Source organism: Streptomyces sp. NPDC052301 (assembly GCF_044593395.1).
Classification (GTDB): Bacteria; Actinomycetota; Actinomycetes; order Streptomycetales; family Streptomycetaceae; genus Streptomyces.
Genome location: NZ_JBIUBE010000001.1, coordinates 638473 through 750851 on the forward strand (window position 1 = coordinate 638473; position 112379 = coordinate 750851).

Genomic DNA, 112379 nt, shown 5'->3' on the forward strand with positions numbered 1-112379 from the left:
GCGGCCCTCCTCTAGACTCCCCCGGTGACGCGTGACATGGCACAGAACACGCAGGGCACGGAGATGCCCGCCCTCCCCCGCCTCGGCGGCCGCCGCAGCAGCTACCGCGAGCGGGTCGCCGACGCGCTGCGCGCCGCGCTGATCGCCGGCGAGCTGCGCCCGGGCGAGGTGTACTCGGCGCCCTCCCTCGCGTCCCGCTTCGGCGTCTCGGCGACGCCGGTGCGGGAGGCGATGCTGGACCTGGCCAAGGAGGGCCTGGTCGACACCGTCCCCAACAAGGGCTTCCGGGTCACCGCAGTCTCCGACCGGCAGCTGGACGAGTACACGCACATCCGCGCGCTCATCGAGATCCCGACGGTGGCGGAGCTGGCCCGCACGGCCGACCGGGTCTCGCTGGAGGCGCTGCGCCCGGCGGCCCGGGAGATCGTCACCGCCGCGGTGGCGGGCGACCTGATCGCCTATGTGGAGGCCGACACCCGCTTCCACCTCGGCCTGCTCGCCCTGGCGGGCAACGCCCACCTGGTCGAGGTGGTCGCCGACCTGCGGGGCCGCTCCCGCCTGTACGGCCTGACCGCCCTGGTGGAGGCGGGCCGACTGCTCGCCTCGGCACAGGAGCACCTGGAACTCCTCGACGCCCTGCTGGAGCGCGACGAGAAGGCCGTGCACGAGATCATGACCCGGCACCTGGGGCACGTGCGCGGGCTGTGGGCGGCGGGCGACTGACCGGGCCCGCCCGGACGACCGCCGCACATCCGTCGGCCCACGGCCCGCGCGACCTCACTTTTTACGTGGCCGGACGGGAGCCACCGGACAAGGAACGGCGATTTTGCGCCAGACCGGGGCATCCCCGACCATGGCGGGGTCCCGGCGATCCCGGGACACCTGTTCGATGAGAGGCGCACCACCCATGCACGTCACCGGAACCGCTCCGCAGCCGGCTCCGGCCTCCTCGGAACCCCTCGCGGTTCCCGGCGAGGACCCCCGCCCCACCAGCAGCAAGCACGCCCGCCGTTTCGGCCTGCCCGTCGCCACCGCGCTGGTCATGGGCAACATCATCGGCGGCGGCATCTTCCTGCTGCCCGCGTCCATCGCCCCGTACGGGACGGTCAGCCTGGTCGCCTTCGGCGTCCTGACCGTCGGCGCCATCGCCCTGGCCCTCGTCTTCGGCCGGCTCGCCGCCCGTGACCCCCGTACCGGCGGCCCGTACGTCTACGCCCGCGAGGCCTTCGGCGACTTCGCCGGCTTCCTCGCCGCCTGGGCGTACTGGATCACCTCCTGGGTGTCGAACGCCGCGCTCGCGGTCGCCGCCGTGGGCTACCTCGACGTGCTGGTCCCGGTCGCCGGTCACAAGGGGACCGCCTGCCTGGCGGCCCTGGCCCTGCAGTGGCTGCCCGCCCTCGCCAACTTCGCCGGCACCCGCTACGTGGGCGCCGTCCAGCTGGTTTCCACCGTGCTGAAGTTCGTGCCGCTGCTGCTCGTCGCGGTGGGCGGACTGTTCTTCTTCGACCCGTCCCGGCTCGGACCGTTCAACTCCAGCGGCCAGGGCGCGATCGGCGCGGTGTCCGCGTCCGCCGCCCTGCTGCTCTTCTCCTACCTCGGCGTCGAGTCCGCGGCGGTCAGCGCGGGCGAGGTGCGCGACGCCCGCCGCAACGTGGGCCGGGCCACCGTCATCGGGACGGCCGGCGCCGCGCTGGTGTACCTGCTGGGCACGGTGTCCGTCTTCGGGACGGTCGCGCACGACCGGCTGGTGACCTCCACCGCGCCGTTCTCGGACGCCGTGAACACGATGTTCGGCGGCAGCTGGGGCGGTACGGCCGTCGCGCTCGCCGCGCTGGTCTCGATGACCGGCTGCCTCAACGGCTGGACGCTGCTCAGCGCCCAGACCCCGTACGCCGCCGCGCGGGACGGCCTGTTCCCGGCCGCCTTCGCCCGCCGCCGCCGGGGCGTGCCGACGGTCGGTGTCGGCGTCACGGTCGTCCTGTCCTCCCTGCTCACGGTGTACAACTACCTGTCGGGCTCGGCGAAGGTCTTCGACGTGCTGGTCCTCGTCACCACGTTCACCGCGACCGTGCCGTACCTGCTGGCCACCGCCGCGCAGCTCTTCCACCTCGTCTCGGGCCGCTCGGTGGACCGGGGACGGCTGGCGCGGGACTCGGTGATCACCGCGGTGGCGGCGGCGTTCTCCGTCTGGCTGATGGCGGGCGCCGGCTATGCGGCGGTGTACCAGGGCGTGCTGTTCCTGTTCGTGGGGATCCTCGTCTACGCGGTGATGGCGGCCCGGCGCCTGCGGCACCGGGAGGCATAGCCCCCACCCGCACGACAGACGGGCGTACACCACCAACCCGGCATGACCGAGGGGCCGTTCCGGATTGCTCCGAAAACGGCCCCTGATCTGCGACTTCGCAAAGTCGGGACGACAGGATTTGAACCTGCGACCCCTTGACCCCCAGTCAAGTGCGCTACCAAGCTGCGCCACGTCCCGCTGCGGTCCCACGCGAGGTCTCCCGCGTGATCACGCAGGTCAACCCTACCGCACCTGTGCGGGTGCCCGTGTCGTCCCCGCGGTGACGGGGTCCGCCGGGCGGCCGGGGCGCCGGGCCGGGACCAGCAGGGCGGCGCCTGCCGCGGCCAGGCAGAGGAGGGCGAGCAGCGCCCAGCTGTGGGTGTAGCCGGAGGCGTAGGGCAGGCCCGAGGGCTGGAGGCGGCCGGTGACCAGGAGGCTGGTGAGCGCGGCGCCGATGGAGCCGCCGATGGTGCGGATGTTGGCGTTCATCCCGGTCGCGGCGCCGGTCTGCTCGGGCGGCACGCTGGCCACGACGATGGTGGCCATCGAGGCGAAGGCCAGGCCGATCCCGAGGCCGAACAGACCCGCGACGACGGCGATCTGCCATTCGGCGTCGTGCCACAGGGTGAGGAAGCCGCAGGCCAGTGCGCCGAGCGCGGCACCGGTGGCGAGCAGGGCCTTGGCGCCGACGCGGGGCTCCAGACGGCCGGAGAGGACACCGGAGAGGAACATCGCCAGCAGCATCGGCAGCATGAGCAGGCCGGAGGCGGTGACGCTCGCGCCGAAGCCGTAGCCGGCCGTGGCGGGCGTCTGGACGAAGCCGGGCAGGAAGGACCAGATCGCGTACATCCCCGCGCCGAAGAGCAGGGCGGCCGCATTGGTCGTCCACACCGCGGGCAGCCGCATCACGCGCAGGTCGATCAGCGGGTTGCGGGAGCGGGCCTCGGCCGTGAGCCACAGCGCGAACAGCAGGGCGGCGGCCGCGAACAGACCGAGCACCTTCGGCGAGCCCCAGCCCCACCGCCCGGCCTGGCTCAGCGGGAGCAGGAGGGCCACCAGCCAGCCGGACAGCAGCACGGCACTCGTCCAACCGACCTTTCCCCGGGCGCGGTTGGGGGACTCGGGCACGTAGCGGAGGGCGATCAGGACGGTCACGGCGACGACGGCGACCGGGATCCAGAACAGCCAGCGGTAGTCGAGCGCGGAGACGATGGGCCCGGCGGCCACCATGCCGACCCCGCCGCCGGCGGCGATGACCGCAGAGAGATTGCTGATGCTGCCGCTCACCTCGGCCGGGGCGAACTCGTCCCGGATGATGCCGAAGGACAGCGGGAACAGGGCGCCGCCGACGCCCTGGACGACCCGGGCGACGACGAGGACGCCGATGTTCGGGGCCAGCGCGGCGACGAGGCAGCCCGCGAGGACGGTCAGCAGGACGGCGACGAGGGTCCGTTTGCGGCCGGCGAGGTCGCCGAGCCGGCCGAGGATGGGGGTGAAGACCGAGGCGGACAGCAGGTAGGCCGTCATCACCCAGGTCGCGGTCGACTGGGAGGCGTGCAGGGCGTGTTGGACGGTCGGCAGGGCAGGCGCGATCAGCGACTGGAGCATCGCGAACACGCCCGCACCGGTCGCGAGGACCGCGAAGGTGAGGCGGGTGGACGTGCGGGGCATGGCGGAGCCTCTCCGGAATCCGGGATGCGCGGGGTCGGGGTGTGGCGGGCGACGGGCACCACGGCCCGCGCGACGGGGGTGCGGGGCGGGCGCCCTGCCGGGGTCCGGCCAGGGCGGAGCAGCCCCCGCACTGCTAAAGTGGAGGTACCCCTCCACTGTAACGGAGGGGTGCCTCCGGTTCAAGTGATCGGAGGGATTCCTCCGGTTCGTCGAGCCCTTCCGGGAGGCAGCAGTGACGGCCACACCGTTCCCCGTCAGCGCGATCGCGGCGGCCCGCCGACCCCACCGCAAGGACGCCGCCCGCAACTACGACGCCCTGCTCGCCGCCGCCCGCGAGGCGTTCGCCGAGCACGGCGCCGACGCCTCCCTGGAGGACGTCGCCCGCCGGGCGGGCGTCGGCATCGGCACCCTGTACCGCAACTTCCCCACCCGCCGCGACCTCTTCGAGAGCGTCTACGCCGACGAGGTCAACGCCCTGTGCGGGGCAGCCGTCGACGTCGCCGGCCGGGAGCCGTGGGAGGCGCTGACGGCCTGGCTGGACCGGTTCGCCGGGTACATGGTCACCAAACGCGCGGTGCGCGAGGCCCTGAACGACGAGTCGGACATCTTCCAGGCCTGCCGCGACTCGATGTACGCGGCCGGCGGCCCGCTGCTGGAGCGGGCGCAGCGGGCGGGCGTGGCACGCACGGACATGGACTTCGCCGATCTGCTGCGGATGGTCGCCGGGATCACGGCGACGGCGTTCGAGGACGACGCCCAGCGCGAGCGGGTCCTGAACATCGCGCTGGACGGGGTGCGCACCGGCCGCTGACCCCGCCCTACTTGATGAGCGCGTTCGCCACCACCACGAACACCCCGAGCAGCGCGTCACCCAGGCCGACGAGGACGCACCCCGGCCGGCTGCGGGCCGTCCGGCGCGCGGTGACGAGGCCCAGCACGAACAGGATCGCGGTGTTGAGGGCGAAGGCCGCCAGTTCGACGCCCTTCGCCGGCCACCATCCCCACCGCGCGCCCGCGAGCAGGAGGACCGTGGGCAGCACGGCCGCGACCAGGGGCCACTCGTTGCGCAGGGCGATCACGGCGGCCCGGCGGCCGTGCGGGGTGCGTTCGGCGATGTAGTGGGCGTAGCCGTGGGCGAGCGCGGAGGCGACCGTGGTGACCAGCACCCAGGCGGCGTCGTAGCCCCGGACCTCCTTGGACGTGTGTCCGTACTGGGTGAGCGCCGCGACCATCGAGCTGGCGAGGACGGCGCCGTACACCCCGCCGAACAGGACGGCCTCGCGGGTGTCGTGGTGCCGGGGCGGTGGCCGGCCGGCCGCCGTGGAGTCAGCCATGCTCCCCACGATCACCCGGGCCCGGCGCCGCCGCCACTTCGTCCGGGCCGACGAAGTGTCCTCCCACCAGGCCCGATGCCCCACACACTGTCGGCAGCCGGCCGGTGCGGAGGCTGGCTAGGGTCGCTTCCATGACGCACAGCTTCGCGCTCCACATCCCCGACGCCGACCTCGAACCCGAGCCCCTCGCCCCGGAGCAGATCGTCTCCGGGAACCCGCAGGTGACCGGGAAGGTGGTCTGGGAGTCGCCGGACGGCCGGCAACTCCGTGGGATCTGGCAGATCACGCCGGGCGTGGTCACGGACACGGAGGCGGACGAGCTGTTCGTGGTGATCAGCGGGTCGGCGACGATCGAGGTCGAGGACGGGCCCGTACTGACGGTGGGGCCGGGCGACATGGCGGTGCTCCGCGCGGGCGACCGCACGACCTGGACCGTGCACGAGACGCTGCGCAAGGCGTACGCGATCAACCTGTGAGGCCGTCGGACGGCGGTCCCGTCGTGCCCCGCACCTCGAGCGCCGGCACGGCGAGGTGCACCAGCCCCTCGCCGTCCGGCCGTTCGAAGCGGTCCAGCAGACAGCGCGCGGCCCGCCGGCCCATCTCGTGCGGGGCGGTGTCGACGGTGGTCAGCCAGAGGTGGCGCAGCCGGGAGATGCCGGTGTTGTCGTAGCCGGCCACCGACAGGTCGCGCGGCACCCGCAGCCCCAGTCCCGCGGCCGCCGAGAGCGCGCCGATCGCGGCCATGTCGTTGACGCAGAAGAGCGCCGTCGGCCGGTCGCCGCGGCCGAGCAGCCGTACGGTCCCCCGGTAGCCGCCCTCCTCGGTCAGATCACCGGGCTCGACGAGCGGTTCGGCGCCCTGGGCCCGCATGGCGGCCTCGAAGCCGCGTCGGCGCAGCGCTCCGACGGCGCCGTGGCCCGCGAGGTGCGCGATGCGGCGGTGGCCGAGGCCGAGCAGGTGCTCGGTGGCGAGCCGGGCGCCCCGCTCGTCGTCCCCGGCGACGACGTCGACGCCCGGCGCCCGGTGCTCGTGCGCGCCCGCGACGACCACCGGCATCCGCCGCGCGAGGGCTCCGAGCGCGCCCGCGTCCGGAACCGTGCCGACCACCACCAGCCCGTCGACGCCGAGGTCCACGAAGGGCTCGGCCAGGTCGTGGCCCAGTCGCCGGTTCAGGCGGGCGTCGGCGAGGAGCATGTGCAGTCCCGCGGCGTGCAGCAGCGAGTTCAGGCCGTCCAGCAGTTCGACGAACCAGGGGTTGCGCAGGTCGTCCAGGAGCACGCCGACCGTGCGGGTGCGCTGCTCGCTGAGGCTGCGGGCGGCCGCGTTCGGCCGGTAGCCCAGCTCCCGCACGGCCCGCAGCACAGCGTCCCGCTTCTCGGGCCGCACCTGTCCGGAGTCGCGCAGCACCAGCGAGACCAGTGACTTCGACACCCCGGCCCGTTCGGCCACGTCGCGGATCGTCGGCGGTCTCATGGGATGGACCGTTCCATGCGGCGTGCCGCGCTGTCAAAGGGTTGACAGGCTGGCCATGTCCGCACAAAGGTGGCCCGGACAGAGTTTGGACCGGTCCAAAAAGGGGCTGTCATGGTGGACGAACTGGGAGTGGCCGTCGTCGGGTTCGGCTGGATGGGCCGGGTGCACACCCAGGCGTACGCCCGTCTCCCGCACCACTATCCGGACCTCCCGCTGCGGCCCCGGCTGGTCACGGTCGCCGAGGAGGTGCCGGGCCGGGCCGAGGAGGCCGCCGAGCGGTTCGGATTCGCCTCCGCGACCCGCGACTGGCGCGAGGTGGCCGCCGACCCGCGCGTGCGGGCGGTCAGTGTGACCGCGCCGAACTTCCTGCACCGGGAGATCGGTGTGGTGATGGCCGAGGCCGGCAAGCACCTGTGGATCGAGAAGCCGGTGGGGCTCACCGCGGCCGACGCCCGCGCGGTCGCGGACGCGGTCGCCGCGGCCGGGGTGCAGGGCACGGTCGGCTTCAACTACCGCAACGCGCCCGCGGTGGAGGCCGCCCGCGACCTGATCGCCGCCGGGGAGATCGGCACGGTCACGCACGTCCGCATCCGCCTTTTCAGCGACTACGCAGCCCACCCGGACTCCGCGCTGACCTGGCGGTACGAACGCGCGCGCGGCGGCAGCGGGGTGCTCGGCGACCTGGCCTCGCACGGCGCCGACCTGGCCCGCTTCCTGCTCGGCGACATCGCCTCCCTCACCGCCGACACCGCGATCTTCGTCCCCGAGCGGGCCCGCCCGGCCGGCGCCACCGCCGGGCACGCCCTGGCATCCGGCGGCGCGCCCGGTCCGGTGGAGAACGAGGACTACGTCAGCTGTCTGCTGCGCTTCGCCTCCGGCGCGCGCGGCGTCCTGGAGGCCTGCCGGGTCTCGGTCGGCGAGCAGAACAACTACGGCTTCGAGGTGCACGGCACCAGGGGCGCGGTGTTCTGGGACTTCCGCCGGATGAACGAGCTCGGCGTGAGCCGCGGGACGACGTACCAGGACCAGCCGGTGAGCACGGTGTACGTCGGCCCGGGCGCCGGTGAGTTCGCCGCGTTCCAGCCGGGCGCGGCCAACGCCATGGGCTACGACGACCTGAAGGTCATCGAGGCCTGCCGGTTCGTCCGCTCCGTCGCCGAGGGCATTCCGTACGGCACCACGCTCGCGGACGCGGTGCGCAGCGCGGCGGTGCTGGACGCGATGACGAAGTCCGCCGAGCGCGGCACCTGGGTCACCCTGGAGGCATGTTGTAGGGGGTGACCACCTGGACCGCCGACGGCAGCAGCGGGCCGGCGGGCGGCAGCGCGCCGTGGAAGCGCATCACCGCGTGACAGGCCTCGCGCAGATCGTGCCGCAGGTCGTGGTGGAGCACGGCGGACAGCCGGTGTTCGCGCAGCAGGCGGGTGTTGTCGTGGTCGAGGTCGTGCGCGACGAACACCGCGCATTCCCGGCCGAGGTCGGCGAAGGCCTGCAGGGTGGCGTTGTTGCCGCCCCCGATGGAGTAGACGGCCCGGATCTCCGGGTCGCGTTCCAGGGCGGCGCGCACGAGGTCGTACTGGGTGGCGTCCAGGCCCTGGCCCTCGGCGATCTCCACCAGGGTGCGCTCGGGGTGCCGGGCGCGCATCACGCTCCTGAACCCCATCTCACGCTCCTCCTCGTTGCGGAAGAAGCCGCTGCTGAGGCTGGTGAGGACGTTGCCGGGCCGGTCGCCGAGCCACTGGCCCGTCAGGTAGGCGGCGGTCGCGCCGGCCGCCCGGTTGTCGCTGCCGACGTAGCCGAGCCGGCCGCTGGCGGGCAGGTCGGTGACGAGGGTGACGACCGGGATCCCGGCGGCGGTGAGCCGGCCGACGGCCGCGATGACCTCGGGGACGTCCGGCGCCTTGAGGATCACACCCTGCGAGCCGCGCCGGGCGATCCGGTCCAGCGTCCTGACCTGCTGCGCCGCCGGACCGGTCTCGCGGAAGTGGAAGCGGGAGCGCACCACCGCCGGGTGCAGGCCGGGGAGTTCGGCCTCCAGGGCGGCGCGTACGGCGGTGGTGAACCGCTCGGGCGCCTGCACCACGATGTCGACCATGAAGGTGCGGCCGACCAGCCGGACCTGGGTGCGCTGCCGGTCGAGGTCGGCGATGGCCCGTTGCACCTCCTGGGCGGTGCTCTCCCGCACCCCTCCCCTGCCGTTCAGCACCCGGTCCACGGTGGCCTCGCTGAGACCCGCCTGACGTGCGATCTCCCGGATCGGGAACGGGTGGCCCATGGAGCGGCTCCTTGAGGGGTTTTTGATGGCTGCCTGCTGGTTGTCCGAGGGTTTTGTACTGACAAGAATGACAGGGCGGCGTCGCTCCGGTGACCGCACCGTGCGTGGCTCCCGTGACCGAAGGAAGGGCACCGATGTCCGTCGCCTCCGCGCCAGGCCGCGCCTGGCTGTCCGAGCAGGACTGCGACCTCGACACGTTCCGCGCCCTGGTCACGCGGCCCACCGACCTCGCCGGCCACCCGCACGCCGACTCGGTGACCGAGGGCGTGCTCGGGTACGACGGTGAGCGGCTGCGGACGGCCGCCGACCAGCACGCGGTGCGGGCCGAACTGGTACGGGCGTTCCCGGTGCTGCTGCGGCGCAGGGCCGAGGGCGCGCCCGGGGCCTGGCTGGAGAACGCGCTGGACGAGGGGTGGACGCCCGGACGGCTCCGGGCGGAACTGCGGGCCGGCGCGGAACGCCGGGAGAGCTGAGGGGCTGTCATGGGACTGCTGGACGACAAGGTCGTGCTCGTGGGCGGCGGCACCCGGGGCGTGGGGGCCGCGGTCGCGCGGGCCGCCGTGCGGGAGGGCGCCGTCGTGGCGGTGAGCGGGCGGCGGCCCGAGCCGGGCGAGGCGCTCGTGGCGGAGCTGACCGCGGCCGGCGGCGAGGCACGGTACCTCGGCGCCGACCTGGCCGACGCCGAGCAGGCGAAGGCGTCGGTGGCCGCCGTGGTGGACGCGTACGGCCGGATCGACTGCCTGGTGAACTCGGCCGGCCTGACCTCGCGGGGCACTCTGCTGGACACCACGCCGGAGCTGTTCGACGCGCACATCGCGGTCAACCTCAAGGGGCCGTTCTTCGCGATGCAGGCGGCGGTCGCGGACATGGTGGCCCGCAAGGCGCCCGGCACGATCGTCAACGTCATCACCTCGTCGGCGCACGGCGGACAGCCGTTCCTCGCGCCGTACGTCGCCGCCAAGGCCGGGCTCGTCGGGCTCACCCGCAACGCCGCGCACGCCCACCGCTGGGACCGGATCCGGATCAACGGCCTGAACATCGGCTGGACGGCGACGGAGGGCGAGGACGCCACGCAGCGCGCCTTCCACGGCGCCGGCGACGACTGGCGGGAGCAGGCCGCGGCCCGGCTGCCGATGGGCAGACTCGGCCGGCCGGACGAGATCGCGGACTTCGTGGTCTTCCTGCTGTCCGACCGCTCGGGCGTGGTCACCGGCTCGGTGATCGACTGGGACCAGAACGTACTCGGCGGACTCGACTGACCCTCCCCGCAGCCCTTCTGCACTCTAGGAGCACCATGCGCATCGGAATCCTCGGCCTCGGCCGCATCGGCGCCTTCCACGCCGAGACCCTCTCCGGACTGGACGCCGTCGAGTCGCTCGTCGTCGCCGACCCGTTCGCGGACGCCGCCAAGGCCGCCGCGGAGCGGTTCGGGGCCGAGGTCGCGGACTCGCCTCAGGCGCTGCTGGCCGCCGGGGTGGACGGCCTGGTCGTCGCGGCGGCCACGGACGCCCATCCCGCGCTGATCCTGGCCGGGGTCGAGGCCGGGGTCCCGGTCTTCTGCGAGAAGCCCGTCGCCCGCACGATGGCGGAGGGCGCCCGGGTGCTCAAGGCCGTACAGGGCCGGGACGTGCCGATCCAGATCGGCTACAACCGCCGCTTCGACGCGGGCTTCACCGCCGCGCGGGCCGCCGTCCGGGCCGGTGAGCTGGGGGCGTTGCACACGGTCCGCTGCACCACCCTGGACCCGGCGCCGCCGCCGGCCGCGTACGTCGCCGCGTCCGGAGGGATCTTCCGGGACTGTTCCGTGCACGACTTCGACATCATCCGCTGGGTGACGGGCCGTGAGGTCACGGAGGTGTACGCGGTCGGCGGCAACCGGGGCGCGGACCACATCAGGGAGGCGGGCGACGCCGACACCGCCGGCGCGATCCTCACCCTGGACGACGGCACCGTCGCGGTGGTGTCCAACTCCCGCTACAACGCCCGCGGTTACGACGTACGCATGGAGCTGCACGGCTTCACGGACTCGATCGCGGTCGGCCTGGACGACAAGCTTCCGCTGCGCTCGGTCGAACCGGGCACGACCTTCCCGGCCGGCACCCCGCACGACTTCTTCATGGACCGCTTCGCCGATGCCTACCGCGCCGAACTGACCGCGTTCACCGAGGTCGTGGCCGGCACCCGGCCCTCGCCGTGCACGATCGAGGACGCCCTGGAGGCCGGCTGGATCGCCGAGGCCTGCACCCTGTCCCTGCACGAGCACCGGCCGGTGACGCTCGCGGAGGTACGGCAGGCGTGAGCCGACGGACAAGGCGCCGGGCAGGGACCCGGCGCCTTGTGGTGTCTCAACCGCAGTAACGGATCAGCCACTCGTCCGGGTTGTACGTGTCCCGGGCCGGGTCCGGCGTGGTCGCCGGCCTGGTCTCCACCATGTCCTGCGGGCGTATCCGCTCGGGCAGCGTGCCGAAGCGGCTGCGTCGGGCGACAGCCGCCTCGGCGGTGTCCTGCGTGCTCTCCCGGGGCTCGGTGCGCTGCGTCATCTCGTCCTCCCGTCTGTGCGGGGTCCCCCGTCATCATGGACAACGCCCGCGTGCAACGGTTGGTTCCCGACCACACCGTGTCCGAATCCGTTGTGGTTACGCAGGAACCGGTCCCCCGCGGCGGGGGACCGGCACCGGGGACCTCGCTCAGGCCCCGCAGGAGCGCAGGAAGCGGCGGGTGCGTGCGGCGATCGGCAGGGGGCTGTCCGGCTCGCAGGGGTACATGTCCTGCTCGACGATCGCGAACAGCTCCACGCCGAGTTTCTGCGCCGCCTCGAGGACGGGCCCCAGCTCGGGCACCCCGGACGGCGGTTCGCACATCACGCCCCGCTGCACCGCCGGCCCGAACGGCACCCCGCCCGCGACCACCTCGGCGAGGATGTCCGGGTCGACCTGCTTGAGATGGAGGTAGCCGATGCGCTCGCCGTAGGTCTCGATCAGCTTGACGCTGTCGCCGCCGCAGTAGGCGTAGTGCCCGGTGTCGAGGCAGAGGTTGACCAGCTCGGAGTCGGTCGAGTCCAGGAAGCGTTCGACGTGCTCCTCGGTGTCGAGGTGGGTGTCGGCGTGCGGGTGGACGACGATGTCCAGGCCGTAGCTCTCCTTCACCTCGTGCCCCAGCCGCTCCATGCCCTTGGTCAGGTGCGCCCACTGCTCGCCGGTCAGCTCCGGCGGCTCCAGGATCTCGGCGGTCTTGTCGTCCCGCCAGAAGGAGGGGATGACGACCAGGTGCCGCGCGCCCATCGCCCGGGTCAGCTCGGCGACCTGGCCGACGTGGGCCCAGGTCTCCTCCCAGGCGGCCGGCCCGCGGTGCATGGCGGTGAAGACCGTGCCCGCCGAGACCTTCAGGTCACGCCGGGCCACCTCGTCCCGCAGCCGCGCCGGGTCGGTGGGAAGGTAGCCGTAGGGGCCGAGTTCGATCCAGTCGTAGCCGGCCTCGGCGACCTCGTCGAGGAAGCGTTCCCAGGGCACCTGCCGGGGGTCGTCGGGGAACCAGACGCCCCAGGAGTCGGGGGCCGAACCGACCCGGATACGGTCCAGCGGGGTGGGGTGGGCCATGATCAGCTGTTTCCTTCCGGGGACGTCGCCACGGGTGCGGTGAGGTCGCTCTCCTCGGGCAGTTCCTCCACGTCGACGCCGCGCACCTGGGCCAGCTCGTGCTTGAGCGCGGCCAGTTCGGCGCCGCCTGCCATGTGGTTGGTCAGCTCCTCCAGGCTGACCTCGCTGCGGGAGGCGGACAGTTCCAGGGTGCCCAGGCGCAGCACGCTGAAGTGGTCGCCGACCATGTAGGCGTGGTGCGGATTGTGGGTGATGAAGATGACGCCGAGGCCGCGGTCGCGGGCGGCGGCGATGTACTTCAGCACCACGCCGGACTGCTTGACGCCGAGCGCGGCGGTCGGCTCGTCCAGGATGAGGACCCGGGCGCCGAAGTGGACGGCGCGGGCGATGGCCACGCACTGGCGCTGGCCGCCGGAGAGGGTGCCGATGGGCTGCTCCAGGTCGTCCAGGACGATGCCCATGTTGCGCAGTTCCTGATCGGCGGTGGCCTTCATCCGCGCGATGTCCAGGCGGCGGACCGGCCAGGGGCCCTTGGTCATCTCCGAGCCGAGGAAGAAGTTCCGCCACACCGGCATCAGCGGGACGGTGGCCAGGTCCTGGTAGACCGTGGCGATGCCCCGGTCGAGGGCCTCGCGCGGGGTGGAGAAGCGCACCGGGGTGCCGTCGACGAGGAACTCGCCCTCGGTGGGCCGGTGCAGCCCCGAGACGATCTTGATGAGGGTGGACTTGCCGGCGCCGTTGTCGCCGAGCACGCAGGTCACCTGGCCCGCGTGGACCGCGAGGTCGACGCCGTGCAGGGCGCGGACGTTGCCGTACGACTTGCCCGCGCCGCGCAGCTCCACCAGCGGGCCGTCACCGGCGGGCGGCGTGTCGGCGAGGACGGCTCCGTGGGTCTTGTGGTCGGTCATCGCTCTACCTCCGGGTCGCCGTGCGCTGGACCCACAGATTGATCAGGACGGCGCCGAGGAGCATCACGCCGAGGAAGGCCTTGAACCAGTCGGGGTTCCAGCCGGCGTAGACGATGCCCTGGTTCACCATGCCGAACATGAAGGCGCCGAAGACCGGGCCGATCGCGGAGCCGTAGCCGCCGGTGAGCAGACAGCCGCCGATGACGGCCGCGGCGATGTAGATCAGCTCCTGGCCGACGCCCTCGCCGGACTGCACCGTGTTGAAGGAGAACAGGTTGTGCATGCCGATGAACCAGGCGCCGAAGCCGACCAGCATGAACAGCGAGATCTTGGTGAACCGCACCGGGACACCGACGGCCCGCGCGCTCTCCTTGTCGCCGCCGACGGCGAAGATCCAGTTGCCGTACCTGGTGCGCAGCAGCACCCAGGTGGCCAGGGCGGCGAAGACCAGCCACCACACGACGGTGATCTGCACCTGGACGCCGCCGACGTCGAAGGAGGAGGCGAAGATCTTCTTCGCCTGGTCGAAGCCGTCCATGTCGCTGATGTCGTCGGTGGCGACATTGCCGGTGACCCACTTGGTCACGGCCAGGTTCACGCCCTGCAGGATCAGGAAGGTGCCCAGCGTGATCAGGAAGCTGGGCAGGCCCGTCCTGACCACCATCCAGCCGTTGAGGAACCCGATCGCGAGGGAGACGGCCAGCGCGACGATGACGCCGGTCCACACGTTCAGCGTCAGCTGGTAGCTGAGCATGCTCGCGGTCAGCGCCGAGGTGATCACCGCGACGCCCGCCGACAGGTCGAACTCGCCGCCGATCATCAGCAGCGCCACGGGAAGGGCCATGATGCCGATGGTCGAGGACTGGTAGAGGACCGTGGCCATCGAGCTGCCCTGGCGGACCGAGGGCGCAGCGATCAGGAAGAAGATCAGTACGGCGAGGGCGCCGAGGAAGACGCCCACCTCCGGGCGGGCCAGCAGCCGCAGCACCAGCGGGCGCCGGGCGGTGCGGCCGTCTCTCTGCCCGGGGCCGGGCGCCGGCGGCCTGCCGACGGTCGGATCGGCCTGCTGGGCCATGCTCATCACCGGGTCCCCTTCGCGGCGAACGCGGCGACCTTGTCGACGTTGGACTTGTCGACGAAGGCCGGACCGGTCAGCACCGGCTGCTCACCGCCTCCGCTGAAGTTGCCGTTGTACTTGTAGAGCCACAGGGAGTCCACCGCCAGGTACCCCTGGAGGTAGGGCTGCTGGTCGACCGCGAACTCGATCGAGCCGTTCTTGACGGCCTTCACCAGATCCTTGTTCAGGTCGAAGGTGGCCACCTCGGCCTTGCTGCCGGCGTCGCCGACGGACTGCACCGCGGTGAGGGCGAAGGGTGCGCCGAGGGTGACGACGGTGTCGATGGAGTTGTCCTGCTTCAGCTTGGCCGTGATGGTCGAGCGCACGGACGGCATGTCGGTGCCGTTCACGTACAGCGTCTCAGTGGTGCCCTTGAACGTCTTCTTCACGCCGTCGCAGCGCTGGGTGAGGCCCACGTTGCCCTGTTCCTGGATCACACAGGCGATCTTCTTGGCACCGGTGGTGTTCAGCTTCTTGCCGAAGGCCTCGCCCGCCACGCTCTCGTCCTGCCCGAAGAACTCCAGCAGGCCCAGCCTCTTCCAGTCGCTCAGGCCCGAGTTCAGGCCCACCACCGGTATGCCCGCCTGCTCCGCCTTGCCGATGACGCTCTTCATGGCGTCGGGCTTGGCCAGGGTGACCGCTATGCCGTCGACCTTCTGGTCGATCGCGTTCTGCACCAGGTTGGCCTGGGTGCCCGCGTTGGGATCGGCGGAGTAGACGAGCTTGATGTTGTCCTTGGCCGCCGCGGCCTCGGCCCCCTTTCGGACGGTGTCCCAGAAGGTGTCGCCGGGCGCCTGGTGCGTGACCAGCGCCACGGTCATGCGCGGGGTGTTCGCCCGGCCCGCCGACGCGTTCTGCGCCGCCTCCTCGGCCTTCTTGCCGCCGTGGGCGCTTGCGCAGCCGGCGAGGGTCAGGGCTGCCGCGGCGGCCACCGCCACGAGGGGGGCCGGCCTCCGGGAGCGGGAGGGAGTAGAGCGGTCCATCTTTCCTGCACCTCACTGTGCGTGCGACGGGGGAAGGGACGCTGTTGCGTTGGGACGGGATACAAGTCCCTGACGGGCCCACTGTCAATACTTTGTTAAGACATCATTTCACGAGGTGGTCCGGATGTAAGTACAAATCATGGACACCTTCGCCGTCCCGGACCTGCACTGAGAGGCATGAGCCCAGTACACCGCACCCCGCGGCGGACGGCACCAGGTGATCACGCGCTCACCCCCTCACCTTCACCCCGGACCGCACGAGCCGGTACCACTCCACCACCCACTCGCCCGGCAGTTGGAGACAGCCATCGAACAAGGGCCGCTCGCCCCTGGCAACCTTCCGGGCAACGAGAGCGGCCTGTTCGCGCGGCTCGGCGACCACGCGCCCTCCGCCCTGCTCGAACTCACCACCGGGCGGCTGGAGTCGACGGGTCCGTACCGGATGATGCGGTCCGCCGGCGCCACCCCGCGGAAAAGGGCGGCCCTGCCCTCCACGCGGCGCACCGCCTACGACGACACGGGCCGGCCGGTGGAGTACGGCAGCCATGTCCACCGGGCGTTCCGGTACGCCTTCGACTTCCAGCTGCTGGTCAGGGGCTGAAACGGAATCACCCGTGTTCACACAGCCCGCCCGGTCGCCCGCGCCGGGCCGGCCGCCCGCCCCCGCGCCTCACCGAAGTCGCAGGTAACGGTGACGATTACGTTTCGGGCAAGAGACCTCCCAGTACGACCGGAGCTATTGACGCATGCGCGGACATGGGGCTGTTATTACGCCCACGATGTTCGGTCGAGTTGATTTCTGAGCGGTTTCGAGGACCTTTCGGTGATCGACTCACCCCCTTGACCGAACCCTGTATTCCTCAGGAGCCGCCATGCGCCTCTCCCCCTCCGGTCTCGCCCTGCCGGGTCCCAGCCGTCGCTCGCTGTTGCGCGGAGCGGGCGGTGCAGCCCTTGTCGCCGGTGCCGGCATACCCCTGCTGTCCGCCTGCGGCGGCAGCGGTTCCTCGGCCGACCCGAAGACCGTCACCGTCGGCTCCAACGCCTCGGACGCGGTGCCGAAGAAGGCCTTCGAGGGCGTCTACGCGGCCTTCAAGAAGCAGTCCGGCATCACGGTCGACGTGAACACCAAGGACCACAACACCTTCCAGGAGCAGATCAACTCGTATCTGCAGGGCACGCCGGACGACGTGTTCAACTGGTTCGCCGGCTACCGCATGCAGTTCTTCGCGGCGAAGAAGCTGGCCACGCCGATCGACGACGTGTGGGCGAAGATCGGGGACAACTTCCCGGACGCGATGAAGAAGCTCAGCAAGGGCGAGGACGGCAAGTACTACTTCGTGCCGCTGACGACGTATCCGTGGGCCGTGTTCTATCGCAGGAGCGTGTTCCGGCAGCACGGTTACGAGGTCCCCGCCACCTGGGACGAACTCGTCGCCCTGTGCAAGCAGATGAAGAAGGACGGCCTGGTCCCGATCGCCTTCGGCGACAAGGACGCCTGGCCTGCGATGGGCACCTTCGACCAGATCAACTTCCGGCTCAACGGCTACGACTTCCACGTGCAGCTGATGGCGGGCAAGGCGTCCTGGACCGACACCAAGGTGAAGGCCGTCTTCGACCACTGGAGCGAGCTGCTCCCCTACCACCAGGACGGCTTCATGGGCCGTACCTGGCAGGACGCCGCCCAGACGCTGGTCGCCAAGAAGGCCGGCATGTACCTCCTCGGCTCCTTCGTGGCGCAGCAGTTCACCGACAAGGCCGACCTGGACGACCTCGACTTCTTCGCCTTCCCCGAGATCAACTCCGCCTACGGCCAGGAGACGGTCGAGGCGCCGACCGACGGCTACATGGTGAGCAAGGCCCCGAAGAACCACGCCGGCGTCCTGAAGCTGCTGGAGTACCTCGGCACCCCGGCGGCCGAGGAGCTGTATCTCAAGGGCGACCCGAGCGTGGTGGCCGCCTCCAGCAAGGCGAGCACCGCGTCGTACTCGGCGCTGCAGAAGAAGGCGTTCGAGATGATCGGCAGTGCCAAGAACCTCACCCAGTTCATGGACCGCGACTCCCGGCCGGACTTCACCTCCACCGTGATGCAACCGGGCCTGCAGAAGTTCCTCCAGAACCCCAAGGGCGTGGACGGTCTGCTGTCGTCCATCGAGCGCCAGAAGAAGCAGATCTTCGCGACGGCGTGAGCGGTCCCATGACGACGGACACGACGACGAAGCCCCCGGAGGCGGCTGCCGTGCCGCCTCCGGGCGCCGCGCCCGGGAAGAAGCGGGGCACGCGGGGCCACCGGCGCCTGCTGACCCGCCGTGACCGGTTCACGCTCGCCCTCATGGCGGGTGTACCGACGATCCTGCACGTGCTCCTGGTGTGGGTCACCGCCATCGCCTCCATCTTCCTCGCCTTCACCACCTGGGACGGCATCGGGTTCGACTCGATCAAGTGGGTGGGCCTGGACAACTTCCGTCAACTCTTCGCCGACAACCCGCAGTTCTGGCCGGCCGTCCAGCACAACGTCGTCTGGTTCGTCGTACTGATCCTGATCCCGACCCCGTTCGGCCTGTTCCTGGCCGTGCAGCTGGACAAGAGGATCCGCTTCAGCCGCGTCTACCAGACCGCCTTCTTCCTGCCGGTCGTCATCTCGATGGCGTGCATCGGCTTCGTCTGGCAGCTGGTCTACAACCCGGACACCGGCCTGATCAACAGCATCATCGGGGCCAACAAGCCCGGCCACTACATCGACTGGATCGGCGACCCGCACCTCAACCTGTGGGCGGTCCTCATCGCCGCGTCCTGGCGGCACACCGGCTACATGATGATCCTGTACCTGGCCGGCCTGAAGAGCGTCGACCCCTCGCTGCGGGAGGCGTCCGCGCTGGACGGCGCCGGCGAGTGGCAGACCTTCAAGCACGTCATCTTCCCGACCCTGCGCCCGACCAACACGGTCGTCCTGGTCGTCACCATCATCGAGGCGCTGCGCGCCTTCGACCTGGTCTTCGTCTTCAACAAGGGCGCCCAGGGAACGGAGTTGCTGTCGATCCTGGTCACCAACAACATCATCGGCGAGTCCAGCCGCATCGGTTACGGCTCCGCCATCGCCGTCGTCCTGCTGGTGATCTCCCTCGCGGTGATCATCCCGTATCTGATCGCCACCTTCCGGAAGGAGCGGCGCGCATGAGCGGCACCACTCTCCCGCTGCGGCGGCGCGCCCCCCTCCGCCCGGCCCGGGTCCTGCTGCACGTCTTCCTCGCGGGTACGGCGCTGGCCTGGCTGGCCCCGCTGCTGTGGGCGGTCTTCTCGGCGCTGCGGCCGTACAGCGAGACCAGCGCCAAGGGGTACGTCTCGTGGCCGGACAAGCTGACGTTCCAGAACTTCACGAACGCGTTCCAGCAGTCGGACATGCTGCACTACTTCGGCAACACCCTGATCATCGCGGTGCCGGCCGTGCTGCTGACCCTGTTCCTGTCGTCCTGCGTGGCGTTCTACGTCAGCCGCTTCGACTTCCGCCTCAACCTCGCCCTGCTGCTGGTGTTCACGGCCGGCAACCTGCTGCCGCAGCAGGTCGTCATCACCCCGCTGTACCGGCTGTACCTGCTGACGGACCTGCCGGGGATCACACAGAGCGGCAAGCTGTACGACTCCGCGCTCGGCCTGGTCCTCATCCATGTGGCGTTCCAGTCCGGGTTCTGCGCGTTCGTGCTGAGCAACTACATGCGCTCGCTGCCGCACGAGCTGACGGAGGCCGCGCTGGTCGACGGCGCCTCGGTGTGGCGGCTCTACTGGCAGATCACCCTGCCCCTGTGCAAGCCGGCGATGGCGGCCCTGGCCACCCTTCTCTCCATCTGGATCTACAACGACTTCTTCTGGGCCCTCGTCCTGATCTCGACGGGCGAGAACATGCCGATCACCTCGGCGCTGAACAACCTCTCCGGCCAGTACTTCACCGACCCCAACCTGGTCGCCGCGGGTTCCCTGCTGACGGCGATCCCGACCCTGGTCGTCTACTTCGCGCTCCAACGCCAGTTCGTCAGCGGCCTGACACTCGGCTCCAACAAGGGCTGACGCGCGCCCACGGCGGCCGGCCCGCGAGCGGCGTGCGGGCCGGCCCCCCGTCGCGGACCCGGGCCGGCCGGGCCGCTCCCCGGCCCCGGACCTTCCGGGCCCCGGGACAGGGGCGCCGATGTCACAATCGAAAGGCGAGGCGGCCACCGGGGACGACGGGCTCGCCCTGGACGGACCGCGACCGCCGCGGTCGCGACCGGGGTCGTGTCAGGAGGTCGGAATGAACCGCACAGAGGCCACCAGGCGGTCCTGATGCCGGGCGAGAGGGAAGGGCGGCGGTCGAAGCCGCCCCGCACACCCGACCTGCACATACGGCTGCGCTGCGAGCTGGTCCGGATCGACGAGCAGCTGCGCGCCCTGCTGGCCTCCATGGACCGGTTGCAGGGCCTGCTGGACGCGGTGGTGGCCATCAGCCGCGAGGTGGAGCTGCCCGCGGTGCTGCACCGCATCGTGACCACCGCCATGGACCTGGTCGGCGCCCGCTACGGGGCGCTGGGCGTGCTCAACGAGTCCGGGGAACACCTGGACCAGTTCATCACGGCCGGGCTGACCGAGCAGGAACGTGACGCCCTGTCCGACACCGGCCTGCCCCGTGGCCTGGGCGTCCTCGGCCACCTGATCCGCTACCCCGAGCCCCTGCTGATCGACGACATCCGCGCCCATCCGTCCTCCGCCGGCTTCCCGGTCGGCCACCCGCGGCTGCGCACCCTGCTCGGCGTCGCCATCAGCGTGCGCGGCGAGATCTACGGCGATCTCTACCTCTCCGAGCGGCTCGACGGGCAGTCCTTCGACATCCTTGACGAGAACGTCGTCGTCGCCCTGGCCGGTGCCGCCGGCATCGCGATCGAGAACGTCCGCCTGTTCGAACGGATCCGCGTCGGAGCCGAGCAGTTCCAGCGGCTGCTGCTGCCCACCCTGCCCGACCTGTGGCCCTTCACGGCCGCCGCCATCTACCGGCCCGCCGCCGAGCCCAGTCAGCTCGGCGGGGACTGGTACGACGCCGTCCTCCTGCCCGACCACGTCATGGCGGTCGTCATCGGGGACGTGGTGGGTCACGATCTGAAGGCCGCGGCCGCCATGGCCTCCACCCGGAACATGCTGCGCGCCCTGCTGTTCGACAGCAGTGATCCGCCGGGCGAGGTCCTCACCCGGCTCGACCGGGCCCTGGAGGCGATCACCAACAACCCCGTCACGACCACCACCCTGGCCCGAATCGAACCGGAGGGACCGGGCTGGCGGCTCAACTGGAGCACCGCGGGCCATGTCCCGCCTCTGCTGCTCACCCGTGAGCGCCGCGTGGCCTACCTGCTCGCCGAGCCGGGTGTCCCGCTCGGCGTCGACACCGGGCAGCCCCGTCCGGACCACTCCCGCTTCCTGCCGCCCGGCGCCACCATCGTGTTCTTCACCGACGGACTGGTCGAGCATCCCGGCCACACCCTCGACGAGAGCCTGGACGAACTCGCCGAGCTGGCCGCGGACCGTGCCGCCCTGCCCCTGCCGGAGTTCGTCCAGGCACTGGCCGACCACCACCCCAGCGACGGTCACGACGACATGGCCATCCTCGCGCTGCGCACCCCGCACGCCTGAGCCCCGGCCACCTGTTCCAGGAGGTACCGGCCGCGCGGGTCGGCGCCGCCGTGGAGAAAGCGCCCGATCCGGCGGATGATGGCTTCGGGGCGATGTCGACCCGGAGGTCGCCCGATGACTGACGCGCGGCATGCACGGCTGCGGCGCGCGGGCGTGGCCGCCCTGGAGATCTGCGCCGTCGCGGCGCTGTACTTCGGCTCGGCCAAGGCGGGGCTGCAGCAGCAGCTGGTGCGCGGCCAGGTCACGCCGCTGTGGCCGCCGAGCGGTATCGCGCTGGCGAGCCTGCTCCTGCGCGGCCCACGGGTCTGGCCCGGGATCGCGCTCGGCGCGTTCCTGGTCAACGTCTCGCTGGGACCGTCGCTCCCGGCCGTTCTCGGGATCGTGGTGGGCAACACCCTCGCACCCGTCTGCTCCTACGTGCTGCTGCGCCGCACCGGCTTCCGTGAGGAGCTGGACCGGCTGCGGGACGCGCTCGCGCTGATCTTCCTCGGGGCGTTCACCGGGATGCTGGTCAGCGCGACGACGGGCGCCGGCATCCTGGCCCTGGCCGGTGCGCTGCGCCCCGCCGACTTCTGGCCGACCTGGTCGGTGTGGTGGACCGGCGACGCGATGGGCGTCCTGGTGGTCACGCCGGTGCTGCTGGTCCTCCGCTCGGCCCACCTGCCCAGGGCCGCGCCGCGCTCCCGTTGGGTGGAGGCGCTGCTGCTGGTCGCGGCCACGGTGGCCGTCGGTTACCTCGAGACCGGCCGGGTGCCGCTGCTGTTCCTCGCCTTCCCGCTGCTGATCTGGGCGGCCTTCCGCTTCCAGCTGGCCGGGGCCGCGCCCTGCGCGCTGGCCGTGTCCGTCTCCGCGATCGTCGCCGCCGCCGAGGGGTCGGGGCCGTTCACCGGTCACGACCTGCTCACCAGCATGATCACTCTGCAGGCGTTCAACGGTTCCGCCGCGCTGACCGCGCTGCTGGTGGGCACGGTCATCAGCGAGCGCAACGAGACCCAGCGGGAGATCGCGCAGGCCTGCCGACAGCTCGCCGCGATGGCGACCAAGCTCGCGGCCGGCGACTACAGCCCGATGTTCCCCGACGGAAAGTACGAGGAAGGCGAGATAGGGAACGAGGAGAACGGGGGGCACGGGGGGCACGAGGCCGAGTCCCGGACGACGACAAAGGCCGCCCCCTCGTCATATCCGAGAAGACGGCCTCCGACCGGCTGAAAAGCTGGTCGGGACGACAGGATTTGAACCTGCGACCCCTTGACCCCCAGTCAAGTGCGCTACCAAGCTGCGCCACGTCCCGGTGCACTCACTCGCGGTGACCCGCGTGATCGCGCGAACAGCACTTTACCCCACGTGCGGGGGTGCACCGAAGAGGGCCGGGAGAGGACATGGCGGCGGGCGGGGGACAATCGGCCGTATGACGAGTGCGGACGCATCGGACGCCAGGGACCGGGACACGGAGGGGCGGGCGCGCAACGCGCGGCCCCGGGACGGGCTCGGACGCCCGCTGCCCTACGGCGCGCAGGGCGTCCCCCGGCAGCCGGAAGGGGTCGTGCGGACGCCGGACCAGACGGTCGCCGAGGCGCAGGGGCTGCTGGACGCGGGCAGGCCGTTCCACGCGCACGAGGTGTTCGAGGACGCCTGGAAGGCGGGCCCCGAGGACGAGCGCACCCTGTGGCGGGGGCTGGCCCAGCTGGCGGTGGGGCTCACCCACGCGGCGCGCGGGAACGACGTCGGCGGGGCCCGGCTGCTGCGGCGGGGCGCGGGCGCGCTTCGGGAGTGGGTGGTGGGGCGGGGCGAGGACCGGCCGTACGGGATGGACCTGCCGGGGCTCGCCCGGTGGGCCGAGCGGCTGGCGGAGCGGGTGGAGCGCGGTGCGGGGCCCGTGGACGCCGTCGCGGAGGCGCCCCGGCTGGGCCGGCGGGTGGCCTGACGGCGGGCCGGCGGCGTCCTGGGCCCGCTGACCGTCCGCCGGGAGGCGGTGGACGCGCGGTCAGGGACGTGCGGCAGACTCGGGGCGTGCGAAAGATTCATGTCATCGGTATCGGCGCGGGCGACCCCGACCAGCTGACCCTGCAGGCGGTCAGGGCGCTGCGGAGCACGGACGTGTTCTTCCTGCTCGACAAGGGCGAGGTGAAGAGCGACCTGACCCGGCTCCGCCGGGACATGCTGGACGCACACCTGCCGGCGGGGTCGTACCGGGTGGTGCAGGCCAGGGACCCGGAGCGGGACCGCGCGGCGGGCGGGGCGGCGTACTCGCCGGCCGTGGAGGACTGGCGCAGCGCCCGTGCCGGGATCTACGAGCGTCTGATCGCCGACGAACTGGGCGAGGACGGCACCGGCGCCTTCCTGGTGTGGGGGGACCCGGCGCTGTACGACAGCACGCTGGGGATTCTCGAGGAGGTGCTGGAACGGGGCGCGGTGGCTTTCGAGTACGACGTCGTACCGGGTATCAGCAGCGTCTCCACGCTGGTCGCCCGGCACCGCACGGGGCTGAACCGGGTGGCCCGGCCGGTGCAGATCACCACCGGACGGCGGCTGGCCGAGGGCTTCCCCGCGGGGGTGGACGACGTGGTCGTGATGCTGGACGCGCACCAGGTCTTCCGGCGGTACGCCGAGGAGGACATGGACATCTACTGGGGCGCCTATCTGGGCACCCCGGACGAGATCCTCGTCTCCGGCCCGATCGCCGAGGCCGCCCCCCGCATCGAGCGGCTGCGGGCCGAGGCCCGGGACCGCAAGGGGTGGATCATGGACACGTACCTGCTGCGCAGGAACCCCGGGGACGCCTGACCCGCTGCCGTGCGGAGGCCCGGGGCGCCCGGCCGAGAACCGGGTGAGCCGGGGGTTGCGCCCAGGTGGTACTCGGGCCGTGTCCGCCACGGCGGGCCGCGGGCGTACGACCGGCGGCATCCCGCTCTGATCCGGCGCTGTGTCGCTGCCACTTCGCGCGAGGCGGCGCCTCTTGGACGACACCGGGCAGAAGCTGCCCCTGGTCCACCGGCTGAGGGGAATCGGTCCTCACCCGGGGCCGAGGCCCAGCCACTCCCGTGCGCCCGCCACGTCCGGCACCGCCGTGACGCCCGGTGGCAGGGCCGGCCGTCGTACGACCACCACGGGCAGTCCCAGGTCCCGGGCCGCCGTCAGCTTCGCGGCCGTCGCCTCGCCGCCGCTGTCCTTGGTCACGAGGACGTCGATGCGACGGGTCCGCAGCAGTTCCGTCTCGTCGGCGACCGTGAACGGGCCGCGCGCCAGGACCAGTTCGGTGTGCCGCGGCAGTGGCGGCTCGGGCGGGTCGACCGAGCGCACGACGAAGTGCAGGGCCGTCAGGTGGGCGAAGGCCGCCAGGCCCAGGCGGCCGGTGCTGAGGAAGATCCGGCGGCCGAGACCGGGCAGCGCCTCGGCGGCCCCCGACAGTGAGTCCACCTCGTGCCGGAGGTCGCCGGGGACCGGACGCCAGCCGGGGCGGCGCAGGACGACCAGGGGGACCCCGGTGGCCGCCGCCGCGTGGGCCGCGTGGGCCGTGATCTTCTCGGCGAAGGGGTGGGTGGCGTCGACCAGGGCGTCCACGTGGTGCGTGCGCAGCCAGTCCGCCAGGCCCTGCGCGCCGCCGAAGCCGCCGACGCGGAGCTCGCCGGCCACCGCTCCGGGGCGCGCGACCCGGCCCGCGAGGGAGGTGGTGACGCGGACGCCGGGGCGGTCGGCGAGGTCGGCGGCGAGGCGGCGGGCCTCGGTGGTGCCGCCGAGGATCAGGACGTGCGCGGGCATAGGGGTGAGGGTACGAGGTCGTACGGGCCCGACGGCCGCCCGGGTCGCTACGGTCGGAGCCATGGGAAGCGTGGCATCCGTACGGGCCGTCCTGATCGACATCGACGGTGTCCTCACCGTCTCCTGGAAGCCGCTGCCGGGCGCGGTGGAGGCGCTGCGGGCGATCCGCGCGGCCGGTCTCGGTGTGGCGCTGGTGACCAACACGACCTCCCGGACCCGGGCGTCGATCGCCGGGACGCTGGGCGGGGCCGGTTTCGAGGTGACGGCCGAGGACGTCCTCACCGCGCCCTCGGTCACGGCCGCCCACCTGGCCGAGCACCACCCCGGCGCCCGCTGCGCGCTGCTCAACAGCGGGGACATCACCGAGGACCTCACCGGCGTCACGCTCGTGGACGACGACCCCGACGTGGTCGTACTCGGCGGTGCCGGGCCGGAGTTCGACTACACGGCGCTCAACCGGGCCTTCGGGTTCCTGCAGCGGGGTGCACGGCTGGTCGCCATGCACCGCAGCCTGTACTGGCGCACCGAGGCCGGGCTGCAGCTGGACTCGGGTGCCTTCCTGGCGGGACTGGAGAAGGCCGCGCGGGTCGAGGCGGAGGTGACGGGCAAACCGTCCCGGGCGTTCTTCGGGACGGCGCTGGCCCGGCTGGGGTCGGCCGCGGACCGGGCGCTGATGGTGGGCGACGATGTGGAGTCGGACGTGCTCGCGGCCCAGCGGGCCGGGCTCACCGGGGTGCTGGTGCGGACGGGGAAGTTCCAGCAGGAGACGCTTCAGGGCGCGAGCGGCACCCCGCACCACGTCCTCGACTCCTTCGCCGACGTGCCGGCGCTGCTGGGGCTACCGCAGTAGCAGTTGCACCCCGCCCACAACCGTCGCCGCGATCACGAGTTGTTCGAAGAGGTGCTGGTTGATCCTGTTCACAGCCCACTTGCCGAACAACGCGCCGGGCACGACGAACACGGCGAGCGCGGCGTCGAGGAGCAGCGAGCGCCCGTCGATCAGGCCCAGCCCCGCGCTGAACGGCACCTTGGACACATTCACGATGAGGAAGAAGAACGCCGACGTGCCCAGGAACCCCAGCTTCCGGAAGCCGGCCGACAGCAGGTACATCGACATCACCGGCCCGCCCGCGTTGGCGACCATCGTGGTGAACCCGCCGAGCACGCCGTACGACCGCGCCTTCACCCGGCCCGCCCGGGTCGTCACCGCGTCCGGCTCGTCGCCCGCCGCCGTCCGGCGCCGCCGCCACAGCGTGACCCCGGCCATCAGCAGCAGGATCACGCCGATCGAGGTCCGTACGACGCCGTCGCCGGCCCACACCAGGAACAGCGTGCCGACCACCACACCCACCGCGACGGCCGGGAACAGCCGCCACAGCGTGGGCCAGTGGGCGTGCCGCCGGTAGGTGAGGACGGCGAGCACGTCCCCGGCGATCAGGACGGGCAGCAGGACGCCGGTGGAGGCGCGGGCGGGCAGCACGGCCGCGAAGATCGCGAGGCTGACCGTGTTGGCCCCGCTCACCGCCGTCTTGGAGAAGCCGACGAGCAGGGCCGCGCAGGCGAGTGCGGCGAACTCCCAGCCGGACATGTGCCAGAGCGTCATCGTGTTCATGCGGGGACCGATGCTATGTCCGGACAAGCCTGCGGCGTAAGGACCGTCTCGCCAGATGATCCCTGCCGCGGGCCAGGTCCTGCCGTCGAACTCCCGTCGTCCGCCCGCAGGGCGGGCTCTGCGGCGTCAGGTACGTGCTCTGGGGGTCCCCCGGCCGAAGGCCGGGGGGGGTGCCGGGCCTCGACCCTCGTACTGGACGTACTGGGGTCGGGGCCCGGTGCGGCGAGAGTGCGTGCATGGCGTCGCGGGGCAGGCGGGAGTTCGACGACAGGGCCTAGGACCGGTCCGCGAACTGTGCCCGGAGCTCCCGCTTGAGCACCTTCATGCTCGGACCGAGCGGCAGCCGGTCGGTGAACTCCACGCGCCGGGGGTACTTGTGCCGGCCCAGGTGCTCCTTGGACCACTCGGTGATCGCGGCGGCGTCGGGGGCGGTGCCCGGCGCGGGGACGACGACCGCGCACACCTCCTCGCCGTGCAGCTCGTCCGGCAGGCCGATGACCGCGGCCTGGGCGACGCCGGGGTGGCGCATCAGCACCTCCTCGACCTCCCTCGGGTACACGTTGTAGCCGCCGCGGATGATGACGTCCTTCTTGCGGTCGACGATCCGCAGGAAGCCGTCCTCGTCCTTGGTGCCGAGGTCCCCGGAGCGGAACCAGCCGTCGACGAGGGCCTCCGCGGTGGCCTCGGGGCGGCCGAGGTAGCCGGAGAAGACGTTGTGGCCGCGGATGACGACCTCGCCCAGCTCGCCGGGCGGCAGCAGTTCGATGCGGTCCTCGGCCTCGGCGCGGGCGATCTCCACGTCGATGCCCCACAGCGGGTGGCCGATGGTGCCGGCCCGGGTGCCGAACACCGGCTGGTTGACGGTGGCCGTCGGCGAGGTCTCCGACAGCCCGTACCCCTCGTAGACCGTCGCCCCGAACGCGGCCTCGAACCGTTCCAGGACGGCGACGGGCAGCGAGGCCCCGCCCGAGACGCACACCCGCAGGCGCGGGAGCGCCCCGGCGTCCGCGGCCGCCGCCGCGAGGGCGACGAACATGGTCGGCACGCCGTGGAAGGTGTTCACGCCCTCCTTCACCATCAGCTCGATGGCACGGGCCGCCTCGAAGCGGGGCAGCAGGACGAGCGTGGCGCCCGCGCGCCAGGTGGAGTTGAGCGACACCGTCTGCCCGAAGGCGTGGAAGAGGGGCAGGGCGCCGAGGGCGATGTCGTCGGCGCGGATGTCGTTGGCGTCGAAGGCGTTGACGGTCGCGTTCATCACCAGGTTGAAGTGGCTGAGCACGGCGCCCTTGGGGGCGCCGGTCGTGCCGCTGGTGTAGAAGATCACGGCCGGGTCGTCGGCGGCCCGGGTGGTGTACGACGGCAGCGGCCGGGCGTCGGCGGCGAGCTTGTCGAACTCCTCGCCCAGGGTGACCACTCGGACGCCGGTGGCCTCGGCGGCGGCCCGGCCGGTCCGCTCCTGCGCCGGGTGGACGAGCAGCAGGCTCGCGCCGCTGTCCTTCAGGACGTGCTCGACCTCGCCGGACGACAGCAGCAGGTGCACGGGGACGACGACCCCGCCCGCCGCGGCGACGGCGTAGTAGGCGACGGGGAACTCGGCGGTGTTGGGGGCCATGAGGGCGACCCGGTCGCCGGGCCGTACGCCGAGGCCGGTGAGCGCGCCCGCACGGGCCAGCGCCCTGTGCCACACCTCGGCGAAGGTGAGCCGCAGGTCGCCCTCGACGAGGGCCGTCTTGTCGGGGCGGCGCCGGGCGTTCTCGGCGAGAACGGCGGCGACGGACAGGGTTGCCATGGGGTACTGCTCCGTTTCCTTGCTGCGGCTCGTGTGACCGGTCCCCGTGCGGGGAGCCCCCGTCGACGGCGCGGGTCAGTCCCTCTCGACCAGCACCGCGCTGCCCTGCCCCACGCCCACGCACATGGTGGCCAGTCCCCGCTCCGCGCCCGTGCGCCGCATGCGGTGCAGCAGGGTGGTGAGGATGCGGGCGCCGGAGCAGCCGAGGGGATGGCCGAGGGCGATGGCGCCGCCGCTGGGGTTCACCAGCTCCGGGTCGATGCCCAGCTGGTCGACGCAGGCGAGCGCCTGGGCGGCGAACGCCTCGTTGAACTCGGCCTCCTGCACGGCGCCGATCTCCCAGCCGGCCCGGGCCAGCGCCTTGCGGGTGGCGGGGACGGGGCCGAGGCCCATCACGTCGGGGTGGACACCGGCGGAGGCGCCGGCGACGTACCGGCCCAGGGACTGCAGGCCCAGCTCGTTCAGGGCCTCCTCGCTGACCAGCAGCAGTCCGGCCGCGCCGTCGTTCATCGGCGAGGCGTTGCCCGCCGTGACGGTGCCGCCCGGCCGGAAGACCGGCCTGAGCCGGGACAGCTTCTCCAGCGAGGTGTCCTCGCGGACGCACTCGTCCTGCTCGACGACGACGCCGTCCGGGCGTTCCACGGGCAGCAGTTCGTCGTCGAAGTGGCCGTTCTTGCGGGCGACGGCGGCCCGTTGGTGGCTGCGCAGCGCGAAGGCGTCCTGCCGCTCGCGGGAGACGCCGTACCGCTCGGCGACCTCCTCGGCGGTCTCGCCCATGGAGAGCAGGCCGTGCAGCTCCTTCATGGCGGGGTTGACCAGGCGCCAGCCGAGGCGGGTGTCGAAGGTCTCGATGCGCTGCGGCAGGGCCTCGTCGGGGCGGGGCAGCACGAAGGGGGCGCGGCTCATCGACTCCGAGCCGCCGGCGATCACGACGTCGGCCTCGCCCGCGGCGATGGTCCGGGCGGCCGTGGTGACCGCTTCCAGGCCGGAGGCGCACAGCCGGTTGACGGTGGCGCCGGGCACCGAGTCGGGGAGACCGGCGAGGAGGGCGGCCATGCGGGCGACGTTGCGGTTGTCCTCGCCGGCCTGGTTGGCCGCGCCCCAGTAGACGTCGTCGATCCGGGCGGGGTCGAGCGCGGGCACGTCGGCGACCAGACGGCGGATCACGGTCGCCGCCAGGTCGTCGGGCCGGATGCCGGCGAGGGCTCCGCGCAGCTTGCCGAGCGGGGTGCGGCGGGCAGCCGCGAAGTGGACGGGACGCACGGGTTCGACTCCTGATCTACGACGCTGTCGATCAGCACTGGTCCGGGCAACACTTAATTAGCACTGCTAGTTTTTGACTATAGACCTCCGACCGGCTCCCTGGGAAGATCCCCAGGAGCTTCACCGAGGCAGCTGGAGGAGAGATGCCCCACGTCCGCGAGCACGTCCTGGGCGGCATCGCCGTGCGGGAGTGGCCGCATCCACGGCCGCGCCACCTGGCCCTGGTCGTGCACGGGTACGGGGAACACGCGGGGCGCTACGAGGAGCTGGCGCACGTGCTCACCGGGCACGGAGCGGCCGTGTACGCGCCCGACCACGTCGGCCACGGCCGGTCGGCCGGTGAGCGGGTGGTGATCGAGGACTTCGAGGACGTGGTCACCGATGTGCACCGGGTGGCCGGCCTGGCCCGCGCCGCGCATCCCGGCCTGCCGCTCGTCATGGTCGGCCACTCCATGGGCGGTCTGATCGCGGCCCGCTACGCCCAGCGGTACGGCGCCGAGCTGACCGCGCTGATCCTGTCGGGGCCGGTGATCGGCGCCTGGGAGCTGCCCGGGCGGCTGCTGGCGCTGCCGGAGATCCCGGACACCCCGGTCAGCCCGGCCGCGCTGTCCCGGGACCCGGCGGTGGGCGCCGCGTACGCCGCCGACCCGCTGGTGTGGCACGGGCCGATGAAGCGGCCGACGCTGGAGGCGTTCGTACGGACCCTGCGCACCGTCGCCGAGGGCGGTGCCGTGGGAGATCTGCCGCTGCTGTGGCTGCACGGGGACGACGACCGGCTGGTGCCGCTGCCCGGGAGCCGGACCGGGGTGGAGCGGCTCGGCGGCCGGCTCACCGAGCGGATCTTCCCCGGCGCGCGGCACGAGGTGTTCCACGAGACGGTCAAGGCGGAGGTCTTCGCGGAGGTGATCCGGTTCCTGGACGCGGTCCTCCCCCGCTGACCAGGCCGGTTTTGCCCCCGGTGACGCGGGGCACCCGCCCTTTCGGACATGCAGATGTGCACGACGAAAGGGGTCGCACCGACCATGACCGTGGTGAAGAGCACGCTCTCCGAGGAGGCGCTCGGCGTCACCGGATCCGCCCTGCAGGAGACCCTCGTCGACCTGCTCGGACTGTCGCTGATCGGGAAGCAGGCGCACTGGAACGTGGTGGGCCCGCGGTTCCGGTCGATCCATCTCCAGCTGGACGAGGTGGTCGCGACGGCCCGCGCCCACTCCGACACGGTCGCCGAGCGCGCAGCGGCGCTGGGCGTGCCGCCGGACGGCCGGCCGGAGACCATCGCCGCGACCTTCGCGCTGCCCGGCAGCAAGGACGGCTGGCTGCGCGACACCGAGGTGGTGGAGCTGATGGTGGCGTCCCTGACGACGGCCATCGGCCGGCTGCGCGAGCGGATCAGGGCCACCGAGGAGCCCGACCCCGTCACACAGGACCTGCTGATCTCCATCACCGCCGACCTGGAGAAGCAGCGCTGGATGTTCGAGGCGGAGAACGGGTCGCGCGACAACGCCGCCGGCTAGCGACACGGACCTGCGCAGGGAAGGGGACGACCCATGGCCGACCCGATCGAGACCGAAGCGCTGTGGGAGGACTTCCACCGCGTGGTGAACATGACCTCCGCGGAGCTGGCGGCCTGGCTGCGGGTCCGGGACTCCGACGAGGAGGCCGAGGCGCTGCCCGAGGAGGCCGGGACGCCGACCGGCCGGCACGTGCTGGCGATCCTCCAGAAGCGCCGCACCGACCTCACCGACGACGACCTCCGCGTGATGCACCGGGTCGTCGACACGGTCGGTGACCTGGTGGACATGGAGGACGAGCCGGAACCGGAGCGGACGCCGCAGGACACCCGCCGCCGGCACCGGCTGATGACCCTGGGCCACGACCCGCTCAAGCCGTAGGCGGAGGGCCTCGAGCCATGAACCGCGACGAACGGGTCCTGCACGAGCTGGTGTCCGCGTACGGGCGGACGTACGCCGAGGAGGCGGGCATCCGCCTGACGGACACCCCGCAGCCGCTGTACCGGCTGCTCGTGCTGGCCCTGCTGCTCAGCGCCCGGATCCGCGCCTCGGTCGCGGTGGCCGCCGCGCAGGCCCTGCACGAGGACTACCTCGACAGCCCGCGCCGCATGGCCGACGCCGACTGGCAGCAGCGCGTGGACGCGCTCGGCCGGGGCGGCTACCGGCGCTACGACGAGCGGACGGCCACCCAGCTCGGCGACGGCGCCGAGCTGCTGCTGGACCGCTGGGGCGGGGATCTGCGCCGGCTGCACGAGGAGGCGCACGGCGACGTCGGCGCCCTCAAGGACCTGCTCCAGGAGGAGCCGGGCGTGGGTCCGGCGGGCGCCGACATCTTCCTGCGGGAGGCCCAGCGCGTGTGGCCGGAGATCGGGCCGTACCTGGACGGCAAGGCCCTCTCCGGGGCCCGGCGGCTGGGCCTGCCGGAGGACCCCGGGAAGCTGGCCGGGCTGGCCGAGGACACCGAACCGGCCGTGCTGGCCGCCGCGTTGGTGCGGGCCGCGCTCGACAAGCAGGTGGCCGAAGACTGTCTGCGCCGCGCCGGATGATCGTGTCAGACTGCTGCTCGCACATGACGGAGTGAGAGCCGAGGAGCAGCACGTGACGGGGACCGAGCCGGCCGCATCGCCCATCGACACCAGCCGGCCGCATCCGGCCCGGGTGTACGACTGGTTCCTGGGCGGCAAGGACAACTACCCCGTCGACGAACAGCTCGGCCGCAGCATCACGGCCATCGACCGGGGCGCCGCCCGCAACGCGCGCGCCAACCGGGCCTTCATGCAGCGGGCCACGCGCGCCCTCGCCGAGGACGGCATCCGCCAGTTCCTGGACATCGGCACCGGCATCCCGACCGAGCCGAACCTGCACCAGATCGCCCAGTCGGTGGCGCCGGACGCGCGCGTGGTCTACGTCGACAACGATCCGATCGTGCTGGCCCACGCGGGCGCGCTGCTGCGCGGCACGCCCGAGGGCGTGACGGAGTACGTGCAGGCCGACGCCCGCGACCCGGACACCATCCTGGAACGGGCCGGCCAGGTCCTGGACCTCTCCCGCCCGGTGGCCCTCTCCCTCATCGCCCTGCTGCACTTCGTCGCCGACGAGGACGGCGCCCACGACGTGGTGCGGAAGCTGGTCGACGCGCTGGCTCCGGGCAGCTGCCTGGTGCTGTCCATGATGACGGCCGACTTCGAACCGGAGAACGTGCACAGGGGCATCGCCGCCTACGCGGCGGGCGGGGTCACCCTGGTGGCGCGTTCCCGGGACGAAGTGGCCGCCTTCTTCACGGGGTTGGATCTGCTGGAGCCGGGGGTCGTGCCGGTCTCCGACTGGCGGCGGGAGGCGGCGGCGGACGACGGCGGGCCGATCTCCCTGTACGGCGCGGTGGGCCGCACCTGCGCCCGCTGACCCGGCGGTCAGAACAGCAGCTCGGCCAGCCGGCCGATCTGGTCGACGTCCGAGGACCAGCAGTAGAGCATGACCTCGTCGGCGCCGATGCCGAGGTAGCCGTCGACCGCCGCGCGGATCGCCTTCGGGCCGGTGAGCAGGCCGGCGGTGATGTGCTCGGCGCGGCCCGTGAAGCCGTAGTAGGCGCGGATGTTGCGCCGGGCCTGCTCGACGGTGCCGGACGGGCCGAGGGCGACGTTCGCCTGGGCGACCAGCCGCGGCCGGCCGGGACGGCCGTGCCTGTGCCAGACCGCTTCGACGTCACGGAACAGCCCGGCCATGCCCTCCGGCGGCAGCGCCGCGCCGAGGAAGCCGTCGCCGAACCGCCCGACCCGCTCGAGCGCGGCCGGGGCGAAGCCGCCGAACAGGACCTCCGGGCCGCCGGGCGTCGCGGGCGCCGGACCGATGGGCCCCACCCCGTCGCCGTACGGCTCGCCGGACCAGGTGCGGCGCAGCAGGGCCATCTGCTCGTCGAGGCGGCGGCCCCGGCTCCGCAGGTCGACACCGGCGGCCAGGCAGTCGTCCGCCCGGCCGCCGACGCCGATGCCGAGCGTGAAACGGCCGCCGGAGATCAGGTCCAGGGTCGCGCTCTGCTTGGCGAGCAGCGCGGTGCCGTGCAGCGGGGCGAGCAGCACCTCGGTCTGCAGCCGGATGCGTGACGTGGCCCCGGCGAGCGCGGCCAGGGTGACGAGGGGTTCGGGGTTGTCGTGGACGAGCCGGTCGAGCAGGCCGAGCGTGCTGAAGGGGCCGGCGTCGGCACGGCGGGCCCAGGTCGGCAGCAGGGCGGGGTCGTCGACGGGAAGTCCGAGACCGATCTTCATGGGTGGTGTCCTCCGGAGGGCGTGCCGCATCGCTGCCGCCCCTCCGTGGCGCCGCGCCGCCGTGCGCGGGCTCGCTCCCGTTCTGCGGCTGTGGTGCGGGGAGCGTGATCGTCGAAGTGCGGCGACGCTATCGCGGTCCCCCGTAGCCGGACCACTCCTTTTCGCGCCGGGCCGCCGCTACAGGCCGAGGACGCGGGAGATGGTCCGCAGCACGCCGTCGTCGTTGTTGGACGGGGCGAGGTGCCGGGCCCGGCGGACGACCTCCGGGTGGGCATTGGCCATGGCGAAGGACCAGTCGGCGGCGTCGAGCATCTCCAGGTCGTTGAGGTAGTCGCCGAAGACCATGGTCTGCGCGGGCGTGACGCCGAGCGCGCGCTGCAGGCCGCGCAGCGCGGTGCCCTTGTTCGCGGTGCGGTTCATGACGTCCACCCAGTGCGCGCCGGAGACGACCACCTGGTGCGTCCCGGCGAACTCCGCGAGCGCCGGGGCGGTGGAGCGCTCGACGGGCCCGAAGTCGAACAGGGCCACCTTGATCACGTCGTCGTCGACGGCGGTGACGTCCTCGACGACCCGGTGCTCGACGTAGTACCTGCGCACCTCGGCCAGGAACGCCTCGTCGCTCCGCTCGACGTACGCCGCCCGTTTGCCGCACACCACCGCGCCGACGTCGACCCCGTCCGCGACCAGCCGCCGTACCGTCCGGGCGACCCCGGCCGCGACCGCGCGGTCCATCGGGTCGGAGCTGAGCTCCACCCCGTCACGGACCACGTAGGTGCCGTTCTCCGCGATGAACACCATGCCCTCGGCGACGTCCGCGAACTGCCGGGCCAGCGTGGCGTACTGGCGGCCGCTCGCCGGGCTGAACAGCACCCCGCGCCGGCGCAGTTCGGCGAGCATCGGCCCCAGCCCGGCGGGGATCCGCTTGGCGTCGTCCAGCAGGGTGCCGTCCATGTCGGTGACGACGAGCCGGATGTCGGCGGGGCCCGCGGGCAGGCCGGGGACGTGGAGGAGGGGCACGGGCGTGGCGGGCATGTCCTGCTTCCGGCCGGGGGCGGGGTACGGCACCCAGTGTTCCTCATGCGCCGGAACGTCCCGAAGCCGCCCCGAACCGCCCACGGTGCACGGTTCCCGGGACAGCGCGATCACCGGGCGGCACAATGACGGCGGACACCCGCACGTGAGAAGGGCGGCGACGTGACCGAAGGCTCCTCCCCCACGGCCGGACCGGCGAGGCTGAACACCTCCGTGGCGCACAACGCCCGGGTGTGGAACTACTGGATCGGCGGCAAGGACAACTACGAGGTCGACCAGCGGGTCGGCGACCACATCGCCGGGATGTTCCCGGTGATCCGGGCGGTGGCCCGCGCGGACCGCGAGTTCCTGGCGCGGGCGGTGCGGTGTCTGACCGCGGAGCGCGGGATCCGGCAGTTCCTGGACGTGGGCACCGGCCTGCCGACGGTGGACAACACGCACGAGATCGCCCAGCGGATGGCCCCCGAGTCGCGGATCGTGTACGTCGACAACGACCCGATCGTGCTCGTACACGCCCGGTCGCTGCTCACCAGCTCCCCCGAGGGCGTCACGGACTACGTCGACGCCGACGTGCGCGACCCGGACACGATCGTGGAGCGCGCCGCCGAGACGCTGGATCTCCAGCGGCCGGTCGCGGTGATGATGCTGGGCATCCTGAACTTCGTCCTGGACACGGACGAGGCCCGGGACATCGTACGGCGGCTGATGGCGGCGGTGCCGTCGGGCAGCCACCTCGTCCTGACCCATCCGACCTTCGACGCCGACGTGGGCGGCGAGGGCAACGTCGCCGCGATGGAGTTCTGGAACGCCCACGCCACCCCGCCGATCACCGCCCGCAGCCGCGCCGACGTCGCCGCGTTCCTCGAGGGCCTGCAGCCGGTCGAGCCGGGTCTCGTGCCCTGCTCGCGGTGGCGCCCGGAGCCGGCGTCCGCCGCCGTGGTGCCGCAGTACGGCGCGGTGGCCGTGAAGCCCTGACCCCGGCCCGGCCGGCGGACCGAGCCCGAGGAGCCCGAGGAGTTCGAGCAGCCCGGGAGTTCGAGGAGTTCGAAACCCGGGAGTTCGAGGAGGAGGAGGACGTATGACCACTCTGGCCGACCCCGTGCCCGGCGGGCGCCCCGGTGATCTGCGCCGGGTCGCCCCGCTCACCGCCGGCCTGGCCGCGCAGGGCGTGCGCGGGATCGTACTGGCGTACGTGGACACCGCGGGCGTCGGCCGGGTGAAGACGATCCCGACGGCACGGCTGGAGGCGGCCGTGTCCTGGGGGGTGGGGATGTCCCCGGTGTTCGACACCTTCCTCGCCCACGACACGATCGTCACCACCGACGTCCTCGGCTCCCCGGACGGCGACCTGAGGCTCTACCCCGACCTGGACCAGCTGGTCGTGCTGGCCGGACAGCCGGGCTGGGCGTGGGCGCCGGTGGACCGGATCACCCAGGAGGGCGAGCGGCACCCCGGCTGCGCCCGGACCGTCCTGCGCCGGATCGTCACGGACGCCGCCGCGCGGCACGGCCTGACGTTCAAGGCGGCGATCGAGGTCGAGTGGGCGTTCGGGCTCGGCTCGGCACCGGCCGGGGAGTTCGTGCCGGCCGTCCGCGGACCCGCGTACGGCGCGATCCGTCAGGTCGAGCTGAGCGACTGCGCCGCCGACCTGCTGGCCGCGCTGGCCGCGCAGGACGTGGACGTGGACCAGCTGCACCCCGAGTACGCGGCCGGGCAGTTCGAGGTCTCGGTGGGCGCGCTGGACCCGGTGGCGGCGGCCGACCGTAGCGTGCTCGTCCGGCAGACGATCCGGGCGGTCGCCGCGCGGCACGGCCTGCGGGTGTCGTTCGCGCCCGCGGTGTCCGCCGACGGCGTCGGCAACGGCGGACACCTCCACCTGTCCTGCTGGCGCGACGGGGTGAACCTGCACGCGGGCGGGGAGCGCCGGTACGGCATGACGCCCGAGGCGGAGTCCTTCGCGGCCGGGGTGCTGGCCCGGATGCCCGCGCTGACGGCGGTCACCGCGCCGAGCCCGGCCAGCTATCTGCGGCTGAGGCCCTCCCGGTGGGCCGGGGCGTTCACCACGTGGGGCCGCGAGACCCGCGAGGCCGCGCTGCGGGTGATCACGGGTACGGCGGGGCGCCGGGAGCAGGACGCCAACCTGGAGGTGAAACCGGTCGACCTGGCCGCGAACCCGTACCTGGCCCTCGGCTGTGTCATCGCCGCCGGCCTCGACGGCATGACGGCGGGCCGGTCCCTGCCGGAGGAGATCACCGGCGACCCGGCCCGCTACGGTCCGGACGAGGCGGCGGCCCTCGGCGTACGGCGGCTTCCGGTGTCGCTGCCGGGGGCCGTCGAGGAGTTCCGCGCGGACCGGGTGCTGCGGGCCGCGCTGGGCCCGGTCCTCGCCGACGCGGTGACCGCCGTGCGGCTCGGCGAGGCCGCGGCCGTCGACGGGCTCGACGACGACCGGGTGGCGGCGGCCTACCGCTGGACGTACTGACCATGACCGCACCCGGCCCGGTCCACGAGGCCCTCGCCGCGCTGCCACTGGTGGACCACCACTGCCACGGCGCCGTGACCGCCGACCTCGCCCACGAGGAGTTCGCCTCGCTCCTCACCGAGGGCGAGGCCTGGCCCGGCGTGTCACCCTTCGACACCCCCGCCGGAGTGGCCGTACGCCGCCACTGCGCACCCCTGCTGGACCTGCCACGGCACGCGCCGCCCGCCGATTACACGGCCCGGCGCGCGGAGCTCGGCTGGCGGGAGGTCAACCGCCGCTTCCTGACGGCCGCGGGAGCCGCGGTGTTCTGCGTGGACACCGGCTACACCCCGCACCCGCTCACCACGCCCGGCGAACTGGCGGCGGCCGCCGGCGCCTACGCCTGCGAGGTCGTACGACTGGAGCAGCTCGCCGAGGCGGTGGCCGCGCGGGGCGTGGAGGCGGACGCGTACGCGGGCGCGGTCCGGCAGGCCGCCGAGGAGGCCGTGCGCCGGCCGGGCGTGGTGGCGGTGAAGTCGGTGGCCGCCTACCGCACCGGCTTCGCCCTGGACCCGGCCCGCCCGGCCGGCGCGGAGGTGACCCGGGCCGCGCGGCGCTGGTTCGCGGACGGCGGCCGGCTGACCGACCCGGTCCTGGTCCGGCACCTGCTGTGGACCGCCGTCGACCTGGGCCTGCCCCTGCAGCTGCACACCGGCTTCGGCGACGCGGACGTGACCCTGCACCGCGCCGACCCGGCGCTGCTCACCGACTGGCTGCACCTGACCGCCGGCACGATCCCGGTGCTGCTGCTGCACTGCTGGCCGTACCAGCGGCAGGCCGCCTATCTGGCCGCGGTGTTCGAGCAGGTGTACCTGGACGTCGGTCTGGCCCTGCACCACACCGGCCCGGCCCGCTGCCGGGCGGTGCTGGAGGAGGCCCTGGAGATCACCCCGTTCCGGAAGCTGCTGTACAGCTCCGACGCCTATGGTGTGGCCGAGTTCCACCACCTCGGCGCGCTGTGCTTCCGGCACGGACTCGCCGAGCTGCTGCAAGCCCGGGTCGACGCCGACGAGTTGAGTCTGCCCGACGCCCTGCGGATCGCGGCCTGGACCGGCCGCGACAACGCCCGCCGCCTCTACGGCCCACCCGTGTCCGAACCGGCCCGCGACCCCAGCGGGCGCCCCACCCGGAAAGTATGATCAAGCAATGTCTGACATGACCGAAACCACGCCCGGATGGCTGACCACGGACGAGCTGGAGATGGCCCGGGCCCGCATGCCGATCCTGTACGTCGAGGCCGTGCCGGTGCGCGTGGACGACAGCGGTGAAGTCACGAGCATCGGACTGCTGCTGCGCATCGGCCCGGACGGAACGGTCAGCCGGACCCTGGTGTCCGGCCGCGTCCTGCACCACGAGCGGGTCCGGGACGCCCTGCTGCGCCATCTGGAGAAGGACCTCGGCCCGGTCGCGCTGCCCCGGGTCCCGGCCTCCCTGCAGCCGTTCACGGTCGCGGAGTACTTCCCGACGGCGGGCATCACCCCGTACCACGACCCGCGCCAGCACGCGGTGTCCCTCGCCTACGTCGTGCCGGTGACCCGGTGACTGCCGGCCCCGGCAGGACGCGCTGGACCTCGTCTGGTTCAGCCCGCAGGAGGCCGCCTCCGTGGCCGTGCAGAGCGAGATGCCCGGCGGGCACGGGATGCTGCTGAAGCAGGCGCTCGCGCACGTGGGTCTGGCCCTCTGACCCCGGCAGCCGGCCGACCCGCCTGTCTACCAGGTCGGCCGGGCCGCCGGCCAGATGGTCCGCTGCGGCTTTCAGGTTGCGTTCAGGCTGGTGACGGCCTCGGGCAACACCTGCACCAGAAGCCCCAAAACAATGGCAAAGGGGGCTGGGAGCAGCACAGTTGGCCGTGCCAGGGTGCGGCGCATGAGCACAGAGCACGTCCTCGACCACCGGCCGAGCGGCCCCGTACGCGCACGCATACGCGAGAGCGCGAACAAGGTGCCGGAGGTGACCGTCTACTTCTGGATCGTCAAGGTCCTCACCACCGGCATGGGCGAGACCGCCTCCGACTTCCTGGCCCGCCTGCTGGGCCCGGTCCCGGCGGTCGCCCTCGGCGGTCTCGCCTTCGCGGCCTCGCTCGTGCTCCAGTTCGCCGTCCGCCGCTATGTGGCCTGGATCTACTGGACGGCGATCGTCATGGTCAGCGTGTTCGGCACGATGGCCGCGGACGTCCTGCACGTGGGCCTGGGCGTGCCCTACACCCTCTCCACGCCCCTGTTCCTCATCGCCCTGGCCGCCGTGTTCGCCCTCTGGTACGCGAGCGAGCGCACCCTGTCCATCACTTCCGTCCGCACCCGCCGCCGGGAGTGCTTCTACTGGGCGGCCGTGCTCGCCACCTTCGCCCTGGGCACGGCGGCGGGCGACCTGACGGCGACGATCGGTCTCGGCTACCTGGGCTCGGTCGCGCTGTTCGCGGTGGCGATCTGCGTCCCGGCCCTGGCCCACCGCACCCGTCTGCTGGGCGCGGTGACGGCGTTCTGGACGGCCTACGTCCTCACCCGCCCGCTCGGTGCGTCCCTCGCCGACTGGATGGCCGTGGCGGGCACCCGGGGCGGCCTGGGCTGGGGGCTGGGTCCGGTGACCCTGTCCTGGACGGTGGCGATCATCGGGTTCGTGGCGTACCTGGCGCTGTCCCGCCGGGACACCGCACCGGCGCTCTGAGCCTGTCCCATGACGGAAAAGGCCGGTTCGGAGGATTCCGAACCGGCCTCTGACCTGCGTGCTTCGCAAGTCGGGACGACAGGATTTGAACCTGCGACCCCTTGACCCCCAGTCAAGTGCGCTACCAAGCTGCGCCACGTCCCGGTGCCCGTTTGACCTGGGGTTTCCCCGGTCGAAACGCGCAGGGAAACAATACCGCACTCGCCTCGGTGATCGCGCACGCCTTTCGCCGGTTGACCTCGAGTTCGGTTGAGGTTGCACGATCGCCCGCATGACGATCACAGCGGACGACGGCCGCACCCACGGCTACGACGACCTGCCCCGGCTGATGGGCACGATGACGGGCGACGAGAAGCACGGACCCGCGGCCACGTCCACGCTCGACGTGCTGTGGGTGCTGTACGACCGGGTGCTGCGCATCACGCCGGAGCGGACGGACGATCCGGCCCGGGACCGGTTCCTGCTGAGCAAGGGGCACGGACCGATGGCGTACTACGCGGTGCTGGCCGCGCGGGGGTTCCTGCCGGTGGAGTGGCTGCCGGGCTTCGGCTCGTACGACTCCCCGCTCGGCCACCACCCGGACCGGGTGCTGGTGCCGGGCGCCGAGATCGGCAGCGGGTCGCTCGGGCACGGGCTGCCGATCGCCGTGGGCACCGCGCTGGGCCTGCGGGCGCAGGGGCTGCACGATCCGGCGGTCTGGGTGCTGATCGGGGACGCCGAGCTGGACGAGGGAAGCAACCACGAGGCCATCGCCTTCGCCGGGCCCGCCGGGCTGGAACGGCTGCACACCGTGGTGATCGACAACTCCTCCGCGAGCCACACCCGGCCCGGTGGGATCGCGGCGCGGTTCGAGGCCGCGGGCTGGTCCGCGGTGACCGTCGACGGGCGCGATCACCGGGCCCTGTACGACGCGTTCACCACGCCTCATCCGGGGCGGCCGCACGTGGTCGTGGCCCGGGTCGAGCCGAAGACCGCCTGACACTTCGTTCCCTCCCGGAAAGGGCACACCCTCATGGACACCATGCGTGACCGTTTCGCCCCCGTCGTCTCCCGGCTGCTGGACGAGGATCCGCGGGTCGCGGTCGTCCTCGCCGAGATCGGCAAGGACGGCTTCGCCGAGGCCGCCCGCCGGCATCCCGACCGGGTCGTCAACGTCGGCATCCGCGAGCAGTTGCTGGTCGGGGCGGCGGCGGGGCTGGCGCTCACCGGGCTGCGGCCGGTCGTGCACACCTTCGCGAGCTTTCTGGTGGAGCGGCCGTTCGAGCAGATCAAGCTGGATCTGGGGCACCAGGACGCCGGGGCGGTGCTGGTGAGCGCGGCCGCCTCCTTCGACTGGCCGGCCGGCGGCCACACCCACATGGCCCCGGGCGACGTGTCCCTGCTCGACACCCTGGACGGCTGGACCGTGCACGTGCCCGGCCACCCGGACGAGGCCGAGACCCTGCTGCACCACGCGGTCGCCGCCGGCGACGACAAGGTGTACGTGCGCCTGTCCGTGCAGTCCAACCGGCGGGGGCGGATCGTCGACGGCACGCACGTCCCGACCGTCCGCGAGGGTCGCTGCGGTGTGGTCGTCGCCGTCGGCCCGATGCTGGACGCGGTGCTGGCCGCCACGGAGGGCCTGGACGTGACCGTGCTCTACGCGACGACCGTACGGCCCTTCGACGCGGCGGCGCTGCGCCGGGCCACCGAGGCCGCCGGGACGGACGTCGTCCTGGTCGAGCCGTACCTCGCGGGCACGTCGACGGCCGCGGTGAGCGAGGCGCTGTCCGACGTGCCGCACCGGGTGCTGGGCCTCGGCGTCGGCCGCCGCGAACTGCGCCGCTACGGCACGGTGGAGGAACACGCGGCCGCGCACGGGCTCGACGCCCCGGGCCTGCGGCAGCGCATCACCGGCTTCCTGGGGGCGGACCGGGTACGGGCCGGCGGCTGAGCCCCCCGGCTCACATCCTGCTCCCCTCCCTGCGCTGCGCTCGCGCGTTCGTGTCCGCTCTGACCAGGTTGCGTATCCCCGGGACCGCGAGCAGGGCCGCGGCCACCGCCAGGCTGGTCACGGCGGAGATCAGCAGGACGTGGCCGGCGCCGAACGCCCCGGCTGCGGGGCCCGCGAGGGCCTGGCCCACCGGCATCATGGCGAGGGAACCCGCCACGTCGTAGGCGTGGATGCGGTTGAGGACGTCGGCCGGGACCTGGGTCTGCACGCTGGTCGCCCACATCACGCCCCAGAACGACATCCCCGCGCCGGCCAGGGCGGCCCCGGCCGCCATGGCCGGCACCCCGAGGCCCGCGCCGACCGCCGCCGGGAAGCCGAAGAAGGCGAACAGGGCGACCGCACCGGCCCGCAGCATGTGGCGGGGCCGCAGCCGCAGGGCGAGCAGGCCGCCGACGACCGTGCCCGCACCGAGGGCCGAGTTGACCAGGCCGTAGGCGCGCGGGCCGTGGTGCCGGACGACCTCGGTCGCCACGAGCGGGACGCTCGGACCCCATACGGCGATCATGTACAGGCACCAGACGGCGATCACGCCCCAGAGCCAGGTGCGCGCCCGGAACTCCCGCCAGCCCTCGACCAGATCGGCCCGGAAGGCGCGCGTCCCGCCCCCGACGGCGGCGCGGCTGCCCCGGGGCAGCGGCGGCAGCCGGAGCAGCACCAGGCACAGGGCGCTGGTCGCGTAGGTGGCGGCGTGCGCGGCGAACACACCGCCCGGGGAGGCGAAGCCGACCAGGAGGCCGGCGACGGCCGGACCGGCGAGCTGGGCGGCGGACTCGGCGATGCGTATCGCGCCGTTGGCCCCCTGGATGTCGGTGGCCAGCCGGGGCACCGTGCTCGCCACGCCCGGCTGGAAGACGGCTCCCGCCATGCCGTTGACGAGACCGATGACGCAGATCTGCCAGAGCACCACGTGCCCGGTGAAGAAGAGGACGGCGGCGAGGGACTGGGTGCCGAGCCGGACGAGGTCGGCGCCGATCATCAGCCGACGGGTGCTGAACCGGTCGGCGACGACCCCGCCGAAGACCACGAGTCCGGCGAAGGCGGCGGCCGTGGAGGCCATGGCCAGGCCGACCGCGCCCACGCCGTATCCGTGCTCCAGCAGGCCGGCGGCGAGGGCCACGGGCAGCATGGTGTCGCCGAGCCGGGCGACCGCCCGGGCCGCGAAGAACAGGGCGAAGTCGCGCGACCAGACGGCCGGTGCGCCGGGACCGGCCGCCTTCAGTCCCCGGGTGACGCTGTCGTGCCGTGCATCCGTTCCGGTCATCGCGGGTGATCCCCTCCCAGCCGACCCGGCGGTGTCCCCTCACCGCTTCCGCCGCGCGGGATCATGCCACGCCCCGCCCGCGCCCACCGCGAATTTTCACCGCCCGGGCGGCAGCCCCAACTCCGGGTGGGCCTCCAGCAGTCGGGGCGGGGCCGCCTGGCGCCAGGAGTCGGCGAGGATGTCCCGCAGCTCGTCCTCGTCCTCCAGCGCGGCGAGTCTCGCCCTCACCCAGGCGAACTGGGCCTCGTGGGAGGCGATCCAGAACTTCTCCGGCTCGGCCGCCACCAGTTCGTCGCGCTCCTCCTTGGGGCAGCGCACGGCGATGGACGTCTCCTCCTCGGGCAGGGTCGCGAACATCTTCCCGGCCACCCGGAACGTGGGCATGCTCCAGGCGACCTTCTCCGTGGTGTCCGGCAGGGACAGGGCGATACGGCGTACGTCTTCGGCATCCGGCATGCCACGCACCGTAGCCCCTGCCACTGACAGTCACCCGGCCGGCGGCTTCAGCCGCTTGTAGTACAGGGTCGTCGGCCGCAGTTCCCCGGCCGGGGCGGCCGCGTAGTCGGGGATGGTGCCGGCCGCCGTCCAGCCGGACGAGCGGTACAGCCGCTCGGCGGGGCTGCCGGTCTCGGTGTCGAGGTGGAGCAGGGTGATGCCGGCGGCAGCGGCGGCGTCCTCGGCGGTGGCGAGGAGGAGGCGGCCGAGTCCCTGCCCGCGCGCGCAGCGGTGCACCATCAGCTTCACCAGTTCCGCGCGGTGGCGGCTGTTCGGCTTGTCGGCGTGGGCCAGGCTCACGGTGCCGACCGGTCGGCCGGTGGCGTCGAGCGCCGCCCACACGGCGAGCCGGCCCGCCGCCGTCGCCTCCGCCCGCTCCCGCCACCAGGCGGCGGCCTCCTCGCGGGCGAGCGGGGCGAGGAAGCCGACCGAGGCACCACCGGCCACGGTGTCGGCCAGCAGGTCCGCCAACTCCTCCGCCCGCTCGCGCACGTGACCGCCGGTCCAGCGTTCCACCCTCACGGTCGCACCACCGCCAGCACGTACCGCGTCTGGACGGGGCCGGCGCACCGGAAGCGGGTCGGGCCGAAGACGCGCATCCGCAGGCAGTCCCCCTGGTCCAGGTGGTGGGCCTGCTCCCCGTCGGTCACCTCCAGGGCACCGTCGAGCACCCACAGATGCTGTTCCAGGCCGGCCACGGGCGGGCGGTCGTAGGCGATGTCGGCGCCCGGCGCGAGCCGTCCCTCGACCAGTTCGCCGCGGAGCCCGGCGTGCGGCGGGGACACCGACCGCCTCAGGAAGCCCGAACCCCGGTCCTCCCAGACCGGCTGGTCAGCGGCCCGGACCAGCGGCGCGGGTGCCGCCTCCACCTCGCTGAGCAGCTGGGACATGGTGCGCCCGTAGACATGGCAGAGCCGGTTCAGCAGGGCGGCCGTGGGACTGGTCTCCGCACGCTCGGCGCGGGACAGGGTCGACCGGCTGATTCCGCTGCGCTCCGCCAACTCGCCCAGCGACCAGCCGTGTTGTGAGCGCAGCTCGGCCAGCCGCGCACCGAGCCTGGCGTCCACGGGGTCCGGGACGGAGGCGAGATCATCTCGTTTCACATTCGGGATACTATCCCATATGTGAGACGTGATGCACGGCCCTCGTCATTCCCGTCCCCCGAACGCCGCCAGCGTGCGCCTCGACGAGAGAAGCAACCACGAGGCCATCGCCTTCGCCGGGCCCGCCGGGCTGGAGAGGTCCCGCTTGATCAGGTCACGGCGCACCGGGGGCAGTCCGGCGAGGGTGTGCCGGGTGGAGTCGTAGCGGCGGGCGGGTACTCCGTCGCGGAAGTCCTTCAGGAACAGCGGCCAGGTGTCCTCGCCTGGCCCGGTGAAGACGGTGTCGGCGTGGGCCGCCGCCTCCTCGGGCGACGAGGTGACGTGCAGACCGCCCATGGCGACATGGACGCTCCGGGCACGGAAGTGGTCGGCTGTCTCGTGGCTGCGGCGGGCCGAGGTGATGTACGGCTGCACCACCAGCAGGTCGGGGGTGTCCAGGGCGGCCGGACCGATGCGCTCCACGTGTTCGTCGTACAGCGTGACCTCGTCGTCCGGATCGAGGTAGCCGGCCAGGGTGGCCAGGCCCAGCGGCGGGAACAGCGAGTACGTGATGGGCCTGAACAGCGGGCCGGTCGCCTCGGTCAGGGCCGGAAGGATCATCGTCACACGCATGTCCTCCCGGACTGCGGGCGATCGATGGCCGGTTCCCTACGCCTTGGCCGAATCCTCCAGGGCGTCCAGCACGGGCCGGATCAGGGGGTGCTCCTCGGCTCCCCGGCGTACGGCGGCGAAGACCCGACGGGTCGGGGCGACGCCGTCGACGGGGCGTACGACGACGCCGGTGAGGTCCATGCCGTTCAGGGCGGAGCGCGGTACGAGGGCCACGCCCGCGTCGGCCGAGGCGAGGGCGACGACGGCGCGGAAGTCGTCGGAGGAGTGTTCCAGCCGGGGCTGGAAGCCGGCGCTCTCACAGGCGAGGACGACCACGTCGTGGCAGGGGTTGCCGGGGTACGGGCCGATCCAGGGGTCCTTGGCCAGTTCGGCGAGGGGGACCTCGGGGGCGTCGGCGAGGCGGTGGCCCACGGGGACGACCGCGTCGAACGGCTCCGCGTACAGAGGGACGTGGGTGAGCCGGGGGTCGTCCGCGGGCGGCGCCCCCCGGTACTCCACGGCGACCGCCACGTCGACCTGCCGGTCCAGGACCATGGGCAGGCTGGCGTCGCCCTCGGCGTCCTGGACGCGGATCCGGATGCCGGGCGCGCGGTGGGCGAGCCGGGCCACGGCGGGGGCCACCACCTGCGCGATCCCGGTCGCGAAGGCGGCCACGGTGACCGTGCCCGCCTCGCCCGAGCCGTAGGCGGCCAGCTCGGCCTCGGCCCGCTCCAGCTGGGCGAGGACGGCGTTGGTGTGGCTGAGCAGGATCTCGCCGGCCGGGGTGAGCCGTACGCCCTTGGCGCCGCGCTCGACCAGCCGGTGGCCGGTCTCCTGCTCCAGGGCCGTCAGCTGCTGGGAGACGGCCGAAGGGGTGAGGTAGAGCGCGGCGGCTGCCGCGGTGACCGTGCGGTGGTCGGCCACCGCACGGAGGATGTGGAGCCGCCGTGCCTCGATCATGCGGTCAATTATCCCAGGGCACCCGCCCTGCTCAGGCCTCCAGCTCGGCACGGGCGGCGACGAAGGCGTCGACCGCGCGGTCGACGTCCGCGGTGGAGTGCGCGGCGGACAGCTGGACCCGGATGCGGGCCTGGCCCTGCGGGACGACCGGGTAGGAGAAGCCGATCACATAGACCCCGCGCTCCAGCAGCAGCTCGGCCATGCGGCCGGCCTTCGACGCGTCGCCGATCATGACGGGCGCGATGGCGTGGTCGCCGGGGAGGATGTCGAAGCCCTCCTCGGTCATGCGGCGCCGGAAGAGGGCCGTGTTCTCGGCGAGACGGACGCGCAGGTCGTCGGCGGACTCCAGCAGGTCGAGGACCTTCAGGGAGGCGGCGGCGATCACCGGGGCGAGGGTGTTGGAGAACAGGTACGGCCGCGAACGCTGGCGCAGCAGGGCGACGATCTCGGCGCGGGCGGCGACATAGCCGCCGGAGGCGCCGCCGAGTGCCTTGCCGAGGGTGCCGGTGATGATGTCCACGCGGTCCATGACGCCGTGCAGCTCGGGGGTGCCGCGGCCGGTCGGGCCGACGAAGCCGACGGCGTGCGAGTCGTCGACCATGACCATCGCGTCGTGGCGGTCGGCGAGGTCGCAGATCTCGGCGAGCGGGGCCACGTAGCCGTCCATGGAGAAGACGCCGTCGGTGACGATCAGCTTGCGCCGGGCGCCGCCCTCGGTCGCCTCCTTCAGCCTGGCCTCCAGGTCCGCGAGGTCGCGGTTGGCGTAGCGGAAGCGGCGGGCCTTCGACAGCCGGATGCCGTCGATGATGGAGGCGTGGTTGAGGGCGTCGGAGATCACCGCGTCCTCCTCGCCGAGCAGCGTCTCGAAGACACCGCCGTTGGCGTCGAAGCAGGAGGAGTACAGGATCGTGTCCTCCTGGCCGAGGAACGCCGACAGCCGGGCCTCCAGCTCCTTGTGCACCTCCTGGGTGCCGCAGATGAAGCGGACGGAGGCCATGCCGTAGCCCCAGCGGTCGAGCGCGGCGTGCGCGGCGGCGATCACCTCGGGGTGGTCGGCAAGGCCGAGGTAGTTGTTGGCGCAGAAGTTGAGGACCTCGCCGGGACGGCCTCCGGCGGTGACGGCGACGGTCGCGGACTGCGGGGTGCCGATGACCCGTTCGGGCTTGTGCAGGCCGGCGGCGCGGATCTCGTCGAGGGTGGCGCGGAGGTCGTCGCGGACGGTGTCGAACATGGGGGCTCCTGAAAGTGCTTGCGCGGCTTGGGATGTACGTCGCTTACGCGGTCCAGTCGAGGATGACCTTGCCGCCCGTGCCGCTCGCGGCGTCGGCGAAGGCCGCCTCGAAGTCGCGGTAGCCGTACCGGCCGGTGATCACGGGGGCGAGGTCCAGGCCGCCCTCCAGCAGCACCGACATCGCGTACCAGGTCTCGAACATCTCACGGCCGTAGATGCCCTTGATGGTGATCATGGAGGTGACGATCCGGGCCCAGTCGACGGGGAACTCCTGCGCCGGCAGGCCGAGCATGGCGATCCGGCCGCCGTGCGTCATGTTGGCGATCATGTCCCGCATGGCCTCGGGGCGGCCGGACATCTCCAGGCCGATGTCGAAGCCCTCGCGCAGGCCCAGTTCCCGCTGTCCGTCGGCGATCGTGGACTCGGCGACGTTCAGCGCGAGGCTCACACCGATCTTGCGGGCCAGCTGCAGGCGCTCCTCGCTGACGTCGGTGACGACGACGTTGCGGGCGCCCGCGTGCCGGGCCACGGCGGCGGCCATCAGGCCGATCGGTCCGGCGCCGGTGATCAGCACGTCCTCGCCGACCAGCGGGAAGGAGAGCGCGGTGTGCACGGCGTTGCCGAACGGGTCGAAGATCGCGGCGACGTCGAGGTCGACGGGGATCCGGTGCACCCAGACGTTGGTCGCGGGCAGGGCCACGTACTCGGCGAAGGCGCCGTCGCGGCCGACACCGAGGCCGACGGTGGCGCGGCACAGGTGGCGGCGGCCGGCCAGGCAGTTGCGGCACTTGCCGCACACCAGGTGGCCCTCGCCGCTGACCCGGTCGCCGATGCGGATGTCGGTCACGTCGCGGCCGACCTCGACGACCTGCCCGACGAACTCGTGGCCGACCACGAGCGGCGTGCGGATGGCCTGCTGGGCCCAGCCGTCCCAGGCCCGGATGTGCAGGTCGGTGCCGCAGATACCGGTCCGCATCACCTTGATCAGCACATCGCCGGGACCGATGGCGGGTTCCGGGACGTCCGTGAGCCAGAGCCCGGGCTCCGCCTTCTCCTTGACCAGTGCCTTCACGCGTGCGGCTCCTGTGGGTGAGGTCCCGGACCGCGGGCGTGCCGAAAGAGCCCGTGCCGGGTCAGAGGGGTGGAATCACCCTGCAATCTGCCGTATGCGCGGCACCGCGGTCCATCGAGCTTTTCTTAACCGCCGCCACAGCTTTCCTTCACACCCCCGCGTGTCACAGCGGGAGGCCGTCCTGCGCGCTCCGTTCGAGGCGTACGACGAGCTCGGCGGCGAGTGCCTTGATGGTGTCCAGGCCCGCCTTTCCCCAGGCGCGGGGCGCCGTGTCGGCGGCGCACACGGTGCCGAGCGCCATGCCCGAGCTGTCGATGAGCGGGGCGCCCAGATAGGAGTGGATGCCGTACTCGTCGACGACCGGGTTGCCGGCGAACCGGGGGTAGTCGCGGACGTCCTCCAGGACCAGCGCCTTGCGGCGGACCACCACATGGGGGCAGAAACCGTGGTCGCGCGGCAGCATCCGGCCGAGCACGGCCGCGGTGCCGTCCTCCCGGACGAACGGGGCGATGGCGGGGGCGCTGAGCCCGGCGAAGAACTGGTGGTCCTCGCCGACGAAGTTGACCATGGCGTAGGGCACGCCGGTGAGCCGGGCGAGATGGCCGGCGAAGGCGTCGAGCGCGGGTTCGGGACGGTCCGCCAGGCCGAGCCGGCGCAGCCGGTGGACCCGCGCGGGGGCCTCCTTGTCCTCGGGGGTGAGCAGCAGCCCCCGGACCGGGCGGGGAGGCTCGTAGCTCATGGCCGGGCTCCGTCGCTGTGGGCGTACCTCATATAGGGGCTCCGTGGGCGGTAGGGCGGAATCACATGTGGGCGCCGTGGCTGGGCGCCGGCGCCGGGATGTGGGCGAGGAGGTGGCGGACGAGAGTGAGCAGGGTCTGGACGCCGGAGCTGGAGATCCGGGCGTCGCAGCGGACGACCGGGACCTCCGGGTCGAGGTCGATGGCGGCCCGCACCTCCTCGGGGTCGTAGCGGTGGCCGCCGTCGAACTCGTTGACGGCGATGATGAAGGCGAGCCCGCGCTCCTCGAAGAAGTCGACGGCGGCGAAGCAGTCCTGCAGCCGGCGGGTGTCGGCGAGGATCACCGCGCCGAGCGCGCCCTCGGAAAGCTCGTCCCACATGAACCAGAACCGCTCCTGCCCCGGCGTGCCGAACAGGTACAGCACATGCTCCGGGTCGAGGGTGATCCGGCCGAAGTCCATGGCGACCGTCGTCTCGACCTTGTTCTCGATGCCGTCGAGATTGTCCGTGGCGGCGCTGACCGTGGTGAGCAGCTCCTCCGTGCTGAGCGGCGCGATCTCGCTGACCGCGCCCACGAAGGTCGTCTTGCCGACCCCGAAGCCGCCCGCCACCAGGATCTTGAGCGCGGTGGGGAACGGGTCAGAGCTGTCGTCGTAGTCCATCGAGCACTGCCTCCAGCAGAGACCGGTCAGTAGGAGTGTGGTGGAACGCGGGTGGCTTGGTGGTCAGCGCCCCGCAGTCGACGAGGTCCGAGAGCAGCACCTTGGTGACCACCGCGGGCAGTTTCAGCTGGGCGGCGACCTCGGCGACCGAGACGGGCCCGCGGCACAGCTCGAGGGCCTGGGCGTGCTCGGGGCCGAGGTAGCCGAGCGGGGTGACCCCGGTGGCCATGACCTGCGACATCAGGTCGAGGGCGACGCTGGGTTCGGTGCGCCCGTTGCTGACCGTGAACGGGCGCACCAGCCGTCCGGCCGCGTCGTCCAGCCAGGGCCCGTCGCCGGCTGCGGTCACGCTCAAGGCCTCGTCGCCGTGGGTTCGACGGCGTGCTGCCGGGGTGCGGTCACGAGGTAGGGGCGGACGCTCTTGACGAGCATCGCCATCTCGTAGCCCAGTACGGCGGCGTCGGCCTCACGGCCGGCGAGCACCGCGAGGCAGGTGCCGGAACCGGCGGTGGTGACGAACAGCAGCGTCGAGTCGAGTTCGACGACGACCTGCCGGACCTCCCCGCCGTCGCCGAACCGGACGCCCGCGCTGCGGCCGAGGGAGTACAGGCCGGAGGCCAGGGCCGCCATGTGGTCGGCGCTGTCGGCGTCGAGGCCGTGCACGGACTTCACCAGTCCGTCGCAGGACAGGAGCACCGCGCTGGAGGTGTGCGGTACGCGCTGAACGAGGCCGCTCAGCAGCCAGTCGAGGTCGGAAGCATGGGCGCTCGGCGCATCGCTCGCCATGGGGGATCGACTCCTTGGGGGGTACGAAGGTCTTCGGGAGCCCTTGGGGGGCTGTGCTGCGTGGATGGGGTGACGGCCGTGAGGCGGTCAGCCGTCCGGGGCGCTCCCGTCTGCCCGGCCGGTGCCACGGGTGCCGTCGGAGACGGGCGCGTGGGTGCGTGCCCCGGGTATGGGGCTGGGGTCCATGGGGGCCGCGCCTGTGGGGGGTTGGCCGTCGGGGTGCGGCGCCATGTGGTTCGGGGCCATGTGGTCCGGGGACATGTGCTGCGCGGCCATGTGGTGCGGCGCCATGGAGTCTGCGGCCGTGTGGTCCGCGGCGGTGTGCGGTGCGGCCCTGTGGTCCGGACCCGTGTGGGGCGAGGCTGTGTGGTCCGGGGCCATGTGGTGAGCGTCCCTGTGCGCAGGGCCCATGGGGGGAGCCTCCGTGTGCGCGGAGTCCCCGCGCGCGGAGCCCGTGTGCGCGGAGCCCATATGCGCGGAGTCGATGGCACCCCTGGGCTGTGGCTCCCCGTACGCCGGCGTCACGAACGCCGGTCGCCCGCCCCGCGCTTCCGCCTCCGTCGGCTCCGCGCACTGCTGGGCCTCGGCGAGTCCGATCCCGCGCTGGAAGGCCGCCATCAGGCCCGGGTCGTGGTCGGCGACGGTGTCGGCCTCCTGGCGGGGCGCGGGGCCGCCGCGGAGCTGGGGCACGAGATGCTCCTGGGCACGGCGGCGGGGCAGTTGGGGCTTGCCCATGGTGCCGCGCACGGCGCCGGTGCGCGGGGTGGGCAGGACGCCCGCGTGCGCCTCGATCGCCTGCCGGTCGGCGGCGTTGATCCCGGGCACGGCCTCGGCCGGGGTGGGCCGCACCTCACCGGCGCCCCGCACGGGGAGCGGGGCCGGGGCGTCCTCACGTTCCGTGTCGCCGGATCCCGGCTGCCCGAAGCCGCGCTGCCCGGCGCCGGACCGATCCGACGCACGCCGGGCGGACTCCCGTTCGGTGCCCTCTCGTGCGCCGCGTCCCCGCTCCCCGGACCCGCGCTGTGCGTGCCGTCGCCTCCCGGCGGCCGGCGCCGGCCCTGCGTCGGGTACGGCCGGGGCACCGGGCCCGGTCCCGCCCCCGCTCTCGGCACCGGTCCCGGACTGGGCGGAGTTGCCGGCCCCCGGCCGTTTTCCGGGTGCCTGGACGGGCCCCGGCGCCTGCGCCTGCCGGGGCACCCCGATGGCCGCCGGCGCCGGTGGCTGCTGTGGCAGGGCGGCCCCCGCAGCCGCCCCGGGCACGCCCGGCGCCGAGCCCAACAGGGCCTGGGGTACGACGAGTACGGCCTGCACACCGCCGTAGATGTTGCTCTGCAGCCGCACGGTGATGCCGTGCCGGCGGGCGAGCTGGGAGACGACGTAGAGGCCGATGCGGCCGTCGGCCAGCAGGCTCGCGACGTTGACCTGGTCGGGGTCGGCGAGCAGGGCGTTCATCTTGTTCTGCTCGCCGACGGGCATGCCGAGTCCGCGGTCCTCGACCTCCACGGCGAGCCCGGAGGTGACGAGGTTGGCGCGGAGCAGCACCTGGGTGTGGGGGGCGGAGAACACCGTGGCGTTCTCGATGAGTTCGGCGAGCAGGTGGATGACGTCGGCGACGGCGTGCCCGCGCAGTTCGCCGTCGATCGGCGGCACGAGTTTGACCCGGGAGTACTGCTCGACCTCGGCGATGGCCGAGCGCAGCACCTCGGTCATGTTCACCGGGTTGCTCCACTGGCGCCGGGAGACCGCGCCGCCGAGCACGGCGAGGTTCTCGGCGTGCCGCCGGATGCGGGTGGCCAGGTGGTCCACGTGGAAGAGGCCCTTGAGCAGGTCGGGGTCCTCGATCTCGTTCTCCAGCTCGTCGAGAGTGGCGATCTCCCGGTGCACGAGGGACTGGAGCCGGCGCGCGAGGTTGACGAAGACCTCGAGCTTCTGCTCGCTGCCGGCCTGGCTGGAGAGCTGGGCCGCGCGGACGACGGCGGTGACGGCGCCGTCGTGCGCGCGGGCCAGGTCGGCGGCGAGGAGTTCGAAGTCGTCGGCGTCCTCGGGCGGCCGGCGGCGTGGTGAGCGCTGCGGCGGGGTCTCCCCCTGGCGCAGCGCGTCGACCAGGGCGTGCAGGTCGGCCTCGCCGCGCGCGGCGGTGCGCCGGAGTGCGTCGACGCGCTCGGTGACCGAGCGGGCGGCACGGTCGGCGGCCACGGCGGCGATGAGGATCCCGGCGACGGCCACGGTGACCGCTCCGGCGAGTACGGCCCACAGGACGGGGCCAGTGCGTGCGCCGGTGGAGCGGATGCTGAACAGGACGGCGGCGGTGGCGCTGAGCGCGACCGCGAGCGGCGGCAGCACGGCGAGCCGCATGAGCTGGGGCCGTATGTGCGTTTCGGGCAGTGCGGGAGCGGGTCGGGCGACCGGTCGCCCGTGCCGGCCGCCCTCCCGGCGGTCGGCGCGGCCGGCCGGTGCTCGGAGGTGAGACATCTGCGTCCTCGTACGGGTCCGTCGGGCCTGATGCGTCACGCGGTGCGCGGGTGGCGTGCGTGATCTCGGTGTCGGCCGGCGCGACCGGCGGTCCGGCCGTGCTCACCGACGGACACTCACAGTAGTCGCCTGCGCATCATGTGCGGTGGGCAGTTGACAAAGTCACCCGAGGAGCGTCCCGCTCTGGTATGAAGCCTCGTACGAAAGAACGATGACCGGGCCGGACGGCCTCGACCGGCCCGAAAATGACCGAAGCAACCTGGTCAAAAACGGTCGCTAGTGAAAGACGACGAGCGGCGGACCACGATCGGTCCGCCGCTCGGCATCCATCCGTTTTCGGCCGATTGTCCGCTCACCCGGCCACCGGAGCGCCGGAGGCGCCCCGCGTCGGCACGCCCGCTTCCGTCACGGAGCGTATCGGTCTTGGCCTTGACTCGCCCGGTGCCGGGCGAGGGCGCGTCAGGCGCGCGCGGGCGGCTCGGCCACGAACGCGCCGACCGAGCGCCAGGTCCGGCGGTCGCTGCCGGACGCGCCGCGCCACCACGCCTCCGCCGGGAGCTTGCCCGCCGGTTCGAAGGGCTCGCCGGGCCGGGGCAGGGCGACGGCCTGGCCGGCCTGCTCGGCCGCCTCCTTGGTCCACTCCCCCGGCTCGGCCCACGGATGCGGGGCGAGGTTGAAGGTGCCCCAGTGGATCGGCAGCAGCGCGCCGTGCGGCGCTCCGCCCTGCAGGTCGAGGTGGGCCCGCAGTCCCTCCTCGGGGGTCATGTGGATGTCGGGCCAGAACTCGCTGTACGCCCCGATCTGGATCATCGTGGCGTCGAACGGGCCGTGGGCCGCGCCGATGTCCTTGAAGCCGTCGAAGTAGCCGGTGTCGCCGCTGTGATAGATCCGGTGCTCCTCGCCGGCCACCACCCAGGACGCCCAGAGGGTGTGCTGGGTGTTGCGCAGACCGCGGCCGCAGAAGTGGCGGGCCGGGGTGGCGGTGAGGGTGAGGCCGCCGACCTCGGTGGACTCGTGCCAGTCCAGTTCGCGCAGTCGGGCCGGGGAGACACCCCACTGCTCGAGGTGGGCACCGACGCCCAGCGGCACGGCGAACAGGGTGTCGGTGCCGGCCAGCGCCTTGATCGTGGGCAGGTCCAGGTGGTCGTAGTGGTCGTGCGAGATGACCACCACGTCGACCGGGCCGAGCGCGGTCAGCGGCAGCGGCACCGGGTGCAGCCGCTTGGGGCCGACGAAGGGGAACGGGGAGCAGCGCTCGCCCCAGACGGGGTCGAACAGGACCCGCCGGCCGTCGATCTCCGCGAGCACGCTGGAGTGGCCCATCCAGGTCAGCCGCAGTCCCGTGGCGGGCGGCTTGGCCAGGTCGGCGTAGGTCGTGGGGTGCACCGGGACGGTGCCCTCGGGGGCGCGCAGCGGCCGGGTGTCCTTGTCGAAGAAGACCTTGGCGAAGTCCAGTGCGGAACCGGAGGGCCGGGTGCGCGCGCTGCCGCCGGGATTCTGGAAGACGCCGTCCTTGAAATGGGGGGAGCGACGGATGCGTGCCAGGCGCTCACCGCCCGGGTCCGCGCCGAAGGCCGCAGGCCGCAGCACGCGGAGTCCGGAGCTCGAGGAACGCAGACCGGTCACGGGACCTCCCGGTGGAGTGGCTGAGGCCCTCCATTATGGTCGGCCCCTCCGGCAACCCGGGGTCACACCCTCCTCCGGCGGCACTCCTGAAGATCCGCCCGGCACGTCGACAGGCCGCCGCACGGTCCCGATACTGACTCGTCATTCAGTAAAAGACCGTTGCGGCGTCCTCCGGCAGGCACCTCTCAGCCCCTGGGGAGGCGGCGGCCCCGTCCCGATCACCGTCCCCCGAGGAGACCCCATGACCGCCCCCCTGATGTCGCTCGTCTGGACCGACCACCTCACCGGCCGCCGGGGTTTCCTGGTCGTGGACCGGCTGGTGCGCGGGGTGGCCAGCGGCGGGCTGCGGATGCGGCCCGGCTGCACCCTGGAGGAGGTGGCGGGGCTCGCCCGCGGCATGACGATGAAGGAGGCCCTGCACTACAACCCCGAGGGCCGCTACGTCCCGCTCGGCGGCGCCAAGGGCGGCATCGACTGCGACCCGCAGGACCCGCAGGCGTACGGGCTGCTGGTGCGGTATCTGCGCGCCATGCGGCCGTACATCGAGAGCTGCTGGACGACCGGTGAGGATCTCGGCCTCGGCCAGGACCTGCTGGACCGGGCTGCGGCCGAGGCGGGACTGGTCTCCTCCGTGCAGGCGGTGTACCCCCTGCTGGACGACGAGGCGGCGGCCCGCGGACGGCTCACGGACGCCTTCGCGGTCCAGGTCGACGGCATCGGCCTGGACGAGCTGGCCGGCGGCTGCGGGGTCGCCGAGGCGGTGCTCACCGCCCTGGACCGGGCGGCGGTGCCGCACCGGGGCACCCGGGTCGCCGTGCAGGGGCTCGGCACCATGGGCGGGGCCACCGCACGGTTCCTCGCGCGGGCGGGGCTGACGGTGGTGGCCGTCGCCGACGTCAAGGGGACCGTCGCCAACCCGGCGGGCCTGGACGTCGAGGCACTGCTCGCCGCACGGGACGCGTACGGCACCGTCGACCGCCGCGCGCTGCGCCCCGGCGACCGCGAACTGCCCGGCGCGGCCTGGCTGTCCGCCGAAGCGGAGGTCCTGGTGCCGGCCGCCGTGTCGTACGCGATCGACGGCGCGGACGCGGAACGGATCCGCGCCCGCTGGATCGTCGAGGCCGCCAACATGCCCGTCCTGCCGCAGGCGGAGGAGCTGCTGGCCGCGCGCGGGGTGACGGTGCTGCCCGACGTGGTGGTCAACTCCGGGACGAACGCCTGGTGGTGGTGGACCCTCTTCGGTGACATCGGGGCGGACGCCGACGAGGCGTTCGCGCACATCCGCCGCTCCATGCGGGCCCTGGTCGGTCTGGTGCTCGACCGGGCGGACACCGACGGGACGACCCCGCGCGCGGCCGCCCACGCCCTGGTGACCGACCGGCTGCCGGTGATCGCGGAGCGCTTCGGCTGGTACCGGTGACCGGCGCTGACCCGGCGGCGGACCGCGAGTGGACCGCCGGGGGAACTGACTGAACGAGCAGTCAGCAGTGCGGTCCCGTCGCCCCGGCCGCAGCGGGGCGCCGGCAGCTCGTCGGCGCCGCTCCGGGGGGCTGTGTAGGGTGACCGCGTGGCGAGAGTGCGGTTGAGCGTGGCGGAGCGGCAGGAGGAGCTGCTGCGAGCCGCCATCGAGCAGATCGAGGCGCGGGGTGTGGCGGCGGTCAGGATCGCCGACGTGGCCGCCGCGCTGGGCGTGAGCAACGCGCTGGTCCTGTACCACTTCTCGACGAAGGAGAAGCTGGTCGCCGCCGCGTTCGCCTACGCGGCCGAGGACGACCTCGCGCATCTGCGCAAGCTGCTCGGCCGGCGGACGTCGGCACTGCGCCGGCTGCGGGCGGCGGTGCGCTGGTACGCGCCGACCGGCCAGGCCAAGGGGTGGCGGCTGTGGATCGAGGGCTGGGCCGTGGCGTTGCGCGAGCCCGCCCTGCGGGACGTCACCCGGGAACTGGACGCACAGTGGAAGGCGGCGCTCGCCGAGGTCGTCGCCGAAGGGGTGGCGGCGGGCGAGTTCACGTGCGCCGACCCGGCCGGCGCCGCCCTGCGGCTGACCGCGCTGCTGGACGGGCTGGCCGTGCAGCTGACGTCGTACCCGGGTGCGGTGCCGCGGTCACGGGCCCAGGAGTGGGTCGACGACGCCCTCGCCCGTGAACTGGGCCTGGACCGGGCCACGTTGGCCGAGCGCTAGGGCCCTCCTGCGGATCTTGCCGGGGGCGCGGGGTCTGGCACGCACATCTGCGGCGTTGCCGTCACGCGCCGGCTCCCCCACGCTCGGTTTCGCTCGCGCGGCGCCCCGTCGCGTCGACTCCCTCCTGCGCCTTGCAGCTGCACGCACCGGACCCCCGCTCGGGTCGGCCGTGAAGCACCGTCGGACAGAGCCGGCCCGATGCGAAGGAAAGACCCTGCCGGTGTGCCCCGTACCGCACACCGCGCGCGGTACGGGGCACACCGGCAGGGTCAGGCCACCGAGGCGATGCGCATCTTGATGTCGTCCGGCGACAGGGTGCCCTTCGCCGTGACGTGGTCCCCGGAGGACTCGCCGCGCAGTCGGCGGCCGATCCACGGCACCAGGTACTCGCGGGCCCACTGCACGTCGTCGCGGCGGACCTCCAGGGTGCCGCGCGGCGGCAGCGGCGGCCACGGCTGCTCCGGATCCGCCGGGACGTCGAGGCCGAGGGCCTGTCCGGCGCGCAGCGCCACGCGCGTGTGCCCCTCGGGAGAGAGGTGGAGCCGGTCGCCGTCCCAGGCCCTGCGGTCCTGCACGGACTTCAGGGACCACAGGTCGAGCACCGGGCATCCGTACCGGTCGGCGATGGCGCGGACGTGCCCGTTGTACGTCGCGATCTTGCCGCGCAGATGCTTGAGCACGGGGACGCCACGGGTGTCGAAGCCGGTGGTCACCAGCACCCTGCCCGCGGTCTCGGCCAGCCGGGCCACGGCCCGCTCGAAGCGCTCGGCCACCTCGTCCGGGTCGGTGCCGGGCCGGATGATGTCGTTGCCGCCCGCGCAGAAGGAGACCAGGTCCGGGGCGAGTTCGACGGCCGTCGGGAGCTGGTCGGCCACGATCTGATCCAGGAGCTTCCCCCGCACGGCGAGGTTGGTGTACTGGAAGTCGCCCTCGGGGCGTCGGTCGGCCAGCAGTACCGCGAAGCGGTCGGCCCAGCCCACGAACGCCCCGTCGGGGCCGGGGTCGCCGACGCCCTCGGTGAAGCTGTCCCCCACCGCCACGTACGACCCGATCACTGATCTGTTGTCATTCTTCGAATCGTCTGCCACGTCGGACCATGATTCACCTTCGCCTGTGACTTACGCGACCGTAGGCCGGGGTTGACGAACGGTGAGATGAGCCACTCCCAAATAGTTTGCGATCGAGGAATACAGCTGCCGCCAAGGCTGTTGGAGCCGGGAACACGACAGACCGGACCGGGGGATCGGCGGCCGTCGACCCACGGCGCCGCCGCGCTCGCGTGCTGTCCCTCCGTCACGGCCTGTGTCACGGCCTGCCCGGCTGAACTCTCAGACACGGCGCAGCCGGAAGACCGCCGCATCCAGGTCGCCCTTGAGTCCGGTGCGCAGCCCATGGTGCAGCAACAGCGCACCCCGGTGCACCTGCCCCGTTTCGCGGCATTCGTACGACGCCGCCGGATCGAGTCCGCGCAACCGCAGCATCGGCACCGGCTCGCCGTGGCTCTGGGCCTGGAGGCAGGCGAGGACGACCGCCTCGTCCCCGTGGACGTACTGGACGGCACTCAGGCCGCCCGCCGGCGGCCGCAGCCGGTACAGCTCGCCGCGCTGCACCAGCGGACGGATCTCCTTGTAGAGCTCCACCCACCGCCGGGCCTCGGCCAGCTCCTCCTCGGTCCACCCGGTGAGGTCGCCGCCGACGCCGAGCACGCCTGCCATCGCGCTGACGAAGCGGAAGCGCAGCGAGCTGACCCGGCCGTTGAGCTGGGTGTTCGGACTGTCGGTGACCCAGGCGGCCATGACCCGGGCGGGGTGGATCTGGCTGAAGCCGTGCTGGATGGCGAGCCGGTCCAGCGGGTCGGTGTTGTCGGAGGTCCACACCTGGTCGGTGCGGGCCATCACCCCGAGGTCGATCCGGCCGCCGCCGCCCGAGCAGGACTCGAAGGCGACGCCGGGATGGGCCGCGCGGAGCCGGTCCAGCAGGGCGTACAGGGCGTGGACGTGGTCCACCCACAGGCGCTGGGGGTACGGCTCGCCGGGCCAGCCGGCGTCGGTGAAGCAGCGGTTGAAGTCCCACTTCACATAGTCGACCGGGGCACTGGAGAGCAGGGCGTCCAACTGCTCCCACAGGTACTCCTGGACGTCCTGGCGGGCGAGGTTGAGCACGAGCTGATGGCGCAGCTCCGTCCGCTTCCGTCCCGGCTGGTACTGCACCCAGTCGGGGTGGGCGCGGTAGAGGTCGCTGTCGGGGTTGACCATCTCGGGCTCCACCCAGATGCCGAACTGCATGCCGAGGCCGTGCACCTGATCGGCGAGGGGCTTCAGGCCGTGCGGGAAGCGGTCGGGGTTGGGGGTCCAGTCGCCGAGCCCCGCCCGGTCGCCGGTACGGGCGCCGAACCAGCCGTCGTCCACCACGAACAGCTCGACCCCGATCGCGGCGGCCCGGCGGGCGAGCGCGAGCTGCTGCTCCTCGGAGATGTCGAAGGCGGTCGCCTCCCAGGAGTTGAACAGCACCGGCCGGTCCCGGTCGGCGTCCGGAATCACGTACGCCCGCTGGTAGGCGTGCCAGGCGCGGCTCGCCCCGCCGAATCCGGTGTCGCTCCACAGGCCGGCGAAGACCGGGGAGGCGTACGACTCCCCCGGCTCCAGGAGCAGCAGGCCCGAGTCGTCGTGGCCGGCGCCGCCGGTGATCTGCACGCGACCGTCCGGGAGCCCGGCGACCGCGATGCGCCAGGAGCCGGACCAGCCGAGGGCGCAGCCGTAGACCTCGCCGCGCTCCTCGGTGGCGTCGGTGTCCAGCGCGACCCAGGGCAGGTGCTGGTGGCCGGTGTGGCCGCGGCGGCTGCCGATGACCTTCTCGCCGTAGGTGAGCGGGGCGGTGGTGAGCCGGGACTCGGCGGCCCAGCGGCCGTGCAGCTGGGACAGCCGCCAGCCCTCGCGATCGGGCAGGGTCCAGGTGGCCGCGTCCGCCCGCAGCAGCTCCACGCGGGCGTGGCCCCCGTTGTGCACCGACACCCGGCGCTCCACGACGTCGCCGCGCATGCGGTAGTGGAGGGTGATCGCGAGCCCGTCGTCGTCGAAGCGCAGCCGCAGCTCCCCGCCCTCGGTCTCGTGGGACACGAACCGCCACTCGGTGCCGCGCCGCTCCCCGGTGCGCACGGACAGGGCGGGGCGGACGAAGCGGGGACCGCCCTCGACCGGGTACTCCTCGCGGCCGTCGAGCGGGGACTCGAAGGGCCAGTAGCCGGGCAGCGGATCCACGGCCAGCGCCTCGGCGTCGGCCAGGTCGATCCGCGGCCCCCAGTGGAGGTGGAGCAGCTCGTCCGCGTCGGTGAGATGCAGGGCATAACTGCTGGTGGGCCCCGACAGGAGCCAGGTACGACCGTCTTCGGCGATGTCCGCCATCGAGACCTCACAGGTGCCAACAGATCCGCTCAAGTGCGAACATCATCGGGCCCTTCCGCCCCTCGTGACAATGGCCGCGGGCAACTCCTTGCCCGAGGAAACCGATGTCGTATCGTCGTCGGGAGCGCCCGCCGACGAGCCGCGACGGCGGGGCCGACCGGGAGGAGCCCCCGTGACGCAGCAGGTCCCGTCGACCGAGCCCGAGCTGGCCGGTGTGCGCAATTTCCGTGACGTGGGCGGACTGCCGACCGAGGACGGACGGCGGGTGCGCCACGGAGTGCTGTTCCGCAGCGGTCATCTCGCGCACGCGACGGCGCAGGACACGGTCTTCCTGGCCGGCCTGGGGCTGCACACGGTCTTCGATTTCCGCAACGCGGCCGACCAGAAGCTGGAGGGCCCGGACGTCGAGCTGCCCGGCGTCCGGAACGTGAACCTGCCGCTGAGCGACCCGGCGGACGGCGCCGAGTTCTGGAACATGGTCCGCGACGGCGACCTCGACCAGCTGCGCGGCATCCTGGCCGGCGGCAAGGGGGCGGACCGGATGATCGCCTCGTACCGGAAGATCGTCAGGGAACGCACCGCCGAGCACTCCCGGGTGCTGCACGCTCTCGTCGAGGACAGCGTGCCCGCCCTGATGCACTGCGCGGCCGGCAAGGACCGCGCGGGCATCTCCATAGCGGTGACGCTGCTGGCGCTGGGCGTGGAGCGCGAGGCGATCGTCGCCGACTACCTGGAGTCCAACGCCAAGCACCGCCGCTACAAGGTCCGCCGCAGCGGCAGCGCGGACACGGCGTACACGCCCGAGGTGATGGAGCTGCTCAGCCCCCTCTTCGACGCCCGCGCCGACTATCTCCAGGCGGCCTTCGAGAGCATCCACGACACCTGGGGCGGCGTCGACACCTACCTGGAGCAGGGCCTCGGGCTCTCCCCGCAGTCCCGCGACCGGCTGCGCGAGCGCCTGCTGGACTGACCCCTCTAGGCGGCCCAGGGCAGCCGGACCGCCTCGATCTCGGTGTCGCGCAGCAGGGCCTCGACGAGCGGGGCGGGCCCCGCCACCTTGGTGGCCCACAGGTCGTAGTCGGTGCAGACGACCCAGGAGCGGTCCTCGGCCCAGAGGTTGGATGGGCTGTAGTGGACCTCGGGGTTGTCGTACAGGATCTCGGCGTCCCCGAGCCGGCCGGTCCGGACGTGGGTGTGCTCCAGGTCGAAGTCCAGGAGCACGAGCGGGTTGTAGGAGGCGAAGCAGCTGGTGTCCGGCCCGGCCGCGCTGTGCTCGGCGAGCAGCCGTGTCAGCCGGTTGAAGGTCTCACGGTCGAGGCTGCCCTCGGTGGGCGGCACGATCGAGACGGGCCAGCTCCCCCCGTTCGACGCCGAGGGAAAGCAGCGATAGGACGGCAGGAGCCCTTCGGGGACCACGGGATCGCCGGTCCGCGCGGCGAGTTCCGCCCAGCGCAGCCTCCGCCAGCCGGGCCCGGGGTGCTCCGCACGGCCCAGACCGCCACCGGTGACGACCCCGTCCTCGGTGAGGTCGGTGCCGCCGACGACCTCCCGGGCGACGCTTCCGTCGGCCAGGCGCGCGCGGTGGACGTCGTCGTACGGCACCTCGCCCGGGGCGTGCGCGTGCTCGTACATGGCGTTGAGCACCCAGGCCGCGTCGGGCAGCGCGGGCGGCATGAAACCGGTGAGGCCGCTGCCGGCCAGCTCCCGCAGCCAGTCGGCGGCGGACGGTGGGGCGAGCGGCCAGGGCGCGGCCGGCGGGCCGGAGGTCTCGGGCATCCGCCCATGATCCCACCCGGCCGGATCGCCTCAGCCCTTAACGCCTCAGCCCTTGGCGCCCACCGCGAACAGCAGGTAGAGGAACCCGGCCAGGACGTGGCCGAGGGCGATGTAGATGATCAGCCGGATCCACAGGGCTCGGGGGAACTTGGTTTCGAGGTCGCTCATGGCAGCTCTCCGTTCAACGGCCCCAGGCACAGCGTGGCCGTGGGGCTCTGCAGCAGGGTGTGGACGAACAGCAGCTCGACGCCGTCGTGGTCCTCGGCGGCGAGCCGGTGCGGGGTGAGCGAGTCGAAGTGGGCGCTGTCGCCGGGTGCGAGCAGGTGCGCGCTGTCGCCGAGGCGCAGTCGCAGCCGTCCCCTGAGGACGTACAGCCACTCCTCGCCGGGGTGGACACGGACGATGTCGCCCTGCGAGCCGTACGGCACCCGCACGCGCAGGGCCTGCATACCGCGCCCGGAGGCTCCGGCCTGGACGTAGGTCCAGCCGCCCGCCCGGGTCGGTTCCATGTCGGCGGCCCGCACGATGGCGTCCCGGTCGGCGACCGTCTCGCCGAGCAGGTGGGAGACGGTCGTACCGTAGATACGGGCGAGCGCGAGGAGCATCGGCAGCGAGGGCTGGCGGTGCCCGGTCTCCAGCCGGGAGAGATGAGCCGGCGAGAGCCCGGCGGCGCGGGCCGCGGCCTCCAGGGTGAGGCCGGCGCGGCGCCGCAGTGCGCGCAGCTGGGGCGCGACGGCGGGCAGGTCCCCGCCCTGGTCCGCCGAGGCGGCGGCGTCTGAGGCGTTCATGCCTCCATTGAGCCGGAGCGTTGCCTCAGGGGCAACTTTCTTGCCTATGAGGCAAGCCTCTGCCACCCACCCTCCCGTACGGACGAGCGAGACCTGCTACGCTCCACCCAAGACTTGAACATGTTCAAAAACGGGGGAGACGATCATGTCCGCAGCCGGCTCACCCAGCCACAGTGACTCACCCGCCGCCGCCCTGGGTCCGCTCGCCCTCTTCCTCGGTGCCGTGGCCGCCGCGGGCGCGTGGCCCACGCTGATGTTCGTCCTGCTGCCCTGGAGCCTCATCGCCGGCGGCCTCGCGGTCACCTTCGGCGCCATGGGAATCCACTACGCCGGCCTCGGTGCCGGCCGCCTGTGGGCCTCCGTCACCGGCACCGTCCTGGGCGCGACCGGACTCGCCGCCCCCTTCCTCCTGTTCGTGGTGCTTCCCGCCTGAGGCCTGTCTCGTCCCCGCGCACCTCCGCGAGCCCGGATGGGGTGCCCGCAGACGACGGAAGCGGGGTGCGGGATCTCCGGGAGACGGGTGCCACCGGGCGGTTCGCCCCGAAGTCACCCTCGCGAGCCGCCCACCCGCCGGACCGCAGCCGGCGGCGCTCTGTCGCGGCCGCTCACCCCGACTGGCACGCCCGCCAGGTCCTCCACGAACGGCCACACCCCGCCACGGCTGCCTGACGGTCCCCCGGGATCAGTCGGACACCACCACGACGAGGCCGTCCACCTGGCTCGCGGGGGACTCCTTCGTCGTCTCCACGGTGATGTGCCACATTCCGGGCGGCAGGGTGAGGTCGGCTGTGTAGCCTCCCGTGCCGTCGGGGCGGAGCGGGAGGGGGCGGCCGTAGGAGGTTCCGTCAGCCTTCTGCAGGTGGGCGTCGAGGGTGAGGCAGGGACTGTCCGCGTGGACCTGGAGGGGCACTGTCTCTTCGGCCGACGCAACGGGGGGCAGGTGCAGGGACAGTGGGCGGGCCGGCGTCAGCCTCGCTCTGGGGGCGATGGCGGTGATCTTTCCGGTGAGGTCGCGCAGCAACTCCGCGTGGCTGGTCAGACCGACGTGCGTCGCCGGGTAGAACATGGCGTGGGCATCGTCCTCCCAGTGCGGAGGCACACTGCTGAACCGCGGCACCGTGCCGTCACCCCAGTTGAATCGACGCTCTCGGCGGGTGAAGCGCAGCTCCGGCGGGTCGATCACCACGGTTTGTTCCGTTGGCTGCCAGCCTCCCGCGAACACGTGCACCAGCCTGTCCGGCGATGCCGCCTCGTTGTTCCCGATCGCGCGGTGGAAGGCGGCTGAGTGTTCCACGGCCTCACGGCTGAGGCCGGGAACGTGGCAGTCCCGCAGAGGGACGGCGTCGGCGCGGCGGTCGTCCCCCGCGCCGCCCTCGCCCCCCGGCTGTGCGACGTGGACGTGGCTCGGGAGGAGTTCCGCGATCGACGGAAAGGTCTCCGCGACGGGGCGCAGACGCTCGCTGAACCAGCGCCAGGGCGGCTGCAACAGCCGGCCCGTCAGAACGCGCACCGCTTTCACGGAACCGCTGTACGGAGTGCCGATGGTGTACGCCCGCCTGGTGATGTCCGCGCCGCCGAGGACGTGCAGGAAGTACCGGCCGATGAGGCCGCCCATGGAGTGGCAGACGAGTTGCAGCTGTGCGTGGGGACCGCCGCCCTCACGACGCCACTCGTACAAATGCCGTTTCGCCCGGTCCAGGAGCAGTCGCGCGTTGTACCGGTTCGACAGCCTCCAGTCGTAGGGGAAGATCATCAGCTGTCGCTCGGGGTTCTTCAGGCACTTCTGCAGGGACCTCACCAGGGCCGGGTATCCGGCGCCTGCCCAGAAGCCCGGCCAGACCTGCCAGCCCGGCATCAACTTCTCGGGCCGAAGCGCGTCCCGCGCGGGCGGCGGGCCGTCACCGAGGCCGGGCGGGAGTCTGAGGGCCTCCAGGGTCGCGCAGAAGTCACGCAGGAACTGCGCCCCCATGGCAAGCGAGGCGTCCCACGCATACCGGCCGTCCGGCCTGCGCAGCACACTGCCGAGAACGCCCGGCACCACCACGACGAGATCCTCCTCCTGAAGGAGCCTCTCCTCCGGACGCTGCGTGAACACGACACCGCCTCAGCTGTCATGACGGGAGGACCGTCGAACCCGCGGAACGACCTGACGACGCAGGCCGGAGGCGACCAAGATAGAGGCATGCACAACGCAGCGGGGGACGAACGGGGAATTGTCCTGGACATCGTCGTGGACGCGTACGAGTCCCCGTCCATGGGACGACTGGAACATCTGCGCGGCCAGGTCGACGCGGTGGTCGACCTGTTGGTGGCCGGAGGCTTTCGCCGCCACCCTGGCGGCGGACGGCGGCGCCCTGAAGACCTGCGCTTCCGTCAACTGCACGATCTCTTCGGGTCCTTGGATCTGCCCTCCGGCACCGAGCGCCTGCTGGTCTACTGGGCCGGGCACGGCCGCCAGCTGCAGAACAGCGGTTTCTACCTGCTGTGCTCCGACTCGGACGACACGGAGATCAGCTCTGCCGACGCGATGAGGCCCGCCTATCTGGGAGAGATGTTGGCGCGGTGCGGCGCCCGCGAAATCGTCCTCGTCATGGATGCGTGCAGTTCGGGCGGCGGCGCCCTCGAGGTAGACGAGGCGTTCACCGGGAAGATCGAGGAGAAGAGGAGCGTCAGGCCGCCCAAGCTGGTGGTCGTGTGCTCGGCGCCCTCCGGCGAGAGTGCAGATGAGCGGGCGCTCAGCGAGGCCATGCGGGCGGTCCTGCAGGACCCGGACGAACAGGTGCAGGGGCGGGTCTGGGGGCCACGTGACCGCGGAATCACGATCGATGAAATGGTCAATGCGCTGGACGCTCAGCTCGGCACGAGCCAACCCCTCCATGTGCGCAGGGTCGGCGTCTTCTCCACCACGTTCTTCCCCAACCCGCGTTACAACCCGGAGCTCCCGGACACCGACCTCGAGCGCCGCCGCGCCTGGCCGGCGCTGCGGCGCGAGGACGTCCGTGAGCACTTCATGCTCAAGTTCCGCGGTGTCGACGCCGTGGACGACGACGGCTACTTCTTCCGCGGTCGCAGCAAGGCCCTGAAGAAGATTGTGACGTGGCTGCGCACGGAGGACTCCGGCATGTTCGTCGTCACGGGGCCGCCGGGCAGCGGCAAGTCGGCGTTGCTCGGGCGACTCGCCGTGCTGTCCGACGCGTCGTACCGGAAGGACGTCGACGAGGCCGATCCGCAGGCGGTCCGCGGCGCGGACCCCGGCACACTGCCCGACATCGGCGCCATCGACGTGGGCATCCACGCGCGCGGCAAGGACGTACTGGACTGCGTCGACGCGTTGGCGGGCGCCCTGGGGCTGGAAGCCCCCCGCGGCGGCTGGCACGACCCGGAGCAGCTCGTCGCCGCCGTCGGCCGGACGAACGGCAGGCTCACTGTGCTGGTCGACGCGCTGGACGAGGCACGACCGGAGGCGGTCGGCGCCATCGCCGGACGCCTGCTGCGTCCGCTTGCCGACCTGACCGGGGTCAAGGTCCTCGTCGGCACACGTCGTCGTGCCGTCGAGGCGGAGGACTGCGCCGCCCGTGACCTGATCGCGGTCCTCGCCCCGCGATGGCGGCACTGCCTCGACCTCGATCAGGACACCGACGCGACCAAGGACATCGCGGCGTACGCCTACAAGCGCCTCACCGATCTGAAGGACTCCCCGTACGACCTTGCCGACACCCAGCTCACCCGCGAGGCAGCCCTGCGCGTCGCGCAGGAGAGCGAGTCGGTCTTCCTGATGGCCCGTCTGTTCACCCGGGCGCTGGCCGGTCGGAACGACGTCCTCGACCTGGACGGGCCCGAGGCACGCGAGATCTTCCGCAGCCGTGACGTGGCCGAGGTCTTCGCGGCCGATCTGGTCCGGTACGGCGCGCTGCGGCAGAAGGTCACCGACCTGCTCGCCCCGCTGGCCTGGGCACTGGGCCACGGCCTGCCCAAGCGTACGATCTGGGCCACCGCGGCAACGGCTCTCACCGGCGGGGCACGCGCCTATACCGAGGACGACGTGGCCTGGGTCCTGGACAACGCCGGTGCTCACCTGATCGAGGCCGGCGAGGAGGGCCAGAGCGTCTACCGGCTCTACCACCAGGCGTACGCCGATCACCTGCGCCAGGCCGTCGCCTCGGCGGACCGTGCACCCCTCCTCCTCTACGAGGCCGTCCTGGCCACCGTGCCCGGCGGCGACGACCGGCCGGACTGGATCCGCGCCACACCGTACGCACTCAAGTATCTGCCCGCCTACGCCCTCGCCGCGGGCCGGCTCGACCACCTCGTCCAGGACTCCGGCATCCTGCCGTACGCGGACCCGACCCGGATGATGCGGGTCCTCAACACGCCCGACCAGCAACGTAGTTCCTTGCCGCGGCTGTATCTGCGGGTCTGGGACGAGTTACGGGACCTGACCCCCGAGGACCGGGCAGCCCTGCTCCAGCTGCGCGCCGGCATCGACGAACCGGACGCACTGCCCCAGCTGAGAACGGAAGCGCAGCTGGGCTGGCGGGTCCGGTGGGGCAACGGCCGCCGAACGAACTTTCACGGCGTGCTCGCCGGCGGGCCGACCAGTGCGGTGGGCGCCGTCGCGATCGACCTCGACACCTACGGCACGCTCACTGTGGCCGTGGGGGACGACCGGGGCGCGGTCCATCTGTGGGACGGCACCTCGGGTGAACTGCTGCACACACTGCCCGCAGGCCACGCCCCGGTGACGGCGGTGGAACTCACCCGCACCAGAGGCCGGCTCCTGCTGGCCGCCGCCTCGGAGAGCGAGGTGCGCCTGTGGAACGTCTCCGACGGCCTGCCGGTGAGTGACCCCTGCCGCCACCGCCGGAAGGTGACGGCCATGGCCTTCGGCGCCACCGCGGACGGCGAACCGCTGCTCGCGACGAGCGCCCGGGACGGCCTTGTCCGCCTCTGGGACATCGACCGAGGCGCACCGCTGCAGACCTGGTACGGCGGCGGTCTGGGCACGCGCGCGCTGGCCCTCACCGCTCTTCCGGGGATCGGCGACGTGCTCGTGGCCGCCCACACCACGGGCGCGGTCAGCACCTGGAAGATCGCATCGCCGGCAGATGTCAGCGCTCCACGGCCGTGGTGGCACAAGCTGCCCGGCCAGCTGCGGTCCCGCCACGGCATCGCCCTGGCGGAGCTCGACGGACGTGCCGTTGTCGTGGGCCGCGGTGGGGCGTTCGTCGACGGATTGCGCTGCCTGGATCTGAGAACCGGGGCACCGGTCGGCGACAACGCTGGAAAGGGGGACCGAGGGTTCACGCCCAAGGCCATCGGTTTCACCCCCGAGTGCATCGGTGGTGTCAAGGACGACCCGGCCGCCTTTGTGACGGGCGGACCGGAGGGTGGGGTCCGGCTGAGACGAGGACGCGGCCCCGTCGGCGGCTGGACCGGTCACTCCGGCGATGTCCTGGCCGTGGCGGGCGTGCGGGATCGCGGGGGTGACGTCTTCGTCGTCAGCGGAAGCCGGGACGGAACCGTACGGCTGTGGAACACCGCTGTCTCGACCATCGACGACCGCCCACGGCACGGCCATTCCCACGAGGACGCCGTCACCGGCTCGGATCTCGTCGCGCTGCCCGACGGCCGGCTGCTGCTCGCCACCGGCACCGCGGACGGAACGGTCTGGATCTGGGACGGGAGAACGGGACGGCGGATCGCCCGGTGCGCGGTCATCACGGACATCCGTTACGACACCCCGGCCACCTACATGCAGGGCATGGGCCCCGGCCCCATGGCCGTCCGCGAGGTCATCTCGGGTCATGACGCACGCGTCAGCGCGCTCTCCTGGGTGCCGGGCACGGCCAAGCGCCCCGCGACGCTGGCTTCGGGCAGTCTGGACGGATCCGTCCAGTTCTGGAGCGCGATGGGGCATCCGCTCATCAGGCACGAGAGCATTGCACCGGTGGTCGCGCTGACGGCGACCGCCCTCGTCGAGGACGGCGACGCCGCGCTCGTCGCGGCCGGCCGCCACCGCACCATCGCTCTGCACGACAGCCGCGGTCACCGGCTGCCCGCCCGGCTCGGCTCCCGCGTCCGGCTGTTGCGCGGCCATCGCCGGGGTGTCAGCGCCATCGCCTTCGCCCCGCAGGCCGACGGGACGATGTGGCTGGCCAGCGGCGACAAGAGCGGGAAGATCACACTCTGGGAACACCCGTCCGGCAGGCCGGTCGGACAGCTGCGCGGCCCCGGCGACGGAAGCAAGGCCCATCAGGGGCGCGTGCACAGCCTCGTCCCCGTCCTCGGCACCGAGGGCTCGACGCTGGTCAGCGCCGACGCGCACGCCGTACGCGTGTGGGACCTGACCTCCCGGTCGATCCGGGCGGAGCTCGGCTGCGGGCCTGTCTGCCAAGTGGCCGCGGTGGCCACGGCCGACGGACGGACTCTGGTCGCCGTCCCCACCGCCGGCCGCGCCGTGGAGATCTGGGACGCCGAGGCCGAAGCGCGGCTCGCTGGCGTGCGCGGATTCCCTGAGCCGGTGTCGACCGTCAGCATGCTGCGCGACCCTCACCACTCCGACACGGTGCTTCTCGCGGTGGGCCACGGGCGCGTAGTCCACCTCGTGGAACTGCTGGAGTTCTCCGACCGCCGGCGCTGGAAGGGCACACCATGACCGCTACGGCCCAGGAACCGCCCTCCTCCTCCGAAGGGCTCGCGGAGCTGCCGCCCGTCCTCCGGCGCGAGCTGAGCCGGGAGCTGCGCCGCTGGAGGGTGGGGACGAACGCGTACGGCGGTACCTACTACGGCCTGCGCATCGTTCTGATCGTGACCAGCGCCATCGTGGCCGCCGACCAGAACCTGGGCCACGCGAAAGGAAGTTGGCTGCTGTCCTGGATACCGGCCCTGTCCCTGGTCGTCGCGGTCACGACGGCCGTCGACACCTGGCTCAAACCCCAGCAGAAGTGGCGGGGGTTCATGGAGTCGCGTGACGCGCTGGCCGACCTCCTGGTGCAGGCGGAGGGCGGTCTGCCCGCCGAGGAGGTACGGGCCCGGTTCCTGGAACTCCGCCAGCGGCACCGGGAGCGGAACATCTTCTGACCGTCTCCCGGTCGACGGTCGCATCCGCGAGGGTGACCGCCAGGTCAGGCTACGGTCCCCACGCCCCGCACCGGGATCGTGACCGGCAGGGCCGTGGGGACCGTTCGGGTCCCGCGGTCAGCGGTGCGCCACCGCCTGTTTGATCAGCGTCCTGCCGAAGTCCCACATCAGGCCGCCGCCGCTGTGCGCGTCGTCCATCACTGCGGTGAAGGCCTCCACGAACCGGTCCACGTCGGACTCGTCGATGATCAGCGGCGGGATGAGCTTGATCACCTCCAGGTGGTCGCCGGAGACCTGGGTGAGGATGCGGTGCCGCTGCAGCAGCGGTACGACGACCATCTGCGCGAACAGGCCCTTGCGGGCGGCCTGGAGCATGGTCCAGCGGCTGCGCAGCTTCAGCGAGGAGGGCCGGCCGAACTCGATGCCGATCATCAGGCCCCGGCCGCGCACGTCGGCGAGCAGCTCGTACTTCCCGATCAGCTCCGCCAGCCGGGACTTCAGCAGTTCGCCGGTCCTGCGCACCCCGGCGACGATCTGCTCGTTCTCCATGACCGACAGCACGGCGAGGCCGCAGGCCATCGCCTGGGCGTTGGAGCCGAAGCTCGCCGAGTGGACCAGGACGCGGTCCATCGACGAGTAGACCTTCTTGAAGATCCACTCCTTGCCGAGGGTGGCCCCCACCGGGACGTAACCGCCGGACAGCGCCTTCGCCACGCACACCAGGTCCGGTTCCACCCCGTCCTCGTGCTGGTAGGCGTAGAAGTCGCCGGTGCGGCCGAGGCCGGTCTGCACCTCGTCGGCGATGAGCAGCGCCTTGTGCCGGTGCAGCAGCTCCTGCGCGGCCCGGAGATAGCCGGGCGGAGCCTCGTGCACACCCTTGCCCTGGATCGGTTCCACGATCAGGGCGGCCACGTCTCCCTTGCGCAACTCCCTCGCCAGCGCGTCCAGATCACCGAGGGGCACGGCGGTGTCGGGCAGCAGCGGGGCGAAACCGTCCCGGAATCCGTCCTCGCCGTTGACCGACAGCGAGCCGGTGGTCAGGCCGTGGAAGGCGTGGTCGCAGTAGAGGACGCGGGGCCTGCCGGTGGCGTAGCGGGCGAACTTCAGGGCGGTCTCGACCGCTTCGGTGCCGCTGTTGCCGAAGAACACCCGGTCCAGGTGCGGGCTCTGCGCCAGGAGCCGTTCGGCGAGCAGGCCGGGCAGTGGCTGGCAGTCGAAGCGGGTGAGGTCGGCGAGGTCGAGGTCGAGGACGTCGTGCAGCGCCTTGCGGACGACCGGGTGGTGGCGGCCGAGCCCCATCACGCCGAACCCGGCGAGCATGTCCAGGTGGTCGTTGCCCTCCGCGTCGAAGAAGTGGGCCCCCTCGGCGCGCTCGTAGACCCGGTCGAAGCCGATGGTGTGCAGCATGCGCGGGAGCTGCGGGTTGAGGTGGCGCCTGTGCAGCTCGTAGCGCTCGGCTCCGCGCTCGGCGAGCAGCGCGCCGAGGTCGAACTCGGTGGTCATTCACTCTCCTTCGCTGTGCCGCCCGCGTCCTGGACGGCCAGGCTCGCGCTGATCCGCCCGGCGATCTCGACGGGCGTGAGACCGATGTCGGCCAGCACCTCGCTGCGCTTGGCGTGCGCGAGGAACTGTTCCGGGATGCCGAACCGCCGTACGGGTACGTCCACATCGGCGTCGCCGAGGGCCAGGGCGACCGCCGAACCGACGCCGGCGGCCCGGCTGTTGTCCTCCACCACGGCCACCAGACGGTGTCCGGCCGCGAGACCGGGCAGGGCCGGGTCCACGGGCTTCACCCAGCGGGGGTCCACCACCGTGCACGGGACGCCCCGGGCCTCGAGCAGTTCCGCGGCCTGCAGGCACACCGGTGCCATCACGCCGACGGCCACCAGCAGCACCTCGGGGCGTTCGGCCCGGTGCAGCACGTCCAGGCCGCCGACGCGGTCGACCGCGGGGACGGCCGGGCCGACGGACTCCTTCGGGAAGCGGACCAGGGTGGGCGCGTCGTCCACGGCGACGGCCTCGCGCAGCTGCGCGCGCAGCTGGTCGGCGTCGCGCGGGGCGGCGATCCTGAGGCCCGGCACGACCTGCAGCACGGACATGTCCCACATGCCGTTGTGGGAGGGCCCGTCCACGCCCGTGACACCGGCCCGGTCCAGGACGAAGGTCACCCCGCAGCGGTGCAGGGCGACGTCCATCAGCAGCTGGTCGAAGGCCCGGTTGAGGAAGGTGGCGTAGACGGCGACGACCGGGTGCAGTCCGCCGGTGGCGAGGCCGGCCGCGGAGACGGCCGCGTGCTGCTCGGCGATGCCCACGTCCCACACCCGGTCCGGGAAGCGCTCGGCGAACCCGCCGAGACCGACGGGGTGCAGCATGGCGGCCGTGATGGCGACGACGTCGTCCCGCTCCTCACCGATGCGCACGATCTCGTCGCCGAACACCGACGTCCAGGACGGCCCGCCGGACGGGATGAGCGGCGCGCAGGTCAGCGGGTCCATCACGCCGACGGTGTGGAAGTGGTCCTCCTCGTGGTTGAGGGCGGGCTCGTAGCCGCGGCCCTTCTCGGTGAGGCAGTGGACCAGGACGGGGCCGTGGAAGCGTTTCGCGCGGCGCAGCGCCGACTCGACGGCCTGGATGTCGTGGCCGTCGATCGGGCCGACGTACTTCAGGCCCAGGTCCTCGAACATGCCCTGCGGGGCGAAGGCGTCCTTGAAGCCCTTCTTCGCGCCGTGCAGGGACTCGTAGAGGGTGGATCCGACGACCGGGGTGCGCTGCAGGACCTCCTTGCCCCAGGCGAGGACCTTCTCGTAGCCGTCGGTGGTGCGCAGGGTGGCCAGGTGGTTGGCGAGACCGCCGATGGTCGGCGCGTAGGAACGCTCGTTGTCGTTGACGACGACGATCAGCGGGCGGTCCCTGGCGGCGGCGATGTTGTTCAGCGCCTCCCAGGCCATGCCGCCGGTCAGCGCGCCGTCACCGATGACCGCGACCACATGGCCCTTCTCCCCCCGCACCTGGCGGGCCTTGGCGAGGCCGTCGGCCCAGCCGAGCGCGGTGGAGGCGTGGCTGTTCTCGATGACGTCGTGCTCGGACTCCTCGCGCGAGGGGTAGCCGGACAGCCCGCCCTTGCCGCGCAGCTTGGAGAAGTCCTGCCGGCCCGTCAGAAGCTTGTGGACATAGGCCTGGTGACCGGTGTCCCACAGGATCCGGTCGACCGGTGACTCGAAGACCCGGTGGAGCGCGACGGAGAGTTCCACCACCCCCAGGTTGGGCCCGAGGTGCCCTCCGGTGCGCGACACCGCGTGCACCAGGAAGTCACGTATCTCGCTGGACAGTTCGCCGAGTTCCGCCTCGGACAGCGCCTTCAGGTCGCGTGGTCCCCGGATCGTCTCCAGAATGGTCACGCTGGGCCCCCTCTCGTCCGTGCCGTGCTGTTCCCCAACTCACTTCGTCTGCTCGGCGAGTTTGTGCGCCTCCTCGATGAGGGTCTCCACGATCCTGGACTCGGGGACGGTCCTGACGACCTCGCCCTTGACGAAGATCTGGCCCTTGCCGTTGCCCGAGGCAACTCCGAGGTCGGCCTCACGGGCCTCGCCCGGGCCGTTGACCACACACCCCATCACCGCCACCCTGAGCGGCACCTCCATGCCGTCCAGCCCCGCGGTGACCTCGTCGGCGAGCTTGTAGACGTCCACCTGCGCCCGGCCGCAGGACGGGCAGGAGACGATCTCCAGGCGCCGCTGCCTGAGGCCGAGGGACTCCAGGATCTGGATGCCGACCTTGACCTCCTCCGCAGGCGGCGCGCTCAGCGACACCCGGATCGTGTCGCCGATGCCCTGGCTCAGCAGGGCGCCGAAGGCCACGGCCGACTTGACGGTGCCCTGGAACGCCGGGCCGGCCTCCGTGACGCCGAGGTGGAGCGGGTACTCGCAGCTCTCGCCGAGCTGCCGGTAGGCCTCGATCATCACGACGGGGTCGTTGTGCTTGACGGAGATCTTGATGTCCCGGAAGTCGTGCTCCTCGAAGAGGGACGCCTCCCACAGCGCGGACTCGACCAGCGCCTCCGGGGTGGCCTTGCCGTACTTCTGCAGCAGGCGCCGGTCGAGGGAGCCGGCGTTGACGCCGATGCGGATCGGGGTGCCGTGCTCCTTGGCGGCCCGCGCGATCTCCTTGACCTTGTCGTCGAACTGCTTGATGTTGCCCGGGTTCACCCGGACCGCCGCGCAGCCGGCCTCGATGGCCGCGAAGACGTACTTGGGCTGGAAGTGGATGTCCGCGATGACCGGGATCTGCGACTTGCGGGCGATGGTGGCGAGGGCATCGGCGTCGTCCTGGGTGGGGCAGGCGACACGGACGATCTGGCAGCCGGACGCGGTGAGTTCCGCGATCTGCTGCAGGGTGGCACCGATGTCGGACGTACGGGTCGTGGTCATCGACTGCACCGACACCGGGGCTCCGCCCCCGACCGCCACCGGCCCGACCTGGATCCGCCGCGACACGCGCCGCGGCGCCACCGGCCGGGCCGGTACCTCGGGAACGCCCGGGGGAACGGCGGTCATCGCCTCACTCCCGGTTTCCCGAGACGGTCTCCCGCATGGCGCGCAGCGACTCCTTCAGAGAGCCCATGGTGGCGAGGACGGCGGTGGGCTCGTAGCCGCAGTGCGCCATGCAGTTGGCGCAGCGCGGGTCCTTGCCGCGGCCGTACTTGTCCCAGTCGGTCTCCTCGACGAGTTCCCGGTACGTCGGAACGTATCCGTCGCTCATCAGGTAGCAGGGGCGCTGCCAGCCGAACAGCGAGTAGTTCGGGATCGCCCACGCGGTGCACGGGAAGTCGACCTTGCCCTCCAGGAAGTCCAGGAAGAGCGGGGAGTGGTTGAGGCGCCACTTCCTGCGGTTGCCGCCCGCGAAGGCCTTCCTGAACAGCTCGCGGGTCTGCTCCACGCCGAGGAAGTGCTCCTGGTCGGGGGCCTTCTCGTAGGCATAGGCGGGCGAGATCATCATCTCGTCGACCTTCAGGTCGTCGTTGAGGAAGTTGAGCACCTCGATGACGGTCTGCGGGGTGTCGGTGTTGAAGAAGGTGGAGTTGGTGGTCACCCGGAACCCGCGCCGCTTGGCCTCCTTGATGGCCTCCACCGCCTCGTCGAACACCCCCTCCTTCGCCACGGACTCGTCGTGCCGCTCCCGCAGCCCGTCGATGTGCACCGCGAAGGCGAAGTAGGGCGACGGCTTGAATTTGTCGATCTTCTTGCGCAGCAGCATCGCGTTGGTGCACAGGAAGACATACTTCCGTTTGGCTACCAACTGGCGCACGATCTCGTCGATCTGAGGGTGCATCAACGGTTCGCCGCCGGCGATGGACACCATCGGCGCGCCCGACTCCAGCACCGCGCCCACGGCCTGGGCGACCGGCATGCGCTGCTTGAGCACACCGGCCGGGTGCTGGATCTTGCCGCAGCCCTCGCACTTGAGGTTGCAGGCGAAGAGCGGTTCCAGCTCGACGATGAGCGGAAACTTGTCCCGCCTGCGAAGCTTCTGTTCGGCCAGGTATGTAGCGACCTTGATGGACTGACGCAACGGCATGGCCATCTGGCTCACCTCCGGGGGAGCAGCAAAGAACGGTGCCATTCAAAAAATGCAGGAAGAACGGAACGAAGAACGCGGAAAGCTGATATTCCACCGCGCACCGTGCCGATCCGGACGAGTTCATGTTCAGGAGCGTCCACGACCACCCGGACGGCCGCCACCGGGCGCCCGCCCGCGCGGACGGCCGTCAGGAGCGTGGCCGCGGACTCCATGTCGACCGCGATCGCGCCGGTCGCGAGCAGAGCGGACCGCTCAGGGCCCCGCACGACGCGGTCGGAGCCGGTGAGCGGGCCGGTGTGGACCGTGCGTGAGGGCAGGAGGCGCACGAGTTCCTTGACCAGCAGGTCGGTTCCCACGCACGGGACGGTCCCGTGCGGGTCCCGGGTCTCCTCGGCGACGACCAGGTCGCCGGGGTGCATACCGGGGGCGAGCCCGGCGCAGAAGCCGGTGGCCAGGACGGCGGCCCCGGCGAGGGCCGGGGCCGCCAGCCGGCCGGTGAGGGAGCGTTTCGCCGCCCGGGGCCCCATGCCCGTACGGACGACGGTGTACGGCCCGTCTGCCCCGCTCCGGTCGCCGGTGCGCAGGGCGAGGTGCTCGATGCCGAGCGCGCAGGCGATCAGCAGCGGGGTGGCGGCGGGCTGGTCGCTCAAGTCAGCTCCCCGTGGCCTGCGGGACGGCCCGCGGGCCGGTCTGCGCGGACGCGGTGCCGGCCTTGGCGAGCAGGTTCCGCTCGAAGGGATCGCCGTGCAGGTACCGGCCGAGCGCGGTGAGCGGGAAGACCTGCCGGTACAGGTGGTAATTGATGGAGAAGTCCCAGGGGAAGCCGGTACCGGTGAAGTACGGCTCGTCCCAGCTGCCGTCCTCCCGCTGGGTCTCGGCCAGCCACCGGATGCCGCGCTCCACGGCCTTGGAGTCCTTCTCCCCCGCCGCGAGCAGCGCCATCAGCGCCCACGCGGTCTGCGAGGCGGTGGAGGCACCCCGGCCGCTCCATTCCCTGACGTACTTGTAGGAGCGCAGGTCCTCGCCCCAGCCGCCGTCGTCGTTCTGCACGCTCTCCAGCCAGGTCACGGCCCGCCGGATCGCCGGGTGGGAGCCGGGCAGCCCGGCCGCGGTCAGCGCCGGGACCACCGACCCGGTGCCGTAGACGTAGTTGACGCCCCAGCGGCCGAACCAGGAGCCGTCCGGCTCCTGTTCGGCGAGCAGCCAGTCGATGCCGCGCCGGGTGCGCGGATCGTGGGCGAGGCCCTCGGCGGCGAGCATCTCCACGACGTGCGCGGTGACGTCCGCGGACGGCGGGTCGATGACCTCGCCGAAGTCGCAGAACGGCAGCCGGTTCGGGAACGGGCTGGTGTTGTCGACGTCGAAGGCGCCCCACGCCCCGTTCCTCGACTGCATCCCGAGGTTCCAGCGCACCGCGCGCCCGATGGCGTTGTCCACGCGCTCGGGGTCGTGGTGGCGGACCCGGCGCAGCGCGAGGGCGACCTCGGCGGTGTCGTCGATGTCGGGGTAGTTGTCGTTGTGGAACTCGAACGCCCAGCCTCCCGGCGGGAGTCCGGGCCGCCGTACGGCCCAGTCGCCGGGCCGGACGATCTCCTCGCCGAGCATCCAGTCGGCCGCCTTGACCAGTTGCGGATGGTCGACGGGCAGTCCGGCGTCGGCGAGCGCGATGGTGGCGAGGCAGGTGTCCCACACCGGGGACTGGCAGGCCTCGATCATCCGGGCGCCGTCCTCGCGCCAGACGGCGAAACGGTCCAGCGAGGCGAGGCCCTCGCGCATCACCGGGTGCTCGAGGTCGTAGCCGAGCAGGTACAGGGCGATGACCGAGTACACGGCGGGCGGCTGGATGCCGCCCCAGCAGCCGTCGTTCTCCTGCCGCTCGATGATCCAGCGGGCGGCCGAGTTCATCGCGGCCTCGCGCAGTCGGCGCGGGGCGACCTTGCGGTACCGGTGCAACGCCTTGTCCAGCCGCTGGAAGGCACCGTCCCAACTCGCCACGGGGGCGAGGGGCCTGGACGGGTTGGGGTTCGCCGGGTCGGTGTGCAACTCGTCCAGCGGGAAGGGTGCGGGGCGGACCGGACGCTTGGCCGAGACGATGGTCAGCGGCACGATGGTCTGGCGGGCCCAGCACCCGAAGTCGTAGATGTTGAGCGGCATCCAGGTCGGGAACCAGATGAGTTCCGGCGGGAGTTCGGGCAGGTCCTCCCACTTCCACCAGCCGAACAGGGCGAGCCAGATCCGGGTGAACACCCGGGAGGCCGCGATGCCGCCGCGCTCACGGATCCAGGCCGAGGCCTTCGCCATGTGCGGGGCGTCGGGCGCGTCGCCGGCCAGCCGGAGGGCGACGTACGCCTCGACGGTGGTGGACAGTTCGCCGGGCCCACCGTAGAACGTGGCCCAGGTGCCGTCCTCGCGCTGCTCGCCGCGGATGAACTTCGCGGCGGCCAGTGTGGTCGTGTCGTCCCCGATGCCCAGGAACTGACGGAGCAGCAGGTCCTCGGCGTCCATGGTGACGTTCGTCTCCAGGTCGCCCTTCCACCAGCCCTGGGCGTCCTGCCGGGAGAGCAGGAAGTCGGTGGCGCGCCTCGCGGCGCGTGCGGCGGCCTCCTGTACCCCGGCCGCCGCCTCGGGGGTGGTGTCGCTGGCCGCGGCAGCCCGGGGCGGCAGGGTCGCTCCGGTGCTTCCGTCGGTCGTCGCTGTCATGGCTTCCCCTTCGTGCAGTCGTGCGAGTCGTGCTGCTGTGGGTCCGCCGTCGGCCGGTGTCCGCGTCGTGCGTACGACACCGGCCGGCGACTACGCGAGGCTTGTCGAGCCGATAGTGATCATCTCTTTCGTACGACGACGAAGTCGGCGAGCGCCGTGAAGGCGGCCCGGACCGGGTCGGGCATCCGGACGGCGTCGAGGGCTTCGATGGCGATGGTGTGCTGGCGGCGCGCCTCCTCGGCCGTCCACGCGCGGCCGCCCGCCTCCTCGATGAGGGCGGCGCGGGCCGCGAACTCCTCCTCGGAGAAGTTCTCGAAGTCGCTGCTCTTGGCGTCGGCGGCGAGGATCTCGCCGAGCCGCTCGGAGGCCGGCCCGCCGGCCGCCAGCGCGGCGACGACGGGCAGGGACTTCTTGCGCTGGCGCAGGTCGCTCCAGGTCTGCTTGCCGGTGGCGTCCGGGTCGCCCCAGATGCCGAGGAGGTCGTCGACGGCCTGGAAGGCGAGGCCGAGGTGGTAGCCGTACTTCTCCAGCGCGTCGGCGGTGGCGTCGTCCGCGCCGCCGAGGACCGCGCCGATGGAACTGGAGGCGGCGAGCAGGGCGCCGGTCTTGTTGCCCTCCATCTCCAGGCACTCCTCGACGCTGACGCGGTCGCGGTGCTCGTAGGAGATGTCCTGCGCCTGACCGTCGATCAGGGCGCGGGTGGCGGTGGTCAGACGGCGGGTGGCGCGTCCGGCCTCGACCGTGCCGAGCTCCAGCAGCACCTCGTTGGCGAGGGCGAACAGGGCGTCGCCGACCAGGATGGCCTGGGCGGGACCGTGCACCTTCCAGACGGTGTCGCGGTGCCGGCGCTGCTCGTCACCGTCCATCAGGTCGTCGTGCAGCAGCGAGAAGTTGTGCACGAGTTCGACGGCGACGGCACCGGGGACGCCCACCTCGGGCGCGCCGCCGGTGACCTCGGCGGAGAGCACGGCGAGCGCCGGACGGACGGCCTTGCCGCCGTCGCCGTCGGCCGGGTTGCCCTGGGCGTCGATCCAGCCGAAGTGGTAGGCCGCGACGGTGTCCATGGGAGGAGCCAGCCGGTCGACGGCCGCACGCAGGACCGGTGTGGCCAGGGTCCGGCCGCGCTCCAGCAGCGCGGTGACGTCCACCGCGGTCTCTCGCGCGGGCGTCGAGGCCGGGGGCACAGTGGGCACAGTCTCTCCTCTTGTTGCGGTACCGGGGGTGCGGGGGCCTGCCGCGTGCTGCTGATCGAGCATCAGGCCGCCTCCTCGAAGGCGAAGAGGTGGCCCGGGCGGGGCCGGCCCAGGGTGCTCAGCACGGCGTCGGCCGCGCTCACTCCACTGCGGACCGCACTTTCCATGGTCGCGGGCCACCCGGTGGCGGTCCACGCTCCGGCCAGGTACAGGCCGGGGGCCTTGGTGCGGGCGCCGGGCCTGAGACGCCCGACACCGGGGGTGGGGGCGAACGTGGCCGTGCGCTCCCGGGTCACGAAGAAGTCCCGCACCACGGCGCCGCGCGTACCCGGGATCAGCCGCTCCAGCTCCGGGAGGTACCGCGCCCGGAGATCGGCGACCGGCAGGTCGATGTCGTCCTGCGCGGCGGACTGGGACAGCGCCAGGTACTGACCCCTGGTCAGTCCGGAGGCGTCGGTGCGGTCGAAGACCCACTGCACGGGGGTGCCGAGGGCGGCGAAGAAGGGCCGGGCCAGCACCTTGCGGTCGTAGACGACGTGCACGTTGAGGATGGGGGCCGTACCGATCCCGAGCAGCTGCTCGGGGGCGTCGAGGGCGCCGGACGGCAGCAGGTCGTACGTCTCGCGCTGGGGCACGGCGAGGACGACCGCGTCGGCTCGGAGCGTCTCGCCGGGAACCTGAACGCTCCAGGTCCCGTTCTCGTTTACAGAGACGGAGGTGACGCGTGTACGGACCTCGGTACGCACGCCCGCGGAGTCGAGCGCCTTGCGGGCCAGCCGGTCGTGCAGTTCGCCCAGCGGGACGCGGGCCCAGCCGATGTCGGCCGCTCCCGGGTCGGACAGCAGACCGGTCTTGAACACCATCGCGGCGAGCCCCAGCGAGGCGTCGCCCGCGACCGCGTTGAGGGTGGCGACCCCGACCAGGTCCCACAGGGCCTCGACGGCGCGCGCCGACTGGCCGTGCGCGGCCAGCCAGCTGCCGAAGTCCTGGGCGTCCAGGGCCGGATCGGCGAGGTCGAGCCCCTTCAGCGCGAGCGCGGCCCGCCCGACCGCGGCGCGCTCGGCGAGCGAGAGGTGCGGATAGGCGGCCATGCTGCGCCCCAGATGCAGGGGGACGGGCAGCGGGTCGCGCCGCAGCCTGCCGAGCCGCCTGCCCTCGGGCTTGGCGACGTCGACGACGGGCACGTCCAGGCGGTCCTGCAGCGGTGCCAGCGCCGCACCCTCGATCCGGTCGAGGAACCAGCGGTAGGCGGTGCAGCAGCGCAGGTACACGTGCTGGCCGTTGTCGACGGTCAACTCGCCGCGCCGGAAGGAGAAGGCGAGGCCGCCCAGCCTGGGCCTGCCTTCGAGCAGCGTGACGTGCACGCCCGCGTCGGCGAGGGCGAGCGCCGCGGTGATGCCGGCGAGCCCGCCGCCGACCACGACCACGCTGCGGCCTGCCCTGACCGGGGTGTGCGCGCGCGCCGGTGCGGGGCGCGGGCCGTCGCTCATCGTGCGTCCTTCCGTGCGTGCCGAGCGTGCTGGTTGAACGGTGCACGCCCAGCCGTCGCAGTCAGGGACGCCACGCCGTGGCGGAGGGTTGCCTGCCGCAGGGCTCCTGGTTCGGTGAGGTCCATCAGGCGCGCCTCCGGACGGACCGCGGCGCGACATGACGGGTCACGTGCCGGGTGTCGAGACCGGACAGGCCACGCACGGCGACGTAGGCCTTCTCGCGTCCCGGCAGGGAGACCCGGCCGCGCAGCACGGCTTCCGGGTCGCGCTCGATGCGGTCCAGCAGCCGGCGGTAGATGCCGGCCATGGCGGCCACGCACGCGCCGCTGCGCCGGTCGAGCATGGGCAGCAGCCGGTAGCCCTCGGCGAACAGGGCCCGGGCCCGCCGCACCTCGAAGTGCACGAGCCCCGCGAAGTCGGAGCCCTCCGGCGGGGTCGGCCCGTCGAACCCGGCCGAGCAGCCGAACTTGGCCAGGTCGTCGGCGGGCAGGTAGGTACGGCCGCCGGCGGCGTCCTCGCGGACGTCCCGGAGGATGTTGGTGAGCTGCAGGGCCAGGCCCAGTGTGTCGGCGTACTCGGACGCGCGCTCGGCGCCGCGCGCTCCCGGTTCGGTGCCGAAGACGCCGAGCGAGAGGCGTCCGATGGCACCGGCGACACACCGGCAGTAGACCTTCAGGTCGTCCCAGGTCTCGTAGGTCTCGCCGCGGACGTCCATCTGGACGCCGTCGATCAGCTCCTCCAGCCCGCCGAGCGGGATCGGGAAGGCACGGGCGGCGTGGGCGAGGGCGACGGCGACCGGGTCGGTGTCGTCCTCCTCGACCTGTCCCTCCTGGATCCGGGCGAGCAGCGCCCTGGTGTCCTCCAGCCGCGTCAGCTTGACGTCGTCGGCCAGATCGCCGTCGCCGATGTCGTCCACGCGCCGGGAGAACGCGTACAGCGCCGACATGGCGCGGCGCTTGGGCGCCGGCAGCAGCCGGATGCCGTACGCGAAGTTCCGGGCCTGCTGCCCCGTGACGGTCTCGCAGTAGCTGTAGGCGGCGAGTACCGGTGCGGACACGTGCGACGGAGAATCCACGGTCCGGATCACCCCTCTCCTCGCAGGATCACGCCCGCCTCACGCAGCAACTGGACCTTGCCGGGTCGGGGCGGGCCGGGAAGTACGTCGTATTCGGCGGCGGCGATCGCCCGGATCGCCGCCCTTCCCCCCGCCACGAACCCTGCGAGCAGCAGCTTCAACCTGCCGTGGACGCTACCCACCAGGGGGGCGCCTTCATTCAGCAGATCGCGGGCGCGTTGCGCTTCGTATGCAACCAGGGCGCGCACCGATGCGCCCGCGGTTTTTGCGCCAAGATCCGTTTCCTGGACGTGGAACCGCTTCATGTCCTCGGCCGGCAGGTAGATGCGGTCGCGGTCGAGGTCCTCGGCGACGTCCTGGAGGTGTTCCACGATCTGCAGCGCGGTGCAGATCGCGTCGGACAGGCGGATCCGTTCGGGGGTCGAGGTGCCGGTGACGGCGAGGACGAGGCGGCCGACGGGGTTGGCGGACAGTGCGCAGTAGGCGAGGAGGTCGTCGTAGGTCTCGTACCGGGTGACCAGCTGGTCCTGGCGGTTGGCGGCGATGAGACCGAGGAACGGCTCCGGGGTGAGCGAGCGGCGGCGGACGGTGGGCTGCAGGCGGCGCAGCAGGGGGTGGCGCGGGGTGCCGTCGAAGACGCGGCGCAGGTCGGCCTCGTAGGCGTCGAGGAGGACGAGCCGGTCCTCGGCCTCGGCCGGTGACACACCGAGCAGGCGGGCGTCGGCGCCGCCGGGCGCGAGGTCGCCGTCGCCGATGTCGTCGACGAGACGGGCGAAGCCGTAGACGGCCATGAGGTCGTCGCGCCAGGCCCGGGGGAGGAAGAAGGGGGCCACGGGGAAGTTCTCGCTCGCGGCCTTGTCGAGGGTGGCGCGTTCCGGACCGGGCGCCGTCTCGGTGGCCGTCATCGGGCGCTGCCCGGGGCGGGGACGGCACATGCTGCGTTGAGCTGGGGAGTTTCCGTAGCCATTGCCGTCACATCTCCCGTTCTACACTGCCGAACCAATACACACTATTTCGGACACGCCGCCCGGTAATCCGCGGGGCCGCCCTGGCCTAGGGTGTCGCGCATTATCGACCCACTTGCCGCTTTCCGGCACCGGTACAGCTTACGTTGTACAACGCAGCGTGGTCCGAGGGGGTGTCCTGCACATCACAACAACACACCGATTGGCGTCAAGATTCCTTACGTTCGCCGGAGTTGACGCTTCCTTTGCAGACGCAGGGCCCCGCCGGTCGGTCGACGGCGGGGCCCTGGCCGAAACGGGCTACTTGCCCGTGAACTTCTCGTACTCCTTCAAAACCTCTTCGGTCGGTCCGTCCATGCGCAGTTCTCCGCGTTCCAGCCAGAGCACGCGGTTGCAGGTGTCGCGGATCGACTTGTTGTTGTGGCTGACCAGAAACACCGTGCCCGCTTCCTTGCGCAGTTCCCGGATGCGTTCCTCGGAACGTTTCTGGAACTTGCGGTCACCGGTGGCCAGCGCCTCGTCGATCATGAGGACGTCGTGGTCCTTGGCGGCGGCGATGGAGAACCGCAGCCGGGCCGCCATGCCGGAGGAGTAGGTGCGCATCGGAAGGGTGATGAAGTCGCCCTTCTCGTTGATCCCCGAGAAGTCGACGATGTCCTGGTACCGCTCCCTGATCTGCTCCCGGGACATGCCCATGGCGAGTCCGCCCAGGATGACGTTGCGTTCGCCGGTCAGATCGTTCATCAGGGCCGCGTTCACACCGAGCAGCGAGGGCTGGCCGTCGGTGTAGACCTTGCCCTCCTCCGCCGGGAGCAGGCCGGCGATGGCGCGCAGCAGGGTGGACTTGCCGGATCCGTTGGAGCCGATCAGGCCGATCGCCTCGCCGCGGTAGGCGACGAAGGACACCCCGCGCACGGCGTGCACCTTGCGCACCCCGCGTGCCGCGTCGTCGGAGCCGCGCCTGACGATCCGGCTCAGCGCGGCCGTCGCGCTGCCCTTGCCGGTCCTGGCCCCGTTGACCCGGTAGACGATGTGCAGGCCGTCCGCGATGACGGTGGGGCGGCGCTCGCCGGAGTCCTGTCCGTTGTTCTGCTCAGCCACGGCCGTACCTCTCCTCCGCCTTCCAGAAGTACACGAACCCACCGGCGAAGACGACCACGGCCCAGAACAGCGCGATCGCCCACACGTGCGGCGGCAGGTTCGAGGCACCGTAGCCGTCGATCAGCGCGTAGCGCATCAGGTCCATGTACACCGCGGCCGGGTTGACCTGCAGCAGCCGGACCGCGATCTCCGAGCGGCCCTCCATCATCTTGTTGATGGAGAACATGACACCGGAGGTGTACATCCAGGTGCGCAGGATGAACGGCATCAGCTGGGCGAGGTCCGGCGTCTTGGCGCCCATGCGGGCCACGATCAGCGCGAGCCCGGTGTTGAACAGGAACTGCAGCAGCAGGACCGGCACGATCAGCAGCCAGGACAGGCTCGGATAGCTGCCGAAGCCGATCGCCACGACGAACATCACGATCATCGAGAAGAGCAGCTGCTGCAGCTGCTGCAGCGAGAAGGAGACGGGCAGCGAGGCACGCGGGAAGTGCAGGGCGCGCACCAGGCCCAGGTTGCCGGAGATCGCACGGACGCCGGACATGACCGAGCTCTGCGTGAAGGTGAACACGAACACACCCGTGACCAGGAACGGGATGTACACGTCCTGGGACAGGCCGCGGCTCGCGTGCAGGATCACGCCGAAGATGAAGTAGTACACGCCCGCGTTCAGCAGCGGGGTGGCCACCTGCCAGAGCTGGCCCAGCTTGGCCTGGCTGTACTGGGCGGTCAGCTTCGCCTGGGAGAACGCGAGGATGAAGTGGCGCCGCCCCCACAGCTGACGGATGTACTCGGCGAGCGAGGGACGGGCGCCGCTCACGGCGAGCCCGTACTTGTCGGCGAGCTGCGCCGCCGACAGTCCCTCGTCGGGCGACGCTATCGCGCTCACCGCGACACCGCCGTCATGCGTTGTGTGACTCACGAGTGGAAATCCGGACTCTCTCGGGTAAGAAGCTTGCTCTACAGGTAAGAAGCTTCTCAGATCACCGGGGGGCGGCCCAGTCGGGTCAGCCGCCACACCGTGCGCCAGCGCATCGGGCGCCGGGGGCCGCACGGCGTGGCCCAGCCCTCCCGGAAGCCGCCGAACCAGGCCTTCAGCGCCGGCCCGGAGGGGCGGCGGAGCAGGGTGAGCAGCATCCAGACCCCGAGGTAGACGGGGACCAGGGGGGCGGGGAGGTTGCGGCGGGCCAGCCAGACCCGGTTGCGGGCGACCATGCGGTGGTAGACCGCGTGGCGCGAGGGCGCTGTCGTCGGGTGGTACAGCACCATGTCGGACCGGTAGTCGATCATCCAGCCGGCGTCCAGGGCCCGCCAGGCGAGGTCGGTCTCCTCGTGGGCGTAGAAGAATGCGTCCGGCAGGCCGCCGACCTCGGCGAAGACCTGGGTGCGGACGGCGTTCGCGCCGCCCAGGAAGGTGGTGACCCGCGAGGAGCGCATCGGGTCGGAGGCGCGCAGCCGGGGCACGTGCCGGCGCTGTGTCTCGCCGGTCTCCGGGTCGGCGATGCGGAAACTGACGATGCCGAGCTCCGGGTCCGCCTCGAACGCCTCGCGGCACAGCCGGGCGGTGTCGTGGCGGGCGAGCAGGCCGTCGTCGTCCAGGAACAGCAATATGTCGACATCCCGGCCGCCGGGCCCGAAGGCCTCGATGCCGACGTTGCGCCCGCCGGGGATGCCCAGGTTCTCGGGCAGCTCGATCGTGCGCACGCCGTCGGGGACGTCCGGGACGGGTGAGCCGTTGCCGACGACGACCACCTCGACCGGGTCGCCGTCCTGCTTGGCGACCGAGTCGAGCAGGGCCCGCAGCTCCTCGGGCCGGTTGCCCATGGTGATGATGACGGCGCCGACCTTCACGGCACTCACTTCAGCCTGCTGGAGGCGAGGATCGACACCAGGTGCAGCAGGGTCTGCAGCAGGGCGATGCCCGCCAGGACGGCGGTGCCGAGACGGGTGAAGAACAGGTCGCCGCGGACCTGGTCCACGACGGCGAGGACCAGGACGAGCAGCGAGGCCTCGATGCCGAGGATCAGCCGGTGGAACTTGAGGGCGGCGGCGGCCCGGCGGGCCAGCGCCATGCCGGAGGTACGCATCTCGGCGGCGGCCTCCTTGACCGGCGGCTTGCCGGCCTGGTGCCGGGCGACACCGACCAGGTCGGTCTCGGCCTTGATGAGGATCGCGCCGAGCGCGGCGAGGGTGCCCAGGAAGGCCCACAGCCAGTCGACACGGCCGCTGCCCCACAGATCGGCGGCGCGCAGGCCGAGGCCGGTCAGGACGGCCGCGTCGGTCAGATAGGCGCCGACGCGGTCCAGGTAGACGCCGTTCAGCGAGTACTGCTTCTTCCAGCGCGCGATCTCGCCGTCGACGCAGTCCAGCAGCAGGTACATCTGGACGCACACCACGCCGAGCACGGCGCCCCAGATCCCCGGCACCAGGAGCGCCGGGGCCGCGAGCACGCCGAAGACGGTCATCAGGTACGTGAGCTGGTTGGGTGTGACCCTGGTGTTCACCAGGTAGCGGTCGACCCGCAGGGACACCTCACGCATGTAGAGGCGTCCCATCCAGTGCTCACCGCTGCGCCGGTCCTTCACCCCCGCGGGGTGGACGACCGGACGGAGTTCAGCTACCGATGGCCTTGACATAGTCGGCGTAGGTGTCCTTGATCTGGTTCGTCTTGAGGTCGAGGTGTTCGATGATCGTGTAGCGGCCGGGGCGGGTCTCGGGGGCGAACTCCACGGCGCGGACGAACTCGTCCACGGTGAAGCCGATCTCCTCGGGCAGCACCGGAAGCCCGTGCCGGCGCAGCACCTCGGCCATGTACGCCGACTCCTCGTGTGCGCCGCGCAGGTACATCGCGAAGGCCGCGCCCAGTCCGCACTGCTCGCCGTGGGCGGCGGCCCGCTTGGGGTAGAGCAGGTCGAAGGCGTGGTTGATCTCGTGGCACGCCCCGGAGGACGGCCGGGAGTCCCCCGACACCGACATGGCGATACCGGTGAGGACGAGGGCCTCGGCCAGCACCTGCAGGAAGCCGTCGTCGCCGACGCCGCCGGGGTGCCGGAGCACCGCCTCGCCGGCCTGCCGGGCCATGGCCGCGGCCAGGCCGTCGATCTTCTCGCCGTTGACCCGGTTGGCCAGCTCCCAGTCCGCGACCGCGGAGATGTTGGAGATGGCGTCGCCGATGCCGGAGCGCACGAAGCGGACGGGCGCCTCACGGATCACGTTCAGGTCGATGACGACCGCGATCGGATTCGGCACGCCGTACGAGCCGCGGCCCGCGTCGTTGTCGAGGGTCGCGACCGGCGAGCACAGACCGTCGTGCGCGAGGTTGGTGGCGACGGCCACCAGCGGCAGACCGACACGGGCCGCCGCGAACTTGGCGCAGTCGATGATCTTGCCACCGCCGAGGCCCACGACGGCGTCGTAACGGCCGGCCTTTATGTCGCCCGCCAGCCGGACCGCGTCGTCGATGGTGCCGCCGCCGACCTCGTACCAGCTCGCGCCGGGCAGGGTCGGGGCGATCCGCTCGCGCAGCCGGGCGCCCGAGCCGCCGCTGACGGCGATGGCGAGCCGGCCGGACTGCGAGATGCGCTCGTCGGCGAGCACGCACGCCAGGTCGTCCAGGGCACCCGGCCGGATGTCCACGACGACCGGCGAGGGGATGAGCCGGGTCAGTACTGGCACGCGATCTCCCGTCCCCGGGCGAGATCGTCGTGATTGTCGATCTCGACCCAGTCGACGTCGCCGATCGGCGCCACGTCGATGCGGAAGCCGCGGCTCACCAGCTCCTGGTAGCCGTGCTCGTAGAACTGCTGCGGGTCGGTCTCCCAGACCGTCTTCAGCGCGTCGGCCAGCTCCGGGGCGGCGTCGCCCTCGATCAGGGTGACGCCGATGTACTCACCGGTGGCCTCGGCCGGGTCCATCAGCTTGGTGATCCTCGTCATGCCCCTCTCGGGGTCGACGACGACCTTCATCTCCTCGTCGGCCAGGTTCTTCACCGTGTCCAGGGCGAGGATGATCCGCCTGCCCTCGCCGCGCGCGGCGAGCAGCGTCTTCTCGACGGAGACCGGGTGGACGGTGTCGCCGTTGGCGAGGATCACCCCGTCCTTGAGGGCGTCACGGCCGCACCACAGGGAGTAGGCGTTGTTCCACTCCTCGGCCTTGTCGTTGTCGATGAGGGTGAGCTTCAGGCCGTACTTCTGCTCCAGGGCCGCCTTGCGCTCGTACACGGCCTCCTTGCGGTAGCCGACGATGATCGCGACCTCGGTCAGCCCGATCTCGGCGAAGTTGCCGAGGGTCAGGTCCAGCACCGTGATCGAGTCCTCTATGCCCGCGGGCCCCACCGGCACCAGCGCCTTGGGCAGGCTGTCGGTGTAGGGGCGCAGACGCCGTCCGGCGCCGGCCGCCAGCACGAGGCCGATCATGCGGGTTCTCCTTCGTCGTGTACGGCGGGCGCCCCTGCGGACACCCAGAAGCGGATGCTCTCGACGAGCACCACCAGGGCGACGGCCACGGCGAGGGCCGTGAGCGCGACCTTGAACTGCGAAGCGGTGAGCGCCGCGGCCAGGACGGTGACGAGCAGTGTCCGCCCCTCCTGCCCCCCGATGGCGCTGACCAGCCGGGCCGGGGGCGCTCCGGCGTTGCCGCGGATGCGGTACACCGTGTCGTAGTGATGGTAGGCGACGGCCGCCACCAGGCCGAAAGCCGCAGGAAGGGCGCCGTTCACCCCCGCTTCGCTCGCGAGGACCAGGACCGTCCCGTACTCGGCGGCCCGGAACAGCGGCGGGACCAGCCAGTCGAGGGCGCCCTTGAGCGGGCGGTACAGCGCCTGCCCCGCGGCGACCGCGTAGACGACGGCACCGGCCACCGGGGCCCAGGTCACGCCGGAGAAGAGGGACACCGCGAGGACGAACGTGCCGCCCAGGGCCACCAGCAGCGGGGAGCCGAGACGGCCACGGCTGGTCCGGGCCACGAGGGAGGCGAGCGGGCCGTTGTCGGCGAGGTCGGCCAGCGCCTGCGCCGCCCGGTCCGTGCGCCGCGCCTTGCGCGTCACCGACCGCAGCACGCGTCCCGCCGTGGTGTACGTCGCGGCGAAGGCGCAGCCGATGAGCAGGACGTAGAAGGTGATCCGCGGGGTGGTGGCCGCGGTGAGGACCGCGATCATCGCCCAGCGCTCGCCGATCGGCAGCACGATCATGCGCCGCACCCACACCGTCCAGCCGACGCTGTCCAGCTTGTCGGAGAGGGCGGCGGTGGGGCTGGTGTTGGCGGTGGCGTCGTGGTTGGCCTCGTTGAAGGAGAAGTCGACCACGTGCCGGCAGGTCTGCAGGATCATCGCGCCCAGCGCCAGGGCCCACACGTCGTCGCCGCCACGGGCCGCGCCGAGGGCGAGACCCGCGTAGTAGGCGTACTCCTTGGCCCGGTCGAAGGTGGCGTCGAGCCAGGCGCCGAGCGTGGAGTACTTCAGCGCGTAGCGGGCGAGCTGGCCGTCCGTGCAGTCCAGTACGAAGGAGGCGATCAGCAGCACACCCGCGGCGACGAAGCCGGCGCGGGTGCCGGTCGCCGCGCAGCCGGCCGCGATCAGGGCGGTCAGCAGGGACGCGGTGGTGACCTGGTTGGGGGTGAGGCCCCGGCGGGCGCACCAGCGGGCGAGGTAGCGCGAGTACGGGCTGATGAAGAACGTGGTGAAGAACCCGTCGCGGGACTTCACGGCCGACTTCAGGCGTACGGCCTCGTCGTCGACGGCGGCGACGGCCTGCCGGGCCTCGTTGCGGGCCTGCGGGTCGGCGGGGACGACGGCGACGAGGCTGCCCAGCACGGGCCGGTGCACGTCGGCGCCCTCGTCGTCGAGGGCGGTGACGACGCGGTCGGCGAGGCTGTCCACGTCCCCCACGCTCGGCTTCGCTCGCGCGGGGGCACCCCCACCCGCGGTGCGGACGCCCGCGGAGGTCTCGCGGGTCAGGGCCCGGCCGAGCGCCTGCCGGGCGGCCGGCTGGGCGGTGACGGCGCCGGGGACGGCAGCCAGCGCGAAGCGCGGGTCGGTCAGGCCGAGGCGCAGGGCGTGCGGGTGGCCGACGAAGCGGGCGTCGACCAGGGCCACGCGGTCGCCGGCGGGAGCGGCGGCGAGCCGGATCCCGGCCTCGGAGGCGTCCGCGGCCACCTGGACGTCGAAGCCGAGGGACCGCAGATCGCTCTCGAGCGACGATCCGGGGACCGGCTGACCGGTGACGATGGCGGTCGGCAACCGAACTCACTCCCTGGGTGCCGGCGCGCGGGCGCCGGTCTCGTGCGTGATGGGGCGCCCTGCCTGCGGCACCCGGGCGGCATGTCGGCAGAGGCTATCCGATGGGCGGGAGACCTTGTTCACCGGCCGTTCACGGCCCGGTCCACGGGGACTGTCCCGGCCTTTGCCGCGATCATCATCGGGGATCCGGGGCCCGCCCCACAAACCCGTCGGCGCAGACCCGGGCATCCGGGACACCGCACCGGTCCGCATAGGGTGGACGACCATGACGTGGCTGATCACCGGCGGGGCCGGATACATCGGGGCGCATGTGGCACGGGCCATGGCCGGCGCCGGGGAGAGCGTGGTGGCGCTGGACGACCTGTCGGCCGGGGTGCCCGGGCGGCTTCCGGCACAGGTACCGCTGGTCCGGGGCTCGGCGCTGGACGGGGCGCTGCTGAGACGGGTCTGCGCGGAGCACGGCGTGACGGGCGTCGTCCACCTCGCGGCGCGCAAGCAGGTCGCCGAGTCCGTGGCGCAGCCCACCCGCTACTACCGGGAGAACGTCGGCGGGCTCGCCACGCTCCTGGACGCGATGGCCGCGGCGGGCGTGCGCCGGCTGGTGTTCTCCTCGTCGGCGGCCGTGTACGGCAACCCGGACGTGGACCTGATCACCGAGGACACCCCGTGCGCGCCGGTGAACCCCTACGGCGAGACCAAGCTGGCCGGGGAGTGGCTGGTGCGGGCGGCCGGAAAGGCACACGGGATCTCCACGGTGTGCCTGCGCTACTTCAACGTGGCGGGCGCCGCGGCGCCGGAGCTCGCGGACACCGGCGTGTTCAACATCGTGCCGATGGTCTTCGACCGGCTCACCCGTGACGAGGCCCCGCGGATCTTCGGCGCCGACTATCCGACGCCGGACGGCACCTGCGTCCGGGACTACATCCACGTGGCCGATCTCGCCGAGGCCCACCTCGCGGCGGCGCGGCGGCTCGCCGGCGGGGACCTCACCGGCGACCTGACACTGAACATCGGCCGGGGCGAGGGCGTCTCGGTGCGCGAGCTGATCTCCGTCATCGGGGAGGTCACCGGGGACCGCCGGGCGCCGGTGGTGGAGGGGCGCCGCCCTGGGGACGCGCCGCGGGCGGTCGCCTCGGCCGAGCAGGCCGCGCGGGCGCTGGACTGGCGGGCCCGGCGCGACGTGCGCGAGATGGTCGCCTCCGCCTGGCAGGGCTGGCAGCTGCACCACGCCCGGTGACCCCGCACCGCCCTGACCAGCGAATCGTTTGCGCAGGTCAGGGCAGATGACAACGGTGTTCAGTGCCGCGTTGCCCCATACCCCCCGCCCGTAGTTCACTGGGGCTTCCGAAGGCACTGGGAAGGCGGTTCGCCATGGGGGCAGGGCACGACCACGGGCATGCGCACAGCCACGCCCCGCCCACCGGTACGGCCGCGGCCGCCTACCGGGGCCGGCTGCGCGTCGCCCTGGGCATCACGCTCACGATCATGGTCTCCGAGATCGTCGGCGGTCTGCTCGCGGACTCACTGGCGCTGATCGCGGACGCGGCCCACATGGCGACCGACGCGGTGGGCCTCGGCATGGCGCTGCTCGCCATCCACTTCGCGAACCGGCCGCCGAGCGCCAACCGCACGTTCGGCTACGCCCGCGCCGAGATCCTGGCCGCGCTGGCCAACTGTGTGCTGCTGCTCGGGGTCGGCGGATACGTCCTGTACGAGGCGGTCCAGCGGTTCATGACGCCCGCGGAGACCCGGGGCGGCCTGATGATCGTCTTCGGTCTGATCGGCCTGGTCGGCAACTCGGTCTCGCTGACCCTGCTGATGCGCGGGCAGAAGGAGAGCCTGAACGTGCGCGGCGCCTTCCTGGAGGTGGCCGCGGACGCGCTGGGCTCGGTCGCGGTGCTGCTCTCCGCCGCGGTGATCCTGACCACCGGCTGGCAGGCCGCCGACCCGGTCGCCTCGCTGGTCATCGGCCTCATGATCGTGCCGAGGACGCTGAAGCTGCTGCGCGAGACGCTGGACGTGCTGCTGGAGGCGGCCCCCAAGAACGTCGACATGGCGGAGGTACGGGCGCACATCCTGGCGCTGGACGGCGTGGAGGACGTCCACGACCTGCACGCCTGGACGATCACCTCCGGCATGCCCGTGCTGTCGGCGCACGTGGTGGTCAGCTCGGAGGTGCTGAACGCCATCGGCCACGAGAAGATGCTGCACGAGCTGCAGGGCTGTCTGGGCGACCACTTCGACGTCGAGCACTGCACGTTCCAGCTGGAGCCGGGCGGACACGCGGAGCACGAGGCGCGGCTGTGCCACTGACGGCCGCGCGGCTGCCGGCCGCGCACCTGTCGACCGCACCCCTGTAGGCCCGGACAGCTGTTCGACACCCGCCCTGGACGATTCCGTGATCCACCGGCCGGGCACGATGATCTACCGGGTCCGACTTCCGGTGCCGCGCCGCGCGCGGACGTGCCGGGAAGTGCCGGGAGTGCCGGATTCGTACGGCAGACTTGGGGTGCGAAGACCGAGGCGAAGGATGGGTATGCCGATCACACCTGCCACCGCGACGCACAGCTCGTCGGAGGGCACCGCAGAGGCGATTTTGCTGGAACTGGTCGACGAGAAGGGTGTGACGATCGGCACGGCGGAGAAGCTCGCCGCCCACCAGCCGCCGGGACAGCTGCACCGCGCGTTCTCGGTGTTCCTCTTCGACGAGCAGGGCCGGCTGCTGCTCCAGCAGCGCGCGCTCGGCAAATACCACTCCCCCGGCGTCTGGTCCAACACCTGCTGCGGTCACCCGTACCCCGGCGAGGCGCCGTTCGCGGCGGCGGCCCGGCGGACGTACGAGGAGCTGGGTGTGTCGCCGTCGCTGCTGGCCGAGGCGGGGACCGTCCGCTACAACCACCCGGACCCTGCCTCGGGCCTGGTGGAGCAGGAGTACAACCACCTGTTCGTCGGCCTGGTGCAGGCGCCGCTCGCGCCGGACGACCACGAGGTCGCCTCGACCGCGTTCGTGACGGCGGCCGAGCTGGCGCAGCGGCACGCGCGGGACCCGTTCTCGGCCTGGTTCATGACCGTGCTGGACGCGGCCCGTCCGGCGATCAGGGAGCTGGCGGGCCCGTCCGCGGGCTGGTGAGCGGCGCTACGGCAGCGGCGCGGGCTTGAGCGGCAGGGCGGCCCAGATCACCTTGCCGCCGCTCGCGGTGTGCTCCACGTCGACCACCCCGCCCGCCTCCCGCGCCACCTCGCGGACCAGCAGCAGGCCCCGGCCGCCGGTCCGGCCGTGGTCGGCCTCCAGGGCGGTCGGGCGGTAGGGGTGGTTGTCCTCCACGGACACCCGCACCCACTCGGCTCCGACGGCGACCTCCACGGCCAGCATCGGCGACAGCAGCGCCGCGTGCCGGACCGCGTTGGTGACCAGTTCGGAGACGATCAGCAGCAGGCCGTGCACCAGGTCCTCGGAGACCGGCACGCCCTGGCGCAGCAGCAGGTCCCGTACGGCATGCCGGGCCTGCGGCACCGATGAGTCCACGGCGGCGGCGGTGAACCGCCAGACGCCCTCGTAGGGCAGGGGGCCGGGCGGCCGCTCGGCGCCCCCCGCCGGGCGCGGGCCGTCCCCGCGCCCGTGGTTGTCCATCGTCCAGTCGCCACCCTCGCGCTCGATTGTCACCACACGTCGAGTGTTGGTAACGATGCGCTGTGGGCCGGACACCTGAACGCAAGTCAGCCGGTTTCGAGCGGTTCATGACCGAGTGCGTATGACACGGTCACATGAAGGACCGTTCCTGTCCTTGCGGACGCCGCATCCCGAACTATTCGGGTTGTACGCGTTCGGAGTGCCGCTTCCCGGACCTGGCCGTCGCCGCCTCCCGATACCGCCCGTTCTGTCGACTTCTTCATTTTCGTCCCCACCGGGCGGGGTGTCGTAACGCACAGCGGCGGTCCGCGCGCAGGTGGATAGCATCCACGCATGGACCCGCAGCTGTCGCACCAGGTCACCGGCTCCGTCGCCACCGTCGTCATCCGCCACCCCGCCAAGCGCAACGCCATGACGGCCGCGATGTGGCGGGCGCTGCCGCCGCTGCTGACGGAGCTGGCGGCCGATCCGCGGGTGCGGGCGCTGGTGCTGACCGGGGAGGGCGGGACGTTCTGCGCGGGCGCGGACATCTCCACGCTGCAGGGGTCGCCGCAGGAGGCGCAAGGGCTCGCGATGGCGGCCGAGGAGGCCCTTGCCGCGTTCCCCAAGCCGACGCTGGCCGCCGTGCGCGGGCACTGCGTGGGCGGCGGGGCGCAGCTCGCGGCGGCCTGCGATCTGCGGCTGGCGGAGGAGAGCGCGCTGTTCGGGGTGACACCGGCGCGGCTCGGCATCGTCTACCCGGCCTCCTCCACCCGCCGGCTGGTGTCCCTGGTCGGCCCGGCCGCCGCCAAGTACCTGCTGTTCACCGCCGAGTTGATCGACGCCCGGCGGGCGCTGCGCACCGGACTGGTGGACGAGGTACTCCCGGAGGGTGAACTGGACCGGCGGGTCGCCGAGTTGACCGGCGTCCTGGTGGCCCGCTCGCAGCTCACCCAGGCCGCGGCGAAAGAGTTCGCGGACGGCCGGACGGACCGGGACGCCCACTGGGCGGAGCAGGCGCGCGGCAGCGGCGACACCGCGGAGGGCGTCGCCGCGTTCCTGGAGCGCAGGCAGCCGCACTTCACCTGGAACGTGTCCGCGTCCGCGTCGCACGTGTCTACGTCAGGCTGAACCGGCTGCCCGCACGGAGCTCCTCGACGAGGTGTGCGGGCGCCTTCCGCGGGGAGCCGGCGTCGTACGGCGGCTGCGGGTCGTACTCGGTCAACAGCTGGACGGCCTGGGCGTGTTCGTCGCCGGCGAGCCGGCCGGACAGGGTGAGGGCCATGTCGATGCCCGCGGAGACCCCGGCCGCGGTGACGTACTTGCCGTCGGTCACGACCCGCTCGTCGGCCGGCTCCGCGCCGAACGTCCCCAGCAGGTCCAGGGCGGTCCAGTGGCTGGTCGCCCGTCGGCCCCGGAGCAGTCCCGCGGCGGCCAGCAGCAGCGAGCCCGAGCAGACGGAGGTCGTCCAGGTGCTCGCCGCGTCGGCCGCGCGCAGCCACTCCAGCAGGGCCGGGTTTTCCAGCTGCGCCCGGGTACCGGGTCCTCCCGACACGACGACGACGTCGGGCTCCGGCACCTCGTGCAGGGCCCGGTCCGCCGAGAGCGCGAGGAAGCCGGTGTCGGCCCGGACGGTCCCGGCCCGCTCGGCGACGAAGTCCAGGCGCACGCCGGGGAGCCGGCTGAGGATCTCGTAGGGGCCGACGGCGTCCAGCGCGGTGAAACGGTCGTAGACCACCAGGGCGATGTGCATGGGGGTTCCTCTCCGGGTTCAGCCGGCGGGGGCCGGGTGGAAGCGGGTGCGGTAGTCCCTGGGGGGCGTGCCCAGGGACTTCAGGAAGGCTCGGCGCATGGCCTCGGGGGTGCCGTAGCCGCTGGCGCGGGAGATCTCCTCGATGCCGCCGGTGGTCTCCTCCAGCAGCCGGCGGGCGTGTTCGAGGCGGACCCGGTCCACGTAGCGGCCGGGGGTCGTGCCCGTCTCCGCACGGAAGGCGCGCGCGAAGTGGCGCGGTGACAGCCGGGCCCGGGCGGCGAGCGACTCGACCGTGAGGTCACCGGCCGGGTGCTCGGTGATCCACCGCTGGACCTCCCTGAGGGGCTCGCGCCGCGCGGTCTGCGCGGCGAGCTGCGCGCTGAACTGCGCCTGGTTGCCCGGCCGGCGCAGGAACACCACCAGCCGCCGTGCCACGGCCAGCGCCACCTCCCGGTCCAGGTCCTCCTCCACGAGGGCGAGAGCCAGGTCGATCCCGGAGGTCACACCGGCCGAGGTGGACACGCGCCCGTCGCGGACGTAGATCGGCTCCGGTTCCACGGTGACGTCCGGGTGGTCGCGGGCGAGCTTGTCGCAGTAGGCCCAGTGGGTCGTCGCCCGGCGGCCGTCGAGCAGCCCCGCCGCGGCCAGCAGGATCGCGCCGGTGCACACGGAGACCAGCCGCCGCGGCCGCGGGCCGTGGTCCCGCAGCCACTGCGTCAGCCGCGGATCGGGACGGCGCGTGCCCGCACCGCCGGGGACCAGCAGGGTGTCCGGCACCCGGGAACGGGCGAGGGCCTCGTCCGGTACGAGGATCAGGCCGCCGGAGGTGCGGACGGGCCCGCCGTCGAGGGACGCCGTACGGATCCGGTACGTGCCGGGCGCGTGCGTCTCGGCGCCGGAGAACACTTCGAGCGGACCGGTGACGTCGAGGCTCTGCACTCCGTCGAAGAGGAGGAACAGCAGGGTTCGCTGCGGCATGTCCCCGATTCTTCGACGGCTCCGGCACGGCCGCAACGACGAGTTTCCCACCTTTCCTGCCACACCGGTGCATGGGCCGTGCCCGCCGAGGTACCCGGCTGCGGACAGCGAGATCCTTCAGGAAGGGAGCCGTTCCCGTGTTCCGTGCCATCGCAGACGTGCTGCGGCAGATCGGCGGAGCCGTCGCCACGGTCGTCACGCTGCCGTTCCGGGCGCTCGCCCGGCTGTTCGGCGGAGCCTCGTCCACCGCGCGCGGCAGCCGGGCCTGACCCGAGGGCCCGGCGCCCCGCCGGGGTGCCGCCCTGATCCCCGGACGCCGGTGTCACCTGCCACAATTGCCGCGCAACCTCAGTGGAGAAGGCGGTACGGGATCGTGACGACACCCGGGTCCATCGAAGCAGGATCCATCGAAGGCAGGATCGCCGAGGAACTCGGCGTACGGGAGCGGCAGGTGAAGGCCGCGGTGGAGCTGCTGGACGGCGGTTCGACGGTGCCCTTCATCGCCCGCTACCGCAAGGAAGCGACCGAGATGCTCGACGACGCGCAGCTGCGCACGATCGAGGAGCGGCTGCGCTACCTGCGGGAGCTGGAGGAGCGGCGCGCCGCGATCCTGGAGTCGGTGCGCGAGCAGGGCAAGCTCACCGAGCAGCTCGAGGCGCAGATCCGGGGCGCCGAGACCAAGGCGCGCCTGGAGGACATCTACCTCCCCTACAAGCCCAAGCGGCGCACCAAGGCGCAGATCGCCCGCGAGGCGGGCCTGGAGCCGCTGGCCGACGGCCTGCTGGGCGACCCGACGGTCGAGCCGCAGGCCGCCGCCGCCGCGTTCGTGGACGCCGACAAGGGCGTCGCCGACCCGCAGGCCGCGCTGGAGGGCGCCCGGGCGATCCTCACCGAACGGTTCTCGGAGGACGCCGACCTGATCGGCGAGCTGCGCGAGCGCATGTGGGTGCGCGGGCGGCTGGCCGCGAAGGTGCGCGACGGCAAGGAGGAGGCCGGCGCCAAGTTCGCCGACTACTTCGACTTCGCCGAGCCGTTCACGGAGCTGCCCTCGCACCGCGTCCTGGCGATGCTCCGCGGCGAGAAGGAGGAGGTCCTGGACCTCGTCCTGGAGCCGGAGGAGCCCGCCGAGTCCTCATCGGTCCCGTCGTCGTACGAGGGCATCGTCGCCGCGCGGTTCGGGATCGCCGACCGGGGCCGCCCCGCCGACAAGTGGCTGAAGGACACGGTCCGCTGGGCCTGGCGCACCCGCATCCTCGTCCACCTCGGCATCGACCTGCGGCTGCGGCTGCGCACGGCCGCCGAGGACGAGGCGGTGAACGTGTTCGCCGCGAACCTGCGCGACCTGCTGCTGGCCGCCCCGGCCGGCACGCGCGCGACGCTGGGCCTGGACCCCGGCTTCCGTACGGGCGTGAAGGTCGCCGTGGTCGACGCCACCGGCAAGGTCGTCGCCACCGATGTGATCTACCCGCACGTCCCGGCCAACAAGTGGGACGAGGCGATCGCCAGGCTGGCGCGGCTCGCCAAGGAGCACACGGTCGACCTCGTCGCGATCGGCAACGGCACGGCGTCCCGCGAGACGGACAAGCTCGCCGCCGAACTCATCGCCAAGCACCCCGAGTTGAAGCTCACCAAGGTGGTGGTGTCCGAGGCGGGCGCGTCGGTGTACTCGGCTTCGGAGTACGCCTCGCGCGAGCTGCCCGACATGGACGTGTCGCTGCGCGGCGCGGTCTCCATCGCCCGGCGCCTGCAGGACCCGCTGGCCGAGCTGGTGAAGATCGACCCGAAGTCGATCGGCGTCGGCCAGTACCAGCACGACCTGTCCGAGGTGAAGCTTTCCCGCTCGCTGGACGCGGTGGTGGAGGACTGTGTGAACGGCGTCGGCGTGGACGTCAACACGGCGTCCGTGCCGCTGCTCTCGCGGGTGTCCGGCATCTCCTCCGGCCTGGCCGAGAACATCGTGGCGCACCGGGACGCCAACGGCCCCTTCATGTCCCGCTCGGCGCTGAAGAAGGTGGCCCGGCTCGGCCCGAAGGCGTACGAGCAGTGCGCGGGCTTCCTGCGCATCCGCGGCGGCGACGACCCGCTGGACGCCTCCAGCGTCCACCCCGAGGCCTACCCGGTGGTGCGCCGCATGGTGAAGACCGCCGGTCAGGAGGTGGCCTCCCTCATCGGCAACACGGGCGTGCTGCGCTCGCTGCGGCCCGCCGACTTCGTGGACGACACCTTCGGCCTGCCGACGGTGACGGACATCCTCAAGGAGCTGGAGAAGCCGGGCCGCGACCCGCGACCCGCCTTCCGGACCGCCACCTTCAAGGAGGGCGTGGAGAAGATCTCCGACCTGTCCGCCGGGATGATCCTGGAGGGCGTGGTGACGAACGTGGCCGCCTTCGGCGCGTTCGTGGACGTCGGTGTCCACCAGGACGGGCTGGTGCACGTGTCGGCCATGTCGAAGACGTTCGTGAAGGACCCGCGCGATGTCGCGAAGCCCGGGGACATCGTCAAGGTCAAGGTCCTGGACGTCGACATCCCGCGCAAGCGGATCGCGCTGACGCTGCGGCTGGACGACGAAGCCGCCCCGCAGGAGCAGGGCGGTGGCCGGCAGCAGCGGGGCGGCGGCGCCCGGCCGCCCCAGCAGCGACAGGGGCAGGGCCGGCAGCGGCAGGGCCGCGGTGGTGACCGCGGCGGCCGCCAGGCCCCGCCGCCGGCCAACAGCGCGATGGCGGACGCCCTGCGCCGGGCGGGGCTGGTGGACCCGAAGAAGCGGTGACCGGGCGGGGCCGGTGGCGTACGGCCCCGGCCCCGTGCCGTGGTGCGGCGGCGTCCTGGAGCGGGCACGCGTCCCGCCGTGGCCGGGTGCGCCCAGGGCCTGTGCGACCATGCGCTCGTCGCCCGAACGCGCGTGGCCGGACGGGCCCTAGCGCTCCGTCACCTTGCCGTCCGTCACGTCCAGGCGCCGGGTCACGCGGACCGCGTCCAGCATCCTGCGGTCGTGGGTGACCAGGAGCAGCGTGCCCTCGTAGGCGTCCAGGGCCGACTCCAGCTGTTCGATGGCGGGCAGGTCAAGGTGGTTCGTCGGCTCGTCCAGGACGAGGAGGTTGACGCCCCGGCCCTGGAGCAGTGCCAGCGCGGCGCGGGTGCGTTCACCCGGGGACAGACTGGCCGCCGGGCGCAGCACATGAGCGGACTTCAGGCCGAACTTGGCGAGCAGCGTGCGCACCTCGGCCGGTTCGGTCTCGGGAACGGCCGCGCAGAAGGCGTCGAGCAGGTTCTCGGGGCCGTGGAACAGCTTGCGGGCCTGGTCGACCTCGCCGACGAGGACGCCCGAGCCGAGGGCCGCGTGCCCGGAGTCGAGCGGGACCCGGCCGAGCAGCGCACCGAGCAGGGTCGACTTGCCGGCGCCGTTGGCCCCGGTGACCGCCACCCGGTCCGCCCAGTCGATCTGCAGGGACACCGGGCCGAAGGTGAAGTCGCCGCGCCGGATCCCGGCGTCCCGCAGCGTGGCCACCACCGCGCCCGAGCGCGGGGCGGAGGCGATCTCCATGCGCAGCTCCCACTCCTTGCGCGGCTCCTCGACCACCTCCAGCCGCTCGATCATGCGCTGCGTCTGCCGGGCCTTGGCGGCCTGCTTCTCGCTGGCCTCGCTGCGGAACTTGCGGCCGATCTTGTCGTTGTCGCCGCCCGCCTTGCGCCGGGCGTTCTTCACGCCCTTGTCCATCCAGGCCCGCTGCATCTGCGCGCGCTCCTGGAGGGCGGACTTCTTGTCGGCGTACTCCTCGTAGTCGTCGCGGGCGTGCCGCCGGGCGACCTCCCGTTCCTCCAGGTAGGCCGCGTAACCGCCGCCGTAGAGGTTGATCTGCCGCTGTGCCAGGTCGAGTTCGAGGACCTTGGTGACCGTGCGGGTGAGGAACTCGCGGTCGTGGCTGACGACGACCGTGCCCGCGCGCAGGCCGGTGACGAAGCGTTCCAGACGCTCCAGGCCGTCGAGGTCGAGGTCGTTGGTGGGCTCGTCCAGCAGGAAGACGTCGTAGCGGGACAGCAGGAGGGAGGCGAGTGAGGCACGGGCCGCCTGGCCGCCGGAGAGGGCGGTCATCGGGTGGTCCGGGCCGACGGTCAGGCCGAGGGACTCGGCGACCTCCGCGGCGCGCTCCTCCAGGTCGGCTCCGCCGAGGTCGAGCCAGCGCTCCAGGGCGGTCGCGTAGGCGTCGTCCGCGCCGGGCGCGCCGTCGACCAGGGCCTGGGTGGCCTCGTCCATCGTGCGCTGGGCCTCGGCGACTCCGGTGCGCCGGGCCAGGAACTCCCGGACGGTCTCCCCCGGCCTGCGCTCCGGCTCCTGCGGCAGATGGCCGACGGTCGCGGCCGGCGGGGACAGCCGCAGTTCGCCCTGCTCGGGCGGGACGAGTCCGGCGAGCATCCGCAGCAGGGTGGATTTGCCCGCGCCGTTGGCACCGACCAGACCGATCACGTCTCCGGGGGCGACGACGAGGTCGAGCCCGGCGAAGAGGGAGCGGTCGCCGTGCCCGGCGGCGAGGTTCTTGGCGACGAGGGTGGCAGTCATCAGGCGCCGATCCTAATGCGCCGGGCGCCGGCGGCTCAGCCCGCCTTCCCCCGGGTCACCGGCGCCGCGAGCACGCCTCCCGACGTCCGTGCGACGAGGTAGGCCTCCCCCTTGACCGCCTTCGGCTCCAGGGCGATGCGATGCCGGCCGGGTTCCAGCAGGCCGTCGTACACCTCCCGGGTGCGGGTGCGGTACAGCCGGTCGAGACGGTACGCGGTGATCCGCACCCGGCACGGCGAGGTCACCTCGACGTCCGCGGCGGTGCCGGCGGCGGACAGCGCGGTCAGTCGGCGCCCCGGGAGCGGGCTGCGGTCCAGGGCGTGCTCGATCTGGGCGACGAGCAGCGGCACGATCGGGGCGAGTCCGTCCACCGGGGCGACCTCCGTCCCGGCGCGCTCGAAGGCCTCGAGCACGGCGGCACGTTCCGCCGCACCGACCGCGCGGCCGAAGGCGACGGCGCCGTAGCCGCGCAGTTCCCCGGCGGAGACGTCCCGGGCGTCCTGGGTGATGTCGGCGCCGATGCCGATGGTGCGCAGCGCGGCGGCCAGCCGGGCGAGGACGGCGACGCGGGCGCCGATCAGCAGGACCCGGCGGCGGGGCGGGGAGGATCGCTCGAGAAGGGCGTCGAGCGCCGCGCGGTACTGGGGGCCGTGGAAGCGGAACGGTCCCAGTCCGTGGTAGCCGTTGAGCTCCAGGTCGGCGTGCGCGTCCGTCTGCCAGGCGAAGTCCCGCCAGATGTAGTCCTCGTCGTCGCGCTCGATGACGGCGGTGACCGCTCCGCAGGCCAGGTCCTCGCACTCGGGGCAGCCGTAGATCACGAACCGGCCGTCCGGGAGCGGCGGTTCGGCCTCCAGCAGCAGCGCCCGCACCTGCGCGGTGAAGATGGCGGGCGGCACGTCCGAGGCGAGCGGGGAGACGGCGTCCAGGTCGGACAGCCGGAACAGCAGCGGGCGGCCGTCCACGAGGAAGTCCACGAAGTCCCGGTGGACCTGGTAGCCGCCGTCGGCGAGGACACCGCCGGCGCGCGTCGCCGGTGCCAGGCCGAAGGTCGCGTATGCGGCAGACATGGTGTGAGTATCCCCACATGGGGGCCGCTGTGAGCGCGGCATGTCACATTCGTCCGGGAGGGGCCTATCGTCCTGGCGTGGACAGCGATCCGAGTGACGAAGTGATCGTGGTCGGGGCCGGGATCGCCGGGCTGACGACGGCCGTCGTGCTGGCCGAGTCCGGGCGGCGGGTGCGGGTGTGGGCGCGCGAACCCGCCGGCCGTACGACCTCGGCGGTCGCCGGCGGGCTGTGGTGGCCGTACCGCATCGAGCCGGAGCCGCGGGTGGGTGCGTGGGCGCTGGAGACCCTCGCCGTGTACCAGGGGCTGGCGGACCGGCCGCAGGAGACGGGGGTACGCCTGGTCGAGGGCGTACACCGGGGCGCCCGGCTGGACGGGCTGGGCGCGTGGGCGGCCCGGGTGCCGGGGCTGCGTGCGGTGTCCGGCGGCCTGGCGGCGCGGCTGCCCGTGCTCGACATGCCGGCGCATCTGGCGTGGCTGCGCGAGCGGCTGGCGAAGGCGGGCGGGACGGTGGAGATCCGTGAGGTGACCGACCTGGCCGCTGTGCCCGCCGCGGTCGTGGTCAACTGCACGGGGCTCGGGGCCCGTTCGCTGGTGCCGGACCCTGCGGTACGTCCGGTGCGCGGGCAGCTGGTCGTCGTGGAGAACCCGGGGATCACGACCTGGTTCACGGCCGCCGGCCACTCCTGCGACACCTCGACGTACGTCATCCCGCAGCCGGGCGGACTGCTGCTGGGCGGTACGGCGGAGGACGACGCCTGGTCCCTGGAGCCGGATCCGGACACCGCCGCGGCGATCGTCGCGCGGTGCGTGGCGGTGCGGCCGGAGATCGCCGGCGCGCGGGTGCTCGCCCACCGGGTCGGGCTGCGCCCGGCCCGGGACGCGGTACGACTGGAACGGCAGCCCCTGAGCGGCGGCCGCGCCCTGGTCCACGACTACGGCCACGGTGGAGCCGGGATCACCGTGGCGTGGGGGTGCGCGCGCGAGGCGGCCGGGCTGGCGTTCCCGGCCGCCTGAAACCTCGGTGCGGCGGTGGGGGCTACCCCGGGATGTGTTCGGCCGTGCGCGGTGCGCCAACGCCGTTCAGGGCCTTCGACGACGCAGCCGCTCCCGCGGTGCCGGCCGTGGCCCGGGCGAACGCCGCCGCGCCGCCGACCAGCGGGAGCCTGGCCGCCGTACCCGAAAGGGACACCGTCAGCGCCGGCGTGGTGGACGGCGGGTCGATGAGGTCCTTGTCCGTGCCGGCGACGATCAGGGCCAGCCGGTGCCCCCGGGGGACGACGTGGTCGGTGGCCGCGAGACGCAGCGTCATCGTGTACGCCGTGCCCGGGGTGAGCGGGACGCCCTTGCCGAGGGAGGCGTGGTGGCCGAGGTCGGCCCAGCCGCGGCTGAAGACGGTGTAGTCCACCTGGGCCGTCTTCGCCTTCGTCGCCTTGAAGCAGGAGCTGTCCCCGGCCGTGCTCGCGCCCCAGCAGGTGCGGTTGTCGAGGGTGGTGATGCCCTCGGCCTCGTCCGCGTAGTCCCGGATGGTGGCGGGGCCGAGGTCGACCAGGACCGCGGACAGGTGGGCCGAGGTGGTGCTCGGCGTCGCCGTCACCGTCACGGTGGACGAGCCGGACAGGCGCAGGTCGTGGGTGAGCGGCGCGGTGAGGAAGCCGGCCTTCTCCGGGGTGGACGTGGTCAGGTGGGCCGCCCAGTCGGTCTCGCCGCGCTCGGGGTCGTCGGTGAAGGTCTCGGTGCCGGTGGCCGCACGGAGCCCCAGCGTGCCGACGCCGGCCCGGGTGCCGGAGGCCGGGTGCAGGGTGGTGGTGCGGGTGCCGGCGGGCGGCCAGACCCGGGAGGTGACCCACTGGCCGGGGTGGCGTTCGATGTCGGCCATCGGTTCGCGGTCGATGCCGTTGTCATAGCCGAGGAGTTCGTGGTCGAACCAGCGGTGCAGGGTGTCGACCCAGGCGCCGCGCCGGTAGTCGAAGGGGTCGACGTGGCCGGTCTGGGACAGCCAGATCTTGCGTTCGACGCCGTGCGCCGCGAGGGCGTCCCACCACTGGCCGAAGTGCTTGGTGCGGACGTTGAGGTCCTGCATGCCGTGCACCAGGAACACGCTGGCGCGCACCTTGCCCGCGTCCTTGACGTAGTCCCGCTCGGTCCACAGTCCGGTCCAGTCGCCGTTGCGCGGGCTGCCGTCGGCGAGTTCTCGCTGCACGGCCGCGCAGTGGGCCTGGGCCGCGTCGCTCTGGACGTAGCGGGCCAGTTCGACCGGGCCGCCCTGGTACAGCGGGGCGCCCTGGGCGAAGTAGTAGTCGTACCAGGAGGAGATGCCGCTGATCGGGACGATCGTCCTCAGGCCCTTGACGCCGGTGGCGGCGACGCCGTTGGCCACGGTGGCGTCCCAGCTCTTGCCGATCATGCCGGTGCGGCCGTTCGTCCAGGTGGCCCTGACCGTCTGGGAGCCGGTCCGGGTGGTGTACGCCCTGGCGCGGCCGTTCAGCCAGTCGACGACGGCCTTCGCGGACCGGATGTCGGAGCGGCCGCCGACGTCCACGCAGCCGTCGGAGCGGCTGGTGCCGGTGAGGTCGACGCCGACGAAGGCGTAGCCGCGGGGCACGAAGTAGTTGTCGTAGAACAGCGGCATCCGGACGACGTGGCCGCTCGCGTCGTACGTCTTGACCTGGTTCTCGTTGCCGCGCCCGCAGCAGGAGTAGTACGGGCTGGCGTCCATGACGACCGGCACCTTGCGGCCCTGCCGGGCCGGTTCGGCGGGCCGCACGATGTCGGCGGCGACCCGGTCGGTCCTCCCGTCGCCGTCCTCGTCGAGGCCGGTGTCCACCCAGACCGCCTCGCGGACGGCGTGCGCGTACGAGTAGACGGGCCGGCTCTCGCGGGGGGACCCGCTCCGGTCGGGGACGGCCCCGGCGGCGACCGGGGTGAGGAAGGCGGCCGTCAGGATGGCGACGACCCCGGTGGCGAGCGTTCTCCAGATCGTGAAGCGCGTTCTCATCGGCATGCGCGGACGGTACTCCGGTCAACTGCCCGGCATAAGAGGGCTTTGCGGCGCCCAGCGTGTCGCGTGACGGCCGAATGGCGATCGTGTGACAGCAGTGGCCATGGACAGGTCAGGGGCCACAGGGACTGAATAGGCTCCGAACACACCCTCAGTCCCGACGACTTGGAGCTGACGTGCACCGCAGAATCATCGCGCCCGGCGCACTGGCGGCGGCCTCCCTCCTGCTGGCGATCCCGGCATCGGCCGCGAGCTACTCCCCCGGCGCGCCGGGCATCGGCGACCCCTACTACCCGTACTACGGCAACGGCGGCTACGACGTCTCGCACTACGACCTGCGGCTGCAGTACCAGCCGAAGACGGACGAACTGCAGGGCACGGCGACGATCCTGGCGCGGACCACGCAGGACCTGTCCCGCTTCGACCTGGACTTCCTGCTGGACGTGAGCGAGGTGCGGGTGAACGGCGCGAAGGCCACGTTCACCCGCTCCGAGCAGCACGAACTGGTCGTCACGCCGAGGACGCCGCTGGCGAAGGGCACGCCGGTCACCGTCGTCGTCCGCTACAGCGGAGTGCCGTCGACGAAGAGCGCCTACGGCTTCACCACCTGGCACCGCACGCCGGACGGCGCGGTGGCGGCCGACGAGCCCGAGTCCGCCTGGTGGTGGTTCCCGAGCAACGACCACCCGAGCGACAAGGCCACCTACGACGTGTCGGTGGCCGTGCCGGACGGCACCCAGGCCGTCTCCAACGGCACGCTGCAGGCGACCACTTCGAAGCTGGGCTGGACCCGGTGGTCCTGGCGGCAGAACAAGCCGCAGGCGACCTATCTGGCCACGCTCGCGATCGGGAAGTTCGACATCACCACCGGGACCTCCGACGGTGGGGTGCCGATCGTCAACGCCTACAGCAAAGACCTCGGCGACAACGACGGGGCCGCGCGGGCGAGCGTGGAACGCACCGGCGAGATCGTGGACTGGCTGAGCGGCTATTTCGGGCCGTACCCGTTCGCCTCGGCCGGCGGGTACGTGCCGAACACGACCACCGGGTACGCGCTGGAGACGCAGACCCGTGTCTACTACAGCCCGAAGCAGTTCGCGAAGGGCGCCAACACCTCGCTGGTCGTGCACGAGCTGGCCCACCAGTGGTACGGCGACGACGTGTCGCTGAAGGGCTGGAAGGACATCTGGCTCAACGAGGGCTTCGCGTCGTACGCGCAGTGGCTGTGGTCCGAACACGAGGGCGAGGGCACCACGCAGCAGCTCGCCGACTACGTGTACGCCTCGCACCCGGCCGGCGACGCGTTCTGGACGGTCAGGCCCGGAGACCCGGGCGCGGACAACCAGTTCGACGACGCCGTCTACGACCGGGGCGCCCTCGCCCTCCAGGCGCTGCGCGACAAGGTCGGTGACGACGCGTTCTTCCGCATCCTGAAGGGCTGGCCGAAGGAGCACGCCTACGGCAACGCCTCGGTGGCCGACTTCCGCAACTACGCCGAGCAGGTCTCCGGCAAGCCGCTCGCGGCGCTGTTCGACACCTGGCTGTTCCAGCCGTCGAAGCCGGCCGCGCCCGCGGCCCGCGCCGCGTCCCTGGCGAAGCCGGGCACGACGGTGGCCCAGCCGCGGTCCTGGAAGAAGATCGAGACGGCCCACGGCGGCCACGGGCGCTGAGCCTGCCGGCTAGCGTCCCGGCCCGGCCCCCTTCAGCAGTGCGTCCCGGCCTATCGACTCCGCTCGGGAGGCCGGGACCGTGCAGGCGTAGGCGCCCGCGACCGCGCCGTAGCGGGCGCAGATCTCGGGCGGCTCGCCGCTGAGGCGGCCGTAGAGGAACGCGGCGGCGAAGGCGTCGCCCGCCCCGTTGGAGTCCACCACCGGCGCGGGCGGCACCGCCACGGGCACCCGCGTCAGCTCACCGTCGGCCAGCAGATACGCGCCCTCGGCGCCGGCGGTGGCGACGACGGCCTCGGCCCGGCCCCGCTCGGCGACGCGCCGCATGGTCCGCTCGGGGTCGGTCAGCGCGGCCGCCGAGAGGAAGACGACGTCCGCCGCGTACGCGAAGGGCTCGTGGTACGGGTTCTCGCCGTCCCAGTCGTGCAGGTCCGTGGAGAGGGGGACGCCCGCCGCCGTCAGCACCGCAAGGGCCTCGGCGCACGGCTGGGTGATGGTCACGTGGACATGCCGGCTCGCTCCGGCCAGCGTGCGCAGCAGCTCCGCGGGGAAGCGGTCGCCGGGACGGGCACGGCTGGTGTCGTACAGGGACAGGCGGCGGCCGTCGGGCCCGACGAGGTTGACCGCCCGCTTGGTGCCGGCCGGCTGCGGCAGCGCCGTCAGTCCGATGCCGTGCTCGCGGTGCAGGGCGCGGACGAGGTCGCCCTCGGGGTCGTCGCCGAGCAGGTCGAGGTGGTGGGTGCGCAGGCCGAGCGCGGCCAGCCCGAGCGCGACGAAGTCGCCGGTCTGTCCGGCCCGGGTGCGGATCCCGGAGTCGATCATGTAGCTGTCGGCGTACGGCAGGGGCAGCTCGGGGACGTGGATGATCGTGTCCACGCCCGCACCGCCCAGCACCAGGACGTCCGTCGCACCGGTCCCCGGCGTCATCGACGGCCCCCTGCGTGGTCGTACACGGTCACCGCGATCCCCCGTGCCACCAGCCGTTCGGTGATGAGCGGCTCGATGCGGGACCAGGTGCCGCCCGCCAGACCGCAGCCTATGCGGGGCATGTGCACCGACGCGCCGCGTTCGATCACTTCGCCGGCGAGGCGGGTGAGGGCGGTGTCGATCGCCTCGTAGCGGACCGGGACGCCCTTGCTGCCCGTCCTGATCCCGTGCTGGCCGATCATGTTGGCCACCCACAGGGACCGCCCGACCTCGACCAGCCGGACGGCGCCCAGTGCGAAGTCGTTCCTCGCCCGCTCGCGGTGCCAGGCGCGGTAGGCCGCCTCCGGCTCCGGCCAGCGGCGCGAGAGCGCGAGCACGAAGCCCTTCCCCCAGCCGCCGATGTCGTTGCAGACATGGGCGATCACCTTGCCGCCCCCGACCGACGGCGCGGTGGCGTCACCCCGGACGTACGTGATCTCCGGCATGACGCCACCGTAGGCGATGCCACCGACAGCGGCTCGGGTTTTCCGGGGCCGCTACTTCGTCGGCTTCGACAGCTCCCGGCCGGCGTTCTGCGCCACCCGGCGGCGCACGCCGAACCAGCCGGCGACCAGCATGACGGCGAGCACCGGGATCAGCAGGATGGTCTTCCGGCCGACCTCGGGGTCGTTCCACATCATGCCGAGGCAGACCAGCAGGAACACGATCGTCGCGATCTCGGTGACCGGGCTGAACTTCAGCCGGAAGTTCGGCCGGGTCGCCAGGCCGGCGCGGGCACGGCGGACGAAGATCATGTGGCAGAGCATGATGATCACCCAGGTGCTGATGATCCCGAGGGAGGCCACGTTCAGCACGATCTCGAAGGCCTGGCTGGGCACCAGGTAGTTCAGGCCGACACCGAGGACACAGACCGCGCAGGTCAGCAGGATGCCGCCGTAGGGCACCTGGCTGCGGTTCATGCGGGCGGTGAACTTCGGGGCGGAGCCCGCCATGGCCATGGAGCGCAGGATGCGGCCGGTGGAGTACAGGCCGGAGTTCAGCGAGGACATGGCGGCGGTCAGGACGACCAGGTTCATCACGTCGCCGGCCGCCGGGACGCCGATCTTCGACAGGACGGTGACGAACGGGCTCTCGTCGGCGGAGTACACCGAGCCGGGCAGCAGCAGGGCGAGCAGCACGACCGAGCCGACGTAGAACAGGCCCACACGCCACATGATCGAGTTCACGGCGCGCGGGACGACCTTCTCCGGCTCGGCGGTCTCACCGGCGGCGACGCCGACCAGCTCCAGGGCGGCGTACGCGAAGATCACGCCCTGCATGACCAGGACGACCGGCATCGCGCCGTGCGGGAGGAAGCCGCCGTGGTCGCTGATGACGCTCGGACCGGGGGTGTGCCCGTCGACCTTGTGCTGGGTGGCCAGCAGGAAAATGCTGATCAGCATGAAGCCGACGATGGTGGCGACCTTGATGATCGCGAACCAGAACTCCATCTCGCCGAAGATCTTCACCGAGATCAGGTTCACGGCCAGGACCACCGCGAGGGCGATCAGGGCGAGCACCCACTGGGGGATGCTGGTGAACATGGACCAGTAGTGCGTGTAGAGAGCGATCGCGGTGATGTCGGCGATGCCGGTCGTCGACCAGTTCAGGAAGTACATCCAGCCGGCGACGTAGGCGCCCTTCTCGCCCAGGAACTCACGGGCGTACGACACGAAGGACCCGGAGGACGGGCGGTACAGGACCAGCTCGCCCAGGGCCCGGACCACGAAGAAGGCGAAGACGCCGCAGACGAGGTACGCCAGGGCGAGGGCCGGGCCCGCGTTGTGCAGACGGCCGCCGGCGCCCAGGAGGAGTCCGGTACCGATGGCACCGCCGATGGCGATCATGTTGACATGGCGGGCCTTGAGGTCCTTGCTGTAGCCGGCGTCGCCCGCGTCCGCGGGCGTCGGGGCCACCTCGGGACGGGTGGAGGCCTGCACCGTTTCCACGGTGTCCTTGCTGCTCACGGGTGGTTCCACTTCCTGGTGCGCCCGGGCCTCGTGGGTCCGGGGGTCGTGCAGGGATCGGCCCGCACCACCCTTGGTGAGTCGCGGTACAGACCAAGGCAGCAGCTTCCCAGAGAGAACCGCCGGTACGCGGTGGCCCAGGTCACAGAGCGTTGCTTCTCACATGATCCACTCAGGGTCCACGCATCGTTCACCGCGGGTTTCACACCACTGGTGAGACAGCGATACTGCTGCACATGACGACCGATGCCGGGGACACGCCCCTCACCGTCGACGAGCTCGCCGCCCGCGCGGGTGTCTCGGTCCGCACCGTGCGTTTCTACGGCAGCAGGGGTCTGCTGCCGCCGCCGGTGATCGGCCCGCGCCGCGTGGGGCACTACGGGCCGGACCACGTGGCACGGCTGGCCCTCATCGAGGAACTGCAGCAGCAGGGCATGACGCTGGCGGCGATCGAGCGGTACCTGCGGCAGCTGCCGCCCGATCTCACCCCGCACGACCTGGCCATTCACCGCGCGGTGGTCGCCAGCTGGGCGCCGGACGCGGTGGACACGGTGTCGCGGCGGGAGCTGGAGCGGCGGGCGGGACGGTCTCTCGCCGCCGAGGACCTGGAGCGGCTGACGGCGATGAACGTGATCACGGAGTCGGCGGAGGACACCTTCCGTGTCGACTCCGGGCTGCTCCGGCTCGGCGTGCAGCTGCTCGACGTGCCGCTGTCGCACGAGGCGATCCTCGCGGCGCGCAAGGTGCTCATCGAGCACTCGCGCGCCGCGGCTCACGAACTCTCCCAGGTCTTCCGCGGCGAGGTGGCGGAGCGTGACGCCCGGGACGTGAAGTCCCTGTCGGCGCACATGCACCCGTTGGTGGTGCAGGCGCTGCTGACGACGTTCCAGCGGTCGCTGCGCGAGGAGCTGGGCGGCTGGGTCACCCGGCCCGAACCGGCCGGGCCCGGCTCAGTGACGGACTGAGTCGGCGAACGGCTCCCCCTTCCCGGCCTTTTCCACGAGCAGCGCGGGCGGGGTGAACCGCTCGCCGTAGGCCTCGGCGAGCTCCCGCGCGCGGGCCACGAAACCGGGCAGGCCGCCCTCGTAGCCGTTGATGTACTGCAGGACCCCGCCGGTCCAGCCGGGGAAGCCGATGCCGAGGATCGAGCCGATGTTGGCGTCGGCGACGGAGGTCAGGACGCCCTCCTCGAGCAGGCGAACGGTGTCGAGCGCCTCGGAGAAGAGCATCCGCTCCTGCATGTCCCGGAACGGGATCTCGTACCCGGGCCGGGTGAAGTGCTCGCGCAGGCCCGGCCAGAGGCCGGCCCGCCTGCCGTCCTCGGTGTACTCGTAGAAGCCGGCGCCGCCGCTGCGGCCGGGGCGGCCGAACTCGTCGACCATGCGGTCGACGACCGCCTCCGCCGGGTGCGCGGTCCAGGTGCCGCCCGCCTCCTCCACGGCCCGCCTGGTCTCGCCCCGGATCTTGCGCGGCAGGGTGAGGGTCAGCTCGTCCATGAGGGAGAGCACCTTGGCCGGGTAGCCGGCCTGGGCGGCGGCCTGCTCCACGGAGGCCGGCTCCAGCCCCTCGCCGACCATCGCGACGCCCTCGTTGATGAAGTGGCCGATCACGCGGGAGGTGAAGAAGCCGCGCGAGTCGTTGACGACGATCGGCGTCTTGTTGATCTGCCGGACCAGGTCGAAGGCCCGGGCGAGGGCCTCGTCGCCGGTGCGCTCGCCCTTGATGATCTCGACCAGCGGCATCTTGTCGACCGGGGAGAAGAAGTGCAGTCCGATGAAGTCGCCCTGACGCTCCACGCCCTCGGCGAGGGTGGTGATGGGCAGGGTGGAGGTGTTGGAGCACAGCAGCGCGTCGGGGGCGACGACGGACTCGATCTCCTGGAACACCTTGTGCTTGAGCGAGGTGTCCTCGAACACGGCCTCGATCACCGCGTCGCAGCCGGCGAGGTCGGCCACGTCGGCGGTGGGGGTGATCCGGGCGAGCAGCGCGTCGGCCTTCTCCTGGCTGGTGCGGCCCTTGGCGACGGCCTTGGCGCACAGCTTCTCGGAGTAGCCCTTGCCCT

The 112379-nt window shown here is 72.5% G+C and carries 106 protein-coding genes, 3 tRNA genes and 1 pseudogene (1 of these 110 running past the window's edge); 44 read left to right on the forward strand and 66 right to left on the reverse strand.

Annotation, left to right across the window (positions count from 1 at the left end; translation table 11 throughout):
* Positions 1–36 precede the first annotated feature (36 nt).
* Together ACIHEJ_RS02635 and ACIHEJ_RS02640 are read left to right on the forward strand one after the other, a co-directional pair.
* Positions 37–723, forward strand: a complete 687-nt coding sequence (locus ACIHEJ_RS02635; protein WP_400131799.1) for a GntR family transcriptional regulator — start codon at positions 37–39, stop codon at positions 721–723.
* A gap of 184 nt (positions 724–907) precedes the next feature.
* Complete coding sequence (locus ACIHEJ_RS02640) at positions 908–2305, forward strand: amino acid permease (protein ID WP_400131419.1); 1398 nt, start codon at positions 908–910, stop codon at positions 2303–2305.
* A 103-nt stretch (positions 2306–2408) separates the two neighbouring features.
* On the opposite strand, the gene ACIHEJ_RS02645 is transcribed toward ACIHEJ_RS02640, so the two are convergent.
* Both ACIHEJ_RS02645 and ACIHEJ_RS02650 read right to left on the reverse strand, forming a co-directional pair.
* Positions 2409–2482: transfer RNA gene (locus ACIHEJ_RS02645), tRNA-Pro, on the reverse strand.
* Positions 2483–2527: 45 nt separating this feature from the next.
* Complete coding sequence (locus ACIHEJ_RS02650) at positions 2528–3955, reverse strand: MFS transporter (protein WP_400131420.1); 1428 nt, start codon at positions 3953–3955, stop codon at positions 2528–2530.
* A 232-nt stretch (positions 3956–4187) separates the two neighbouring features.
* Between ACIHEJ_RS02650 and ACIHEJ_RS02655 the strand changes: the two genes are divergently transcribed.
* Positions 4188–4766 (forward strand): TetR/AcrR family transcriptional regulator, encoded by a 579-nt coding sequence (locus ACIHEJ_RS02655; RefSeq protein ID WP_400131421.1) that lies wholly within the window; start codon positions 4188–4190, stop codon positions 4764–4766.
* Between the two features lie 7 nt (positions 4767–4773).
* Here ACIHEJ_RS02655 and ACIHEJ_RS02660 read toward each other — a convergent pair whose 3' ends face one another.
* Positions 4774–5289 carry a hypothetical protein gene (locus ACIHEJ_RS02660; RefSeq protein ID WP_400131422.1) on the reverse strand — a complete coding sequence of 172 codons (516 nt, stop codon included), beginning with the start codon at positions 5287–5289 and terminating at the stop codon, positions 4774–4776.
* A gap of 131 nt (positions 5290–5420) precedes the next feature.
* On the opposite strand from ACIHEJ_RS02660, the gene ACIHEJ_RS02665 reads away from it, so the two are divergent.
* Entirely contained in the window at positions 5421–5765 is a 345-nt protein-coding gene (locus tag ACIHEJ_RS02665; RefSeq protein WP_400131423.1) for a cupin domain-containing protein, read from the forward strand.
* On the opposite strand, the gene ACIHEJ_RS02670 is transcribed toward ACIHEJ_RS02665, so the two are convergent.
* Positions 5755–6762, reverse strand: coding sequence for a LacI family DNA-binding transcriptional regulator (locus ACIHEJ_RS02670; RefSeq protein ID WP_400131424.1), 1008 nt, complete (start codon positions 6760–6762; stop codon positions 5755–5757). The genes ACIHEJ_RS02665 and ACIHEJ_RS02670 overlap by 11 nt on opposite strands.
* A 111-nt stretch (positions 6763–6873) precedes the next feature.
* Between ACIHEJ_RS02670 and ACIHEJ_RS02675 the strand changes: the two genes are divergently transcribed.
* Positions 6874–8043 (forward strand): Gfo/Idh/MocA family protein, encoded by a 1170-nt coding sequence (locus ACIHEJ_RS02675; RefSeq protein WP_400131425.1) that lies wholly within the window; start codon positions 6874–6876, stop codon positions 8041–8043.
* Here ACIHEJ_RS02675 and ACIHEJ_RS02680 read toward each other — a convergent pair.
* On the reverse strand, positions 8015–9037 hold the full coding sequence (locus tag ACIHEJ_RS02680) for a LacI family DNA-binding transcriptional regulator (protein WP_400131426.1): 1023 nt from the start codon (positions 9035–9037) through the stop codon (positions 8015–8017). The genes ACIHEJ_RS02675 and ACIHEJ_RS02680 overlap by 29 nt on opposite strands.
* Before the next feature lie 134 nt (positions 9038–9171).
* On the opposite strand from ACIHEJ_RS02680, the gene ACIHEJ_RS02685 reads away from it, so the two are divergent.
* Genes ACIHEJ_RS02685 through ACIHEJ_RS02695 form a run of 3 tightly spaced genes read left to right on the forward strand, consistent with a single transcriptional unit; the run spans position 9172 to position 11336 of the window.
* Entirely contained in the window at positions 9172–9510 is a 339-nt protein-coding gene (locus ACIHEJ_RS02685) for a hypothetical protein (RefSeq protein WP_400131427.1), read from the forward strand.
* 9 nt (positions 9511–9519) lie between these two features.
* Positions 9520–10296 (forward strand): SDR family oxidoreductase, encoded by a 777-nt coding sequence (locus ACIHEJ_RS02690; protein WP_400131428.1) that lies wholly within the window; start codon positions 9520–9522, stop codon positions 10294–10296.
* Positions 10297–10331: 35 nt separating this feature from the next.
* Positions 10332–11336 carry a Gfo/Idh/MocA family oxidoreductase gene (locus tag ACIHEJ_RS02695; protein WP_400131429.1) on the forward strand — a complete coding sequence of 335 codons (1005 nt, stop codon included), beginning with the start codon at positions 10332–10334 and terminating at the stop codon, positions 11334–11336.
* 46 nt (positions 11337–11382) lie between these two features.
* Here ACIHEJ_RS02695 and ACIHEJ_RS02700 read toward each other — a convergent pair whose 3' ends face one another.
* The 5 genes from ACIHEJ_RS02700 to ACIHEJ_RS02720 form a co-directional block, all read right to left on the reverse strand.
* Entirely contained in the window at positions 11383–11577 is a 195-nt protein-coding gene (locus tag ACIHEJ_RS02700) for a hypothetical protein (RefSeq protein WP_400131430.1), read from the reverse strand.
* A 147-nt stretch (positions 11578–11724) separates the two neighbouring features.
* Positions 11725–12633, reverse strand: coding sequence for a sugar phosphate isomerase/epimerase family protein (locus ACIHEJ_RS02705; RefSeq protein ID WP_400131431.1), 909 nt, complete (start codon positions 12631–12633; stop codon positions 11725–11727).
* A gap of 2 nt (positions 12634–12635) precedes the next feature.
* Positions 12636–13541 (reverse strand): ATP-binding cassette domain-containing protein, encoded by a 906-nt coding sequence (locus ACIHEJ_RS02710; RefSeq protein ID WP_400131432.1) that lies wholly within the window; start codon positions 13539–13541, stop codon positions 12636–12638.
* Between the two features lie 4 nt (positions 13542–13545).
* The gene (locus ACIHEJ_RS02715) at positions 13546–14622 is read right to left on the reverse strand and encodes an ABC transporter permease (protein WP_400131433.1); all 1077 of its coding nucleotides are present in this window, start codon (positions 14620–14622) and stop codon (positions 13546–13548) included.
* Entirely contained in the window at positions 14622–15641 is a 1020-nt protein-coding gene (locus ACIHEJ_RS02720) for a sugar ABC transporter substrate-binding protein (protein WP_400131434.1), read from the reverse strand. Before ACIHEJ_RS02720 ends, ACIHEJ_RS02715 begins: the two co-directional genes overlap by 1 nt.
* Positions 15642–15858: 217 nt before the next feature.
* Between ACIHEJ_RS02720 and ACIHEJ_RS02725 the strand changes: the two genes are divergently transcribed.
* The 6 genes from ACIHEJ_RS02725 (at position 15859) to ACIHEJ_RS02750 (ending at position 22496) form a co-directional block, all read left to right on the forward strand.
* Positions 15859–16242, forward strand: coding sequence for a hypothetical protein (locus ACIHEJ_RS02725; RefSeq protein WP_400131435.1), 384 nt, complete (start codon positions 15859–15861; stop codon positions 16240–16242).
* 271 nt (positions 16243–16513) lie between these two features.
* Positions 16514–17827 (forward strand): ABC transporter substrate-binding protein, encoded by a 1314-nt coding sequence (locus ACIHEJ_RS02730; RefSeq protein WP_400131436.1) that lies wholly within the window; start codon positions 16514–16516, stop codon positions 17825–17827.
* An 8-nt stretch (positions 17828–17835) separates the two neighbouring features.
* Entirely contained in the window at positions 17836–18816 is a 981-nt protein-coding gene (locus ACIHEJ_RS02735; protein ID WP_400131437.1) for a carbohydrate ABC transporter permease, read from the forward strand.
* Positions 18813–19700, forward strand: a complete 888-nt coding sequence (locus ACIHEJ_RS02740; RefSeq protein ID WP_400131438.1) for a carbohydrate ABC transporter permease — start codon at positions 18813–18815, stop codon at positions 19698–19700. The genes ACIHEJ_RS02735 and ACIHEJ_RS02740 overlap by 4 nt, the downstream gene beginning before the upstream one ends.
* A gap of 252 nt (positions 19701–19952) precedes the next feature.
* A complete protein-coding gene (locus tag ACIHEJ_RS02745; protein WP_400131439.1) occupies positions 19953–21287 on the forward strand; it encodes a PP2C family protein-serine/threonine phosphatase in 1335 nt (444 codons plus the stop codon).
* 114 nt (positions 21288–21401) lie between these two features.
* Positions 21402–22496 (forward strand): MASE1 domain-containing protein, encoded by a 1095-nt coding sequence (locus ACIHEJ_RS02750; protein WP_400131441.1) that lies wholly within the window; start codon positions 21402–21404, stop codon positions 22494–22496.
* Between the two features lie 5 nt (positions 22497–22501).
* Here the strand turns inward: ACIHEJ_RS02750 and ACIHEJ_RS02755 are convergent.
* Positions 22502–22578 (reverse strand) — tRNA-Pro (locus ACIHEJ_RS02755).
* 117 nt (positions 22579–22695) lie between these two features.
* Here ACIHEJ_RS02755 and ACIHEJ_RS02760 point away from each other — a divergent pair.
* Together ACIHEJ_RS02760 and cobF are read left to right on the forward strand one after the other, a co-directional pair.
* Positions 22696–23211 carry a DUF309 domain-containing protein gene (locus tag ACIHEJ_RS02760; RefSeq protein WP_400131443.1) on the forward strand — a complete coding sequence of 172 codons (516 nt, stop codon included), beginning with the start codon at positions 22696–22698 and terminating at the stop codon, positions 23209–23211.
* Between the two features lie 86 nt (positions 23212–23297).
* Entirely contained in the window at positions 23298–24071 is a 774-nt protein-coding gene (gene cobF / locus ACIHEJ_RS02765) for a precorrin-6A synthase (deacetylating) (RefSeq protein WP_400131445.1), read from the forward strand.
* Positions 24072–24299: 228 nt separating this feature from the next.
* Here the strand turns inward: cobF and ACIHEJ_RS02770 are convergent, their stop codons facing one another.
* Positions 24300–25046 (reverse strand): cobalt-precorrin-6A reductase, encoded by a 747-nt coding sequence (locus ACIHEJ_RS02770; RefSeq protein WP_400131447.1) that lies wholly within the window; start codon positions 25044–25046, stop codon positions 24300–24302.
* Positions 25047–25116: 70 nt separating this feature from the next.
* On the opposite strand from ACIHEJ_RS02770, the gene ACIHEJ_RS02775 reads away from it, so the two are divergent.
* Positions 25117–25896, forward strand: a complete 780-nt coding sequence (locus tag ACIHEJ_RS02775) for an HAD-IIA family hydrolase (RefSeq protein WP_400131801.1) — start codon at positions 25117–25119, stop codon at positions 25894–25896.
* On the opposite strand, the gene ACIHEJ_RS02780 is transcribed toward ACIHEJ_RS02775, so the two are convergent.
* The 3 genes from ACIHEJ_RS02780 to ACIHEJ_RS02790 all read right to left on the reverse strand — a co-directional run bounded on the left by ACIHEJ_RS02780 (position 25885) and on the right by ACIHEJ_RS02790 (position 29710).
* Complete coding sequence (locus tag ACIHEJ_RS02780; protein ID WP_400131449.1) at positions 25885–26658, reverse strand: sulfite exporter TauE/SafE family protein; 774 nt, start codon at positions 26656–26658, stop codon at positions 25885–25887. The genes ACIHEJ_RS02775 and ACIHEJ_RS02780 overlap by 12 nt on opposite strands.
* A gap of 274 nt (positions 26659–26932) precedes the next feature.
* Complete coding sequence (locus ACIHEJ_RS02785) at positions 26933–28447, reverse strand: long-chain fatty acid--CoA ligase (RefSeq protein ID WP_400131451.1); 1515 nt, start codon at positions 28445–28447, stop codon at positions 26933–26935.
* 75 nt (positions 28448–28522) lie between these two features.
* Positions 28523–29710: a thiolase family protein gene (locus ACIHEJ_RS02790; protein WP_400131453.1), complete on the reverse strand. Its 1188-nt coding sequence runs from the start codon at positions 29708–29710 to the stop codon at positions 28523–28525.
* A gap of 143 nt (positions 29711–29853) precedes the next feature.
* On the opposite strand from ACIHEJ_RS02790, the gene ACIHEJ_RS02795 reads away from it, so the two are divergent.
* From ACIHEJ_RS02795 to ACIHEJ_RS02815, 5 genes are all read left to right on the forward strand, one after another.
* Positions 29854–30648 carry a lysophospholipase gene (locus ACIHEJ_RS02795; RefSeq protein ID WP_400131455.1) on the forward strand — a complete coding sequence of 265 codons (795 nt, stop codon included), beginning with the start codon at positions 29854–29856 and terminating at the stop codon, positions 30646–30648.
* 84 nt (positions 30649–30732) lie between these two features.
* Positions 30733–31224, forward strand: coding sequence for a Dps family protein (locus ACIHEJ_RS02800; protein ID WP_400131457.1), 492 nt, complete (start codon positions 30733–30735; stop codon positions 31222–31224).
* Between the two features lie 33 nt (positions 31225–31257).
* Complete coding sequence (locus ACIHEJ_RS02805) at positions 31258–31602, forward strand: DUF3140 domain-containing protein (RefSeq protein WP_400131459.1); 345 nt, start codon at positions 31258–31260, stop codon at positions 31600–31602.
* 17 nt (positions 31603–31619) lie between these two features.
* Entirely contained in the window at positions 31620–32267 is a 648-nt protein-coding gene (locus ACIHEJ_RS02810; RefSeq protein ID WP_400131461.1) for an endonuclease, read from the forward strand.
* A 52-nt stretch (positions 32268–32319) separates the two neighbouring features.
* Entirely contained in the window at positions 32320–33123 is an 804-nt protein-coding gene (locus ACIHEJ_RS02815; protein ID WP_400131463.1) for an SAM-dependent methyltransferase, read from the forward strand.
* Positions 33124–33131: 8 nt separating this feature from the next.
* Here ACIHEJ_RS02815 and ACIHEJ_RS02820 read toward each other — a convergent pair whose 3' ends face one another.
* Both ACIHEJ_RS02820 and ACIHEJ_RS02825 read right to left on the reverse strand, forming a co-directional pair.
* Positions 33132–33983, reverse strand: coding sequence for an LLM class flavin-dependent oxidoreductase (locus tag ACIHEJ_RS02820; protein WP_400131465.1), 852 nt, complete (start codon positions 33981–33983; stop codon positions 33132–33134).
* 177 nt (positions 33984–34160) lie between these two features.
* Positions 34161–35015 carry a Cof-type HAD-IIB family hydrolase gene (locus ACIHEJ_RS02825; protein WP_400131803.1) on the reverse strand — a complete coding sequence of 285 codons (855 nt, stop codon included), beginning with the start codon at positions 35013–35015 and terminating at the stop codon, positions 34161–34163.
* A 162-nt stretch (positions 35016–35177) separates the two neighbouring features.
* Here ACIHEJ_RS02825 and ACIHEJ_RS02830 point away from each other — a divergent pair, with 162 nt between their 5' ends.
* From ACIHEJ_RS02830 to ACIHEJ_RS02850, 5 genes and pseudogenes are all read left to right on the forward strand, one after another.
* Positions 35178–35990 (forward strand): SAM-dependent methyltransferase, encoded by an 813-nt coding sequence (locus ACIHEJ_RS02830; protein ID WP_400131467.1) that lies wholly within the window; start codon positions 35178–35180, stop codon positions 35988–35990.
* A gap of 103 nt (positions 35991–36093) precedes the next feature.
* On the forward strand, positions 36094–37497 hold the full coding sequence (locus tag ACIHEJ_RS02835; protein WP_400131469.1) for a glutamine synthetase: 1404 nt from the start codon (positions 36094–36096) through the stop codon (positions 37495–37497).
* Between the two features lie 2 nt (positions 37498–37499).
* On the forward strand, positions 37500–38675 hold the full coding sequence (locus ACIHEJ_RS02840) for an amidohydrolase family protein (RefSeq protein WP_400131471.1): 1176 nt from the start codon (positions 37500–37502) through the stop codon (positions 38673–38675).
* A gap of 16 nt (positions 38676–38691) precedes the next feature.
* A pseudogene (locus ACIHEJ_RS02845) lies at positions 38692–39220 on the forward strand (NUDIX hydrolase family protein).
* A 183-nt stretch (positions 39221–39403) separates the two neighbouring features.
* The gene (locus ACIHEJ_RS02850; RefSeq protein WP_400131473.1) at positions 39404–40201 is read left to right on the forward strand and encodes a hypothetical protein; all 798 of its coding nucleotides are present in this window, start codon (positions 39404–39406) and stop codon (positions 40199–40201) included.
* Positions 40202–40271: 70 nt separating this feature from the next.
* Here ACIHEJ_RS02850 and ACIHEJ_RS02855 read toward each other — a convergent pair.
* Positions 40272–40345, reverse strand: a tRNA-Pro gene (locus ACIHEJ_RS02855).
* A 127-nt stretch (positions 40346–40472) separates the two neighbouring features.
* Here ACIHEJ_RS02855 and ACIHEJ_RS02860 point away from each other — a divergent pair.
* Positions 40473–41180, forward strand: coding sequence for a transketolase (locus tag ACIHEJ_RS02860; RefSeq protein WP_400131474.1), 708 nt, complete (start codon positions 40473–40475; stop codon positions 41178–41180).
* Between the two features lie 33 nt (positions 41181–41213).
* Positions 41214–42134 (forward strand): transketolase family protein, encoded by a 921-nt coding sequence (locus ACIHEJ_RS02865; protein WP_400131476.1) that lies wholly within the window; start codon positions 41214–41216, stop codon positions 42132–42134.
* A gap of 10 nt (positions 42135–42144) precedes the next feature.
* Here the strand turns inward: ACIHEJ_RS02865 and ACIHEJ_RS02870 are convergent, their stop codons facing one another.
* The 14 genes from ACIHEJ_RS02870 to ACIHEJ_RS02935 all read right to left on the reverse strand — a co-directional run bounded on the left by ACIHEJ_RS02870 (position 42145) and on the right by ACIHEJ_RS02935 (position 55191).
* Entirely contained in the window at positions 42145–43455 is a 1311-nt protein-coding gene (locus ACIHEJ_RS02870; protein ID WP_400131478.1) for an MFS transporter, read from the reverse strand.
* 96 nt (positions 43456–43551) lie between these two features.
* Complete coding sequence (locus ACIHEJ_RS02875) at positions 43552–43911, reverse strand: MmcQ/YjbR family DNA-binding protein (RefSeq protein WP_400131480.1); 360 nt, start codon at positions 43909–43911, stop codon at positions 43552–43554.
* A gap of 30 nt (positions 43912–43941) precedes the next feature.
* Positions 43942–44466, reverse strand: a complete 525-nt coding sequence (locus ACIHEJ_RS02880; protein WP_400131805.1) for a GNAT family N-acetyltransferase — start codon at positions 44464–44466, stop codon at positions 43942–43944.
* A gap of 2 nt (positions 44467–44468) precedes the next feature.
* Positions 44469–45053 (reverse strand): helix-turn-helix domain-containing protein, encoded by a 585-nt coding sequence (locus ACIHEJ_RS02885; protein ID WP_400131482.1) that lies wholly within the window; start codon positions 45051–45053, stop codon positions 44469–44471.
* Between the two features lie 45 nt (positions 45054–45098).
* Positions 45099–45653 carry a cobalamin-dependent protein gene (locus tag ACIHEJ_RS02890; protein ID WP_400131807.1) on the reverse strand — a complete coding sequence of 185 codons (555 nt, stop codon included), beginning with the start codon at positions 45651–45653 and terminating at the stop codon, positions 45099–45101.
* A 48-nt stretch (positions 45654–45701) separates the two neighbouring features.
* Entirely contained in the window at positions 45702–46604 is a 903-nt protein-coding gene (locus ACIHEJ_RS02895) for a LysR family transcriptional regulator (RefSeq protein ID WP_400131484.1), read from the reverse strand.
* Between the two features lie 31 nt (positions 46605–46635).
* Positions 46636–47835 (reverse strand): glycine C-acetyltransferase, encoded by a 1200-nt coding sequence (locus ACIHEJ_RS02900; protein ID WP_400131486.1) that lies wholly within the window; start codon positions 47833–47835, stop codon positions 46636–46638.
* A 43-nt stretch (positions 47836–47878) separates the two neighbouring features.
* Positions 47879–48907, reverse strand: a complete 1029-nt coding sequence (gene tdh, locus ACIHEJ_RS02905; RefSeq protein WP_400131488.1) for an L-threonine 3-dehydrogenase — start codon at positions 48905–48907, stop codon at positions 47879–47881.
* 163 nt (positions 48908–49070) lie between these two features.
* On the reverse strand, positions 49071–49646 hold the full coding sequence (locus ACIHEJ_RS02910) for a GAF domain-containing protein (protein ID WP_400131490.1): 576 nt from the start codon (positions 49644–49646) through the stop codon (positions 49071–49073).
* Between the two features lie 61 nt (positions 49647–49707).
* The gene (locus ACIHEJ_RS02915) at positions 49708–50307 is read right to left on the reverse strand and encodes a GTP-binding protein (RefSeq protein ID WP_400131492.1); all 600 of its coding nucleotides are present in this window, start codon (positions 50305–50307) and stop codon (positions 49708–49710) included.
* On the reverse strand, positions 50285–50656 hold the full coding sequence (locus ACIHEJ_RS02920; RefSeq protein WP_400131494.1) for a DUF742 domain-containing protein: 372 nt from the start codon (positions 50654–50656) through the stop codon (positions 50285–50287). Before ACIHEJ_RS02920 ends, ACIHEJ_RS02915 begins: the two co-directional genes overlap by 23 nt.
* Before the next feature lie 2 nt (positions 50657–50658).
* Positions 50659–51093 (reverse strand): roadblock/LC7 domain-containing protein, encoded by a 435-nt coding sequence (locus tag ACIHEJ_RS02925; RefSeq protein ID WP_400131496.1) that lies wholly within the window; start codon positions 51091–51093, stop codon positions 50659–50661.
* An 87-nt stretch (positions 51094–51180) separates the two neighbouring features.
* On the reverse strand, positions 51181–53565 hold the full coding sequence (locus ACIHEJ_RS02930) for an ATP-binding protein (RefSeq protein WP_400131498.1): 2385 nt from the start codon (positions 53563–53565) through the stop codon (positions 51181–51183).
* Between the two features lie 459 nt (positions 53566–54024).
* Positions 54025–55191, reverse strand: a complete 1167-nt coding sequence (locus tag ACIHEJ_RS02935; RefSeq protein WP_400131500.1) for an MBL fold metallo-hydrolase — start codon at positions 55189–55191, stop codon at positions 54025–54027.
* A 241-nt stretch (positions 55192–55432) separates the two neighbouring features.
* Here ACIHEJ_RS02935 and ACIHEJ_RS02940 point away from each other — a divergent pair, with 241 nt between their 5' ends.
* Together ACIHEJ_RS02940 and ACIHEJ_RS02945 are read left to right on the forward strand one after the other, a co-directional pair.
* Positions 55433–56611: a Glu/Leu/Phe/Val dehydrogenase dimerization domain-containing protein gene (locus ACIHEJ_RS02940; protein WP_400131502.1), complete on the forward strand. Its 1179-nt coding sequence runs from the start codon at positions 55433–55435 to the stop codon at positions 56609–56611.
* A 147-nt stretch (positions 56612–56758) separates the two neighbouring features.
* The gene (locus ACIHEJ_RS02945; RefSeq protein WP_400131504.1) at positions 56759–57373 is read left to right on the forward strand and encodes a TetR/AcrR family transcriptional regulator; all 615 of its coding nucleotides are present in this window, start codon (positions 56759–56761) and stop codon (positions 57371–57373) included.
* Positions 57374–57642: 269 nt separating this feature from the next.
* On the opposite strand, the gene ACIHEJ_RS02950 is transcribed toward ACIHEJ_RS02945, so the two are convergent.
* Entirely contained in the window at positions 57643–58428 is a 786-nt protein-coding gene (locus tag ACIHEJ_RS02950) for an SGNH/GDSL hydrolase family protein (RefSeq protein WP_400131809.1), read from the reverse strand.
* A gap of 273 nt (positions 58429–58701) precedes the next feature.
* Entirely contained in the window at positions 58702–60774 is a 2073-nt protein-coding gene (locus ACIHEJ_RS02955; RefSeq protein ID WP_400131811.1) for an alpha-galactosidase, read from the reverse strand.
* A gap of 172 nt (positions 60775–60946) precedes the next feature.
* On the opposite strand from ACIHEJ_RS02955, the gene ACIHEJ_RS02960 reads away from it, so the two are divergent.
* On the forward strand, positions 60947–61744 hold the full coding sequence (locus ACIHEJ_RS02960) for a tyrosine-protein phosphatase (protein ID WP_400131506.1): 798 nt from the start codon (positions 60947–60949) through the stop codon (positions 61742–61744).
* A 5-nt stretch (positions 61745–61749) separates the two neighbouring features.
* On the opposite strand, the gene ACIHEJ_RS02965 is transcribed toward ACIHEJ_RS02960, so the two are convergent.
* From ACIHEJ_RS02965 to ACIHEJ_RS02975, 3 genes are read right to left on the reverse strand one after another with little or no spacing between them, the layout of a single operon-like run.
* Positions 61750–62550, reverse strand: a complete 801-nt coding sequence (locus tag ACIHEJ_RS02965; protein WP_400131508.1) for a hypothetical protein — start codon at positions 62548–62550, stop codon at positions 61750–61752.
* Positions 62551–62595: 45 nt separating this feature from the next.
* Complete coding sequence (locus ACIHEJ_RS02970) at positions 62596–62718, reverse strand: DUF6126 family protein (protein WP_366017298.1); 123 nt, start codon at positions 62716–62718, stop codon at positions 62596–62598.
* Positions 62715–63338, reverse strand: coding sequence for a helix-turn-helix domain-containing protein (locus ACIHEJ_RS02975; protein WP_400131510.1), 624 nt, complete (start codon positions 63336–63338; stop codon positions 62715–62717). Before ACIHEJ_RS02975 ends, ACIHEJ_RS02970 begins: the two co-directional genes overlap by 4 nt.
* Before the next feature lie 145 nt (positions 63339–63483).
* Between ACIHEJ_RS02975 and ACIHEJ_RS02980 the strand changes: the two genes are divergently transcribed.
* A complete protein-coding gene (locus ACIHEJ_RS02980) occupies positions 63484–63771 on the forward strand; it encodes a hypothetical protein (RefSeq protein ID WP_400131512.1) in 288 nt (95 codons plus the stop codon).
* 249 nt (positions 63772–64020) lie between these two features.
* Here the strand turns inward: ACIHEJ_RS02980 and ACIHEJ_RS02985 are convergent, their stop codons facing one another.
* Positions 64021–65433: a hypothetical protein gene (locus ACIHEJ_RS02985; protein WP_400131514.1), complete on the reverse strand. Its 1413-nt coding sequence runs from the start codon at positions 65431–65433 to the stop codon at positions 64021–64023.
* 87 nt (positions 65434–65520) lie between these two features.
* Here ACIHEJ_RS02985 and ACIHEJ_RS02990 point away from each other — a divergent pair, with 87 nt between their 5' ends.
* Complete coding sequence (locus ACIHEJ_RS02990; RefSeq protein ID WP_400131516.1) at positions 65521–69993, forward strand: hypothetical protein; 4473 nt, start codon at positions 65521–65523, stop codon at positions 69991–69993.
* Positions 69990–70418 carry a DUF4231 domain-containing protein gene (locus ACIHEJ_RS02995; RefSeq protein ID WP_400131518.1) on the forward strand — a complete coding sequence of 143 codons (429 nt, stop codon included), beginning with the start codon at positions 69990–69992 and terminating at the stop codon, positions 70416–70418. Before ACIHEJ_RS02990 ends, ACIHEJ_RS02995 begins: the two co-directional genes overlap by 4 nt.
* A 117-nt stretch (positions 70419–70535) precedes the next feature.
* Here ACIHEJ_RS02995 and ACIHEJ_RS03000 read toward each other — a convergent pair whose 3' ends face one another.
* The 18 genes from ACIHEJ_RS03000 to ACIHEJ_RS03085 form a co-directional block, all read right to left on the reverse strand.
* Positions 70536–71921, reverse strand: coding sequence for an aspartate aminotransferase family protein (locus tag ACIHEJ_RS03000; RefSeq protein ID WP_400131520.1), 1386 nt, complete (start codon positions 71919–71921; stop codon positions 70536–70538).
* The gene (gene dxs, locus ACIHEJ_RS03005) at positions 71918–73816 is read right to left on the reverse strand and encodes a 1-deoxy-D-xylulose-5-phosphate synthase (protein ID WP_400131522.1); all 1899 of its coding nucleotides are present in this window, start codon (positions 73814–73816) and stop codon (positions 71918–71920) included. The genes ACIHEJ_RS03000 and dxs overlap by 4 nt, the downstream gene beginning before the upstream one ends.
* A gap of 39 nt (positions 73817–73855) precedes the next feature.
* Positions 73856–74971, reverse strand: coding sequence for a flavodoxin-dependent (E)-4-hydroxy-3-methylbut-2-enyl-diphosphate synthase (ispG, locus tag ACIHEJ_RS03010; RefSeq protein WP_400131524.1), 1116 nt, complete (start codon positions 74969–74971; stop codon positions 73856–73858).
* 4 nt (positions 74972–74975) lie between these two features.
* The gene (hpnH, locus tag ACIHEJ_RS03015; RefSeq protein WP_400131526.1) at positions 74976–75998 is read right to left on the reverse strand and encodes an adenosyl-hopene transferase HpnH; all 1023 of its coding nucleotides are present in this window, start codon (positions 75996–75998) and stop codon (positions 74976–74978) included.
* Between the two features lie 5 nt (positions 75999–76003).
* A complete protein-coding gene (locus ACIHEJ_RS03020) occupies positions 76004–76645 on the reverse strand; it encodes a 1-hydroxy-2-methyl-2-butenyl 4-diphosphate reductase (protein ID WP_400131528.1) in 642 nt (213 codons plus the stop codon).
* A 1-nt stretch (position 76646) separates the two neighbouring features.
* Positions 76647–78695: a squalene--hopene cyclase gene (shc, locus tag ACIHEJ_RS03025; protein WP_400131530.1), complete on the reverse strand. Its 2049-nt coding sequence runs from the start codon at positions 78693–78695 to the stop codon at positions 76647–76649.
* A gap of 119 nt (positions 78696–78814) precedes the next feature.
* Positions 78815–79951, reverse strand: coding sequence for a polyprenyl synthetase family protein (locus ACIHEJ_RS03030; RefSeq protein WP_400131532.1), 1137 nt, complete (start codon positions 79949–79951; stop codon positions 78815–78817).
* Positions 79951–81378 (reverse strand): hydroxysqualene dehydroxylase HpnE, encoded by a 1428-nt coding sequence (gene hpnE / locus ACIHEJ_RS03035; RefSeq protein WP_400131534.1) that lies wholly within the window; start codon positions 81376–81378, stop codon positions 79951–79953. Before hpnE ends, ACIHEJ_RS03030 begins: the two co-directional genes overlap by 1 nt.
* On the reverse strand, positions 81375–81503 hold the full coding sequence (locus ACIHEJ_RS03040) for a DUF6380 family protein (RefSeq protein WP_400131536.1): 129 nt from the start codon (positions 81501–81503) through the stop codon (positions 81375–81377). The genes hpnE and ACIHEJ_RS03040 overlap by 4 nt, the downstream gene beginning before the upstream one ends.
* Positions 81503–82465, reverse strand: a complete 963-nt coding sequence (hpnD, locus tag ACIHEJ_RS03045; protein WP_400131537.1) for a presqualene diphosphate synthase HpnD — start codon at positions 82463–82465, stop codon at positions 81503–81505. Before hpnD ends, ACIHEJ_RS03040 begins: the two co-directional genes overlap by 1 nt.
* The gene (gene hpnC, locus ACIHEJ_RS03050) at positions 82462–83358 is read right to left on the reverse strand and encodes a squalene synthase HpnC (RefSeq protein ID WP_400131540.1); all 897 of its coding nucleotides are present in this window, start codon (positions 83356–83358) and stop codon (positions 82462–82464) included. Before hpnC ends, hpnD begins: the two co-directional genes overlap by 4 nt.
* A 360-nt stretch (positions 83359–83718) precedes the next feature.
* A complete protein-coding gene (locus ACIHEJ_RS03055; protein WP_400131542.1) occupies positions 83719–84519 on the reverse strand; it encodes an ABC transporter ATP-binding protein in 801 nt (266 codons plus the stop codon).
* Positions 84512–85441 carry an ABC transporter permease gene (locus tag ACIHEJ_RS03060; protein ID WP_400131544.1) on the reverse strand — a complete coding sequence of 310 codons (930 nt, stop codon included), beginning with the start codon at positions 85439–85441 and terminating at the stop codon, positions 84512–84514. The genes ACIHEJ_RS03055 and ACIHEJ_RS03060 overlap by 8 nt, the downstream gene beginning before the upstream one ends.
* Positions 85442–85497: 56 nt before the next feature.
* Positions 85498–86370: a glycosyltransferase family 2 protein gene (locus ACIHEJ_RS03065; RefSeq protein ID WP_400131813.1), complete on the reverse strand. Its 873-nt coding sequence runs from the start codon at positions 86368–86370 to the stop codon at positions 85498–85500.
* Positions 86371–86375: 5 nt separating this feature from the next.
* Complete coding sequence (locus ACIHEJ_RS03070) at positions 86376–87155, reverse strand: CDP-alcohol phosphatidyltransferase family protein (protein ID WP_400131546.1); 780 nt, start codon at positions 87153–87155, stop codon at positions 86376–86378.
* On the reverse strand, positions 87133–88194 hold the full coding sequence (locus ACIHEJ_RS03075) for an iron-containing alcohol dehydrogenase family protein (RefSeq protein ID WP_400131548.1): 1062 nt from the start codon (positions 88192–88194) through the stop codon (positions 87133–87135). The genes ACIHEJ_RS03070 and ACIHEJ_RS03075 overlap by 23 nt, the downstream gene beginning before the upstream one ends.
* On the reverse strand, positions 88182–88934 hold the full coding sequence (locus ACIHEJ_RS03080) for a sugar phosphate nucleotidyltransferase (RefSeq protein ID WP_400131550.1): 753 nt from the start codon (positions 88932–88934) through the stop codon (positions 88182–88184). Before ACIHEJ_RS03080 ends, ACIHEJ_RS03075 begins: the two co-directional genes overlap by 13 nt.
* A complete protein-coding gene (locus tag ACIHEJ_RS03085) occupies positions 88931–90754 on the reverse strand; it encodes a DUF5941 domain-containing protein (RefSeq protein ID WP_400131552.1) in 1824 nt (607 codons plus the stop codon). The genes ACIHEJ_RS03080 and ACIHEJ_RS03085 overlap by 4 nt, the downstream gene beginning before the upstream one ends.
* A 265-nt stretch (positions 90755–91019) precedes the next feature.
* Here ACIHEJ_RS03085 and galE point away from each other — a divergent pair, with 265 nt between their 5' ends.
* The 3 genes from galE to idi all read left to right on the forward strand — a co-directional run bounded on the left by galE (position 91020) and on the right by idi (position 93884).
* Positions 91020–91991 carry a UDP-glucose 4-epimerase GalE gene (gene galE / locus ACIHEJ_RS03090; protein ID WP_400131554.1) on the forward strand — a complete coding sequence of 324 codons (972 nt, stop codon included), beginning with the start codon at positions 91020–91022 and terminating at the stop codon, positions 91989–91991.
* A gap of 134 nt (positions 91992–92125) precedes the next feature.
* Positions 92126–93067 (forward strand): cation diffusion facilitator family transporter, encoded by a 942-nt coding sequence (locus ACIHEJ_RS03095; protein WP_400131556.1) that lies wholly within the window; start codon positions 92126–92128, stop codon positions 93065–93067.
* Positions 93068–93290: 223 nt separating this feature from the next.
* On the forward strand, positions 93291–93884 hold the full coding sequence (gene idi / locus ACIHEJ_RS03100; RefSeq protein ID WP_400131558.1) for an isopentenyl-diphosphate Delta-isomerase: 594 nt from the start codon (positions 93291–93293) through the stop codon (positions 93882–93884).
* Positions 93885–93890: 6 nt separating this feature from the next.
* On the opposite strand, the gene ACIHEJ_RS03105 is transcribed toward idi, so the two are convergent.
* The gene (locus ACIHEJ_RS03105) at positions 93891–94385 is read right to left on the reverse strand and encodes an ATP-binding protein (protein ID WP_400131815.1); all 495 of its coding nucleotides are present in this window, start codon (positions 94383–94385) and stop codon (positions 93891–93893) included.
* 333 nt (positions 94386–94718) lie between these two features.
* Between ACIHEJ_RS03105 and ACIHEJ_RS03110 the strand changes: the two genes are divergently transcribed.
* Positions 94719–95495 (forward strand): enoyl-CoA hydratase/isomerase family protein, encoded by a 777-nt coding sequence (locus ACIHEJ_RS03110; RefSeq protein WP_400131560.1) that lies wholly within the window; start codon positions 94719–94721, stop codon positions 95493–95495.
* Here the strand turns inward: ACIHEJ_RS03110 and ACIHEJ_RS03115 are convergent.
* Both ACIHEJ_RS03115 and ACIHEJ_RS03120 read right to left on the reverse strand, forming a co-directional pair.
* Entirely contained in the window at positions 95482–96117 is a 636-nt protein-coding gene (locus ACIHEJ_RS03115; protein ID WP_400131562.1) for a DJ-1/PfpI family protein, read from the reverse strand. The two genes, ACIHEJ_RS03110 and ACIHEJ_RS03115, sit on opposite strands and share 14 nt — an antisense overlap.
* Before the next feature lie 18 nt (positions 96118–96135).
* Positions 96136–97095 carry a GlxA family transcriptional regulator gene (locus tag ACIHEJ_RS03120; protein ID WP_400131564.1) on the reverse strand — a complete coding sequence of 320 codons (960 nt, stop codon included), beginning with the start codon at positions 97093–97095 and terminating at the stop codon, positions 96136–96138.
* Positions 97096–97232: 137 nt separating this feature from the next.
* Between ACIHEJ_RS03120 and ACIHEJ_RS03125 the strand changes: the two genes are divergently transcribed.
* Positions 97233–97364 carry an LPFR motif small protein gene (locus ACIHEJ_RS03125; protein WP_366016335.1) on the forward strand — a complete coding sequence of 44 codons (132 nt, stop codon included), beginning with the start codon at positions 97233–97235 and terminating at the stop codon, positions 97362–97364.
* A 104-nt stretch (positions 97365–97468) separates the two neighbouring features.
* Positions 97469–99862 carry a Tex family protein gene (locus ACIHEJ_RS03130; protein ID WP_400131567.1) on the forward strand — a complete coding sequence of 798 codons (2394 nt, stop codon included), beginning with the start codon at positions 97469–97471 and terminating at the stop codon, positions 99860–99862.
* 147 nt (positions 99863–100009) lie between these two features.
* Here the strand turns inward: ACIHEJ_RS03130 and ACIHEJ_RS03135 are convergent, their stop codons facing one another.
* Both ACIHEJ_RS03135 and ACIHEJ_RS03140 read right to left on the reverse strand, forming a co-directional pair.
* Positions 100010–101650 (reverse strand): ABC-F family ATP-binding cassette domain-containing protein, encoded by a 1641-nt coding sequence (locus ACIHEJ_RS03135; RefSeq protein WP_400131569.1) that lies wholly within the window; start codon positions 101648–101650, stop codon positions 100010–100012.
* Between the two features lie 35 nt (positions 101651–101685).
* Positions 101686–102717: an oxidoreductase gene (locus ACIHEJ_RS03140; protein ID WP_400131571.1), complete on the reverse strand. Its 1032-nt coding sequence runs from the start codon at positions 102715–102717 to the stop codon at positions 101686–101688.
* A gap of 101 nt (positions 102718–102818) precedes the next feature.
* On the opposite strand from ACIHEJ_RS03140, the gene ACIHEJ_RS03145 reads away from it, so the two are divergent.
* Complete coding sequence (locus tag ACIHEJ_RS03145) at positions 102819–103733, forward strand: FAD-dependent oxidoreductase (RefSeq protein ID WP_400131816.1); 915 nt, start codon at positions 102819–102821, stop codon at positions 103731–103733.
* Between the two features lie 22 nt (positions 103734–103755).
* Here ACIHEJ_RS03145 and ACIHEJ_RS03150 read toward each other — a convergent pair whose 3' ends face one another.
* Entirely contained in the window at positions 103756–105720 is a 1965-nt protein-coding gene (locus ACIHEJ_RS03150) for a Xaa-Pro dipeptidyl-peptidase (protein WP_400131573.1), read from the reverse strand.
* A gap of 173 nt (positions 105721–105893) precedes the next feature.
* Here ACIHEJ_RS03150 and ACIHEJ_RS03155 point away from each other — a divergent pair, with 173 nt between their 5' ends.
* On the forward strand, positions 105894–107387 hold the full coding sequence (locus ACIHEJ_RS03155) for a M1 family metallopeptidase (RefSeq protein WP_400131575.1): 1494 nt from the start codon (positions 105894–105896) through the stop codon (positions 107385–107387).
* Between the two features lie 9 nt (positions 107388–107396).
* On the opposite strand, the gene ACIHEJ_RS03160 is transcribed toward ACIHEJ_RS03155, so the two are convergent.
* The 3 genes from ACIHEJ_RS03160 to ACIHEJ_RS03170 are packed head-to-tail and all read right to left on the reverse strand — an operon-like array spanning position 107397 to position 110317.
* The gene (locus tag ACIHEJ_RS03160) at positions 107397–108311 is read right to left on the reverse strand and encodes a PfkB family carbohydrate kinase (RefSeq protein ID WP_400131577.1); all 915 of its coding nucleotides are present in this window, start codon (positions 108309–108311) and stop codon (positions 107397–107399) included.
* Positions 108308–108796, reverse strand: coding sequence for a macro domain-containing protein (locus ACIHEJ_RS03165; protein WP_400131579.1), 489 nt, complete (start codon positions 108794–108796; stop codon positions 108308–108310). Before ACIHEJ_RS03165 ends, ACIHEJ_RS03160 begins: the two co-directional genes overlap by 4 nt.
* A gap of 51 nt (positions 108797–108847) precedes the next feature.
* Positions 108848–110317 carry an amino acid permease gene (locus ACIHEJ_RS03170; RefSeq protein ID WP_400131581.1) on the reverse strand — a complete coding sequence of 490 codons (1470 nt, stop codon included), beginning with the start codon at positions 110315–110317 and terminating at the stop codon, positions 108848–108850.
* A 236-nt stretch (positions 110318–110553) separates the two neighbouring features.
* Between ACIHEJ_RS03170 and ACIHEJ_RS03175 the strand changes: the two genes are divergently transcribed.
* Complete coding sequence (locus ACIHEJ_RS03175) at positions 110554–111282, forward strand: MerR family transcriptional regulator (protein ID WP_400131583.1); 729 nt, start codon at positions 110554–110556, stop codon at positions 111280–111282.
* On the opposite strand, the gene ACIHEJ_RS03180 is transcribed toward ACIHEJ_RS03175, so the two are convergent.
* Positions 111268–112379: the 3' portion of a 3-hydroxyacyl-CoA dehydrogenase NAD-binding domain-containing protein gene (locus ACIHEJ_RS03180; protein ID WP_400131585.1), read on the reverse strand. 1072 nt of this gene lie beyond the right edge of the window; 1112 of the gene's 2184 nt are visible here — the last part of the coding sequence; its start codon lies off the right edge, out of view; it ends in the stop codon at positions 111268–111270. The two genes, ACIHEJ_RS03175 and ACIHEJ_RS03180, sit on opposite strands and share 15 nt — an antisense overlap.

Bases quoted from the DNA above. Each gene is read 5' to 3' on its own strand.
- ACIHEJ_RS02635 (WP_400131799.1), top strand. From the start codon at position 37: ATGGCACAGAACACGCAGGGCACGGAGATGCCCGCCCTCCCCCGCCTC.
- ACIHEJ_RS02640 (WP_400131419.1), top strand. From the start codon at position 908: ATGCACGTCACCGGAACCGCTCCGCAGCCGGCTCCGGCCTCCTCGGAA.
- ACIHEJ_RS02650 (WP_400131420.1), bottom strand. From the start codon at position 3,955: ATGCCCCGCACGTCCACCCGCCTCACCTTCGCGGTCCTCGCGACCGGT.
- ACIHEJ_RS02660 (WP_400131422.1), bottom strand. From the start codon at position 5,289: ATGGCTGACTCCACGGCGGCCGGCCGGCCACCGCCCCGGCACCACGAC.
- ACIHEJ_RS02665 (WP_400131423.1), top strand. From the start codon at position 5,421: ATGACGCACAGCTTCGCGCTCCACATCCCCGACGCCGACCTCGAACCC.
- ACIHEJ_RS02670 (WP_400131424.1), bottom strand. From the start codon at position 6,762: ATGAGACCGCCGACGATCCGCGACGTGGCCGAACGGGCCGGGGTGTCG.
- ACIHEJ_RS02675 (WP_400131425.1), top strand. From the start codon at position 6,874: ATGGTGGACGAACTGGGAGTGGCCGTCGTCGGGTTCGGCTGGATGGGC.
- ACIHEJ_RS02680 (WP_400131426.1), bottom strand. From the start codon at position 9,037: ATGGGCCACCCGTTCCCGATCCGGGAGATCGCACGTCAGGCGGGTCTC.
- ACIHEJ_RS02685 (WP_400131427.1), top strand. From the start codon at position 9,172: ATGTCCGTCGCCTCCGCGCCAGGCCGCGCCTGGCTGTCCGAGCAGGAC.
- ACIHEJ_RS02690 (WP_400131428.1), top strand. From the start codon at position 9,520: ATGGGACTGCTGGACGACAAGGTCGTGCTCGTGGGCGGCGGCACCCGG.
- ACIHEJ_RS02695 (WP_400131429.1), top strand. From the start codon at position 10,332: ATGCGCATCGGAATCCTCGGCCTCGGCCGCATCGGCGCCTTCCACGCC.
- ACIHEJ_RS02700 (WP_400131430.1), bottom strand. From the start codon at position 11,577: ATGACGCAGCGCACCGAGCCCCGGGAGAGCACGCAGGACACCGCCGAG.
- ACIHEJ_RS02705 (WP_400131431.1), bottom strand. From the start codon at position 12,633: ATGGCCCACCCCACCCCGCTGGACCGTATCCGGGTCGGTTCGGCCCCC.
- ACIHEJ_RS02710 (WP_400131432.1), bottom strand. From the start codon at position 13,541: ATGACCGACCACAAGACCCACGGAGCCGTCCTCGCCGACACGCCGCCC.
- ACIHEJ_RS02715 (WP_400131433.1), bottom strand. From the start codon at position 14,622: ATGAGCATGGCCCAGCAGGCCGATCCGACCGTCGGCAGGCCGCCGGCG.
- ACIHEJ_RS02720 (WP_400131434.1), bottom strand. From the start codon at position 15,641: ATGGACCGCTCTACTCCCTCCCGCTCCCGGAGGCCGGCCCCCCTCGTG.
- ACIHEJ_RS02730 (WP_400131436.1), top strand. From the start codon at position 16,514: ATGCGCCTCTCCCCCTCCGGTCTCGCCCTGCCGGGTCCCAGCCGTCGC.
- ACIHEJ_RS02735 (WP_400131437.1), top strand. From the start codon at position 17,836: ATGACGACGGACACGACGACGAAGCCCCCGGAGGCGGCTGCCGTGCCG.
- ACIHEJ_RS02740 (WP_400131438.1), top strand. From the start codon at position 18,813: ATGAGCGGCACCACTCTCCCGCTGCGGCGGCGCGCCCCCCTCCGCCCG.
- ACIHEJ_RS02745 (WP_400131439.1), top strand. From the start codon at position 19,953: ATGCCGGGCGAGAGGGAAGGGCGGCGGTCGAAGCCGCCCCGCACACCC.
- ACIHEJ_RS02750 (WP_400131441.1), top strand. From the start codon at position 21,402: ATGACTGACGCGCGGCATGCACGGCTGCGGCGCGCGGGCGTGGCCGCC.
- ACIHEJ_RS02760 (WP_400131443.1), top strand. From the start codon at position 22,696: ATGACGAGTGCGGACGCATCGGACGCCAGGGACCGGGACACGGAGGGG.
- ACIHEJ_RS02770 (WP_400131447.1), bottom strand. From the start codon at position 25,046: ATGCCCGCGCACGTCCTGATCCTCGGCGGCACCACCGAGGCCCGCCGC.
- ACIHEJ_RS02780 (WP_400131449.1), bottom strand. From the start codon at position 26,658: ATGAACACGATGACGCTCTGGCACATGTCCGGCTGGGAGTTCGCCGCA.
- ACIHEJ_RS02785 (WP_400131451.1), bottom strand. From the start codon at position 28,447: ATGGCAACCCTGTCCGTCGCCGCCGTTCTCGCCGAGAACGCCCGGCGC.
- ACIHEJ_RS02795 (WP_400131455.1), top strand. From the start codon at position 29,854: ATGCCCCACGTCCGCGAGCACGTCCTGGGCGGCATCGCCGTGCGGGAG.
- ACIHEJ_RS02800 (WP_400131457.1), top strand. From the start codon at position 30,733: ATGACCGTGGTGAAGAGCACGCTCTCCGAGGAGGCGCTCGGCGTCACC.
- ACIHEJ_RS02805 (WP_400131459.1), top strand. From the start codon at position 31,258: ATGGCCGACCCGATCGAGACCGAAGCGCTGTGGGAGGACTTCCACCGC.
- ACIHEJ_RS02810 (WP_400131461.1), top strand. From the start codon at position 31,620: ATGAACCGCGACGAACGGGTCCTGCACGAGCTGGTGTCCGCGTACGGG.
- ACIHEJ_RS02820 (WP_400131465.1), bottom strand. From the start codon at position 33,983: ATGAAGATCGGTCTCGGACTTCCCGTCGACGACCCCGCCCTGCTGCCG.
- ACIHEJ_RS02825 (WP_400131803.1), bottom strand. From the start codon at position 35,015: ATGCCCGCCACGCCCGTGCCCCTCCTCCACGTCCCCGGCCTGCCCGCG.
- ACIHEJ_RS02835 (WP_400131469.1), top strand. From the start codon at position 36,094: ATGACCACTCTGGCCGACCCCGTGCCCGGCGGGCGCCCCGGTGATCTG.
- ACIHEJ_RS02840 (WP_400131471.1), top strand. From the start codon at position 37,500: ATGACCGCACCCGGCCCGGTCCACGAGGCCCTCGCCGCGCTGCCACTG.
- ACIHEJ_RS02850 (WP_400131473.1), top strand. From the start codon at position 39,404: ATGAGCACAGAGCACGTCCTCGACCACCGGCCGAGCGGCCCCGTACGC.
- ACIHEJ_RS02860 (WP_400131474.1), top strand. From the start codon at position 40,473: ATGACGATCACAGCGGACGACGGCCGCACCCACGGCTACGACGACCTG.
- ACIHEJ_RS02865 (WP_400131476.1), top strand. From the start codon at position 41,214: ATGGACACCATGCGTGACCGTTTCGCCCCCGTCGTCTCCCGGCTGCTG.
- ACIHEJ_RS02870 (WP_400131478.1), bottom strand. From the start codon at position 43,455: ATGACCGGAACGGATGCACGGCACGACAGCGTCACCCGGGGACTGAAG.
- ACIHEJ_RS02875 (WP_400131480.1), bottom strand. From the start codon at position 43,911: ATGCCGGATGCCGAAGACGTACGCCGTATCGCCCTGTCCCTGCCGGAC.
- ACIHEJ_RS02890 (WP_400131807.1), bottom strand. From the start codon at position 45,653: ATGATCCTTCCGGCCCTGACCGAGGCGACCGGCCCGCTGTTCAGGCCC.
- ACIHEJ_RS02895 (WP_400131484.1), bottom strand. From the start codon at position 46,604: ATGATCGAGGCACGGCGGCTCCACATCCTCCGTGCGGTGGCCGACCAC.
- ACIHEJ_RS02900 (WP_400131486.1), bottom strand. From the start codon at position 47,835: ATGTTCGACACCGTCCGCGACGACCTCCGCGCCACCCTCGACGAGATC.
- ACIHEJ_RS02910 (WP_400131490.1), bottom strand. From the start codon at position 49,646: ATGAGCTACGAGCCTCCCCGCCCGGTCCGGGGGCTGCTGCTCACCCCC.
- ACIHEJ_RS02915 (WP_400131492.1), bottom strand. From the start codon at position 50,307: ATGGACTACGACGACAGCTCTGACCCGTTCCCCACCGCGCTCAAGATC.
- ACIHEJ_RS02925 (WP_400131496.1), bottom strand. From the start codon at position 51,093: ATGGCGAGCGATGCGCCGAGCGCCCATGCTTCCGACCTCGACTGGCTG.
- ACIHEJ_RS02930 (WP_400131498.1), bottom strand. From the start codon at position 53,565: ATGTCTCACCTCCGAGCACCGGCCGGCCGCGCCGACCGCCGGGAGGGC.
- ACIHEJ_RS02940 (WP_400131502.1), top strand. From the start codon at position 55,433: ATGACCGCCCCCCTGATGTCGCTCGTCTGGACCGACCACCTCACCGGC.
- ACIHEJ_RS02955 (WP_400131811.1), bottom strand. From the start codon at position 60,774: ATGGCGGACATCGCCGAAGACGGTCGTACCTGGCTCCTGTCGGGGCCC.
- ACIHEJ_RS02965 (WP_400131508.1), bottom strand. From the start codon at position 62,550: ATGCCCGAGACCTCCGGCCCGCCGGCCGCGCCCTGGCCGCTCGCCCCA.
- ACIHEJ_RS02970 (WP_366017298.1), bottom strand. From the start codon at position 62,718: ATGAGCGACCTCGAAACCAAGTTCCCCCGAGCCCTGTGGATCCGGCTG.
- ACIHEJ_RS02975 (WP_400131510.1), bottom strand. From the start codon at position 63,338: ATGAACGCCTCAGACGCCGCCGCCTCGGCGGACCAGGGCGGGGACCTG.
- ACIHEJ_RS02980 (WP_400131512.1), top strand. From the start codon at position 63,484: ATGTCCGCAGCCGGCTCACCCAGCCACAGTGACTCACCCGCCGCCGCC.
- ACIHEJ_RS02990 (WP_400131516.1), top strand. From the start codon at position 65,521: ATGCACAACGCAGCGGGGGACGAACGGGGAATTGTCCTGGACATCGTC.
- ACIHEJ_RS02995 (WP_400131518.1), top strand. From the start codon at position 69,990: ATGACCGCTACGGCCCAGGAACCGCCCTCCTCCTCCGAAGGGCTCGCG.
- ACIHEJ_RS03000 (WP_400131520.1), bottom strand. From the start codon at position 71,921: ATGACCACCGAGTTCGACCTCGGCGCGCTGCTCGCCGAGCGCGGAGCC.
- ispG (WP_400131524.1), bottom strand. From the start codon at position 74,971: ATGACCGCCGTTCCCCCGGGCGTTCCCGAGGTACCGGCCCGGCCGGTG.
- hpnH (WP_400131526.1), bottom strand. From the start codon at position 75,998: ATGGCCATGCCGTTGCGTCAGTCCATCAAGGTCGCTACATACCTGGCC.
- shc (WP_400131530.1), bottom strand. From the start codon at position 78,695: ATGACAGCGACGACCGACGGAAGCACCGGAGCGACCCTGCCGCCCCGG.
- ACIHEJ_RS03030 (WP_400131532.1), bottom strand. From the start codon at position 79,951: ATGCTCGATCAGCAGCACGCGGCAGGCCCCCGCACCCCCGGTACCGCA.
- hpnE (WP_400131534.1), bottom strand. From the start codon at position 81,378: ATGAGCGACGGCCCGCGCCCCGCACCGGCGCGCGCGCACACCCCGGTC.
- ACIHEJ_RS03040 (WP_400131536.1), bottom strand. From the start codon at position 81,503: ATGGACCTCACCGAACCAGGAGCCCTGCGGCAGGCAACCCTCCGCCAC.
- hpnC (WP_400131540.1), bottom strand. From the start codon at position 83,358: ATGACGGCCACCGAGACGGCGCCCGGTCCGGAACGCGCCACCCTCGAC.
- ACIHEJ_RS03070 (WP_400131546.1), bottom strand. From the start codon at position 87,155: ATGTCAAGGCCATCGGTAGCTGAACTCCGTCCGGTCGTCCACCCCGCG.
- ACIHEJ_RS03080 (WP_400131550.1), bottom strand. From the start codon at position 88,934: ATGATCGGCCTCGTGCTGGCGGCCGGCGCCGGACGGCGTCTGCGCCCC.
- galE (WP_400131554.1), top strand. From the start codon at position 91,020: ATGACGTGGCTGATCACCGGCGGGGCCGGATACATCGGGGCGCATGTG.
- ACIHEJ_RS03095 (WP_400131556.1), top strand. From the start codon at position 92,126: ATGGGGGCAGGGCACGACCACGGGCATGCGCACAGCCACGCCCCGCCC.
- idi (WP_400131558.1), top strand. From the start codon at position 93,291: ATGCCGATCACACCTGCCACCGCGACGCACAGCTCGTCGGAGGGCACC.
- ACIHEJ_RS03105 (WP_400131815.1), bottom strand. From the start codon at position 94,385: ATGGACAACCACGGGCGCGGGGACGGCCCGCGCCCGGCGGGGGGCGCC.
- ACIHEJ_RS03110 (WP_400131560.1), top strand. From the start codon at position 94,719: ATGGACCCGCAGCTGTCGCACCAGGTCACCGGCTCCGTCGCCACCGTC.
- ACIHEJ_RS03115 (WP_400131562.1), bottom strand. From the start codon at position 96,117: ATGCACATCGCCCTGGTGGTCTACGACCGTTTCACCGCGCTGGACGCC.
- ACIHEJ_RS03120 (WP_400131564.1), bottom strand. From the start codon at position 97,095: ATGCCGCAGCGAACCCTGCTGTTCCTCCTCTTCGACGGAGTGCAGAGC.
- ACIHEJ_RS03135 (WP_400131569.1), bottom strand. From the start codon at position 101,650: ATGACTGCCACCCTCGTCGCCAAGAACCTCGCCGCCGGGCACGGCGAC.
- ACIHEJ_RS03140 (WP_400131571.1), bottom strand. From the start codon at position 102,717: ATGTCTGCCGCATACGCGACCTTCGGCCTGGCACCGGCGACGCGCGCC.
- ACIHEJ_RS03150 (WP_400131573.1), bottom strand. From the start codon at position 105,720: ATGCCGATGAGAACGCGCTTCACGATCTGGAGAACGCTCGCCACCGGG.
- ACIHEJ_RS03160 (WP_400131577.1), bottom strand. From the start codon at position 108,311: ATGACGCCGGGGACCGGTGCGACGGACGTCCTGGTGCTGGGCGGTGCG.
- ACIHEJ_RS03165 (WP_400131579.1), bottom strand. From the start codon at position 108,796: ATGCCGGAGATCACGTACGTCCGGGGTGACGCCACCGCGCCGTCGGTC.
- ACIHEJ_RS03175 (WP_400131583.1), top strand. From the start codon at position 110,554: ATGACGACCGATGCCGGGGACACGCCCCTCACCGTCGACGAGCTCGCC.